The organism is Lacinutrix mariniflava, assembly GCF_001418015.1.
Classification (GTDB): Bacteria; Bacteroidota; Bacteroidia; order Flavobacteriales; family Flavobacteriaceae; genus Lacinutrix; species Lacinutrix mariniflava.
The window spans coordinates 980,415-1,095,757 of record NZ_LIQG01000026.1 but is presented as its reverse complement, the minus strand read 5'-3'; the positions used below and the strand labels follow the sequence as shown (position 1 = coordinate 1,095,757).

Below are 115,343 nucleotides of genomic sequence, written 5' to 3'. Positions count from 1 at the left end.
AGGTCGTGGAATGAAAGGACCGGAAAACTGGGGAATGATAGAAGAATTAGCAGAAGTTCTTGGAGCTGCAACTGCTTGTTCTAAGCCAGTAAGTGATTTAGGATGGAGACCACATAGCGAACACGTTGGACAAACAGGAAAACCTGTAGCGTCTAATTTATACATTGCTATTGGTATTTCTGGAGCAATCCAACATTTAGCAGGAATTAATGCAAGTAAAGTAAAAGTTGTTATTAATACAGACCCAGAAGCACCTTTCTTTAAGGCTGCAGATTATGGTGTTGTAGGCGATGCTTTTGAAGTTGTACCTGCACTTATCGAAAAATTAAAAGCTTTTAAAGCGGCAAACGCTTAATTTTTTATAAATTGTGCTCGTGAAAAAGCGGTTTAAATTCTATTTTACAATTTAAACCGCTTTTTTTTGATTAAAATATTTATGAGTTTAGTTAGACTAAAAATAAAAGGAATATCGTACAGCCAGACACAAAATGGCGCATACGCATTAATATTAAACGAGGTAGATGGCGAACGCAAACTACCAATAGTAATTGGTGCTTTTGAGGCTCAATCTATTGCAATTGCTCTTGAAAAAGAAATTCGACCGCCACGTCCACTAACGCACGATTTATTTAAAAATTTTGCAGACAGATTTGATATTGTTGTAAAGCAAGTGATCATTCACAAGTTAGTAGACGGTGTTTTCTATTCTAGCCTTATTTGCGAACGCGATAAGATTGAAGAAATAATTGATGCAAGAACAAGCGATGCTATAGCTTTAGCTTTACGTTTTAAAGCACCAATTTTTACTTACAAAAACATCTTAGATAAAGCAGGAATCTATTTAAAAGTAGACCCTAACAAAGATGAAAACGACGAAGATGACGATAGTATCTTAGTTGAAGATATTATAAATGAAGAATTGGAGTTCGTCGATTCAGACGATTATGATTCTCACTCATTAGAAGAGTTAAACAACTTACTTGGCGAAGCTGTAGAAAATGAAGACTACGAAACAGCAGCAAAAATTCGCGACGAGATTTCTAAAAGATAACCTTATGATTAAAAATTTACTATTAGCTGTTGCAGCTGTTTTTTTGGGGATAACTACCATTTTTGGACAAGATCTTGAAAAAAAATGGATATCTCAATCTCCTACTAGCAATTTTACAAGCCTAGAACTTAATGAAGGTGAGTTTGCTTTTACAGGAGATTCTATTCAGGATGTAAAAGGAGATTACATTTACCAAAACAACTTACTCGTATTTTATCATAACGATGTTTCAAATTCTATTAGGCATTACAAAATAGCCGAACTTACAGATTCTACGTTAGTTATTAAGAATAAAAACATAGTTTATAATTATAAAGCTCTACCTACCACTTTAGTTGAAGAAACTATCGTTTTAGAAACTACAAAACCAGATAATGGTACAATAATTCCTAGTCAAGGTTTTTCTTTAGGAAGTCTATGGCGTGGTATTTTGGGTATGATTACCTTATTATTTGTTGCCTTCTTATTTAGTAGCAACCGTAAAGGCATCAACTGGAAAACCGTTGGTTTAGGTTTGATACTTCAGCTCGTAATAGCTGTAGGTGTTTTAAAAGTAAGCTTTGTAAAAACAATATTCGAATTTATCGGTAAAGGTTTTATAGAATTATTAAGCTATACACAAGCCGGAAGTGAGTTCTTATTTGGCGGTATGCTAGATGTTACTTCTTTTGGATTTATTTTTGCTTTTCAAGTACTACCAACAATTATATTCTTTTCTGCTTTAACCTCTGTCTTGTTTTATTTAGGCATTATTCAGAAAGTAGTAAAGTTAATGGGTTTATTACTTACTAAAATATTAGGAATCTCTGGAGCTGAAAGTTTAAGTGTGGCAGGAAATATTTTTTTAGGTCAAACAGAAGCACCGCTTTTAATCAAGGCTTATTTAGAAAAAATGAATAAGTCTGAAATACTCTTAGTCATGATTGGTGGTATGGCAACCGTTGCAGGTGCTGTATTAGCAGCATACATTGGGTTTTTAGGAGGTGAAGATGAAGTATTACAACTTTTTTACGCTAAGCATTTACTAGCAGCATCTGTAATGGCGGCACCTGGTGCGATTGTAATCTCGAAAATATTATTTCCTCAAACTGAAGAAGTAAATACAGATGTAGAAGTATCTCAAGAGAAAATTGGTTCTAATATACTTGAAGCTATTGCAAACGGTACAACAGAAGGCTTAAGACTAGCTGTAAATGTTGGTGCAATGCTATTGGTTTTTGTTGCTTTTATAGCAATGATAAATGGCGTATTAGGAGGAATTGCTGGATTTAATGGTTTTGAGATTGACGCTTTAAACCTAAAATGGCAATTTACCTCATTAAATGATGTAATAGCCGCAAACACACCTTACAAAGCCTTATCATTAGAATTCATTCTAGGTTATATTTTTGCACCATTAATGTGGTTAATAGGTGTTGCCAAAGAAGATATGGCACTAATGGGACAACTTTTAGGTATTAAATTAGCTGCAAGTGAATTTATAGGATACATACAATTAGCAGAGCTTAAAAATGTAACTAATGCAACACATTTAACTTACGAAAAATCTGTTATCATGGCCACTTATATGCTATGTGGATTTGCAAACTTTGCTTCTATCGGAATACAAATAGGTGGTATTGGTTCTTTAGCACCAGGACAACGAAAGCAATTGTCTCAATTTGGAATGAAAGCTTTAATTGGAGGAACAATTGCATCCTTAATTTCGGCTACTATTGCAGGAATGATAATAGGCTAATAAATCTTTATAAAGTCAGAAACTTCTCAATACTGGAGAAACAATATATAATTAACAAAAGACTCTTAATATTCAATTAAGAGTCTTTTGTTTTTCTACACATTTTTAATCATTAAAATGAAGTCTTAAAGTGGCATCTAAGTAAATTTGTTTTAGTTATTTTTGTATACATTACGACACCATTATTAACGATTAAGAGATTCCTGCCTTCGTAGGAATGCGCGCACTATGAAACAATACCACGAGCTAGTAAAACACGTTTTAGAAAACGGAAACGAAAAAGGAGATAGAACAGGAACAGGAACAAAAAGTGTTTTTGGCTATCAATTACGTTTCGATTTAAGTGAAGGTTTCCCAATGGTTACCACTAAAAAATTACACTTAAAATCTATTATTTACGAGCTATTATGGTTTTTAAAAGGTGATACAAATATTGATTACCTTACTGAAAACGGTGTTAAAATATGGAATTCTTGGGCAGATAAGAATGGTGATTTAGGTCCTGTTTATGGACACCAATGGCGTAATTGGAATAGTGATGAAGTAGATCAAATAACAGAAGTTATAGAGACTTTAAAAAACAATCCTAATAGTCGTAGAATGTTGGTTTCTGCTTGGAATCCTTCAGTGTTACCTGACACATCAAAATCTTTCGATGAAAATGTGGCTAATGGAAAAGCTGCTTTACCGCCTTGCCATGCGTTCTTTCAGTTTTATGTAGCAAACGGTAAACTGTCTTGCCAATTATATCAACGTAGTGCGGACATCTTTTTAGGTGTTCCATTTAACATAGCATCATATGCTTTATTTACTATGATGATGGCTCAAGTTTGTGGCTATGAAGCAGGTGAGTTTATTCACACCTTTGGAGACGCTCATATTTATAACAACCATAAAGAACAATTAGAATTACAATTATCTCGTGATTGCAGACCATTACCAAAAATGAAACTGAATCCTGAGATTACAGATATTTTCGATTTTAAATTTGAAGATTTCACTCTGGAAGATTATAATCCGCATCCACATATTAAAGGTCAGGTTGCCGTATAAAAGACACTTACTAAAAATTGATTAATTATCTATTTCAAAATAAAATCAAGAGATAAATTTACCTGAGGCTATGGTGAAGAATAATGAACCAATATTTTCACCCATAACAAAATAGGCAATAAGATCGAATTTATAAAACAATGAGAATTGATTCTTAACTATATAAAACAAAAAAAAGCTTTCTCACGAAAGCTTTTTTATTTTAGATTGTTGTAAAACTATAAGTTAATTACACCGTTCTCATCTGCAGCATACTCATTCCAAGCAAAAGCATCAGCTTGCTCGTCATTTTTCCACTGTCCATCTACCAAGTATCTAAACTCGTAAGATTTATCTTTTTCTAAGTTTATAGTCCCTTTAAAGGTTCCGTTTTTTAATTTCTTTAGTGCGGTAGCTTTTGGATTCCACTCGTTAAAATTCCCAACAACTTTAACTTCATTCGCTTCTGCAGCTGGTACTGTAAATGTTACTTTACAAACTGGTTTAGATTTTAAGAATTGTTTTGTAATAGCCATATTATTAATGTTTTATAATTCAAAATTATACAACAATACATTAGTAACAAACTCTGCACCTAACATTTGACAAAGAATTGTTACATTATTAAAATACTTTGTAATATTTTAGAATAACATATTTAAAAGAGGTCTTTTTTATTGATACAGCACCTCCGTTATTTAAGTTAAAATACTGATTACCAAACGCAAACGATTGCGTTAAAATAAAAAAAACAAAAACTCACTTTAATACTTTAACTTTACCTTTTAATCAGAAATTATGTTCGGAAAAAAGAAACAAAAACCACAAATAGATCAAGAGCAGTTTGCTTTAATTGAAAATGCTCAACGTCGAGTTAAACAGAAAAAAGGATTATACATACACTTCGTCATTTTCTTAATTGGAGCCGTATTTCTAATTCTAGCAAATACAGTTTTAGGTATTGGGAAAGACGAAAAAATTCTTGGCCTCGATTGGTTTGTAATTGCTATTTCTGCTTGGTTATTTTTCTTTTTCTACCATGCCTTTAACGTATTTATTACTAATAAATTTATGGGCAAAGAATGGGAAAAGGCGCAAATAGAAAAATTAGTAGCCAAACAGCAAGATAAAATTGAAATACTAAAAACTACTTTAGCCAGACCTAACGACAGCCTTAAAATAACAACAGTTAAACCTCACAAAAATCTAACAATGATTGTTGCTGCAGGTGAAAACAATGAAATAGGAAAAGACAACGACCTTATCTGGCACTTACGCGATGATCTTAAACGGTTTAAGGCACTCACTTCTGGTCATCATATTATTATGGGACGTAAAACATTCGAAAGTTTCCCAAAGCCATTGCCTAATAGAACGCACGTTGTAATTTCAAGACAAAAGGACTACCGTGTTCCTGAAGGCGTTTTAGTTGTAAACTCTATAGAAGATGCCATAGACGCGGCGAGTAGCGATAATCAACCTTTTATTATTGGTGGTGGAGAAATTTACAAGCAAGCCATGCCTTTTGCTTCTAAAATAGAATTAACTAGGGTTCACTCCACGTTTTCTGCAGATACTTTTTTTCCTGAGATCAATATGAATGAATGGAAAGAAACTGACAGTAAAGTGCACGATAACGACGAACAACATAACCATGCGTTTTCGTTTATGACCTATGAAAGAAAATAAATCTAAATTATTTTTTAGAAGCATATTATTTACGCTTCTCGTTCTTTGCAAACTTAGTTATGCGCAATTAAAAGTATCGCCTATTTCTAATGCTAATCAATTAATGAATAGTTTACTTGGAGATACAGAAAATTTAGAAGTAAGCAATATGACTATTAAAGGTGGTAAAAAAACATTTGGTCTTTTTAAAGCAAACTTAATTTATAACACTTTTTTTAAAGAAGGCGTTATTATGAGTACTGGAATTGCTGAACATGCTGAAGGGCCAAACGATGACACTAAAAAAAGCTCTAAAATAAACTTTGAAAGCGATAAAGACATTAACGTTATTGCAGATAACAAAGGTTGTTACGATACTAGTTTATTCGAATTTGACCTTATTTCTGCAACCGATGAAATTGAATTTAAATATTGTTTTGCTTCGGAAGAATATCCAGAATACATCTTTAAAAATGTTAACGATGTTTTTATCTTTTTAGTCACAAATACAGATACAAATACTTCAAAAAACATAGCATTATTAAATGGAGATCCAAATACTCCTATTACCGTAGATCATATAAACCCAGAGGTTAATTCAGAATATTATATAGCCAATTTTAACTACAATATTTCAACAATAGAGACACTTCTTAATAATGAAAAACATTTCGAGCTAGCTAAAAGCATCCAATATGATGGTTTTACAACTGTTTTAACCGCCAAAACAAAAGTAATTCCTGATGTCAAATACCACTTTAAACTAGGCATTAGCGATGTTGGAGATCAATTATACGATTCTGCAATCTTCTTGGAGGCAAATTCATTAAAAAGTACTGGAACTAAACCAAAACTATTAGATACCATAAATAATCTGGAAACGGAAATCACCTTAGATTTTGAAATTAAATTTGACACTGGATCAAGTAAAATAATAGGAGCACATTCTTTTTCATTATTGGATGCTATTTCAAAAGCCTTATTAAATAAAACAGAAGTAAACATTAATATTATTGGTCATACAGATGTTGTAGGCACAAATCTCGATAACAAAAAGCTTTCATTAAGTAGAGCAAATGCTGTTAGAGATTATTTTATAATTAAAGGTATTAGCAATTCCCGAATTAACACAAACGGCATGGGAGAAGAACAGATGAAAAGCAGTATTTCTAAAGATAATCGTCGTGTAGAAATCGTGTTTTCAAAATAAATCTTTTCTTTTTTATTTAAGAAACACTCCTTACTAAACAAATAGCTACTATTACCAATATTAAATAAGTCGTTTTACATAAATTTTGCACTTTTTTCACATTTGTTGTACAAGACAAACATTGGACTGCACATATATTTGACAGATACTAATCTTTAAATATAATAATTATGAAAAATCAAAACATCATATTAAGTCTATCAATTATAATCACTTGTAGTTTTACTAGCTGCAATAATTCTAACGAAAACATTACCACTTCAAAAGACTTTGTACAACTTGATGTAGGCGACAAAAACATAACAACTGGCAAAAATGAGTCTGAGTATTACTACGGAATAGGTTCAAGGTTTGCACCTATTAGCAAAACAGATTTAGATAGTGCAACAACAATTTTTCCTTTTAATAATGATGACGAGAACACCCGCATTGAAAAAGTTAATGCTACTGAAATAATAATTATAGAAAAAGATAGGCGAACAGACAAGAGAGAATTTGTTAATTCGGTTAACCTAACAGGTGCTCAAAAATCATTTTTTAAATCGCTTGACTACTCTAAACACTTTTCTATGAAAACACTTTTTGTAGAAAAAAATATTGACGGTAGTATTTCTGAAGAAAAAAAATACAATCCGCATTATACCATTGTTCCAGAAACGCAAGCTTTTTATACTGAAGGAGAAGACGCTTTAATTAATTATCTTATTAAAAATACTAAAACAGAAACGGCTAATTTAAGTAATAAGAAAATACGTGCGAATAAAGTTTATTTTACAATTACAAAAGAAGGATTTGTAGAAAATGTAACCATGCATTTTTCAACCAATTACCCAGAATTAGATACTAAACTAAAAGAACTTATTGTGAATATGCCAGGAAAATGGCAACCTGCTAAAAATGCAAAAGGCGAAACAATGGAACAAGAACTAACGTTTACTTTTGGGCCTAAAGGCGGCTGTTAAAAGCTCAATATATTAAAAAGTAATATCCTATAAGATTTTTATAAACCTTATAGGATATTACTTTTTACATAAAACGTCTTAACCGTAGTCGAGAAGTCTAATTATAATTAATTTTTTACATCTAAAGCATCACGTAAAGCATTACCAATTAGCATAAATGCCATAACCAAAAACATAATACATAAGCCAGGAATAATGGCTAAATACGGTTTACCAAGAATAATATAATTATAATGATCCTTTATCATTGCGCCCCAACTTGCCATTGGTGGTTGAGCTCCAATACCTAAAAAACTTAAGCCACTTTCTATTAATATTGCAGCAGCGAAATTTGCTGCGCAAATTACAATTACTGGAGCCATTATGTTTGGTAAAATATGCTTAGAAATTATGCAAAAATTATTAAAACCTAAAGCACGAGCTGCGGTTACATATTGCATTTCTTTTGCACTAATAATCTGGCCTCTAACCACTCTTGCTACTTCTACCCACATTGTTAAACCTACAGCAATAAATACTTGCCAAAAACCTTTTCCTAACGCTAAGGTAATTGCGATAACTAATAAGAGTGTTGGTATGGACCAAGTCACGTTTATTATCCACATAATAAAAGCATCTACTTTACCTCCAAAATAACCTGCTACACTTCCCATAAATATTCCAATAAACAGGGAAATAAACACAGCTACAAACCCAATAAAAAATGAAATTCGAGCACCTACTAAGACACGACTAAGTAAATCTCGACCATATTTATCGGTTCCTAAATAGAATGTTTTTGTTGTTATTAATGTTTCCGGCTGAATGGTATTATCTTCAATAGTAAAAGATTTCTCAATACCTTTTAATCCATCGGAAGCATATTCAGTATAATGTATTGTACTACCAGAAATAGTGTGTTGAGATATTGGAATTTCTGTTACAGTATTAATATTTCCGAAGAATAATTTATCAAAGAAACCCTGTTCGTTTTCAATTTGAGAAGGCAAAACCAATAGAGCGATACTAAAACCGGGAGCTTTGGAATGTATCGAAACATGCATTTGGTTGGCGTGCCTAGAATTATCTGGAGCAAAAACATATGCAAACACAGAAATCACACCTACAAATACGATAAAATAGAAACTAAAAACGCCCCAAAAATTCTTTTTGAATTTTTGGAGCGCTAATTTACTTAATGAGTTTGCTTTCGTACTCAATGTCTTTTATTTTTTTATAGTGGCTACTTTTTTTATTTCGTAGGTCATTTTTAAATCATTAATAACATTTAATGCTTCCTCTAAATAAACATCTTTACTTAGGCTTTTGTGCCATCTATCGCGTTTTTCTTTTAAAACCGTATCTTTTTCAAAAAGAGAAGTTTCATAAGGTAAAGACTCGAATGTTAAGTTTGTTTTATATTCCGAAATCGCATCGTATTCTTTTGCTTTCTCTTCATCAGCTTTCAGCTCCGCTTTATACTTTTTATAATTTAAAGAATATATATTCTCATCCATTTGTGTTTTAATCCATTTCGCATTTTCTTCAATAAGTTTTAGTTGCGTATTGTTTTCCATACGTGCTTTACTATTACTTATAGTTGTATCGTAATCGAAATAACTATTCCACGAATCGTACTTTACAGCTTCAATTTTATCCCAAGGTAATGGATTACGTTGATCACGCTCTCCAATATCTACAAAGCTATAACGGTCTGGTACTACAATATCACTCTTTACGCCTTCTAACTGCGTTGAACCTCCATTAATTCTATAAAATTTCTGACGTGTAATTTTAATAGCTCCTAGGTCTCCATGAGAACTTTGACGTACCATACGGTTTAAATCTAATATATTTTGAACCGTTCCTTTACCATAAGTCTGCTTACTTCCAATAATAATAGCACGTTTGTAATCTTGCATTGCTGCAGCTAAAATCTCTGATGCTGATGCTGACAACTCATTAACCATGATCACTAAAGGTCCATCCCAAATAATAGCATCGTCTGTATCTTTTAAAACCTCTTTGGGTTCGTTTGTAGATCGTACTTGTACAATTGGTCCATCTTTAATAAATAAACCTGCGATATCCACAACTGTTTTTAGAGATCCTCCTCCATTATTTCTAAGGTCTAAAACCAAACCTTCCATTCCTTCTGCTTTTAATCTTTCAATTTCTTGCTTAATATCTGAAGCGGCATTACGCTCATTATAATCGGTAAAATCAATATAAAACTTAGGAAGATTTATAACTCCATATTTTTTGTCATTTTTAATAACTGTAGAGGATTTAGCATACGTTTCTTCCAACTCTACAATATCTCTTGTAATTATAATATCTTCTATTGAGCCATCAACCTTTTTAAGAGTTAAATACACATTAGTTCCTTTTGGTCCTTTTATTAATTTTATAGCATCGTCAATACGCATACCTACAATACTAACTGCTTTTTCTTCTTCTTCTTGACGCACTTTTAAAATAATATCTCCAACTTCTAAATCTTGACCTCTCCAAGCTGGTCCTCCAGAAATAACTTCAACAATTTTAGTATAATCCATCCTTTTAGAAAGTCTTGCTCCAATACCTTCTAATTTACCCGACATTTGTTGGTCAAAACGTTCTTTATCTCTTGGTGCAAAATAAGAGGTATGCGGGTCGAATTCTTCAACAATAGCATTTATATACATTGCAAACCAATCTTTGCGTTGTAAATCATCAACATAATCTATATAATATACATCTAGATTTTTTAAGGTTTCCTCGCGCGCTTCAATCTCTATTGCTTTAAGAGATTTCTTCTCTTTTATTTTACCATCTTCTGTTGCAACAGTATCTCTTTCTTGTGTTCTAATTAATTCATCGTAATTAGAAATCGTACTAAACTTTAATAATTGTCTCCAGCGATCCTTGAGTTTTTTCTTACTCTTTACATAGTCATGATTTTCGTAATCTGTATCAAAATCTTCATCTATATTAAAATCGAAAGGCTTCTCTAAAACCTCTTTATAGTAAGTTTTAGCTTCCTGCATTCGCTGTACTAAGCGTTCGTTAGTTACATTAAAAAATGTAATATCGTATGCTTTCAGTTCATCATCAATTTCGGTTTCAAACTTTTGAAATTCTTCGATATCACTCTTTAAAAAGAAACGCTTTAAAGGATCTATTTGTGTTAAATATGTTGTGTAAACATCTTTAGAGAATTCATCGTTAAAATCTTTTGGTTCAAAATGTAGCTGCTCTAAAGCCAATGTAATAATCTGTACCAAAAGTTTATCTTTATCCGGATCGTTATCCACTTTGGTAGTAAAACTACAAGATCCAAAGGCTAATAAAAGCACTAACATTAGTATATTATATTTCCTTTTCATACGTTGTTATTTATTGTTTATTACAGTAATATGTAAATCGTTATTAATCATTTCTTTTAAATGAAAATCTTTAAAACATACTTATTACATATATTATTTTATCTATTTTACTATCCTTGTTGATGGAAAAATTTCCACTAAAATAGAAGAAAAAACCGTGCCAAGTATCTGTAGACACCCTAATTTTTTGTTAAACCACTAAAATTAGCTGAATACTATAGAAATTATGTATTTTAGCTTGTTATTAAAGGCTTTAAATGAAAAACAAACCACTAATTTTAATTACAAACGACGACGGTATAACGGCTCCAGGCATTCGCACTTTGGTAAGCATTATGAAAACCTTGGGAGACGTTGTAGTTGTAGCTCCAGATAGTCCACAAAGTGGAATGGGACATGCTATAACATTAGATTCTACTTTACACATTGAAAAAATTCACGTAGAAAATGGAGACTACGATGCCTATAGTTGCTCGGGTACTCCAGCAGATTGTGTGAAAATTGCTGTAAACGAAATTCTTGACAGACGACCAGACCTGGTTGTTTCTGGCATAAACCATGGCAGCAACTCCTCAATAAATGTTATTTATTCTGGAACAATGAGTGCAGCAATAGAAGCTGGAATTGAAGGTATTCCTGCTATTGGGTTTTCACTTTTAGACTACAAATGGAATGCTAATTTTGAACATTCAAAATCTTATATTAAAACGATCACTTCAAATGTTTTAAATAAAGGTTTAGCTGAAGGTATTGTACTTAACGTAAACATACCCAAGTTAGACAAAAACGAATTAAAAGGTATAAAAATTTGCAGACAAGCGAAAGCGAACTGGAAAGAAGAGTTTGATAAACGAAAAACGCCTCAAGGCAAAGATTACTATTGGCTAACGGGAACATTTGTAAATTACGATAAAGGTGAAGATACCGATGAATGGGCCCTAGAGAACGGTTATATTTCTGTTGTTCCTGTGCAATTCGACTTGACCGCTCATCATGCCATACAACAACTTAACACTTGGAATTTTAATGAATAAAAAAGCTATTATTATTGGATTTCTTATTGGTATAATTACAACCTTTATTGGAATTTCTATTTACACCATAATTATTGGATTAAAATTAGATTTATCTTTTCAGGAAATTGGGAATAGAATATTATCTACAAATGTTTTAGGAAAGCGCGCTAGTATAGGCGTTTTACTAAATTTACCTGTTTTCTATTATTTTTTAAATAAGAAAAAAGAAGATTACTCAAAAGGTGTTTTAATTGCTATTGTTTTAGTAGCTTTAATTTTTATTATAAATAAGTTGTAAGACATTAAACATCCTAACTAAAACTTTAAATAATAAATTGTTTATTTGGATGTAATCTGCGACTTTAAAAAAACAATAATATCAACCACATGAAATACTATATTATTTCTGGAGAAGCTTCTGGCGATCTTCATGGTTCAAACCTCATGAAGGCCTTGCGCCGTGAAGATGCAAATGCCGATTTTAGGTTTTGGGGAGGAGACTTAATGGAAGCTCAAGGTGGAACGTTAGTAAAACACTATCGCGAGCTTGCTTTTATGGGCTTTTCGGAAGTAATAATGAACCTAAGAACCATTGCAAAAAACCTGTCTTTTTGCAAACAAGATATCGAAACATTTAATCCAGATGTTATTATCTACATAGACTACCCTGGATTTAATTTGCGTATTGCTAAATGGGCAAAACCTAAAGGCTTTAAAAACCATTATTATATCTCGCCTCAAATATGGGCTTGGAAAGAAGGGAGAATTAAAGACATAAAAAGGGATGTAGACCAAATGTATGTTATACTGCCTTTCGAGAAGCAGTTTTACGAAGACAAACACAAATTCCCTGTACATTTTGTTGGCCATCCATTAATTGATGCCATTGGAGACAGACACCAAGTAGACGAGTCTAAATTTAGAACACAAAATGGCTTAAGCGACAAACCAATTATTGCGTTATTACCAGGAAGTAGAAAACAAGAGATAAAAAAAATCCTCTCTGTTATGCTTAGTTTGGTAGACGATTATAAAGAGCACCAATTTGTTATAGCAGGTGCTCCAGGTCAGGATTATGAATTTTACCAACAGTTTATTAAAAAATCTAACGTTCATTTTTTAAACAATAAAACATACGATTTACTTAGTGTTTCTACAGCTGCCTTAGTTACTTCTGGAACGGCAACATTAGAAACTGCATTATTTAAAGTTCCTCAAGTGGTTTGCTATAAAGGTAGTTGGCTGTCTTACCAAATTGGTAAACGCGTGGTAAACTTAGAATATATTTCTCTCGTAAATTTAATTTTGAATAAAGAATCGGTAACAGAACTTATTCAAGACCATTTTAATACTAAAAGATTAAAAAAAGAGTTAGATATTTTACTTGATGAATACGAACGCACAAAATTCTTTACAGATTATTACGATTTAGAAAGAGATTTAGGAGGAAAAGGCGCTAGCCAAAACACCGCTAAACTTATTTACAATTCTATTAAAACTAGCGCTAATTAGAGTCTCGTTTTGGGTAGAAATCTAAAATGGTTACTATAAAATAAATAGTGCTTTTGTAGTTTTAGAGTTTTATATGAATACTAAAACTGACCACCTTTTGAAATTACTAGAAAACTAAATAAGCAAGCATGCTAAAAAAGCATGCTAGTATCGTAGGCTTAAAATTATTAAAAGAATAAGTAATGTCGCAAAATTTCAACTGTCAAAAATATTATAACAATTCAAAATAGAGTTTAACTAAAACTTAAAATAAAATTTTTACATTTACAATATGCGAAAAATTGCCTTGATCCTACTTACTATAATTACATTATTTAGTTGCGGAAGTACTAAAAACAAACGCGTAATTACAAAAAAATCGAAAACTACAAAAACGATTAAGAGAACATCAAAAAAAGTTAATACCTCCACTGTTGCTGTTCCTAAAATAGCGCAATCTATTATTAAGAATGCAGAAAGTTATGAAGGAACACGTTATAAATATGGTGGTGTAACTAAAAAAGGAATGGATTGTTCTGGTTTAATTTATACTGCATTTAAAGAAGAGAACGTTGCTATCCCTAGAGTTTCGAGCGCAATGGCAAAATCAGGAGATTGGATAGATTTAAAAGAAGTACGTAAAGGTGATTTGTTATTTTTTGCTACGAAAAAAAATAATCGTAGCGTAAATCATGTTGGTTTAGTTACAGCAATAGATGGTAGTGATGTGGAATTTATACACTCTACTACGAGTAAAGGTGTTATTACTTCAAAATTAAAAGAAAGATATTGGTATCTTGCTTTTGTACAAGCAAGACGTGTGCTTTAAGCCTGTTTCCTACACTAATAGCCTCCCCTAAAACCAAGCAAGATAGAAAAACAATTCTTTTAGATTGATTATCAGTTATTTGTAAGTTTTTATTTACTATCTTCAAAGAGTGAAACTTCTTAACTTCACTATAATTAAATTAACGGCTTGCCTAGTTCTTGGAATTCTAATCGCTTTTTTTACAGCAATTCCATTACCTATTATTTTGTGCGCAACAGTTTTACTCTTACTAGTATTAACACTTTTCTATTTTAGTTCTAAAAACAGTAAAACAAAAACTGTTTGGTTTGGAGTTACTAGCTTTTTAACAATGGTTTCTATTGGAATTCTAGTCACTGACTTCCACAACGAGAAACTAGATAAAAACAACTACACAAATATTGATTCGGCCGATAAACTAATCACTTTTAGAATTAGAACCACTTTAAAATCTGGAAATTATAACGCTAAATATATTGTTGATGTTTTGAAGGTTAATGATGCTTCCGTTTCTGGTAAAGCATTACTTAACGTTTCAAGAGATAGCCTAAATAAAGTTTTAAAAGTTGATAATATTTATATTACTTCCGAAGGATTTCAACCCATTGTTTCCACCATAAATCCATATCAATTTAATTATAGAAGTTATCTAGAGAAACAATATGTCTATAAGCAACTTTACGTTAGACCCGAGAGGCTTTTCCGCGTAAGCGAAAACAAACATACCATTTATGGCTATGCCGATTTAGTTAGAGAAACTATAAATACTAAATTAAAAATCTATGATTTTGAACCTGATGTTTTAGCCATTATTAATGCACTCATTTTAGGACAACGACAAGATCTTAGTAAGGACATTTACGATAGCTATACAGATGCTGGAGCTGTACATATTCTTGCTGTTTCTGGCCTACATGTGGCATTGATACTATTACTCCTTAATTTTGCCTTAAAACCTCTAAGACGGTTTAAATATGGCAAAGAGGCGACTATTATAATTTTAGTGGTATTGATGTGGTGTTTTGCTATAATCGCTGGCTTATCTGCCTCCGTAACTCGCGCCGTTACCATGTTTAGTATTATTGCTATTGGAATGCATTTAAGACGACCAACTAACATCTACAACACGCTTGCTATATCGATATTTGTTTTACTCCTTTTTAAACCTTTATTTTTGTTTGATGTTGGTTTTCAGTTAAGCTATTTGGCTGTTGTTGCTATTGTTGCAATACAGCCCAGATTAGTAAAATTGTGGCAACCCAAAAATTTTGTTTTATCTAAAGTTTGGGACTATTTTACTGTTGGTATTGCTGCTCAGTTTGGAGTCGTTCCCATTAGTTTATACTACTTCCATCAATTTCCAGGTTTATTTTTTGTTGCAAATATTATTATAATTCCGTTTTTAGGTTTTATTCTGGGTATTGGTATTTTGGTTATTATTCTTGCCTTGTGTAATGCTTTACCAAAATTTCTTGTTGATGCTTTTGGTTTTATTATTTCTGGTATGAATGATTTAATGAAATGGTTATCGCTTCAAGACAGTTTCTTATTTAAAGACATTTCTTTTAATGGCTGGCAAGTTATTACAGCTTACCTATTTGCAATCGCATTTGTACAATTGGCAATCCAAAAGAACTATAAATGGATGAAATTTACATTAGTTTCTGTTTTACTCTTTCAAAGTGTTAATTTCTTTACTAAATACGACAATAGCACAGAGACTCTTACTCTATTTCATAAAAGCAGGCATACTGTTATCGGGCAAAAGACACAGCATAAACTCAATATTTACTCGGACTTAGATAGTCTTTCTCAGTTTAGTAATTTAACAGATTATACTATAGGCAATACAATTACAGAACTTGATGCATTTAAAACACCATCCTTTATTAAGATTAAGAACACTACTATTCTTATAATAGATAGTCTAGGTATTTACAAAGTAAAGCGATTAAGACCTGATTACATTTTACTTATACAATCTCCAAGAATAAATATGGATAGATTAATAGACTCCTTGAAGCCCGAAAAAATTATTGCTGATGGTAGTAATTATAAATCTTACGTTGCGCGGTGGAAAGCAACCTGTTTAAAACAAAAAATCCCTTTTCACTATACTGGTGAAAAGGGAGCTTTTGTAATAGATTAACTTTAGATTACCTCTATTTAAATTCTGGCTTAAAGTTTTTAAAATACTCATTAAATTTTGCTTGAGTATCCATACCTGTATGTTCATTTTTCTTAAACATTTTCAAATACAACTCTAACTGTTGTGGTTTTTTATAACCAATAATGGGCGCTATAAACTCTGCTTTTTCATCTAAAAATAAAATAGTTGGATAAGAGCGAATACTAAAAAAACGTGCTAATTCATGTCCTGAATTTCTACGTTTTGCTTTTGCAGGATCATAACCTGGATTAGCAAATGTTTTGTCTTTAAACTTTACCACATCATTACCTTCGGCATCGAACTTTACAGCATAAAAATTATCACTTACGTATTTAGCAACGTCTTTATTAGCAAATGTATTCCTATCTAACATCTTACAAGGGCCACACCAAGAGGTGTACATATCCATCATTATTTTTTTTGGATTTTCCTTTTGAAGCTCTACAGCCTCTTCAAGTGTTATCCAATTAATTTCTTGTGCCGATATAGTAGCAGTTGCAAAAACCGTAAACAATGCTATAATAATGTATTTTTTCATTTTACTAATTTATATTTTTTATATAGTCGCAAATAGTATTCCAAAGTTACGAAAAAAACAAAACGCCTCTATTGAGACGTTTTGTTAAAATTTTATTACTTATTATTTTACACCGTGCATAAGTTTTTTTACAACTGGTGTTAGAGACATTAATATTAAACCTGCTACAATAGGCACAATAGTAAATATTAAAAAGAATGTACTCATATCATATTCTGCAGTAATCTTATCGATCATTCCTCCCATTGATCCAGCAGCTTTATTACCTAAACCTATAGCTATATACCAAAGACCAAACATAACACCAATTTTTGTTGCTGGCACTAATTTACTCACATAAGATAAACCTACAGGAGATAAAGATAGTTCACCTAATGTATGTAAAAGATAGGCTAAAATCAACCACATAATACTAACAGAAGCTGTTTTTGCTCCTTGAGGTATAGATGCAGAACCGTAAGCTAAAATCCCAAATCCTAAACCTAATAATATTAATCCAATTCCAAACTTTACAGTTGCAGATGGATTGTATTTACTTTCCCATATTTTCGACACTAAAGGTGCAAAAGCGATAATATAAAATGAATTTAAAATACCAAACCAAGAAGCAGGTATTTCAGTCGATTCTTCAGAAAATTGGTTTTTCAACATCCAAATAACAATAACCCAAATAATAGCGAAACTAGTTCCTAATGCTAAATTAGAAAACTTGTATTTACTAAATGTTATTTTAAATAATTGAAACAGTACATAGGTTATAATAATTAATGGCACAACTGTTAGTAATGTATTTGCTATTCTAAAGATAGTAGCAGAATCTCCTTCTAGAACTCTATCCGTATAATCTGAAGCAAAAATGGTCATGGAACCACCTGCTTGCTCAAATGCTGCCCAGAAAAATATAGTAAAGAAGGCCAAAATAGCTACAACCATATATCTGTCTCTTTGCACTTTAGCAGGAACAACTTCTGTTTTAAATTCTTGTTCATCGGCATCTGCGATAGCATCTACGTAGTCTACTGTTTCAGATGGAGACAAACCTATTTTTCCAAAAATCTTTTGAGCCAACCAAAATTGAATCATTCCTAAGAACATAAATATTCCAGCTAATCCAAAACCAAAATGCCATCCAACACTTTCTCCAATATATCCACATAAAAGAATACCCAAAAATGCACCAGCATTTACTCCCATATAAAAGATTGTAAATGCACCATCTTTTTTATTTTGAGCATTTACATAAACACCATTAATAATTGAAGTAATATTTGGCTTGAATAAGCCATTACCAGCTACTAAAAGTCCAATTCCTAAGTATAAACTCCATGGTGTATCGAAAGCCATTGCAGCATGACCTAAAGTCATTATTAATGCTCCAATTGCAACTGCTCTTCTATAACCTAAAAATTTATCGGCTAATAACCCTCCTAATATTGGAGAAAAATAAACCAACATTGTATATGTACCATATAAGCCTAAGGCATCTTCCCTAGACCAAGCCCAACCACCGTCGATAATAGCAGAAGTTAAAAATAGAACTAAAATTGCACGCATTCCATAATATGAAAAACGCTCCCACATTTCTGTAAAAAATAGAACAAATAGTCCTGATGGATGTCCCATTAATAATTTTCGATTCATTTCTGAACCTTCAAACCTAAAGTTAGTTGTACTCATAAATATCTCTTTAATTTAGTTTTTTAGAATTCTATTATTGTATTCCATGCATTTTCCTTTTAAGCATAGGATTTAATACTAACATAATTACTGCTGCAACAATTGGAATGATAGTAAACATTAAAAAGAAAGTAGATAAGCCATATTCTTCTGAAATTGAATCGATATAACTTCCTGTAAAACCACCTAGTAAGTTTGCAAAAAAGTTTGCTGTAAACCAAATACCAAACATTAAGCTTACAAATTTAACAGGTGCTAGTTTACTTACATAAGATAAACCTACAGGTGATACACAAAGTTCTCCTAAGGTATGAAAGAAGTATGCTATTACTAAAAATATTAAACTAACTGAAGCTGTTTTAGCACCATCCGGTATACCTGCTGCTCCGTAAGCTAAAACTCCAAATCCTAAACCTACTAAAAATAAACCAATAGCAAATTTAACTGGTCCTGAAGGATTTAATTTACTTTCCCAAAGTTTAGAAAACATTGGTGCAAATAATATAATAAATAATGAGTTTAATACAGAAAACCAAGATGCTGGCACTTCAGTTGCATCCGATTGAAACTCTCGAGTTAACATCCAAATTACAATTCCCCAAATAATTACAAAACTTGAACCTAGTAATAAATTAGCCAAAGCATATTTACTAAACGTTTGCCTGAATAACATTATTAAAACCCAAGTTATTACTAACATAGGAACTACTGTTATTATAGTATTAACTATTTTAAATGTCATGGCTGCACCTCCAACTAAAGCTCTATCTGTATAATCTGCAGCAAAGACCGTCATTGAACCACCTGCTTGCTCAAATGCCCACCAGAAAAACACAACAAATAGAGAAAATACTCCAATTACGACCATTCTATCCCTAACTACTTTAGAGCTTTCAGCCTCCTCTATTACCTCTTCTATATTATCCTCTAATTTTTCAACACTATGTTCAATAACATCTTCAAAATCTTCAGTTTGTTTTGGTGATAATCCTATTTTTCCAAAAATGTTTTGAGTAAAATAAAATTGTAGCATTCCTAAAAACATAAAAATTCCAGCAAGTCCAAAACCATAATGCCAACCAATGTTCTCACCTATATAACCACATAAAAGAATTCCTAAAAAGGCTCCTGCATTAATTCCCATATAAAAAATAGTGTAACCACCATCTTTCTCTTTTCCTTGTGATTTATATAATTGACCGACCATTGCTGAAATGTTTGGTTTAAAAAAACCATTTCCAATAATCAAAAAACTTAGTCCTACATAGAAAAATATAGAAGTAATGCCTTCCAATGCCATTGATGCATGTCCTAAAGTCATAATTAGAGCTCCAAGCACAATTGCATTTCTATAGCCCATAAATTTATCGGCAATAAAACCTCCAATAATTGGGGTTAAGTAAACTAATCCTGTATACCAACCATAAAGAACCAACGCATCAGATCTACTCCAATCCCATCCACCATCAATTAGTGTTGATACTAAAAACAGCACCAGTAAAGCTCGCATTCCATAGTAAGAAAAACGCTCCCACATCTCTGTAAAGAACAGCACAAACAATCCTGACGGATGTCCTAAAACTGTTTTTTGATTCTCTGCAGAACCTCCAAATTTAAATTCCATATATAATTATATTAGTTAGTAAATATTATCCTTTTATATTAAACTCTTTTATTCCTCCTCTTTAGTAGGCTTTATCTTATCCCCTAAAGTACGATCTATAAAATTAGTCATTTTTGTATATAAATGCTTTCTTGTATTACCTCCGTAAATACCATGATTTTTGTCTGGATAAATCATCCATTCAAATTGTTTATCGGCTTGAATTAAGGCTTCAACCATACGCATTGTATTCTGCACATGCACATTATCGTCTCCTGTTCCATGAATTAATAAAAAGTCACCTTTTAATTTATCCACATGGTTTATAGGTGAATTATCATCGTAACCACTTGCATTTTCTTGAGGTGTTGTCATGTAACGTTCTGTATAAATAGAATCGTAAAATCTCCAACTTGTTACTGGCGCAACAGCAATAGCCATTTTAAAAACATCATTACCTTTAAATAAAGCATTACTAGACATAAAGCCACCGTAACTCCATCCCCAAATACCAATTCTTGAAGCATCTACATAATTGCGTTGTCCTAATAATTTGGCTGCTTCAATTTGGTCTTCAACTTCAAATTTACCTAATTCTTTTTGTGTTACTTTTTTAAAGTCAGCACCTTTAAATCCTGTTCCTCTTCCATCTACACAAGCAACAATGTATCCTTTTTGAGCTAACATTTGATACCAATAATCGTTAGCGCTATTCCATTTATTTGCCACTTGCTGAGAACCTGGACCAGAATATTGAAACATAAAAAGAGGATACTCTTTAGTTGCATCAAAATTTGCAGGCTTAATCGTCCACATGTTTAAATCATTACCATTTACATTAATAGTAGTAAACTCTTTTTGAGAAGTTGTGAATTCTGAAACCTTCTTAGCTAAAACATCGTTATCCTTTATATTTTTTACCACATCACCATTTACAGCACTATTTAATGTGTATTTTGGAGGTGTTGCTGCACTAGAAAAAGTATTAATAAAATAAGTAAAATCGGCACTAAAATCGGCATTATTAGTTCCTGTAGTTTTTGATAATCGTTTTTTATCTGTTCCCCTAAGATTAATTGAATACACATCTCTATTTATAGAACCATTCTCTACCGATTGGTAATAAATATTATTTGTTTTAGCATCGAAACCATAATAATTAGTGACTTCCCAATTTCCTTTGGTCACTTGATTTACTAGCTTCCCTTTTTTATCGTAGTGATATATATGATTGTAACCATCCTTTTCACTAGTCCAAATAAAACTATTGTCTTTTAAAAACGTTAAATTATCTGTTACATCAACATAAGCTTTATCTTTTTCAGCAACAGCTAAATCTGCTTTATTTTTATTAGCATCAATTAACCACAGATCTAATTCGTCTTGATGACGATTCATATACTGAGCACTTAACACATCAGCATTATTAGACCATTTAATTCTTGGAATATAAATATCGCTATATGCTTTATCCACTTTTACTTCAGTAGTCTTTTCCTTCTTTAAATCGTGAATATGTAACGAAACTATTGCATTAGCCTCACCTGCTTTTGGATATTTAAAAACAGTTTGTGTTTGGTATAAATCTTTACCATAAACATCCATTGAAAATTCTGGAACATTTGTTTCATCAAAACGAATAAAAGCAATTTTATCGCTATTTGCATTCCACTCGAATGCACGTACAAAACCAAATTCCTCTTCGTAAACCCAATCAGTAATACCGTTAATAATTTTATTTTTTACACCATCTGAAGTAAACTGAGTCGTTTTTCCTGAAGATAAATCTTTTACGTATAAATTATTGTTTAATCCAAAAGCCACCTTTTTCCCATCTGGAGAAAACGTTGGTTCTTGAATTTTATCATTAGAAATTGAAGTTAAAGTATTAGTTTTAGTATTAAACACATAATAGTTCGCTAAAGTAGATCGTCTAAAAATAGACTCTTGATTAGTAGCCAAAAGCACTTGAGATTCATCCTCGCTAAAGGTGTAGTCTGTAAAATACTTTATATCTTCTAAGCTAGAAGAACTCACTAAAGTCTTAACTTTTTGTAACGTTTTATAATCGTAAATATCTATTGTAGTCGATCCATTTTCTCTATCAAAGTTTAAAACAGAGTATTCTTGACCATTCTTCATTGAATGTAAAGCGTCTAATCTTTCGGTTCTAAAAGTACCATTAGACCATATGTCTTCAAGGCCTATAGATTTGTTTTGCGCTGTAGATAAAGTAGTTACTAATAAGCAGAAAAATGCTAAATATTTAGATAAAATCATTAAGAATAATTTATTAATAAAATAATGTCAAGTTTACTAAAAAATAAGCAAAAAACCCTAATTATTAACAGTTAATTCATGTTTCAAAATGGCAAAAAATTTCAGAATTTAATTTCATCAATCTAACTCTGCAACAAAATAACCAACGTTTAGTATCTTCGCAACTATAAATAACACTAAATGAGCGCAACAATTTCTGGTTTCTCAAAACTATCTAAATCTGAAAAAATAGATTGGATAGTTACTAATTACCTATCAAACTCTGAGGCAGCAAAGCAAACTATCACACAATATTTTAATGCCGATAACAAACTACAACAGCTACACGATGAGTTTATAGAAAACACTATTTCAAATTACTATTTACCGCTTGGTGTTGCTCCTAATTTTGAGATTAACGGCAAAACATATGCTATACCAATGGCAATTGAAGAAAGCTCTGTTGTTGCTGCGGCAAGTAATGCTGCTAAATTCTGGATGAAACGTGGAGGCTTTAAAGCCGAAGTATTATCTACTACAAAAATTGGACAAGTACATTTTATGTTCGACGGTGATTTTGAAGAATTAAAGCTATACTTCAATTCTATTAAACCAAAATTAATTGCAGATACAAAAGCCATTACTGCTAACATGGAAAAACGTGGTGGTGGAATTATAGATATACAATTAAGAAATAAAACTGAAGATTTAGACAACTATTATCAGCTTCACGCAACCTTTGAAACATTGGATGCTATGGGAGCAAATTTTATAAATTCATGTTTAGAACAGTTTGCAAAAACGTTTAAAGCTGAAGCTGAAAAAAACCTGAGTGCTCCTATAGAAATTGTAATGAGTATTCTTTCTAATTACGTTCCAGATTGTCTTGTTCGTGTAGAAGTATCTTGTAACGTTGATGATTTAGAAGACAAAGGCATTAGTGGTAAAGCTTTCGCCGAAAAATTTGTTCGTGCCGTTAATATTGCAGAAGTCGAACCGCATAGAGCAGTAACCCACAATAAAGGCATTATGAACGGTATTGATGCTGTTGTATTAGCTACAGGAAACGATTTTAGAGCAGTTGAAGCCGGAGTGCATGCTTTTGCTGTAAAAAACGGCAAATACACTAGTTTAACACATGCCAAGATTGAAGATGATGTTTTTACTTTTTGGATGGAAATACCTTTAGCATTAGGAACGGTTGGCGGATTAACAGGATTACATCCTTTAGTTAAAGTCGCTTTAGAAATATTAGGAAAGCCATCTGCGAAGGAATTAATGCAAATTGTGGCTGTTGCTGGATTGGCTCAAAATTTTGCTGCTCTGCGCTCGCTTACAACAACTGGTATTCAAGAAGGACATATGAAAATGCATTTAATGAATATTTTAAACCAGTTTAATGCTACTAACGAAGAAAAGGAGCGTATTGTAAATCATTTTAAAACCAATACAGTTACGCATAGTGCTGTCGTTTTAGAAATTGAAAAATTAAGAAAATAATGCAAACCTTCTATAGTCATGGCAAATTATTACTAACAGCAGAGTATGTAGTACTCGATGGTGCAAAAGCTTTAGCTTTACCAACTAAATTTGGACAAACACTAACTATAGAAAGTATAAAAGATCAAAAACTTGTATGGGAAAGCATTGATTTTGAAGGTAATGTTTGGTTTAAAGATGAGTTTACAACTTATAATGGAAAGATTGCTTCGTCGCAAATTTCTCGCAATGAAGTAAGCCAAAGACTTATAGGAATATTGAAAGCAGCCAAAACTATTAATCCTGATTTTTTAAAAGGTAAAAATGGTTTTAAAGTAACTTCTAAATTAGAATTCCCTAATGATTGGGGATTAGGATCTTCTTCTACACTATTAAACAATATTGCGCAATGGGCAAAAATTGATGCTTTCGCGCTATCTAACGCTACTTTTGGCGGCAGCGGATACGATATTGCTTGCGCTCAAAACAACTCAGCAATTGTATATCAAATTGAATGTTCTAAACCTCTGGTTAAACGCGTCTCTTTTAATAAAGCATTTCAAGACCAATTGTTTTTTGTTCATTTAAACCGAAAGCAAAATAGCCGTGACTCTATAAAAACCTACAGAGATAATAAATCTAACAGTGATCAAATTATCTCTAAAATTAATACTATAACTTCTAAACTTATTGCCTCTACTTCTATTGAAGATTTTAATGCTTTAATTGATGAGCATGAAAGTTTAATAGGTAAAATAACAAATCAGACACCAATAAAAACACGTTTGTTTGGAGACTTTAAAAATAAAATTAAGAGTCTTGGCGGTTGGAATGGCGATTTTGTTTTAGTTACAGGTGAAAAGGAATACATTGAAAACTATTTCAAACCCAAAGGTTATAACACAATCGTTAAATTTAAAGACATGATTTTAATTTAAAATCTAAGAAGTCTCTACAATTATTAGCATAATCAATTAAAAATAAGAACAAAAAAAAAGCCTCGCAATGCGAGGCTTTTAAATTTTATAACTAAATTTTATTTCTATTGAACTGTTTTAGCTCTATAATCTTCAATTTCTGATGCTTCTTTTAAAGCATTATATAATCTAGTATTAATTGCAGTTGACTTCTCTGTAGCCACTTGGTTAGCTGAAGATTGATAGTTCTCTAATTTAACTGCTGGAGTCTTTTTAGTAACCTCTATCATATAAACACCTTTAGATCCTATAATTAATTTAGAAGACTTACCTTCTTCAAGACCAAAAGCAGTTCCAACTACAGCTGGCTCAAGTCCTGCTCCTGCAATTGTTGGGTTCTTCATATTAATGGCTACTGCTGTTCTTACTGGTTGCTTTTCTGCTGTTGCAACATCTGCAACTGAATTAGCACTAATTCTATCCTTTATTAATTTAGCTTTCTTTTCTTTTCTAATTTCTGGTAAAGCTGTTACCGATGCATCTTCAGTATTCATTAATCCAGCTTCATTTTTACCTGTAATTTGAGCTACTATATAACCGTTTGTTGTTTCAAAACGTTTTGTATCTCCAACTTCAGCATTATCTTCAAATGTCCAACGTACTAAAGTCCTTAATGGTCCAACTCCAGGAATATTTTCATCTAACTCCTTGATAGTACTTACAGGGTTAACTTGTAAGTTACTTGCTTTTGCAGCTTCTTGGAAATCTTGATTACCTAAAGACACTTCAAAATTAGTAGCTGTTCTAAATACTGCATTTTCTGTATCTACAGAAGGCTCAATAATTCTTTCTATAGTAGCTACCTTGTATGCTGTATCTTCATTTTTCTTATCGTCTATTCTAATAATATGGTATCCAAACTTAGTTTCAACAACATCTATACTTCTTGCTTTATTAAAAAACAAGAACTCTGCGAAATCAGGATCGAATCCTGCTGGATTATAATTTGTTAAACGGAACCAGCCTATACTTCCATCTTTACCTTTAGAACCATCTGTATTAATTTCGTTTGCTACTTCTGCATATTTTGTTTTATTATTTTTAACTAATGCAAAAATACTATCTGCCGACACTTTTGCTTGTTCTTTAGTTTTAGTTGTTTCTGCAGTTGCGGCTTGAGAACCTACAAAAGGAATAAGAATATGGCTAGACTGAATAGAATCTGCTAACACTTTTCTATCTAAAAGCTTAGTGATTTTAAAAGTTGATCCATCTCTATAAGGACCATAAACCGAACCAGTGCTTAATTTTGCGATACTGTCTTTTACACCAACTGGAAAAGCAGATGCATAAATAAATTTATCTTCAAATTTAACAGCTCCATCAGTTTCGGCATTTACCAATGTAATAGCTTCAGCTTCATTCATTGCTAAAAACCCAGGAGTGTTTTCTGTTTGCTTTGTTGTTTCGTTATAAACATCTCCACCTTTTATAAATGAAATCAATTCATTTTCAATAGTAGTTTCATCTTCTAAAGAAGGTGCGTTCTCAAATTTTACATATTGTATATTTCTTGATGCTTCTGCATTATACTTATTCTTGTTTTTATTGATATAAGCATTAATTTCAGATTTAGAAACTGATATTGTACTATCTGCAATAGATGTATAAGGAACAGATACGTATTTAATATCTACTAAATCACTTTGCAATTTGTGCTCTAACTCTCCTTCTGCTAAAGTAGCATTAGATGCCGCTTTAATCATGTTTATATAATTTTGTTGTAAAGCACCAGAAGCAATACTTTCTTCTCCTTGTATCCATCTGTTGTAGAAATCTCTATTTGGAGAATTCTTTAAATCTAAGATGTATTGGTTTAATAAAGACTCATCAAAAATACCATCAGCATTTAAAAATTGAGGACTATTAGCATACGTTGATTTTAATAAATCACGCATTTGCTCTCTACCAACAGTTAAACCTAACTCGTTGAATTGAGATTCCATTACAGATTTTCTTACTTCTGCATCAAAAACTTGATTCATGATTTGAGATTGCGTAGCATTTGGATTGTTACGTGCCTCTACTTGCGACATAAATGCCTGACGAGAAATATCTTTTCCGTTAATAGTTGCAACTACATCCGGAGATTTATTAAATAATGCATCTTTATTATCAAAAAGGCTCGATAGTATAAACGCGAATAGCGCTAATGCGATTACTAAAATTAGTACAACTGTTTTCTGTCTTATCTTATTTAAAATTGCCATCTGTTGAAATAGATTGTATTCTGTTATTGTTAAAATATAGTGGGCGAAAATACCATTTTCTATTTAATAATAAAAGCAGAAATTGGCAATAATTTTAGAATTTTAAAAAGGAAGGTCCTTTTTATCAAAAATATGTGATAAATGCTCGCTTTGAAAGGCTAATCGTCAACTTTAACTTTTAATGATACCAAGTCAATTTTTGTATTTGACACTTCCAAAATTCTAAACTGAAAATTATCTGTAGTCACAATATCGTTTTGTTGTGGTATTTTCTCTGTGTGATCGACAATTAAACCTCCAAGTGTTTCGTAATTCTCTCCTTCAGGAAGGTTTAATTTATGAGTTTCATTTAAATAATCAACTTCCAATCGAGCAGAAAAAATATAATTAAAATCGTCTATTTTCTCTTCTTTTAATACAACAGTATCATGCTCATCTTCAATCTCTCCCAAAAGTTCTTCTACAATATCTTCTACAGTCATTATTCCAGAAGTTCCACCATATTCATCTAAAACCACAGCAATACTCTTACGTTTCTTTATAAGCGCATTAAGTATATCGTTGGCCAGCATAGTTTCTGGAACAAACTCCACAGGCATAATCATTGCTTTAATAGTTTTTGGGTTTTTAAACAACTCGAAAGCATGTGCATAACCCACTACATCGTCTATAGTTTCTTTATAGATTAATATTTTAGACATACCCGTTTCAATAAACAAAGTACTTAAATTAGCCACAGTATCGTTAATCTCTAAGGCTACCATTTCTGTTCGCGGAATCATAACTTCTCGAGCTTTAACCTCGGCAAATTCTAGGGCGTTTTGAAAAATTTGAATTTCGGAATCTACATCATCATGGGCATCTACAGATTCCATTTGCTCACTAATATAATTACCTAGTTCTAATTTGGTGAATGCCAATTGCACTTGATCTCCTTCAGTTTTAAAGAATTTTTTAAGGACGAAATCTGAAATCCAAAGTACAAAATCTGAGATAAAAGTGAATAGCAAATAGAATACATATGCAGGAAAAGCTAAAACTTTAATAAGTGTATTACTATAAATCTGAAAAAACACCTTTGGAAGAAATTCTGCTGTAAATAAGATAACTAACGTTGAAATTATAGTTTGAGAAAACAAACTTAAATCTGTAAGCATGTATTTTAAAAAAGGATAACTACCAACTAAAGAAGCAAACCATTTTACTAATAGGTCGCCCATAAAGAAACCATAAATAACCAGCGCTATATTGTTTCCAATAAGCATTGTTGCTATAAATTTAGATGGTTTTGCTGTAAGCCTTGAAAGAATTTTTGCTAAAAAATCGTCTTGCTTTTTTTCTATTTCAATATGAATTTTATTGGCAGAAACATAAGCAATCTCCATTCCAGAGAAAAATGCCGATAATAATAACGACACGATAATAATTACGATAATTACAGTTGTGGTCATTTACTGTTTATTATTTCTGTCTTCATATTTTTTATGAAAACGTCTTCTAAAGAAAAACATAAATAGAGCTAGCGCGAATAAGAATAAAGACAAATAAGCTTGATTTCTATCTTCATTCCAAGTCATTATGCAATCGTATAAAAAAAATACACCTGCAATAATATAGATGTACTGTGAGAACTTTAAGTATTTCATTGTTTATATAAATGCTTTTAATAAGCAACACGCGCATTAACACAGTTGTTTATAAATATAGTTAATTTATTATAGTAAAGATATGTAAAATTTTAAAGTGTGCTGTAATTAATACAGTCTTGTATTATTCACTAACAGCAAAAAGACCACTTATTTCTATAACTTCGGCTTTTGTAAAATCACGATCAGAATCGAAACCTTTCCCTTTGGTGAGGTAGTCTTTAGACTTATATCTTACTGGCAAATTAGTAAATAGCCATTCTTTTTTTTGATCAAAAAATAATTGCTCTGCATACAAACTGTCTCCTTCATGTGTAGAAACTACAACATTACCTTGCAGGTCTATAACATCGGTTTCGCTATAAATTATTGCGTAATCTGATACTATAGTTGTACGTTGTTTTAAATCATTAAAAATATGTAATGTTACGCCCTCAGGAAATTCTGAATAACCAAATTTTCTGTTTTCATAATCTAATAACTTTGGGCTAATTAAATTAGCGGCTACACGACCAGAGTCTGTACGAATAACATTAATATTTACACCAACTCCTTGTGGTTCGTTTTCACTAATACCAATTTTATTTACCTCTTGAAAGTTATTTGTACATGAAAAAAACAAAGTCATAGCTAATGCTATGACTCCGTTTTTTAAAATATGTATTTTATCTATTTTCATTAAATAGTAGGCACTGTAATACTTCTTCCAATCCAACATCCAATTTTAATTGTCTGTCCAGACTTACCAGATGAAAATATCTCGGTTTTAGTAGGTGCTAATGCTTTATACTTTGCAGCAGTAGAACTACTTGCTTTTCCAGCTTCGCTTGCAGCTAACCAGTAGATTGCTCTTTTTTCGAAGTTATCATTCCCACAACTTTTCACACTTGCTTGATACATAGCCGCAACTTGTAAATAAGGCTTTGTATCTGCTGGGTTTAATTGAGCTGCTTTATAAAAATAAGTTCTTGCTTGACCGTAACTTCCTTTACCTTTAAACTCTAAAGCTAAATTATAGTTAAGCTTAGCTAATTTTAATGGATCTGTTTCTAATCTAAATATTTCGTCTAAATACTTTTGCTCTCCTGTTATTCCATATAGGTAACGTGCAACATCTGCATTTGGAGCTAAAGAATACTTTTGCTTTACAATTTTAACAAACATTGGGTCTGTTTTACAACCTTTAGCATAAAGCTTATTCATTGCTCTTTGCAACCATTGTCCATCATTTTTATTTGCTTCGTAATCTTTCTGGTATATCGGAATTAAAACTTCGCAATTTGCTCTGTCTCCTAATAGCTGCTCTAAACTTCCAGAAATTTTTTCAAAAGCGTCTACTCTTTGCGTGTATATTCTTTTATGTGTTTCTTGTTTACTAGATAAGCTTTCTCCTTTTGCTATTAGTTCGTTTAGCTTTACCGAATTCGCTTCAACTTCCGTATCAATTTTATCTACTACGTCATCATACTTATTAAAAAGCTCCTGAGGTGTTTTTTGACCTTTATCATATAAACTTACCATCATTTTAAAGTAAACATATAGATCTTTTGCGTTATTGAAGTTTTTTAAGTCTGATTTGTAAATAGCATCATACTCAGTATAAATTTGCTCATCGCTTAAACCTAATAACTCTCTATTATCATATTTAAGTTCAGTCTTTTTAGCTCCATATTTTCCTAATGGAGACTTACTTGCGTAATTTTCTATTCTAGAATCCCATAATGTAGTTAACTCATTTATGTATTCTACTTTTTTAGCATCTGTAGTTGAAGCATCATATAAACCTTCAAACATATCCTCTCCATACTTATAAATTGCAGATTGGTTAAACTTTGGACAGTCTTTTATAGCGATACGGTAGTAAGGTAAAGCTTCTGCAAATTTATCTGCTTTAACAGCTTCAACAAATAAAGATAAGTTTACTGTACAATCCTCGTTACTGGTTTGAGCAAAATTTGAATTGAGCCCTAAAAACAGGATGGCAATTATTAATGTAATATTCGTTTTCATAGTCTTCGTGTTTTTATTATTAGTTAAATTTTCTTTTTTGGAACCATCTATCGTTTAACGACAAACTTAAATTAAACTTTAGAAAATTCTCTTGAATTAAGTCTGCGTCTGTTGTACCGCGTTTTCCTATTTCAATACCTAAATTGGCATTCGAGAATGGGTTTTTTGTTGTTCCAACTGGTAGACCTACTCCAAAAGATATGCCAAACTCTTTAATCGTTTCGCTTTGCACCTGCAAACCTGTGTTTTCAAAGCGCAAACCTGCTCTATAAACAACACGTTGCCAGTAGCTTGAAAACGAATTATACTTTGGAATATAAAATCCACCTAAAGATAAAGTAGAAGCATCTACAAAAGTAGTTTCTGTATTTGCATATAGTGCATTAGAAAATTCACTAGTATTTTGTGTTGTATATTCAATTCCTGTAAACCACTTTCTAGGTGCTCCTATTCCTGCTCCAATAGATAATCTAGAAGGTAATTTTAAACTTGTCTCATCTAAACCGCTAGCAGCTAAATCTGCCTCGATAGTTTTTATTGCAAATTCTTCTCCAGTAATACCGTTTATTGTTATATTAGAAAAAGAGCGTTCGTTAGTAGAACTAATATCACTTGATGGTGAGAATGTAAAAGCAGATTGTAATTCTAACTTATCTGTAATCATTTTTTGATAATGCAACCCGAAGTTAACATTAAGTCCGCTTAAATCTGACCTGTTAATTTCGCGAGACTGTGTTTGTAATAATTCACCTTCGTCATTATAACTAAACTGAATAGTATTATTTTGAATGTTTCCGAAGTTATAATTAGCATCAACACCAACACTTAAAGCATCTGTTAATTGATAACCAAAAGATAAAAAAGCTTTATTTAAACCACCTTCTCCTCTAAAACGAGTATCTACATCTCCCACACCATTAGTTGTCTCTAGTCTATAGCCCACTGCCGTATACGGTAATAAACCAAAACCAAAACCAAGTTTCCCAACTGGTATTGACAATGCTAAATAATCGAAAGTAGAAGACCTAACTTTATCTTCACTATCATTTGTTTTCAACGTAGTAGACGTGTGACTTCCTCCAACAGTAAACTTTACAGGACGACTTTCATTATTAAAAGTCTCAATATTATTTCCTCCATAAGTTGCAGGATTTCTAAAGTTTACATGAATACTATCTTTATAGACGCTCAATCCACCCATACTAACATTCTCCACTGAACCTTTAAATTTTAAAGTTCCAATACCATAGAAAGAATATGGTGAAGCTGTTGTTTCCTGAGCGTAACTTTGAATTGCAAACAATGCAATAAAAACTAATACAAGTTTTTTTATCATTAGTGTTGATTATATTGTAAAATAAAATTCAATCCTTCTAAAAGGAAATTTGAATTCGCAAATATGCTACTTTTTAATTGTTTAGACAACATTTTGGCATCTCCTCCTGTTAAAATTACTGTTAAATCTTGATATTCTTCTTTATACTGACATATACATCCATCAATTTCGTTAAAAACACCATTTACTACGCCAGAGTGCATTGAAGTTGCTGTTGCATCTCCAATAAAAGATTTAGGAACCTCTGTATTTAATAACGGTAAATTAGCCGTTTGATTATGCATTGCTTTATAACGCATTCGAATTCCTGGTGAAATTGCACCACCCAAATACTCGTTTTTAGCGTTGATAAAATCGAAAGTAATACACGTTCCGGCATCTATTATTAACACATTATTATGCGGATATTGTTCTACGGAAGCACAAACCAAAGCAATACGATCTATACCAAGAGTGTTAGGAGTGCTGTATAAATTACTAAATGGCAACTTAGATTTGTGAGATAATAGATGAAGTTTAAACTCAATATTAAGAAACTCTAAGGTTTCTTTATCTAATTTCCCAACGGATGAAACGATAGCGGACTTAACACTTTTATTTTTTTTTGAAGCTTTATTATTTCGACTATACAATTTCTAGTCTCTATACTCGCTCTATCAATTAACCTGTTATTTTTAAAAATAGCGAGCTTGGTATAGGTATTACCAACGTCAATAATTAAATTCATATAATAATTTGAAAACAAATCTACAAAAATGAAATTATATTTTCCTCTGTAATCAATTGATATTATGACATCTGAATTACTTATTTTAGTATTTCAAAAAAAATATTAAAATTTTACAATAATTCCTTTGCAGATACGAAAATTGAAACTATATTTGCACTCGCAATTTATTGCTACTGGTGCCTTAGCTCAGTTGGTAGAGCAAAGGACTGAAAATCCTTGTGTCCCTGGTTCGATTCCTGGAGGCACCACCAGAAAAAACCCGATTCATTTGAATCGGGTTTTTTGGTTTTAAATAAATACCTACAGATATTTAGACTATTGTTTTTTACTTTTAACTAAGATATCCTCAATAAATTTACAATTGTTTTAGATTTAGGGATCGCTATTTTCCAACCAAATTAAGTGAACTATTGTCTATATCAAGGATATCGTCGTTAATTATCTATATGTAAAATCTTATAATCTATCCCACTAGCTTTACTTTTCTTTTTAAATTAACATCCTCTGCTTGATAATCAAACTCTTCTAAATACGGCCTATATCTAACTATAATTTCATCTAGACTAGCCGTTGTAAGTGGCTTATTAACAAAGCCTACACAATTGCTACTACTCTTTGCTTTTTTAATATCCTGAGAGTTAGTAGATGATGATAGCATATATATTTTAATATTCTTCTTACCTACATTCTTGAGTTTACTAAACTCTTTCAAGAATTCGAACCCATTCATTTCAGGCATGTTTATGTCTAAAAAAATAACATCGGGAATAAACATTGCTTGACGACTTTCATCTTCTAATTTTTTTAAAAAATCGAGAGCAGCATTTGCACTGGAAAAAGGTTTAATTTTACAGTTCGAGTTCACCTTTTCTATAATCTTCTGACTTACAAACAAGTCTATCTTACTGTCGTCAATTATCATTATGTTTACATTCATCTTTCAAATTTTAATTAGACATTATTCGGTAAAACAATTTTAAAAATAGAACCACTATTAATATAACTTTCAACTGTTATCTCTCCATGTAAATTATCTACTATATTTCTAACGATATAAAGCCCTAAGCCATGACCTGGCACATCGTACTTATTAGCTCTGTAGTACAAGTCAAATATTTTATTAATCTTCTTTTTACAAATTCCAACGCCATTATCTTCTATAGTCAACACCACCTTTTCTTGAGAAGTTTTTACCGCTATATTTACATACGGCCTACAATTTACATCTGGCTTTACAGAGTATTTTATAGCATTAATAATTAAATTTTGAAGAATATAGTTTATCATTTCTTGATTTGAACGAAAACCAAAAGTGTCTACTACATTAACATTCAATTTTATATTATCCAGTTTATTTTCATCACGCAGCGAAATCAATATATTATCTATAGCACTCGAAAAATCAATTTTTTTAAACTCACTTTTATTAATTGAAATATTTGACGCTTGAGAAAGATTTTCCGACAGTTCTTTTCCGTTTTTTATAACAGTATCCAACATACCTGTTAAAGACGCTACTTTATCACTGTTTATCTCTTCTTTAAGCAGATTAACAAGCCCTTCCGCAGAAGAAAAAGGAGCTTTAAGATCATGAGCTGAGCGATACAAAAACAACTCAAGATCTTTTGTTTTTTGTTCAAGCCTATTCTGCAAGGCTTTACGTTCTGTTATATCAAACATCATGGCACAATAGTAATTATGATTATCTACGCTACCACTACTTAATGCGAATTCCACAGGAAACACTTCTCCGTTTTTGCGCAAACAACACATTTCTATAATATCTACATTCTCTTCCTTTTTAATTTTACTAACAGCCCTCAACAACTCGCTAATATTTCCTTTTTTATATTTTTTAGACATTAAAACGGTTAGAGACCTACCTATTGTTTCTTTTTCGGTATAACCAAAAGCTTCCTCAGCTCCTTTATTCCATGCCGTAATATTCCCTTTTTCATCTGCTACAACAATAATTCCAACATTAATAGATCTATAAATTGACCTAAATTTAGCCTCACTATCTCTAAGAACATCACTAACACCTTTAAATTTGGTTATCTCGTAAAGCGCTATTGTAGCCGAGACAGGTTCTCCCATCTTTCTAGGGTTAGGAGAAACTACTACCGAATAGTACATTTTTCTTCCCACGGCATCAAAATCATGCAACTCAAATTGATGCGTTAATTTATCTACATAAACCTTATCTATATTCTCTTTAAAAGATTCGAAGGTTGTAGGAATAAAATAATCGTATATATAAGTACCAATTAATTCACCTATTCCTTTATTACAAAAACTCTTATTCGCATTTAAAATTTTACCATGCTTAGAAATAGTAAACACCTGCAAAGGCATTCTCTCTAAAAATTTTTCATTAACTAATGCTGTTTTTAAAAGCTGATTGTTGTTTTTATAATACTTAGTAACATCTTTATAAATAGATAGATATTTAAGCGTATTCTCTCCTTCGTTTCTTATTGGAATAATTGTAGTATCCAACCAAAATTCTATACCAGTACTAGAAAAGTCAGATAAAATACCATTCCACTTATTTCCCATTCTAATTGTTCTCCATAAATTTTTATACACTTTACCAGTATAAAGAGGAGATTTTAGTAATTCGTGAGTTTCACCAACCAACCTACTAGCATCGCATTCTAAAATTTTACAAAAATTATCATTTGCATATTCTATTCTACCCAAATAATCTGTTATCGAAACGATAGCACTATCAAGAACGTGATCGCGCATAGTCTCGTTAAAGCTAACTAATGAATTATACTTAATTGCTTCCATAAAATTTGTTTTTAGTTTCCATACAATACTCTTTTGCCGATTCTAAATCACCAAACACACAAAAAGGAGTAAGCGGCTCGTAAATTCTTTTATAAGATGCTACCACTAGCTTTATCCCGATAGAATTGAGAACAAACGCTTCAGAAATTCTTAGCTTAGACAATATTGGTGATGTGGCCAATAAATTTGATGACTCACGAGTAAAAGTCCCTTTAGAATCTCTCGAATCAATTAAAAAAGGCATAGGCTTACCATTACATAACTTATCTATTACTTTTATAAATAAATCTACAGTGCTGGACTCAAATTTAAAATTCGCATTTTCATTTCTAAACTGACAGAAAAGAATACCATTATCTGTCCAGAATTTTGAATACCCTATATTTATCGCATCTTCCATGTTAGCTGTCATAACTTACAGAATTAAAAAGCGCATAATTATTACTACTATATTCTATTGCTAAGTCCGATTCCATAAAAATTAAATTAGGCACATTAGCATCACTAAACATCACATAAAAAGAAAGAATAATTTTTTGTTTTTGATTTTCTACTAAAAATACTTTTGACAAGACAACACTTTCAAGTTTAGAACTGCATGACAACAGCTTGAATAGTTTCACCAAAACCAAACTTTTAACCTCTGTTAAATCAAATATCATAGGCAAATAAGTTCCGTTAGATAGTATTGAAATAGCTTCGTAAAAAATATCTTCAAAACCATCGTGAAAATAATTTTTATCAAAATCATTATAAAACTTACAATAAATAATATTTTGGTCTACCCAAAATTTAATATTGTCTATTCGTATTTCGTTTTTCATTATCATCACTTTTAAAAATTAATACCAATAGAGATGCCAAAATGTGTTTTTAAAGGGAAATATATTTTAAACCCTGTATTTAAGAGGCTTCACAATAATTACATTAAATTACAGCAAAAGCATACAGTGCGATATACCGCGAAAAAAAATTATGTCAAGCATTTAGATTAACGGTATTCCGTTTATTTTACAGAACTCTTAAAAACCTTAGTTTAATACCACATTTTAACTTTAATTAAAATTGATATCTATTAATGAAGCCAACCACTTATAGAGATTAAAATGATTTAAGACAATTGAATTAATTAGAATGCATTGCAACACCTAAACAAAACAAGACGATGCATTGGCTAATACTATTAACTAAAAACAACTCCTAAATATCACTAAACAAAAACCACAACTAGCTAATTATTAATAAGTTATTTTATATTAAGATTTAAAGAGAAAACAGTTATTGAAGAAAGAGGTAAAACTCCTACTAGTTTTTGTCCCCAAATTTCAACATAGTCATTTGGCTCTAACTCCACGGTTCCAGAAATTGAATTACTAGTGATATCCGCTAAGAGATTAACCCTCATTAATGTATTTGTTTCAGTTAATGTAGTCGTTCCATTTTTTCGTATAAAAAACGCATAATAGTCACCTAAATTAACATTCCCTCTAACAGATAATGAAGCACTTACTTGAAACGTTCTCGTTTTCTTACCTAAATATGTTATTCTATTATCTTGTGGTGATGATACCCTAAGTAAATTTACAGCAGTAGTAGAATTTGATCCTAAATTTCCAGAAAGATTAAATGGACTTCCTGACAAAGCAGATTGTACAAAACCCGTTGTAATGGTTCCGTCATAATAAATATGGCCCGTTGCAACCTCGTCTGACTCTACTGGTATTCCAGGACAATCTACCGTCCAAGCATTACTAAAATTATATCCAGCAAACGAACCACTAGTATATTTTTTAATATACTGAGTACTACTCCCACTAAAACTGGCTCCAGTTAATACGCCTTTACTAACTACAGGATTACTACTAACATCTACACCAATAGCAGACCCGTTTACTTCAGAAAACCCTCCTTGCTTTTCAAGAATACTAAAAGCACCTGTAAAAGTTTCATAGGTTCCTAAATTATTAGAAAACCATCCCATATTACTCAGTAGTAAATCTGTAACATTGTTATACGTTATTCCTGTTGTATTTCCTGAAAACTGAACAACACTTAAAAAAACCAATCCAAACCCATCAATCATACCAACCGAAAGAGAATTTGCGACAACAGAGTCTCTAAATACTAAGTTTTGCGCAGCATTTCCTGCCATATTAAAAATAGTTCCTCCAGGAGCAGTAAGCGTCACTCCCTTTATACTACCTCCCGAAGCCCCAACAAACATTGTTCCTCCAGATTTTACTAAAACATCTTCATTAGTGTCTAGTCCTATTATATAAGCATTATTTAAATCAATAGGTTGTGCTAAAAGGATTGTACCATTAATTTCATATAATGTATTTGTGTCTAACAAATACTTACTCCCACCTCCTGCAGTAAGCTCATCGCTTAAATCGGCTTCGGATTTTATTAATTTATGATTGTCTCGTTTTTCTACAGGCATTCTCACCCAACTACTTGAATCATAAAAATAAAAGCCCTTTTCTGTTATATCATATACCAACAAACCATCTGCTGGACTTAATATTGCAATTCTTTGAACGGTAGTCATTCTAGGTGCCAACATTCCTTTATCGGTTGAACTAATATCTAGAATTGAAGAAGGCTCTGGAGTTGCCGTACCAATCCCTACTTGAGAAAAGGCACAGAAATTAAAACTAATAACAACTGCTAATAACAGCGTTTTTAAATGTGATTTTAAGTTTTTCATAATTGTTAGGTTAAGATTGTTTGCGATTTTGGACTATTATTAATGACTTCAACATTACAGCTTGATATTTCATGTTTAGCATTAATTTTCTAAAAAAGATATTTCAATACAAATGCCAAACTTCTTTTTAAAGCAAAAAAAATCATAACAAACTAATAATTAGCTTGTTATGATTTAATTTTAAATTATCACACGATTTCAAAACATCGATATACCGCGTATTTTAAAGACGAAATACACAAATTAACGGTATTCCGTTAATTTATTACGTTTTTGAAATACCGAGTTTAGTCATTCTATCTCTTAATGTGCTAGGTTTTAAATCTAACACTACAGCTGCTCCTTTACTTCCACTAACCTTCCAATTACATTGCTCTAAAACTTGAATTATATGATTTCGCTGAACAGCGTCTAGCGATAAGTCTTTTTTATTAATAGGCGTTGCTTTTTGCGCAGAAGATTCAAACCCAGGAATGACCAACATGTCCTTATTAGACAAAATAGAAGCACGCTCTACTAAGTTCTCCAACTCTCTAATATTTCCAGGCCAATTATAACCTTTTAATTTATTCATTGTATCGTCACTAATATACTTAAGCGTTTTCCCATAAGCTTTATTAAATTTGTTTACAAAATGCTCGACCAACAATGGGATATCGTCTTTTCTTTCTCTTAGCGGAGGTACAACTATTGGAAACACGTTAAGTCTAAAATACAAATCTTCGCGAAATTGTTTTTTCTCAATCTCCTCCTTTAAGTTCCTGTTTGTTGCTGCAATTACTCTAACATCTAACTTTTTTAACTGCGTACCACCTACCACTTCTATTTCACCTTCTTGTAAAAACCTTAATATTTTAGGCTGCATATCTAAAGGCAACTCACCTATTTCGTCTAAAAACAAAGTACCGCCATCTGCCAATTCAAATTTTCCAATTTTATCATTAACAGCACCAGTAAAAGATCCTTTTTTATGACCAAACAATTCACTCTCAATTAATTCTCGAGGTATTGCAGAGCAATTAACCTTTATTAGTGGTTTCTTATTACGCAAACTAGTATTATGCACTGCTCTTGCTAACAATTCTTTTCCTGTTCCAGATTCACCTAATAATAAAACAGTTGCCGTTGTTGGCGCCACTTTTTCTACTTCTGTTAGCACATTACTAAATTCCACACTACCATACACCATCTCTTCATAATTAAAAACTAAATCTAACTCGTTTCTTAGATATACATTTTCTTGCTCTAATTGTTTTCGTAAGGTATTTAACTCACTATTAGCTAGCGTAAGTTGATTGTTTGCAACAATAGACGCTTTTTCTGCTAATTTTCTTTCTGAACTCTGAATCATTAAGGACACCAAATTAGCAATCGAAGTTGCAAACTCCTCTTCATCTGTAGTCCAAACATGTATAGCACCAACTTCTTCAAAACATAAAATTCCATACACCTCATCTATACCTTGAATTGGAATACTTAATTTAGATTTTATATTTAATGGCTTAAGATAATCTTCTACAAAACCTTTAGAAAGCTCATGATTGACAGCATCTGAGGCTGCTACTATTTTATTATTACTTAAAGCATCAAAAAACTGGTCATTATTTATTTTAGAATACACCTGCCCACTTTGATAATCATCACTGTTTTTCGTGTATAGTTTTTCACAAAACATTTCTGTATTATCTTTGTTAAACTTTAAAATACTTCCTCTTTCAACATTTAAAGTTTTTGCCGAAAGTGCCGTAATTTCGTTTAAGGCTTCTTTATAATCTGTCCCAACTAAACCTGCCAATTCGATAATAACATTTTTTCTCTCTAATGATTTTTTCGCATTATTCTGCAAAACAGTTTTAGCCCGCTCTTCTTCAGAAACATCTTTCATTGTACCAAATAAAGCTATAATCTCTCCTTTATCATCCTTAATACTTCCTGTTAAAAACGAAGCAAGAAATGTTTCTCCATTTTTTCTAATAAACTCAAACTGGAATGACGGCGCCTCTCCTTTGGCTATTTTTGCATCGATTTTTGACATTGCCTCGTAATCTTCCTCTTTTGCAAATGGATACGGTATATTAAGACCGATAAGTTCTTCTTCTGAATACCCTAAAATCGCACATAACGAATCGTTTACTTTTACAATTCTACCAGACGTATCGAGAATAATCAAGCCTTCTTGCATAGACATAACAAGCTTATCATTAAATTCTTTTGCTAGATTTAAGTCTATTTCTGCTTTTTTACGCTCTGTAATATCTTGCACTGTAGCAAAGTTTGCCGTTTTTACACCATTCTCATCATAAGTACTTGAAATTAAAACATGTACCGGGAAACGAATCCCGTTTTTACGCATATAAGTGTTTTCGTAACTCTTTTCATTCTTCCCTTCTATTAACAGTTTATATCGCCTACTGTTTGCTTCTTTTAATTCGGGTGGCAAAAATGGATATGGACGCTTAACTCCTATTAATTCTTCCTCTGTAAAACCTGTCATTTTACAAAACGACGGATTGACACTAATTATTTCTGATTCTAAATTTATAGCAATTAATCCTTCGCTCATTGACTGCAAAAGGCCTGAAGAAAATTCGTTAGCAACTTTTAAATCTAACGCTATACTTTTACGTTCGGTAATATCCTGAATAGTACCGAAGAAACTTACAGCAATTCCATCTACATAAACCACTTCACCCAAACCATGAATCCATTTTAACTGCTTATCTATTTTGGAGATAATTCTATATTCTAAATCAAATTTTTGATTAAGCTCAAGACTTGCGAATACATTTTTTTTAATGAGAGCTCTATCATCAGGATGCACTATTGTTTTCCAAAGATCAAAATCTACATCGGTATCACTATCTACACCAATAATTTGATTAAAAGTAACCGAGGTTTCCCCTAACAACTCTTTTACACTCAAATTAAAACTCCCTATTTTTGCGATTTCTTGAGCAATTAACAGCGATTTCTCACTTTGTTGTAGCTTGATTTCGGATTGCTTTCTCTTGGTAACATCCTGCATGGTACCAATTAGTTTTACTGCATTTCCTTCGGCATCATAAATCAACTCTCCTACACCATGAACCCAAATTTCTTCTTTGGTATTAAACTTTAAAACTCTATATGCCTTATTGAATCTAAACTTACTCTTTACTCCATTTGCCAAGTAACCTAGCATCTCCTCTCTTTCATCTGGATGAATAAGATCTCCCCAACTTTCGACAGATTTCTCATACGATTCATCTATACCAAAAATACCATACAGCACCATAGAACCCTCCCAAGTCATCGTATTCAAGTCGACTGTATAAGACCCTATACTAGCAACGGCTTGAGATTGCCTCAAATTATATTCACTTTCTTGAAGTTTTACTTCTGCATTTTTACGCTCTGTAATATCCTGTGTGGTTCCAATTATTTTAACAGGATTTGCATGATCATCGAAAAGCAACTCTCCATTAGCATGTACCCAAACCTCTGCTTTAGTATCTGCTTTTAATATTTTGTATTCTATGTTAATTTTTTTTCTATTTAAAACACAATACTCATAATGGTTTTCAGTCTTTTCTTTTTGACTGGGACAAATAAGGTCACTCCAACTTTTGCTTGTTTTTACGTAAGTTTCATTTATGCCATAAATTTTATCTAACACAGTGGAGCTCTCCCAATTACCAGTTTTTAAATCTACGACATAAGACCCAATACCTGCAACCACTTGAGATTGTCTTAAACTATACTCACTTTCTAAAAGTTTTATTTCTGATCGTTTTCTATCTGTAATATCTTGTATTGTTCCAATCATTTTTATAGAATTCCCTTTGGCATCAAAAAGCAACTCTCCTATACCATGTACCCAAATCTCCTCATTAGACTTTAGCTTTAAAACTCTATATTCCTTGTTGAATTTTTTATTGTTTACTACACAATATTCAAAATAACCTAATACTCCTTCTCTGTCATCCGGATGCATGCGCTCTTCCCAACTGTCCATCGTCTTTAAATAAGATTGATCATTTTGATCAATACCAAAAATATTAAATAACACAACAGAGCCTTCCCAAGTCATGGTACTTATGTCTATAACATAAGACCCGATATTACCAACTACTTGAGACTGCCTTAAATTATATTCGCTTTCTAAAAGTTTAATTTCTGAATGCTTACGATTAGTAATATCTTGCATAGTACCAATCATTCTTACAGGAGTACCTTGACTATTAAAAATCAATTCTCCAATACCGTGCACCCATATCTCTTCTTTAGTATCGAGTTTTATAAGTCTATATTCTTTATTAAACCTCGTATTACTTTCAATACAATATTCAAAATGATTTTGTATTGCTTCTCTTTCGTCTATATGAACACGATCATTCCAGTTTTTAACTGTTTTCTCGTACGACTGGTTTACTCCCAAAATAGTATGTAGAACCAAAGACCCTTCCCAAGTCATTGCTAATAAATCTATGTTATAAGACCCTATGTTACCAACTATTTGAGATTGCCTTAAATAGTATTCATTTTCTTTAAGTTTTTCTTCTGCTTTTTTTCGCTCTGTAATATCTCTAGCAATAGCAACTATCCTCCCATCCTTTCGTAATTTTGAAGATATCTCTACATCTATAATAGATTTATCTTTACACTTAAATAGCCTGGAAGAAATTACAGCTTCTCCATTACGTATTTTTTTAAGATTATTTGGGTCTTGAACAATATCACCAATATTAAAATCTTGAATTTTTAATTTTAAAAATTCTTTTTCGGTATACCCTAGATTTTGATAGGCTGCTTTATTAAAATCGTATATAGTTCCATCTAAAGAATAGGACACTATAGAATCACTTGCTTGATCTATTAAGGACTTATAGGATTCATCTTTCTTTTTAATTTCAGCAAGTATTCTATACCTTTCTATTGCAATATTCGCCAAACTTACAGCAAAATTAAGTTCTTGAACTTCATCTAAAGTAGGCGTACTTATAGACTTACTGTAAATTGCAAAAGTTCCTAGAATAGCATTACTCTTCGATAAAATTGGTATAGACCAGCACGACTTTAAATCATGACTTAGAGCTATATCTCTATGTTTAACCCACAACTTATCTATACTTATGTCTTTAACTATTACAGGTTTTTTAGTAAAAGCTGCAGTAGGACATGAACCTGAATTATTTTCGATAACTAATTCTGCTACGGACAAATTGTATGATTTGGGCAATGATGGTGCAGATGCCAAAAGGAGAAACTTACATTCTTCATCCACCAAACTAATAGCACCAAAATAACTTGGGTGCACAGACTCATAGTTTAATAATAATTGCTCAAAAACCTTATTTAAAGGTGTATTTAGAGCAATTAAATCTAATATCTCGTTTTTATTAATTAATAATTGCTCTGCTCTTTTACGCTCTACAATCTCTCTTCCTAAATCTAAACTTTTCTGTTCTAACTTATTAACAAGTCTTTCGCTATAAAGCTTCAAAACTTCATCTTCAGAGATTCTTACTTTTTTATTATATTTTGGCTTCGTTCTTACCGTTTTTAAAATATCGTTTACAGTAGAAAGCAACTCGTCATGCTCGATTGGTTTTCTTAAAAACTGAGCTGCCCCTAATTTTAACGCAAAATCTTCGTCTAACTTTTCTGTGTAATTTGAGGTATAAAAAACAAATGGTATTTTTTTAAATAAATTTTCTTTTTTACATGCTTGACAAAACAAATACCCATCCATTACAGGCATTAAAATATCTGAAATAATAAGATCTACATTACTGTTCTCGTACAACCTATTTAACCCTTCTTTTCCGTCTCCAGCCTCAACAATATTAAAACCCGCTTCTTCAAGTATTACTCGAAGTAAGTATAAGTTCTCGTAAGTATCGTCTACTATTAAAATAGTTTTTTTTGTCATTTTTATTTCTTCTTAATGATATTTTCCATTTCGCTTACAAACGTTTCTGGATTTATTGGTTTTTCTAGATAACCGTTTGCACCAGCCTCTATCGCCTTCTCTCTATCCCCACTCATTGCATAAGATGTTACCGCTATTATTGTAGTACCTTTAGGAAGACCATTGTGCCTTAATTTATTGCATATTTCATAACCGTTCATATCTGGAAGATGTATATCTATTAAAATAATTTCAGGATTATTTTCATGCGCCAACCTAAACCCATCTAACCCATTAAATGCTTCAATTACATTATAATTGCTCTTAGTAAGCAGGTAAGATAGCATATACATATTCTGCTCGTTATCTTCGATTATTAAAATTGTTGGCTTCATAAATTTATATGTGTTTAGCAAACAGAAAATCAACCTCTAACTACACTAAAATACTATAAACATTTTAACATTATGCTTTTTCTAAACTATTTCTTCTCAATAGGCTCTAATGGCAATTTAAAGGTAAAATTACTTCCTTTTTTTAATTTACTTGTTACACTAATTGTCCCTTCTAATTTTTCTATCAAACTTTTACAAATTGCTAATCCCAAACCTGTACCTTCATGACTTCTATTTAAACCATCGTCTACTTGAATAAAAGGCTGGAACAATCTATTAAGGTCTTTTTTACCAATCCCTATACCTTGATCTATTATTTGCGTTACCAGCACATTATCGATAACATCTACTTTTACAACAATAGTTCCTTGACTAGAAAATTTAATAGCATTCGAGAATAGGTTTAGCAATACTTGTTCAACCCTTCGCTCATCACTATTTAAAGTAACGTCTATTGCAGCTATTTCCGAACTAATAACAAGTCCTTTTTTAGAGGCTTGTGGCAATAAGAAGTCAATAGTATTTTTTAATGTTGTTAAATAATTAAAAGGAGAAATAGACACATTTAATTTCCCTGCCTCAATTTTAGAAATATCTAAAACATCATTAATTAGCCCTAGCAAGTTTTGCCCACTATTTTTAACCATAGTTAACTGCTTCTTCTGCTCTGTATTTAATGGCCCTGCAAACTCTTTTAATAGAATACCCGTAAACCCAATAATAGAGTTCATAGGCGTTCTTAATTCGTGAGACATGTTTGCTAAAAAGGCGGATTTCATTAAATCTGCAGACTGCGCTTTCACCTTTTCTTTTTCTAGTTCAAAAGTTCTTAATTCTACTAATTCTTCAAGATTGTTTCTATATCTTTTTAGTTCACTCTCATTATTTTTCTTTTCAGTTATATCGATTACAGTAATTAAAACATGACCTTTATTATTTAACTGAAGTGACTGCAAAGAGATTAACAGAAAAAGCTCTATTCCGGATTGCATTAGGTATTTTAATTCAATATTTGATACGTAACCTTTTTCACTAAACTCACTCCAAAGCTTGTTTTCATTTTCTAAGTTATTTTGACTGCTAAAATTGAATAACCCAATTTCCTCTGCAGTATTACCCAACATCTCCTCTCTTTTAAATCCAACAATGTTTGCCAATGCTTCGTTTACCTCAACGATTACTTTTTCTTTATTAAGTATGGCTTTTCCAGTAACATTGGAATTAAAAGCTTTAGAGAATTTTTCTTCATTTTCTTTTAACTCCTCTTCTACTTTTTTCTTATCTGTATTATCAATTACAGCAAACAGTGCATGTGCCTCTCCTGCAACATCAAGCGCTTCCACCGAAACTAAAAGATCCATTTTCTTTCCACTTATTAAAGTCCTACTCACCGATTCGTTCCTTAGGAAGCCATCCTTGAATACTTTTTCTGACAATCTCACTTTCTGACTATAATAAGCCTCGTCTAAAACATCTACTTTAGCTTCATCTAATGTTTTACCTATCAAATGCTCTCGGGTAGATTCTAGCATTTTCGCCATCGCATCATTAACCTCTATTCTTACTTGATCTTTATTTACAATCGAAAAACCTATTATGTCTGACTGAAATACTTTGGAGAATTTCTCTTCACTTTCTTTTATATTTTTTTCCGATTCAACACGTTCCGTAACATCTTGTATTAAAGACAAAACAGTTTCTATTTCTCCATTTGGAGCTTGCAGAACAGAATTATACCATTGGCAATAAATAACTTTTCCTTCTTTGGTGTTGTTACGATTAATGATCTTGTTATTTTTTACTTTACCGCTTCTCAACTCATTAGAAATAACATCAGTAGCAGGAATATCCTCTTCGTAAACTAAATTTAAATCTACTAATTGTTTTCCTATAGCTTCAGATTCTTTCCAACCGAATATAATTTCAGCTTGCGCAGACCATTTGGTAACACAAAAATCCTTATTCCATTCAACAATAGCTAGTGGTGAATTATTTAAATGTGTTGTAAGGCGTTGATGTGCCATCCTTATTTCTTCCTCTACTTTTTTACTTTCTGTAAGATCTCTTATTACTCCAATTAAAAACTTATTACCACTACTATCTATAAATCGTGTTTTTTTTGCAGAGAGAGTTTGAACGACGTTAGTTGTTTTATTTAAACTCACAGATTCCTCCGTAACATTTTCAATACCTGTTAAAAATAATTCTCTCTCATTATTTAATACTCGCTCTCTTGCTTCGGGATCAATATTTTCCATTAATGTTTTCCCAATAATAGCAGACCTAGGAAGACCAAAAATAGAACAAAGCGCATCATTTACAAGGATTAATTCGCTTTGCTCATTCTTTACAAAAACAGGATCACCTATAGTATTTATAATATTATTTAAATACTTTTCGTTTTGAATAACTTGCTCCTCATGCTCTCTACGTTCCGTAATATCGATAAGTGTCCCTATGTAGCCATACAAGTTATTATTAGCATCTAACAAGCCAGTAGCTTTAGCCGAAAGCCATGTTGTTTTTCCTTTTTTATCAAGGAACCTTAAATCTGTAATGTAGTCGGTTTTTGTAGAAATCGCTTTTTCCCATATCTTAAGAACTCTATCTCTATCCTCCGGATGTATAGCGTTAGACCAACCAAAACCCATTGCCTCTTCAAAAGATATCCCTGAGTATTTTATCCATTCTTTATTTACATAACTACAAACACCATTCTTGTCTGTCTGAAAAATTGCAACAGGTGCGTTAGAAGATAATCGTCTAAATAATTGCTCACTGTTTATTAACTTTTCTTCAGCTTCTTTACGGTCTGTAACATCCACAACTGTACCTATATAACCATATAATTCACTATCAGAATCATATAGACTAGTTGTCTTAGCAGAAACCCATTTTATTTCACCGTTCTTCTTTAACAACCTAAATACAGAAACTAATTCACTTCCACTAGAAACCGCATGCTCCCACTCCTCCATAACTCTACTTCTGTCTCCTGGATGAACAGCATTAGACCAACCAAAACCTAAGGACTCATTAAAAGTTAGTCCCGAATACTTTATCCACTCTTCATTAACATAATTACAAGTACCATCTTTATTTGATTCATAGATACCAACAGGAGCATTAGATGACAGTCGCCTAAATAATTGTTCGCTTTTTATTAAATTCTCTTGAGCCTCTATACGCTCTGTAATATCTAACAGCATTCCCACAAAGCCATATAACTCCTGATTAGAATTATACAACCCAACAGTTTTAGCAGAAACCCATGTTATTGTTTTATTTTTATGAAGAATCCTACAATCTAACTTAAACTCAATTCCTGAAGCGATAGATGCGTCCCACTCCCTAAGAACTCTCTCTTTATCTTCTGGATGGATTGTATTAGACCAACCAAAACCTGAGGCCTCCTCGAAAGTAAATCCAGAGTATTGCATCCATTCATTATTAACGTAATTACAGGCTCCATCTTTATCTGTTTGAAAAATAGCAACAGGAGCATTAGAAGATAATCTTTTAAATAACTCCTCACTCTTTATTAGTTTTTCTTCAGCCTCTTTTCTATCTGTAATATCAATAGCCATACCGATATAGCCATATAATTTATTTTGTGCATCGTACGTTTCTACAGTCTTTACAGTCACCCACAATATTGTGTTATCCTTTTTACGCAGAAACCTAAACTCTGTCTCAAGCTCACTATCATCTGATAAAACGTATTTATTCCACTCTTTAAGTATTCTTTCTTCATCATCTGGATGAACAGCTGTAGCCCAACCATAACCCATTGCCTCCTCAAAAGATATTCCTGCATAATTAGACCATCTTTGATTTACATAATTACACGAACCCTCTGTATCCGTTTGATATATTCCAACTGGAGCCTTAGATGTTAATCCTTTAAATAATTTCTCACTTTTTACTAATCTCTCTTCTGCTTCTTTACGTTTTGTAATATTTGAAGCAACAATACCCAAGGCAATAGGCTTATTTGTTGTTTTATCTTTTATCAAGAAACCAGCCATTTCTATAGGTATTAAATCACTTGTTTTTAAGTTTCTAAATTCGACCTCTCCACTCCATTTATTCTTTTTAAAAATATTAGGCATGTGCTCATTAACAATCTTCTCTTGGTATTCCTCAGGAAAAACATCAGCTATAAAACCTGGCAAATCTTCGTTAACATTTAAACCAATTAGCTTTCTACCATTAGCATTTAAATAAATAGGCTTACCCTCTAATGTTGCCAGTCCAACAAAATCACCACTTGTTTCTATTAAAGAAAGCAACATTTGATTCTTATCATCTGTTTTTTTCTTTTCGGTAATGTCTGTAAAATAAATAGTCAAGCCTTCTGGTAAAGCGTACACCCTGTTCTCAAACCACATATCTAAAGGCTCGTAATAATCTTCAAAATAAATGGTTTCTCTAGTTTCGACTGCTTCATAATATTTATGATAAAAAGGAAGGCCTACACCTTCTGGAAACTCCGTCCAAATATTCTTCCCTATTAAACTTTCTGGCGATCTTCCTAAAATTTCTGCTGCTTTTTTATTTACATAAGTGTAACACCAGTTCGTATCTAAAGAAATAAAACCATCCGAAATACTATTTAAAGAGGTTTCTAATTGAGAGGCTAATTCCTCCTTTAATTGCTTTTTCTCTGCCTTTACCTTTAAGTATTTTTTTTCATATCTAAATATTGAAAAAACATCTCGTTCTTGACTCGCTATAAAAGAGCTATCACTCTTCTTATTATCTATATATTTAACGTAGACGTATAAAATGGAAGAAAACACCAGAGCTGAAAAAACTTTACTTATAAAATCACCAACTAGCAAATTACCAAAATCTGCAGAGCCATAGTAAAGTGTTATATTAAAAATAATTGTATCAGAAATAAAAACCAGTAGTAATGAAATAAAGAGTGTAAAAAAGAAGTATCGCTTACTAATTTTTGAAATTAAAAATTGATAAATTACAACCAACCATAGAAAATCTAGCAGCAACAAGATAGTACCAGTAATAAAATATTTATCGTTTATTAAAAAAGCAAACGAAGACTCTACAGCATCTAAATTTTGCGCATTCGCAATACCAAACAATGCAGACAAAAGAAGGTTTGAGATAATAACACCTAAAATAAGAGCCCTGGCACTAGAGGCTCCTTCTTTAATATAGATTAATAAAACAGCAAATAAAAGAGAGCTAAATATAACAACAGATACTGGATAAATTGTAATTTCTTGAAAGAGAGTAAAGCTTATCCTTGTCCCCGAAAGCGCCTGCAAATACCGTTCTGCTCCCAAAAAGAGATAAAGAGGTGCTAGCCCTAATAAATTTCGAAGTTTAAACAATAAAAGAATACTAGAAGATATGAGTAAGAACTCCACGACTACTATAGTATATGCATTCATACAATGGTGTTGGTTAAGCTGGGACGCTTAAAAATACACCTTTTACTTTTAAACTAAAAAAAATAAAGGATATAAAAAATCAAAACAAGGCAAACCAATGTTGATTATCAGTTAACTATATAGGGTTCTCATAAAAAAAAGAAGAAAAACAATATAATGAGCACCTAAATTAAAAGAGACCAATAACCATCTCCATGGTTTCAAAATCTAATAATTCAAGTCGCGTATTTTTATTACACTATATTTTCTCTAAATATTTTTGTCTAATAATATCACTTACAGGCTTGTCCTCGATTTTACTTTCAAGCCAAGAAATAATATCTAAATACAAAAAGGCACGACGCTCATATGGATGGCCTTCGTATGTTTTTAAAGTATCTCGTAAAGTTCTAAAAGCATTTTTTAAATCTTGCGGATAAATATCTTGCAAGCCTTTAATAAATTTTATCATCTCCTTTTGGACTTCGTGGAGGTCATTCATTTTAATTAAAAACTTGTATGTACTTCTTAGTAAAGTATCTAAATGATAGTCTAATCCTGCTTCGTAGTGCGCTACCAAATTTAATACTCTAGAAAAACACAACAAATCTTCTCGCATCGAAAGCGATTTATTAGAAATAATTTTATCTAAATACCGTATACATTCTTTATTATTACCGACTCCAAAATGCAAGCTGGCAAACTTATAATAAAATATCATTTTATGATGCTCGTCTACTCTATTATCGAACTCAACTAAATCTGCTTCTATTTTAGGTATTAATGACAAACCATCTTGAAAACTCCCATCTATAAAATGTTTATTAATATCATGAAAATTAAGATATAAAAAAGTTAAAGACTGCACATTTTCATCTTTTGGAAAACTAGAATCCTTGATCCTAGATTGTAAATTTGAAAATGCCTCTATAAATTTTGGCTTGTTATTAACAAAGAAAATAGATTCTAACAAGTAGTTATTACCTTTTAGAAAAAACACAGGATTTAAATTCACCATATCCGGATACTGATAAAACAAATCGACCCATTTGGATGCGTATTTATAGCAGTGTAAAAAATCTTGCATTAAAAAACTGTACCACAAATGAGCTTGATAAAACCACAGTTTCTCCCTAAAACCAACCTTAGAAATCTTAAATTTCGGCAATCTATCATTAAAGTATTTGGTTACTTCATTGCTTTCTCTCTCGTTTTTTACATAACCTGTTTTTAATATTATACCATATAACTGAAGCGATAGATTAGATAATTTACTAGTAATTACATTTAACTCGCTTAACTCTTTTGCCTGTATAGTTAACTCATCGGCTCTTGTACTTATACTCCTAGTTATATATTGCGCTTCAATAATTTTTTCTAATTCTACAATTTCGAAGGCAAGATTCTTTTCTTCATTTGTAATAGCAACATCTTTTGCTTTATCTAAAATTTTCAAACTTTGCTTATAGAGTCCTTTATGGTATAATATTGAAGCAAAATCTAACTGTTCTCTTATTTGCAATCTAATATTTTGATGCGATGGATTTAGCTTTAAACTAATAAGAATCTGCTTATATAAATGGGCTTTTACATTAGCTAATTGCTGTTTTTTTATTTGAGTGGACTTTAATATCGAAACCTCATCGTAATGTTTAAGCTTATCTAAAACTGTAAATAAGTTTAAAAATTTAGAATCCGAATTCACACCCAATCGACCAACATACAATTTAAATTGTCGTTTTTCGGACTTGTTTAACGATTTAACTAAGGCGAATAAATTATCTTTTTGGTCTTTAGTCATCAACTAATAAATTATTTAAGTAATTGATTACTAGTATTTTATGTTCTATTTTAAAGATTGAACATCGTAACACTTTAAATAGTGATTGCTAGTAACGAATAACCAAAGTATAAATTAGTATTTCAATAGAAAAATAAAACTCTCTTAAATGTCAAATAATAACATACAAATTTTCGATACAACGCTTCGTGATGGAGAACAAGTTCCAGGTTGTAAATTAAATACAGAACAAAAAGTAGTCATCGCAGCGCAATTAGATTTATTAGGAGTGGATGTTATTGAAGCTGGTTTTCCCGTCTCAAGTCCAGGTGATTTTAAATCTGTTGAAGCTATTTCAAAAATAGTAAAAAATGCAACGGTTTGTGGACTAACACGAGCTGTTGAAAATGATATAAAAGTAGCTTCGGAAGCATTAAAACATGCTAAAAAGCCAAGAATACATACAGGTATTGGGACTTCAGACTCTCATATTATTCATAAGTTCAAATCGAATAGAGAAACCATTATCGAGCGTGCTTTTGAAGCCGTTAAATACGCCAAGTCTTTTGTTGAAGATGTAGAATTTTATGCTGAAGATGCAGGACGTACAGAAAACGAATACCTTGCTAGAGTTTGCGAAGCAGCAATAAGAGCCGGAGCAACAGTATTAAATATTCCAGATACAACTGGCTACTGTTTACCTAGCGAATATGGTGCAAAAATCAAGTATCTAAAAGAAAATGTAAAAGGTATTGAAAAAGCAATTCTATCTTGCCATTGCCATAACGATTTAGGTTTAGCTACTGCAAATTCTATTGAAGGTGTAATAAATGGAGCTAGACAAATAGAGTGTACTATAAATGGTATTGGAGAGCGTGCTGGAAACACAGCTTTAGAAGAAGTAGTTATGGTTTTAAAACAACATCCCTACCTTAACTTAGATACAAATATTAAAACTGAAATGCTTTACGGAATGAGCCAATTGGTTTCAGACAGTATGGGCATTTACACACAACCCAACAAAGCTATTGTTGGCGCCAATGCTTTTGCTCACAGTTCAGGAATTCACCAAGATGGCGTCATTAAAAATCGAGAAACTTACGAAATTATAAACCCTAAAGATGTTGGCGTAACAGAATCTGCTATTGTTTTAACAGCAAGAAGTGGTCGTGCTGCTTTAGCTTATAGAGCTAAAAATGTGGGTTACGAATTAACCAAACTACAACTAGACGATGTTTATGCAAAATTTTTAAACTTTGCAGATAAAAAGAAGCAGGTAGAAGATGAAGATATTCATCAAATTATAGAAACTAGCAACATGTACAGAGAAATTATCTCTGCATAATAAATTCCTGCTTAGGCAGAAATAACAAAATATGAGTAAAAAAACATTATTTGATAAAGTTTGGGATGCGCACGTGGTCGATAGTATAGAAAACGGTCCACAGATACTTTATATAGACAAACACTTAATACACGAAGTAACAAGTCCGCAAGCTTTTAATGAATTAGAAGATCGCGGAATTGCTGTTTTTAGACCAAATCAAATTGTAGCCACTGCAGATCACAACACACCAACAGAAAATCAGCATTTACCAATTAAAGATTTACAGTCTAGAAATCAATTAGAGCAACTATCTACAAACTGTAAAAAAAATAATATTACACTATACGAACTAGGTCATAAATACAATGGCATTGTACATGTCATGGCTCCAGAGCTAGGGTTTACACAACCAGGGATGACAATGGTTTGTGGCGACAGCCACACCTCGACACACGGTGCTTTTGGCACTATTGCATTTGGTATTGGAACTAGCCAAGTAGCACAGGTTTTTGCAAGCCAATGTTTATTGCTTACAAAACCAAAAAGCTTACGAGTAACTGTTAATGGCAAACTTAAAAATGGCGTATTACCTAAAGATGTTATTCTTTATATTATCTCGAAACTAGGCACCAATTCTGGTACTGGATATTTTTGCGAATATGCAGGAGATGTTTTTGAGAACATGACCATGGAAGGCCGAATGACTGTTTGTAATATGAGTATTGAAATGGGAGCTCGTGGTGGCATGATTGCTCCAGACCAAACCACTTTCGATTATGTTAAAGGACGTGAATACGCACCAAAAGGAGATGATTTCGATAAAAAAGCAGCTTACTGGAAAACATTACCAACAGACGAAGGTGCTATTTTCGATAAAGAATACGCTTTTGATGCAGAAGATATAGAACCCATGATTACCTATGGAACAAATCCAGGTATGGGAATTAAAATATCGGAAAACATCCCAAATAACAAAGACGCTTCATTTGTAAAGTCTTTAGAATACATGAATTTTGAAGCTGGAGAAAGCTTAATCAACAAACAAATAAACTACGTATTTATTGGTAGTTGTACCAATTCTAGAATTGAAGATTTTAGAGTTGCAGCTAAGTATATAAAAGGAAAACAGAAAGCAGACAATGTAACTGCATGGCTGGTTCCTGGTAGTAAACAAGTTGAAACACAAATTATAACTGAAGGCTTAAAAGATATTTTTGATGCAGCTGGATTTGAATTAAGACAACCTGGTTGCTCTGCATGTTTAGCAATGAACGACGATAAAATTCCGCAAGGCGAATACTGTGTATCGACCTCGAATAGAAATTTTGAAGGCAGACAAGGCCAAGGTTCTAGAACCATTTTAGCAAGCCCATTAGTAGCGGCTGCAACAGCAATTGCTGGAAAAATAATAGATGTCACAGAAAATATTGAAACACTAGAATTCGCATAACATGGAAAAATTTACAACATTAACCTCAAGAGCAATACCGTTAGATATTGCGAATGTAGATACAGACCAAATTATTCCTGCGCGTTTTTTAAAAGCGACAGATAAAAAAGGTTTTGGAGATAACGTTTTTAGAGATTGGCGTTATAATAAAGATGGATCTGAAAACTCTAAATTCTCATTAAATAACACAGATTACTCCGGGAGCATATTAGTTGCTGGAGATAATTTTGGCTGTGGATCTAGTCGTGAACACGCTGCCTGGGCTTTAGTTGGGTATGGCTTTAAAGTAATTGTATCTAGTTTTTTTGCTGATATTTTTAAAGGTAACGCCCTAAACAACGGCCTACTACCTGTTCAAGTTTCGAAGGCATATTTAAAGCATTTAATATCTGAGGTTAATGCAGATCCAAACGTAAAGATAAAAGTAAATTTACACGAACAACAAATTAGCATTAGTAGCAGCAAACGTTTTGAGAATTTTAACATTGATCCATACAAAAAAACATGTATGATTAATGGTTACGACGATATCGATTACCTACTTAGCAAAAAGAAAACAATTGAAGCATTTGAAAATGCAGTTGACTAGTTAGCACACTAAGGGTTACCTATTAATTCTTATTTAACAAATAGGAATCGTGCTATTTCCAAGCTGAAGACACTTTTAAATGCCTTAAATAAAGGGCAAGAAAAGCACAACCACTAGGAGACGCGAAAAAATATAATAATAAATTTCCTTTTACATGGGAACGAAAAAATAAATTTGAGATGAAATTAAATATTGCTGTTTTACCAGGTGATGGCATTGGTCCAGAGGTGACCAAACAAGCTATTAAAGTTTTAAAAGCGATTGCTTTAGAATTTGACCATACGTTTTTATTCAAGGAAGCATCGGTTGGCGCAGTGGCCATAGACGAACAAAACAATCCCTTACCAGACTCTACTTTGGAGCTATGTAAAACGAGTGATGCTATCTTGTTTGGAGCTATTGGTCATCCAAAATACGATAACGATCCAAGTGCGAAAATAAGACCAGAACAAGGCTTACTTAAACTTAGAAAAGAATTGGGTCTATATGCAAATGTTAGACCTGTAAAAGCATACGACACTTTACTTGATAAATCACCTCTAAAAAGAGAGATTATTGAGGGTACAGATATTAGTATTTACAGAGAATTAACAGGTGGCATCTATTTTGGCGAAAAGAAACTAAGCGAAGATGGAGATACTGCTTCAGATTTATGCGAGTATTCCCGCTATGAAATTGAACGTATTGCACATTTAGCATTCAAAGCTGCTCAAAGCAGAAGTAAAAAAATAACATTGGTGGACAAGGCTAATGTTTTAGAAACTTCTCGTTTATGGAGAAAAGTTGTTACCGAATTAGCGACACAATATCCAGATGTAACTTTAGATTTCTTGTTTGTTGATAATGCAGCTATGCAAATGATTTTAAATCCAAAACAGTTTGACGTTATTTTAACCGAAAATTTATTTGGAGACGTAATTAGCGACGAAGCTAGCGTTATTGGTGGTTCTATTGGATTATTAGCTTCAGCCTCGGTTGGAGATAAATATGCAATGTTCGAACCTATTCATGGATCGTACCCGCAAGCAACTGGAAAAGGTATTGCCAATCCTGTAGCTTCTATTTTAAGTGCTGCGATGCTATTAGAACATTTTGATTTACACGAAGAAGCAGATTTAATAAAAGAAGCCGTAGATAAATCTCTAAAATTAAACGTTACAACACCAGATTTAAATACTATTTACGATAACGTTTCAACTTCAAAGGTTGGGGATTTTATTGCCGATTTTATCAGCAATCCAAACGACTCAAACCTTAATTTTACAAACATCCACTTAGGACAATCCACTATCATTTAATGCCTGTACAACCTAAACTTACGCGATTTAATCAAAATGTATTATCGAAGTATCAAATATACAACAGTATATTTATGACGCTTCCTTTCGATGCGATAACAAAAACTGGTGCGCTTTTACCTCTTTTTCACGAAACTTGCGAGAAAGGTTTTGCCAAGCAAGACAATCCAACAGCTATTGTTGAAACGTTTTTTAAAAAATACCAATCTAGCCGCTCTCACGAGAGTCAGACTAATTTATTATTTAAATTTATTCAATACATAGAACGTCAAGTTGTATTATTTGATGCTATTGAAGATGCTGCTTTTCCATTAGTTAATAACATGGATGGTATTGGAACCTTGCGTAGTTTAAAAGAAAGTGTAACTGCCGAAAATAAGCTAGAAACACTTAAAACTTATTTAGAAGAGTTTAAAGTGCGTATTGTTTTAACAGCGCATCCAACACAATTTTACCCAGGCTCTGTTTTAGGTATTATTACAGATTTAACCGAAGCTATTCGTGAAAACGATTTGCTTAGAATAAATGATTTATTAGCACAATTAGGTAAAACACCATTTTTTAAACATGAAAAACCAACGCCTTATGATGAGGCTGTGAGTTTAATATGGTATTTGGAAAATGTATTTTATAAATCTTTTGGATCTATTTACGATTACATCCAACAAAATATTTTTGATGGAGAACACATAGATAACGACATTATAAACATTGGCTTTTGGCCAGGAGGAGATAGAGATGGAAATCCATTTGTAACTCCAGAAATAACTCTAAAAGTTGCCAATAGATTACGCGAAACTGTTATTAAAAACTACTATCGCGATGTAAGAGGTTTAAAAAGAAAATTATCTTTTCAAGGTGTTGAAGATCGTGTATCAACTTTAGAGCAAAAGCTTTATAAAATGATCACTAATCAGGAATCAAACTTAACTTTAGTTTCTTTTACTTCAGAATTAAAAGAAATAAAAGAAATTATTATAGAAAAGCATCAGTCACTTTATGTAAATGAAGTGAATAGCTTATTGAATAAAGTTCATTTATTTGGCTTTCATTTTGCCAATCTTGATATTCGTCAAGATAGCAGAAAACATGAACAATTTTTTAACGATATGGTAAACACTTTGATTGAAAGTGGTAGCACTATATTCCCGAAAAACTATCAAGATTTATCTGAAAAGGAACAAGTTGAAATTTTATCTAAAGTCGAAGGCAGTGTTGATTTATCTTTAATTAAAGACGAAGAAACCTTAAAGGCTTTAAACACAATGAAGGCTATAAAAACCATTCAAACTACAAATGGTGAAGTTGCCGCTAACCGTTATATTATAAGTAACAACCAAACCACTTTACATGTTATGCAGTTGTTTGCAATGTTAAAGCTAGTCGCTTTTCAAGATAAATTAACTGTTGATGTTGGACCTTTATTCGAAACGATTACCGATTTAGAAAATGCGCCTCAAGTTATGGAAGAGCTATACACTAACCCTGAATACGCTGCACATTTAAAATCTAGAGGAAATAAGCAAACTATTATGCTTGGTTTTAGTGACGGAACAAAAGACGGTGGTTATTTAATGGCCAACTGGGCAATCTACAAAGCAAAAGAAAACTTAACTACAATTTCAAGACAATACGGTATTACTGTTATTTTCTTTGATGGTCGTGGCGGACCTCCAGCTCGTGGCGGAGGAAAAACACATAACTTCTACGCCTCTCTTGGACCAACCATTGAAGACAAAGAAGTACAATTAACAATACAAGGGCAAACGATTTCTTCTAATTTTGGAACCTTAGATTCGTCTCAGTACAACTTAGAGCAGCTAATTAGTTCTGGTATCTATAATAGTTTAAGCGATAAAGATTTAAGCATGCTTCCTGAAAACAGAGACGTGATGACAGATTTATCTGAACGTAGCTATAAAGCGTATTCTGCTTTTAAGGCACATCCTAAATTCATTTCGTACTTAGAACATATGAGTACTTTAAAATATTATGCCAAAACAAATATTGGAAGTCGCCCATCTAAACGCGGTAAAGCAGAAGGCTTAGTATTTGAAGATTTAAGAGCAATACCTTTTGTTGGTTCTTGGAGCCAATTAAAGCAAAACGTACCAGGATTTTTTGGTGTTGGAACCGCACTTAAACATTATGAAGACACTAATACGTTCGAGAAAGTTCAGCATTTATTTAAAACGTCTGATTTCTTCAAAACATTGATTGAAAATAGCATGATGTCTTTATCTAAATCATTTTTTGATTTAACAAAATACATGAGTGATGATGAAGAATATGGTGGTTTCTGGAATGTTATTTATGAAGAATATAAAACTTCAAAACGTTTACTTCTAAAACTTACAGGCTACACAGAGCTTATGCAAGAAGAACCTGCAGGAAGTGCATCTATTGCTGTTAGAGAATCTATTGTTTTACCATTATTAACAATACAACAATATGCTTTAAAGAAAATTCAAGAACTAGAAAAAGCTGAAGTTAGAGATGATGCACAAATTGCTATCTACGAAAAACTAGTAACACGCTCATTATTTGGCAATATTAATGCTAGTCGTAATTCGGCTTAATCACCAACTATTAATTTAAAATAAAAACCCTCAAAATATTAATATTTCGAGGGTTTTTATGCTCACAATAGCCGTTATTGATTATAAATACAACAGAAATACATTTCAAACATGGTAAACTACTCCTTAAAATTGAGCTTACCATTATATGCTAAAGCAAACGAACTGCCCAAATCTTATAAAACTATCCCTAACAAAGAGGCGCAATAGCCTTAAAAAAAACGAAATGCACTTCTTTACTATTTAAATTTAAGAATGTTTTAAATAAAAAAAAAAGCCTCGAAGCTGTACACTTCGAGACTTTACCAATAAAACTAACTATTTTTTAATGTTCATTCAATCTAAAGTCTGGATAAGCATCCATACCATGTTCATGAGCATCAAGACCTTCTAATTCTTCTTTTTCAGAAACACGTATTCCAACTACTTTCTTCATTGTAAAAATAATTAAGAATGAAGATACAATACAAATTGCTGCATAAGCTAACACTCCGTATAACTGCGGTAAGAATGACAAACTATTTGCAGCTTCAGACACAGTAGCAACAACATCTCCATTCGCATTTAAAAATGCTCCAGCATCATCAGTTACAGCACTAAAACCAAAAATTCCTACTGCCAACGTTCCCCAAATACCACAAACCAAGTGTACAGCAATTGCTCCCACTGGATCATCTAATTTTAATTTATCTATAAAGGCAACTGCAAATACAATTAACACACCTGCTATTGCTCCTATTACAATCGCGCTTGTTGGAGACATAACATCTGCTCCTGCAGTAATACCAACTAATCCACCAAGAATACCGTTTAAAAACATAGTTAAATCTAAGTTTTTATACATAACAGTAGAGGCGATTGCAGACACAACACCACCAGCTGCTGCTGCTAAACATGTTGTAACCAATACTAAAGATGTTAATTCTGGATCTGCAGACAATACAGATCCTCCATTAAATCCAAACCATCCTAACCATAATATTAAAACTCCAGCAGTAGCTAAAGGAATATTATGTCCTGGAATAGCTTGAGGTTTTCCATCTTTATATTTTCCAATTCTTGCACCTAATAAACAAACTGCAACTAAAGCTGCCCATCCACCAACTGAATGCACTAATGTAGATCCGGCAAAGTCATAAAAACCTAATCCATCTAAAAATCCGCCTCCCCATTTCCATGAGCCCGCAATTGGATAAATTAACCCAACATAGATTACAGTAAACAACATAAATGGTCCAATTTTCATACGTTCTGCAACAGCTCCAGAAACTATAGTTGCTGCTGTTGCTGCAAACATACCTTGAAATAAGAAATCCGTCCAATACGTATAACCTCCATTATAAGTTAAATCTAAACCTCCTGCTGCTGTAAGTGGAGCATCTAATCCAAATCCTGCAAATCCTAAGACTCCCATATCACCAGCTTCAAAACCTGGATACATAAGGTTAAACCCTACTAAACAGTATAATAATAAACCAACTGTGATAATAAATATATTTTTAAATAAAATATTAATTGTATTCTTTTGCCTAGTTAATCCTATTTCTAAAAGTGCAAAACCTAAGTGCATAAAGAAAACTAGCGCTGTACAGATCATCATCCATACATTATTTGTCATTAATTCCATGTTTTTTATTTTAAAGTGTTTCCTCCTTTTTCTCCTGTTCTTATTCTGTAAACATCATCTATTTGAGAGACGAAAATCTTACCATCTCCAACATCTCCAGTTGAGCCTGATTCTAAAATGGCTTTTATAGTAACCGCTTCAAAATCATCGTTAACTACTATAGACAAATAGCGTCTTTGAATATCGCTTGTACTATAAGATACACCTCTATAAACATGACCTTCTTTTTCATTACCTAATCCAGTAACATCCCAATAAGAGAAAAAATTAACACCTACTTCGTGAAGTGCTTCTTTTACTGCAGAAAATTTAGATTTTCTGATAATTGCTTCAACTTTTTTCATAATTAGTTTTAGTTAAAATTTATATATAGCAGCAACTAGAAAAGATGCTAAACTTTCTGTTGGCAAACCATCGTTATCGTAAAATGGAGTATTATCAGACCAAGAATCGAAACGAACTTCTGGCTTAATTGTTAAATCATCTACAGTATAACTACCTGTAAGCGTTACATCGAAAACACTTGGCAAATCATCACCTTCACCGTGCATAGCAAAATACTCACCTCTTAATCCAAGAGAAAAATCATCACTTAAAGTATACTGAGGATATAGTGCAGCACCATAAAAACCAGCACCATCATTATCTTGATACGCAGCATTAATTCCTAAAAACATGTCATCAGAAACATCAAAACCACCAGTAAAATCTATTTCAAGACCTAAAACAACTCCAGAATCATAATACACATTCAAGTATTGATCTGAATAACCTAATTGCGCTCCAAAGGCATAATCTCCTGTTGTATTATTATTTGTATCCGTAGCGTTCATTGCAGATACCATAAGTGAAAAATCTTCAGACAATGCAAAATCTGCTTTTAGTCCAACATGAGAAAATGGTCCACTTGCAAACAAATAAGAAGTACTGTAATTAAAATTTCCTACAGGAGAAATAACTTCATACCCTAAGAAAGTATTAAAACGTCCAAAAGTTAATGTCGTTTTTTCAGACACATTCCAATATGCATAAAGTTGATTTACATAAAGCACATCTGAACCCACAGCTTGATCTCCTCTTGGTCCAAAAACCAAATCAGCAACAGCTCCTACTTTTCCAGATTCATAAGAACCTATGAAATTTGCCATTCCTAATGCAAATCCTGTTTGATTAGCGAATGAAGCAGGCGATTGAGCAATAGTATCTGTGGCAGTTAAATTCGTTCTATAATAAGCATCTACACTTCCTTCGTAAGAAAATTTCTTTTTAGGTGCTTCCTCTGCATCTTGAGCAAAACCGATTGATGCTACTAACAACACAAATATTAGCGTAATTTTTTTCATAATAAACTTGTTTTTTAATGATTATAGAAATCAAATCTATGTAAAATGTAATTACACCCTATCAAAATGATGGGTTTAAAAACAATTTTTATGAATTTATGCGTTTACACCCTTGAATTTTTAGGGTTGAATTATTTTTTTATCTTTTTTTGACAATTCAGCAATTACACTTTTAAGAATTATCAAAAATTTTACAAATTATATGCGTTATTTTCAACACAACGTATTCACCGCAAACGTTTTCGCAACATTTAACATTCTATTAATAAATTATTAACATTAGCTTATATTCATTATATGACTATAAAATTGTAGAATTTTCATTAAGTCCATCGTTAATTATCGATATCGGAAAAGTGTTTCCTTCTTTTTTTTAATCAAAAAATAGCATCTATATTACAGATGTAATAAGGTGTAAAAACCTTTAAATTTTCTGAATTATGTTGAAGAAACAAGGACTTTATTTACCAGAATTTGAACACGATAATTGTGGCGCTGGATTTATATGTAGTTTAACAGGAAAACGCTCGAATGATATTATTCATAAAGCGTTAGAAATCCTAGTAAAACTAGAACATCGCGGCGCAGTAAGTTCCGATGGTGTTACTGGTGATGGTGCAGGTATTTTAATCGATATTCCACACAAATTTTTTAAGATTTTTTGTGAATTCGACTTACCCGAATCTGGAGAATATGCTGTTAGTAATGTGTTTCTTCCTAAAAAGGAAAATCAACGTCAATATTGTATAGATATTTTCGAAAAAGAAATCGAAAATCAAGGCCTTAAACTTATTGGCTGGAGAGATGTACCTGTTAATAGTAAAGTATTAGGTAAAGTAGCTAAAGTTACAGAGCCTTTTGTTAAGCAAATTTTCATAGGAAAAGCTAACGATAAGCAAACAGACAGGGAGTTCAATATAAAATTATTCGCTGCCAGAAAAATTTCAGAACATACTATATATGGTTCTAAATTATCTGAATCTAAGTTCTTTTACCTTCCAAGTCTTTCAACTAAAATCATAATATTTAAGGGCTTATTAATGCCTGAACATATAAACGAGTACTATTTAGATCTATTTAATTCTGCTTTAGATACTAGATTAGCATTGGTACACCAACGTTTTTCTACTAACACATTCCCTACTTGGGATTTAGCACAGCCTTTTAGATACATCTGTCATAATGGAGAAATAAACACAGTAAGAGGTAATGCTTCTAGAATGCTTTCTCGTGAAGAAATCATGGAAAGCCCATTATTTGGTGATGATATTAAAAAAATAATACCAACTATTTTAAAAGGAAAGTCAGATTCTGCAACTTTAGATATGGTTGTTGAATTATTATTAATGACAGGTCGCTCACTTCCTGAAGCTATGATGATGCTTGTTCCAGAAGCTTGGGAAAAAAACCCGAACATGTCTGACGCTAAAAAAGCATTTTACGAATTCAATTCATGCTTAATGGAACCATGGGATGGACCAGCTTCTATACCTTTTACAGATGGTAATTTTATTGGAGCCGTTTTAGATAGAAATGGTTTACGTCCTTCGCGTTATACGGTAACGAAAAAAGGAAATGTAATTATGTCTTCGGAAACCGGAGTTGTAGATATTAAACCTGAAAACATTGAATACCATGGTCGTTTAGAGCCAGGGAAAATGTTTTTGGTAGACATGAACGAAGGCCGAATTGTTAACGACGAAGAAATAAAAGAAGAAATAGCTTCTAAACATCCTTACCGCAAATGGTTAGATGAAAACTTAATTCATCTAAAAGACCTAGAAGCAAAAAAAGGACATATTGATTACGATGAAATTGAATTAAAAAAACGTGAAGTTGTTTTTGGTTATACAGAAGAAGATTTAAATACAATTATTCGCCCAATGGCACAATTAGGTAAAGAACCTATTGGATCTATGGGAACAGATACACCAATTGCTATTTTATCTGAGCGTCCGCAATTAATTTACAACTACTTTAAACAAATATTCGCACAAGTTACCAATCCACCATTAGATGGTATTCGTGAAGAATTAGTTACAGATATTAGTTTAACTTTAGGAAGTGATGTTAATATATTCGACATTAATGCAGACCATTGCAAGAAACTAAAAATACAAAATCCAGTTATTTCAAAACACGATTTAGATAAGATTAGAGATTACGATACCAATCCTGATTTTAAGGTTGAATCTATTTCAATGTTATATGAAGTAAATCGCGGATTAAACCAATTAGAAGTTGCACTTGAAGGTTTAGTTACTAAAGCATCAAAAGCTATTGATGGTGGTGCAAATATTATTATCCTATCAGATAGATATGTAGATAAAAATCATGCGCCAATTCCAGCATTACTAGCATGTTCTTACTTAAACCATGCATTACACAAATTAGAAAAACGTTCAAGAATTAGTTTAATTATTGAATCTGCAGAACCTAGAGAAGTACACCACTTTGCCTTATTATTTGGTTATGGTGCAAGTGCTGTAAATCCTTATATAGTAAATGAAATTGTACAAAAACAAATAGACAATTTAGACCTTACGGATTTAGAATACTTAGCAGCTATTAAAAACTACAATAAAGCAGTAGGAAAAGGTATTTTAAAAGTGATGAACAAAATCGGAATTTCAACATTAAATTCTTATCGTGGTTCGCAATTATTCGAGTGTATTGGAATTAACACCACAACAGTAGAAAAGTATTTTCCAAATACTCCAACACGTATACAAGGTATTGGTTTAAGAGAAATTGAAAAAGAAATTGCAAAGCGCCATAAAAAAGCATTTCAAGCAAACGAAGCCAATATCGACCTAGAAATTGGTGGAGAATACAGATGGAGACGTGGACAAGAAAAGCACATGTTTAATCCATTAACGGTTGCAAAACTTCAAGAATCTGTACGCACAAACAAAGCGTCTACATTCAAAGAATATTCAGATTTAGTTAATGATCAATCTGAACAATTAATGACTATTAGAGGTTTATTTGAATTCGATCAATTCGATCCTATCCCTTTAGAAGAAGTAGAACCTTGGACAGAAATTGTAAAACGTTTTAAAACAGGAGCCATGTCTTATGGGTCTATTAGTAAAGAAGCCCACGAAAATTTAGCTGTTGCCATGAATAGAATTGGAGGTAAATCTAATTCTGGTGAAGGTGGAGAAGATCAAGAACGTTTTTACAAAAGCTCGCAAGGTGATTGGAAAAACTCTGCCATTAAGCAAGTCGCTTCAGGTCGTTTTGGTGTAACATCAAACTACTTAACAAGCGCAAGCGAAATTCAAATAAAAATTGCACAAGGTGCAAAACCTGGTGAAGGCGGACAATTACCTGGACCAAAGGTTAATAAAGAAATTGCAAAAACAAGAAACTCTACACCTTATGTAGGCTTAATTTCGCCACCACCACATCACGATATTTACTCTATTGAAGATTTATCTCAATTAATTTACGATGTAAAATCGGCAAATAGAACTGCTAGAGTTAATGTTAAATTAGTCTCAGAAATTGGTGTAGGTACAGTTGCTGCAGGAGTTGCTAAAGCGAAAGCAGATGTTATTTTAGTCGCTGGTTTTGATGGAGGAACAGGTGCCACACCTTTAACATCACAAAAACATTGCGGTTTACCTTGGGAATTAGGAATTGCTGAAGCACAACAAACTTTAGTAATGAATGATCTAAGAAACAGAATTGTTTTAGAGTGTGATGGACAATTAAAAACTGGTAGAGATGTCGCAATCGCCTGTTTATTAGGAGCAGAAGAATTTGGTTTCGCAACTGCACCACTAGTAGCTTCTGGATGTATTATGATGCGTGTGTGTCATTTAAATACATGTCCAGTAGGTATCGCAACTCAAAATCCTGATTTACGTAAAAAGTTTAAAGGAAAACCAGAACACGTTGTTAACTACATGTATTTTGTAGCACAAGAACTACGTGAGATTATGGCTAAACTTGGGTTTAGAACCATTAATGAAATGGTTGGACAATCTCAAAAATTAAACAGAAATAAAGCAATAGAGCATTACAAATCTTCAGGTATAGATTTATCTCCAATTTTACACAAAGTAGAAGTAGCAGACGATGTTAAATTATACAACACATACTGTCAAGATCATAACCTAAATGTACATTTAGATTTCAAGATTATAAAACAAGCACATCAAGCTTTATTTAGAAGACAGAAAACACACTTAGAAATGCCTATCACCAATATCGATAGAGCCGTTGGAGCCGTTGTAAGTAACGAGATTTCTAAAATTTATGGAGCAGAAGGCTTACCAGACGATACTATTAATATTGATTTTACCGGTTCTGCTGGACAAAGTTTTGGAGCATTTGCTACAAAAGGATTATCCTTCACAGTACATGGAAATACAAACGATTATTTAGGAAAAGGTTTATCTGGAGCTAAATTAATTATTAAAGTACCAGCAAAATGTACAATAGTGCCAGAAGATAATATCATTACTGGAAACGTAACTTTATATGGTGCAACATCTGGTGAAGTTTATATTAATGGAAAAGCAGGAGAACGCTTTTGTGTTAGAAACTCTGGAGCAATAGCAGTTGTAGAAGGTATTGGAGATCATGGTTGTGAGTATATGACTGGCGGAATAGCTGTTGTTCTTGGAGCAGTAGGACGAAATTTTGGAGCAGGAATGAGTGGAGGAATCGCCTATGTACTAGATGAAGATGGTACGTTTACACAAAACTGTAATGCAGAAGATTTAAATATCGATCCAATAAATAACATAGATGACGAATTACAGTTACAACAACTTATAGACAATCATTTTCAAGCTACTGGAAGTCCATTAGCAAGACGTATTTTAGATAACTGGAAATCATATCTTCCAATGTTTAAAAAAGTATTACCAGAAGAATACAGAAAAGCCTTAGTAAGGTTAGAACAAGAACAATTAGAAACAGCTTAGATTATGGGAAAGACAACAGGATTTTTAGAGTATAAGCGCCAAGACGAAAGTTACACTGCGCCAGAAAAGCGTATTGAAAATTATAAAGAATTTACAATTCCTTTAAAAGAAGAGAAATTGAAAGATCAAGGCGCACGTTGCATGGATTGCGGTATTCCGTTTTGCCATAGTGGTTGCCCACTTGGAAATTTTATTCCAGATTTTAACGACAAAGTTTTTAAAGGAAAATGGAAAGAAGCTGCCGAGATTTTACATAGAACAAATAATTTCCCAGAATTCACAGGTCGTTTATGCCCAGCACCTTGCGAAGAAGCCTGCGTACTAGGTATTAACGAAGATCCGGTAACAATAGAAAATATTGAAAAAAACATCGTTGAAACTGCTTTTAACGAAGGTTGGATTACAGCAAATCCTCCACAAATAAGAACAGATAAAACAGTAGCAGTTATTGGCTCTGGACCTTCTGGCCTAGCAGCTGCACAACAATTAAATCGTGCAGGACATAACGTAACTGTTTTTGAACGCGACGAAAAAGTAGGCGGCTTACTACGTTACGGTATTCCAGATTTTAAAATGGAAAAAAACGTGATTGATAGACGTGTTGCTGTTTTAGAAGAAGAAGGCATTACATTTACAACCAATGCACATGTTGGCGTAAATGTTGACGCAAACAAACTTAAAGACGATTTTGATGCTGTAGTTCTATGTGGTGGAGCAACTGTAAGAAGAAGCATTCCAATACCAGGATCAGACTTAAAAGGTGTTACACAAGCCATGGACTTTTTAAAACTAAACAATCAATATGTTGATGGTTTAGTAGAATTTAAAGATGTGATTTCTGCAGAAAAGAAAAACGTCATCGTAATTGGTGGTGGAGACACAGGAAGTGATTGTATTGGAACTTCTAATCGTCACGGCGCAACATCTGTAACTAACTTTGAGATTTTAAGTAAACCATCAGAAGGTCGTCCAGCACATCAACCTTGGCCGTATTGGCCAATGAAGCTAAAAACAACATCATCTCACCAAGAAGGTGTAGAACGTTTTTTCAGCGTATCGACTAAAGAATTTTTAGGAGACAAAAACGGAAATTTAATAGGCTTAAAAACCGTTGAAGTAGAATGGATTTTTAAACCTGGAGAAAGACCTCAATTAAACGAGGTACCAAATACTGAAAAAACTTGGGAATGCGATTTAGCATTACTCGCACTTGGTTTTACAGGCGCTGAAAAAACTTTAGCTGATCAGTTTGGTTTAAACATGGATTTTAGAACCAATATTGAAGCTTCAACTAAAGATTACAAAACTAATGTTCCCGGTGTATTTGTTGCTGGAGATATGCGTCGCGGACAATCTTTAATTGTTTGGGCAATTTCTGAAGGAAGACAAGCAGCACATCATATAGACAAGTGTTTAATGGGAGAATCTCACTTGCCTTTAAAGGATGATAGTGATTTACCTAGAGCTTAATTATTTTTACACCCAAATTATACGAATATTAATTTTATAATATTCACTTAGGACTATCTACAATTATTTTATTAGTCTATAGTACTGAAAAAGCACCTTGAGAAAGGTGCTTTTTTTATTATAAAGTGCTTCAGTAGTTTTAAGTTCTATCCTTAATCCCATCAATCTTACCAAAAGAAGCAATCATACCTTGAATTAAAGATGAGCTTAAACCTTGGTGTTCCATTTCATTTAAACCTTCAATAGTACAACCTCTTGGCGTTGTTACTTTATCTATTTCTTCTTCTGGATGATTACCTGTAGCAATCAACAAACCTGCTGCACCTTCTGCAGTATGCATTGCTAACAACTGCGCTTCTTTAGCATCAAAACCAAGTTGTATTGCCGCTTGTGTTGTTGCTCTAATTAAACGCATCCAAAAGGCTACTCCACTTGCACAAACCACTGTCGCTGCTTGCATTTGTTTTTCAGGTATTACTAAAGTAGTTCCTAAAAGATCAAATATTTTTCTAGCAGTATTTAATTTTAATTGTGCTTTTTCGTTGCTACAAATACAAGTCATAGATTTACCAACTGCAATTGCAGTATTTGGCATAGCTCTAATTACAGAGTATTCATTACCAATAATAGCTTCAATTTTTTCAATTGAAAAACCCGTAATAGTAGATATCAAAGTATGTTTTTGCGTAATAAATTGTTGATTTTTACGCAATACAGCACCTAAATGATTAGGTTGAACAGCGAATATAATAATGTCTGAATTTGAAATTGCCTCTCCATTATCACTAGTAATAATGACTTTTTTATCAGATTTTAAACCTTCTAATTCGTTAATATGACGCTTTGTTAAGTATAACGATGTTGTAATATCACTTGCTAATAATCCTTTTGCGATAGATAACCCAAGGTTACCAACTCCTATAATTGCTATTTTCATTATTTAAATTTTATAAATTAATATACTATTACTCAAAACCTAAGACAAGTTCTATTTAGGATACTTATCACTAATATTCTTTAAACACAAATTACCAATACTACCAACATGCGTATGTTGTTTTGATGTATCTGGTTTATATGTTCCATTTTCTACTTCGCCTCCAATTTTTTGATACGCTTCTCTAAAAGGCATACCATCGACTACTAATGTATTTATATTATCTACAGTAAATAAGTATTGGTATTTAGCATCGTTTAAATCTACGTGCTTTACAATAACTTGTTGTATTGCATAATTAAAGATGTCTAATAAATCTTTCACATCTTCTATTGCTGCAATTATGTTTTCTTTTAATAACTGAAAATCTCTGTGGTAACCACTTGGCAAATTATTAGTTATTAAAACCATTTCGGTATGTAAGGCTTGTATTTTATTTGCTTTTCCTCTAATAAGCTCAAATACATCTGGATTTTTTTTATGAGGCATAATACTGCTTCCTGTAGTTAATTCGTCTGGGAATGCTATAAAGCCAAAATTCTGACTATTATACACACAAATATCCATTGCAAAACGCGCTAATGTATTACAAACACTTCCTAAAGCTAAAGCAATAGTACGTTCGCTTTTTCCTCTGCTCATTTGCGCAGCAACAACATTATATTTTAAAGTTGAAAAACCCAGTTCTTTGGTTGTTAATTCTCTATCGATAGGAAAAGAACTTCCATAACCAGCTGCAGAACCTAACGGATTTTGATCTACTGTTTTTATAGCTGCATTTAACAAGTAAACATCATCAATTAAAACCTCAGCATAGGCAGAAAACCATAAACCAAACGAAGATGGCATTGCCACTTGTAAATGTGTATAACCAGGAAGTAAAGCGTTTTTATGTGTTTCGGCTAAGCCTAAAAGTGTATCGAAAAACGTCTTCGTTTTATCGTTAATTTCTTTTAAGTTCTCTTTGTAATATAATTGAAGCGCAACTAAAACTTGATCGTTTCTTGAACGTGCTGTGTGAATTTTTTTTCCAACATCACCTAATGTTTTTGTTAGTTCATATTCCATTTTAGAATGTACATCTTCAAAAGAAGCTTCAATAACAAACGTTCCGTTTTCTATGGTTTTAGCAATTGCATTTAATCCTGTTTTTAATTGCAATAATTCTTCCGAAGAAATTATACCTATAGATTCTAACATGATAGCATGCGCTAAAGATGCTTGCACATCGTACTTTGCAATATGTAAATCAATTTCTCTATCGTTACCAACAGTAAATTGTTCTATTTTTTTATCGATACTTATTCCTTTGTCCCAGAGTTTCATAGTTTTCTTTTTTAATTTGATCTTTGTCACTTCGAGTGAAATTCTTTTTTAGAATTTTGTATCGAGAAGTTTTTAAAAGTTCTCGATACTATTCTCCTTCGTCGAATCACTCGAACTGACGTAAATTTTAAAGCACTTTTTCCAGTAATTCTATATAAATCTTAATCCCTTCTTCTATTTCATTAAGGTAAATAAACTCATCTGCAGAATGTGATCTTGTACTATCTCCTGGTCCTAATTTTAAAGACGGACAACTTAGTACTGCTTGATCTGAAAGCGTTGGAGAACCATAAGTACTTCTTCCAATCTCTACTCCTGCAATTACCAATGGATGATCGATTGGAATTGACGATGAATTTAATTTTATACTTCTTGGAGTAATACTATCACAAGGTGCTTCCTTTTGTAAAATATCTACAATATCTTGATTTGAGTATTTGTCGTTTACACGAACATCTACAACCATTTTAACATCAGCAGGCACTGCATTATGCTGCTTTCCTGCATTAATTTGTGTAACAGTTAATTTTACTTCACCTAAAGCTTCAGATTTTTTATCGAATGTGTAGTTTTTAAACCATTCTAAAACTGGAATGCTCTTATAAATAGCATTATCGTTATTAGGATGTGCAGCATGACTTGGTGTTCCTTTTACTACTGCATCAAAAACAACCAAACCTTTTTCGGCTACTGCCAAATTCATTAATGTTGGTTCTCCAACAATAGCAACATCTACTTTTGGAATAACACTTAACATACTATTTAAACCGTTATCTCCACTGCTTTCTTCTTCCGCTGAAGCGACAATAACAATATTATAATTTAAGCCTTTTTTGTTATAGAAATACGCAAAAGTCGCTAACAAACTCACTAAGCATCCTCCTGCATCATTACTTCCTAAACCATATAATTTTCCATCTTCAACAATGGCTTTAAATGGATCTTTAGTATAACCATTATTAGGTTTTACAGTATCGTGATGCGAGTTTAATAATAATGTTTGTTTGCTCTCGTCAAAATGGTTGTTTGTTGCCCAAACATTATGTCGTGTACGATTAAAAGGAACATCTTGTTCTACAAACCATTGTTCGATATGTGCTGCTGTTGGACCTTCTTCTGAAGAAAAAGACTGCGTTTCTATAAGCTGCTTTAATAAAGCAATTGCCCTTGTTGTTAATTTTTCTATCATTTTGTAATGGTTGTGTGTTTACTATTTGTATTAAAAAGCATGCTTGATTTCCCAATACAAACTCTACTAACGTGATGATTTATGGCATGAAAACAGTTGTCTAATTTTGGAAGCATACCTTCAAAAATTATTTTCTCTTCTTTTAGTGTTTTATAGCTTTCTGTATTGATATTTTCGATTACAGAATCGTCATTATCGACATTTTCTAAAACACCATTTTTTTCGAAACAATAATATAATTCTGTTTTATAAGTAGAAGCAAAACCGATTGCTAATTCTGAAGCGATAGTATCTGCATTTGTATTTAACAACTGACCTTTTTCGTCGTGAGTTATAGCACAAAAAACAGGTGCCACATTATTATTTAAAAGTATTTCTAAGACTTCTGTATTTACTTGTTTTACATCTCCAGCAAAACCATAATCGATAGGTTTTGAAGGTCTTAAATTTGAAACTATTGTATTTCCATCTGCTCCTGAAAAACCAATAGCATTACACCTATTCGCTTGTAATTGCGCAACAATATTTTTATTAATTTTTCCAGCGTATACCATAGTAATAATATCTAACGTCTCTTGATCTGTTACACGTCTTCCATCTACCATATTAACTTCAACTTGCATTTGCTGTGCTAGTTTTGTCGCTAATTTTCCACCTCCATGAACTAATATTTTAGGAGAATCTATAGTTGCAAAGGCTTTTAAGAATTGTTGTAAAGCACTAACATTATCTATAATGTTTCCTCCTATTTTTATGATTTTTAGTGTTTTCATAATTATAGGTTCTCTAAAATTTGCTTTAGCACAATCTGTGCTGCAAATGTTCTGTTGTTTGCTTGTTGTATTACTACCGAATTATCACCATCTAAAACAGCATCTTCAACTACAACATTACGTCTTACTGGTAAACAATGCATAAATTTTGCGTTATCTAACTTCTCGCTAGTCATCATCCAGTCTTTATCTTGACTTAAAATTTTTCCGTAATCATTATAACTACTCCAATTTTTAACATACACAAAATCAGCATCTTTTAAAGCGGCTTCTTGGTTGTGATTTATTGGTGTATTTTTCGTGATTTCTGTACTTAACTCATAACCTTCAGGATGTGTAACAGTTAAATCTACATCCATATTTTGCATCATTTCTACAAACGAATTAGCGACTGCATGAGGCAAAGCTTTTGGATGTGGCGCCCAAGACAACACGACTTTTGGTTTCGCTTTATTAGATAATTCTGAAATAGTAATAGCATCTGTTAATGCTTGTAATGGATGCGCAGTTGCGCTTTCCATATTAACCAATGGTGCAGTTGCGTACTTTACAAAGCTATTCATTATAAATTCTGCTTGATCTTTTTCTTTGTCTACTAAACCAGGAAACGCTCTTACTGCAATAACATCTGCATATTGCGATATTACCTGTGCAGCTTCTTTGATATGCTCAGAAGTATCAACATTCATAATTGTTCCATCTTCAAACTCTAAGTTCCAAGCATCATTAACATTTAAAATCATGACATCCATGCCTAAGTTTTTCGCTGCTTTTTCTGTACTTAATCGTGTACGCAAACTAGAATTAAAAAACAGCATGACTAAGGTTTTGTTCTTTCCTAACTCTGAAAACTCATAAGGATCATTTTTTAACAAAATAGCGTCCTTTATAGTTTCTTTAAGATTTGATATATCTTTTATGTTGGTGTATTTTTTCATGATAAATAAATAGGTCTCGACTACGCTGGACCAGACAAACATTTGTCTCCTCGAGCGCAGTCGAGAGGTTTTTATAATTTTATCTCTTGTTTTAAAGCTTCAAAAAACAAATCGACATGTTCTTTTTTAATAGTTAAAGGCGGAAGAATTCTTAACAACTTAGGATTCTTAGCACTTCCTGTAAATATTTTATGTGTAAAAATTAACGCTTTACGAAGGTCTGCAATTGGGAAATCGAATTCCAAGCCTAACATTAAACCACGTCCTTTTATATTTTTTATTGCTGAAATTTCATTTGCTTTAGCAATAAAATATTCAGAAATGGCTTTTGCATTTTGCATTAAATCCTGCTCTTCTATAACTTCTAAAACAGTTGAAGATGCTACACATGCTAAATGGTTTCCTCCAAAGGTTGTACCTAATAAACCAAAAGAAGCTTTAATCTCTGGATGAATTAAAATACCTCCAATTGGAAATCCATTTCCCATGCCTTTTGCAATAGGAATAATATCTGGAGTGACATTATGTTTTTGAAAAGCGAAAAAATCTCCAGTTCTACCAAAACCAGATTGTACTTCATCTGCAATAAAACAAGTATTATATTTTTTACACAACGTTTCAATGCCTTTATAAAATGCTGTTGTACTTTCATCTAATCCTCCAACGCCTTGAATACACTCAATAATTACAGCACAAACATCGTTTTTAGCTAATGCTTTTTCTAAAGATTCTAAGTCACCTAATTCTAAGATTTCTACTTCTTGTTGCGCATTAATTGGTGCAATTATTTTAGGATTATCTGTAGCTGCTACTGCTGCAGATGTACGACCATGGAATCCATTTTTAAAAGCTACAACTTTTTTCTTTCCATTATGAAAAGACGCTAGTTTTAATGCGTTTTCATTGGCTTCTGCTCCAGAGTTACATAAAAATAATTGATACTCTTTACAGCCTGATAATTCACCAAGTTTAGTGGCTAATTCTACTTGTAAAGGATTCTGAATAGAATTACTATAAAACCCTAATTTAGCCACTTGATCGCTAATATTTTTTACATATTTAGGATGCGAATGACCAATAGAAATTACAGCATGACCACCATATAAATCTAAAAACTTGGTGTTATTTTCATCATAAACATAAACATCTTCTGCTCTTACAGGTGTGATATCGAATAATGGATATACGTTAAATAAACTCATATTTGGTCTTCTTTAATACTGTTAATTTTATTGAAAGATGTAATCATACCTTGAATTAAAGACGAACTCAAACCTTTATGTTCCATTTCGTTTAAACCTTCAATAGTACATCCTTTTGGTGTTGTTACACGATCTATTTCTTCTTCTGGGTGGTTTCCGTTTTCTATTAATAAGCTCGCAGCGCCTTCACTAGTATACATTGCTAATTCTTGTGCTTCTTTAGCATCAAAACCTAACTGAATAGCAGCTTGTGTTGTTGCTCTAATTAAACGCATCCAAAAAGCAACACCACTTGCACAAACCACTGTTGCAGCTTGCATTTGGTTTTCTGGAATATTTATAGAATGTCCTAAGCGATTAAAAATAGCTTCAGCAATTTTAACACGTTTTTTACCTCGTTCGTTACTACATAAACACGTCATCGATTTACCAACGGCAATTGCTGTATTAGGCATCGCACGAATAATAAATTTATCTATTCCAACTATAGCTTCAATTTTAGGAATTAAAAAACCAGTTACTGTAGAAATTATCACATGCTTTTCTGTTAATTCCGCTTTTATATCATTTAAAATAGTTTCAAAATGCTCTGGCTGAACTGCAAAAATAAGAATGTCTGATTGCTTTACAGCTTCAATATTATCTGTTGTTAAATACACGTTCTTATAACCCTCAAAATCTTGAATCTCTTCTAAATTTCTTTTGGTTAAGTATAAGGTTGTAATCGCATTGTTATTTATTAAACCTTTTGCAATAGACTTCCCTAAGTTTCCTGTTCCTATTATTGCTATTTTCATCGTAGTGACCGCGAAAGCGGTTATCTTTTTTATTATTTATTTTTTTTGGCGTTACCACAAGGGTCGCGATTTCCGTTATATCTTTTTATTTGACAACTTCTCGACTGCGCTCGAAGAGACAAATAAAAAGGATGCCACTGCAATCACTAACGCAGCACAGCTTAACTTCTAAAAATAACTAGCTTTTAATTTTAAGCCTTCAGACTCTTCAAAACCATACATTAAATTCATGTTTTGAACTGCTGCTCCAGAAGCACCTTTTAATAGATTATCTATTGTACTTGTAATTAGTAATTTGTCTCCATGTTTTTCAAGACTAATAATACATTTGTTAGTATTTACTACTTGTTTTAAAAATATGCTTTCATCAGAAACACTAGTAAATACAGCATCTTTATAATATCCTTTATAAAGGGCATTTGCTTCCTCAAGTGAGCCTTCAAATTTTGTATACGCAGTAGCAAAAATTCCTCTAGAAAAATCACCTCTATTTGGCATAAAATTAATTTCGGAATTAAAGTTAGTCTGTAACTGGTTTACAGTTTGGTTAATCTCTCCTAAATGTTGATGATTAAATGCTTTGTAATGCGAGAAGTTATTATCTCTCCAAGTAAAATGTGTTGTTGCAGACAATGATGTTCCTGCTCCAGTTGCACCAGTAACTGCATTTATATGCACATCATTAGTTAATAAACCATTTGCTGCTAAAGGCAAGATTGCTAATTGTAATGCTGTTGCAAAACAACCAGGATTTGCAATGTATTTAGCTGTTTTAATAGCTTCTTTATCTAATTCAGGTAATCCATAAACAAATTCTTTTCCTTCGAAATTTTTATCTGCAAGTAATCTAAAATCATTACTTAAATCAATAATTTTAGTATCCTTAGAAAACGTATTCTTTTCTAAAAAAGCTTTAGAATTTCCATGACCTAAGCATAAAAATAACACATCTACTTCTTTATTTATCTCACTTGAGAATAACAACTCTGTAGAACCTACTAAATCTTGATGTACTTTATACACTTTATTTCCAGCATTAGAAGTACTGTACACAAAATTAAGATTCACTTTATTATGATTAAGCAATAACCTAATTAGCTCTCCTGCAGTATAACCTGCTCCTCCAATGATTCCTATTTCTAAATTTTTCATATCTATTTCCCACGCAAGTGGGAATCTTATTAATTAAACCTAACTTTAAGTTTTAAACCTATAAGGTTTTTGAAACCTTGCAGGATAAAGTGATTTTTTAGGCCTGCTAGGTCTATTTTAATTATTTACTTGTCTGTATATTTTATTTTGATTTCCTATAATTTTAATAAAACCTTTAGCATCATCTGCTGTCCAAGCTTTATTTTCTTCACCATAAGTACTAAATACGCTAGACATTAAATCGTGATCAGACACAATACCATCTAGAGAAAAGTGATACGGTTTTAAAGTAACCACAACATTACCCGAAACCATTTTTTGAGAACTTTGTAAGAAAGCTTCTGTATCTCTCATTACAGGATCTAAATACTGACCTTCGTGTAAATGCATACCGTAAAAACTAGACAAATACTCTTTGTGCTGTAATTGCCATTTTGTAAGCGTATGCTTTTCTAATAAATGATGTGCTTTTACTGTAATTAAAGCAGCAGCAGCTTCAAAACCAACTCTTCCTTTTGTACCTACAATAGTATCTCCAACATGTATATCTCTACCAATGGCATATGCTGAAGCTATATTATTTAAGTTTTCAATATTTACTTCTGGTGTGTTTTCTTCTCCATTAAAAGCAACAAACTCTCCGTTTTTAAAAGTTAATGTTACTTTTTCTTCTCCTTCTTTTTCTAATTGAGAAGGATAGGCTTCGCTAGGTAAAGGTTTTTCAGATTTTAAAGTTTCTACACCACCAACACTAGTTCCCCAAAGTCCTTTGTTTACAGAGTATTTAGATTTTTCCCAAGGCATATCTACACCTTCAGATTTTAAATATTCTATTTCTTGTTCTCTTGTTAACTTTCCATCTCTAATTGGCGTGATAATTTTAATCCCTGGAGCCAACGTTTGAAAAATCATATCAAAACGCACTTGATCATTTCCTGCACCTGTACTGCCATGTGCTATATATTCTGCATCAATACTTTTGGCGTATTCAATAATTTCTATAGCTTGAATAATACGCTCTGCACTTACAGACAATGGATACGTACTATTTTTTAATACGTTCCCAAATATTAAATACTTTACTACTTTATTATAAAAAGTAGCGATAGCATCTATATTTTTATAAGTAGAAACACCCATTTTATAGGCATTACTTTCTATATGTTTAATTTCTTCTGTTGTAAAACCTCCTGTATTTACACTTACTGCGTGTACATCGTATTCTTTTGATAAACTTACTGCGCAATAAGAAGTATCTAAACCTCCACTATATGCTATAACTAGTTTTTTATTCATTTTTCTCCTTTATTTTTTTTCAATTGTAAAATGTGTTCGCATTAGAATGCTCGGTTCATTTTTCTCCTTTATTTTTTTTCAATTGTAAAATGTGTTCGCATTAGAATGCTCGGTTCATTTTTCTCCTTTATTTTTTTTCAATTGTAAAATGTGTTCGCATTAGAATGCTCGGTTCATTTTTCTCCTTTATTTTTTTTCAATTGCAAAATGTGTTCGCATTAGAATGCTCGCATCATTTTTTATTTTCTTTTTTAAGAAATAATGTTTGTTTGATGTTTTTTAATCTTGTCCACACTTTTTTATCATGCTCTTTCGTTTCAGACTTAGCTTCTACCTTTTTTAAAGGATCATATAACATTCCTGTACATAAACACATTGCTTGTTCTGTTCGCGTTAAAACATCGAAATTCTTACAGGTTTGACAACCATTCCAAAAAGTTTGATCTTTAGTTAATTCTGAAAACGTAACCGGTTTATAACCTAAATCACTATTCATTTTCATAACCGCTAAACCTGTAGTAATACTAAACACTTTAGCATTTGGAAACTTGGTTCTAGAATGCTCGAATATTCTTTTTTTGATTTTTTTTGCTAAACCTAAATTTCTAAAATCTGGATGTACAATTAAACCCGAATTAGCTACAAACTTTCCGTGACTCCATTGTTCTATATAACAAAATCCAGCAAACTTATCGTCATCTAAAGCAATAACAGCATTGCCATTCTCCATTTTGGTAATGACATATTCTGGCTTACGTTTAGCAATTCCAGTTCCTCTAACTTGAGCAGCATCAGCAATAGTTTCGCAAATAATGTCTGCGTAAATACTATGCGATTTATTAGCAATAACAATTTCCATTGTAATTGGTTTTTAATTTAAAAATGTAATGAATTTGTTTTGTTTGAAAGCAGAACCGGACTCACCTTAGTTCTATAGATATAAGTACACCCTAAGGGCGACGTGTAAAAAATCGGCGTACACTTGGTCGGTTATTGATTTCAATAACTGTGTTTAAAAAGGGAGATATTTGTTTTGGATTGTTCAATGTAAAAAAAATAAAAATAGATTAACTAATTAACTTAAAGTGTTAGCATTAGCGACGTCGTCTGCGCGTTGGCAAACTCATGGGTCTTTCTATTTTATTTTTCTGAATTAACATAGTACTAAACTACATATTAAAATTAAACTAATAACATATAATTCTCATTTTTAAACGAGAATTATGAATTTGCAAATAATCAACTTTATAATTGTAAATATCTCATCTATAAGGTGTTTAAATTATAAAATATAATCAGTACTCACAAAATTAGAAGCTCTAGACTCTAATAATTCCTTTAAAATGGCATTATTATAATCATTGTCTTTAGAGGCTACAAAAGTTCTAATTGAAAAAGAACGTAAGGCATCATGCACACTTAATGTTGCAACAGCAGAATCTTTACGACCTGTAAAAGGATATACATCTGGTCCACGTTGGCAAGAACTATTTAAGTTTACACGACACACTAAGTTTACCAAAGTATCTATTAATGGCGCTAGAGTTTTAACATCTTGCCCAAATAAACTTACTTGTTGTCCGTAATTTGAAGCAGCCATATCATCTAAAGGCTCTTCAATATCATTAAAAGGGACAATTGGGATAACGGGCCCAAATTGCTCTTCTTGAAATACTCGCATATCTTTAGAAACAGGATATAATACTGCCGGAAAAATATAGTTCTCAGTCGTCTCTCCTCCTTTTGCATTAATAACACGTGCTCCTTTTGCAGTAGCATCGTCAATTAATTCTTGAATATAAGCTGGTTTATCTGGCTCTGGCAATGGCGTTAATTTAGCACCATCTTCCCATGGATTCCCAAATTTAAGCGCATCTACTTTTGCAGAAAAACGCTTATTAAATTCTTCTATAATATCTTGATGAACATATAGCACTTTTAGCGCTGTACAACGTTGTCCATTAAAAGAAGTAGAACCTGCAATACACTCGTCTATTGCTAAATCTAAATCTGCGTCTTTTAATACTATTGCTGGATTTTTAGCTTCTAAACCTAAAACAGAACGCAATCTATTACTTTTAGGATGCTGACTTTGTAATGCATTTGCAGACTTACTATTACCAATTAAAGCTAAAACATCTACTTTACCAGATTGCATAATTGGAGCCGCAACTGTTCGTCCTCTTCCGTAGATAATGTTCACAACTCCTTTTGGAAAACTACTTCTAAAAGCTTCTAACAAAGGTGAGATTAACAAAACACCATGTTTTGCTGGTTTAAAAACGGCTGTATTACCCATAATTAAAGCAGGAATAAGCAGTGCAAAAGTTTCATTTAAAGGATAATTGTAAGGTCCTAAACAGAGAACAACACCTAAAGGTCCACGACGAATATGTGCATTTACGCCTGCATTCTTTTCAAATTTAGCACTGTCGCGATCCATTTGTTTATAATCTTCGATAGTATCATAAATATACTCAACTGTTCTATCAAATTCTTTTTGAGAATCTGGCAAATTTTTACCAATTTCCCACATCAAGAGTTTTACTATTTCCTCTCGCTTGGTCTTCATTTGCTCTACAAACTTTTCCATACAAGTAATACGATCTACCACTTTCATAGTTGGCCATACACCTTGTCCTTTATTATATGCTACGCAAGCAGCATCAAGTGCTTCTAAAGCTTCTTTTTCTCCTAAAGTTGGAATACTACCAAGAAGTGTAGGCTTATAATCTGTTGTTGAAGAAATTGTAGAATACACTTTAGAAGTTTCTCCTTCCCAAGATTTCAATTCTCCTCCAACTAAATACGTTTGTTGGTTTAATATGTTTTTGATTTGATACTGTTCAGGAATATTCATAATATATTTTTTTTAAACTAAGAATTGAAATAAATCGGGTTTATCGTTTAAGTAATCTCCATAAAAATTATGAAGCTTCATTTTCGTGATTAAAGGCTCTAAATCATCAGGTGATTTTAATTCTAAACCAACGACGGCAACATCATTTTCACGATTTGCCTTTTTTGTGTATTCAAAATGGGTAATATCATCTGTAGGTCCTAAAATATCGACCACAAATTCTCTTAAAGCTCCTGTTCTTTGTGGAAATTTAACAATGAAGTAATGTTTTAAATTTGCATATAACAAGGCACGCTCTTTAATTTCCGCAGTACGTGTAATATCATTATTACTACCACTAATAACGCAAACCACATTTTTACCTTTAATTTCTTCTGAAAATTGCTCTAAAGCAGAAATACTTAATGCTCCTGCTGGTTCTACAACAATAGCTTCTCTATTATATAACTCTAAAATAGTCTGGCAAATCTTACCTTCGTCTACAGTAACTACGCGATGTAACGTTTCTTTACAAATTGCAAAATTTAAATCTCCAACACGTTTAACTGCTGCGCCATCAACAAAACTATCTATGGTTTCTAACGCTGTATTTTTATTATTACGTATAGAAGTTAGCATAGCAGCTGCTCCTTTTGGTTCTACACTAATTATTTTTGTTTGAGGTGATAAAATTTTAAAAACTGAAGACAATCCTGAAGCAAGACCTCCTCCTCCAACTGGCACAAAAACATAGTGAATAGGTAATTCTATGGCCTGATCTATAATTTCTAAACCAACAGTTGCCTGACCTTCTATTACCTTCTCATCGTTAAATGGATGAATGAACGTTTTATTTAATGCTTCGCACTGTTTCATTGCCTCATGGTAAGCATCATCGAATGTATCACCAACTAAAACAACTTCTACATAGTCCTCGCCAAACATTTTTACCTGTTCTATTTTCTGACTAGGCGTTGGTGAAGGCATAAAAATCGTGCCTTTAATTTTTAATAATTTACATGAAATAGCAACACCTTGTGCATGATTACCTGCACTCGCACAAACAATCTCATTTTCTATTTGAGACTCCGTTAATGTAGAAATTTTATTATAAGATCCACGAATTTTATAAGAACGAACTTCTTGTAAATCTTCTCTTTTAAAGAAAATATTAGCGCCAAATGTTTTAGAATAACGTGCGTTTTTAACTAAAGGCGTTACAGTTGCAATACCTTTTAATCTTTCTGCAGCAGCTTCGATAGCTTCTATTGTTGGTCTATATATTGTCGTGGTTTCTTTCATATTAGCTTCCCATAAAATGAGAATATTTTTCTTATTAAAAACACTTGCAAGGTTTTTAAAACTAAAACAGATTCAGTTTTAAACCTTGCAGGATAGTTTATATTTTTCTTAAAACAAAACCTTAATTTAAGCGTCTGTTTTTACTGTCTTCATCGCTGTCATTGCAGCTCTTAAACGTTGACCAACAGCTTCGATTGGATGATTTCTAATCGCATCGTTAACAGCAATTAATTCAATATTATCTACTGCATTTGATGCAGAAAACGATTTACCAATAATATCTGTTTTTACAGTTTTCATGAAATCTGTTAATAATGGCTTACAAGCATGATCGAATAAATAACAACCATATTCTGCTGTATCCGAAATAACTCTATTCATTTCAAACAATTTCTTTCTTGCAATTGTATTTGCTATTAATGGTAATTCATGTAAAGATTCATAGTAAGCTGAATCTTCAACGATACCTGCACTAATCATAGATTCAAAAGCTAATTCTACACCTGACTTTACAAAAGCAACTAATAACACACCATGATCGAAATAGTCTTGTTCAGAAATAGCCTCTGTAGTTAACTCTGTTTTTTCAAATGCAGTTTCTCCTGTTGCAGCTCTCCATTTTAATAAGTTAACATCATCATTTGCCCAATCTTCCATCATTGTTTTAGAAAAATGACCAGAGATAATATCATCCATATGCTTTTCGAAAAGTGGACGCATGATATCTTTTAATTCTTCAGATAATTGGTATGCTTTTATTTTTGCTGGATTCGATAAACGATCCATCATATTTGTAATACCACCATGCTTTAAAGCTTCAGTAGTTGTTTCCCAACCATATTGAATTAATTTTGCAGCATAACCCGGCTCAATACCTTCTTCAACCATTTTATCGTAAGATAAAATTGCTCCTGTTTGTAACAAACCACATAAAATAGTTTGCTCTCCCATTAAATCACTTTTTACCTCAGCAATAAAAGAAGATTCTAAAACACCTGCTTTGTCACCTCCAGTTGCTACGGCATAGGCTTTAGCTTGCGCCCAACCTTTTCCTTCTGGATCATTTTCTGGATGCACAGCAATTAATGTTGGCACACCAAATCCACGTTTGTATTCTTCACGAACTTCACTACCTGGACACTTAGGCGCTACCATAATTACCGTTAAATCTTCACGAACTTGCGTTCCTTCTTCAACAATATTAAAACCATGAGAATAACTTAAGGTCGCTCCTTTTTTCATTAATGGCACAATAGCATTAACTACAGCTGTATGTTGCTTATCTGGCGTTAAATTTAAAACCAAATCTGCAGAAGGTATTAACGCATCGTAAGTACCAACTGTAAAGTTATTTGACGTTGCATTATTAAAAGAATCTCTTTTTTGGTCGATTGCTGCTTGACGTAACGCATAAGAAATGTCTAAACCAGAATCTCTCATGTTTAATCCTTGATTTAAACCTTGAGCACCACAACCTACGATTACGATTTTCTTTCCTTTTAATGCGCTCACACCATCTTCAAACTCTGAAGCATCCATGAAACGACATTTTCCTAATTGTTCTAATTGTAATCTTAATGGTAATGTGTTGAAATAATTTGACATTGTGTTATTTTTATTGATTGAATGCTGATAGCATTTTTGATATTTCCATTGGCTCTTTAGTTACTGCAATTCGTCCGGATCTGGTAAATTGCATAATCCCAAAAACAATTAATTCTTTATGTAATAAATCTATTTCTTCTTTTCTTCCAGATTTTTCAATAACAAAAAACTCTTTGTTAACTGTCACAATTCTAGAATTACTCTCCTTAATTATATTTTGAATTTGACGTTCATCAAACAACAAATCCGATTTCATTTTAAAAATGCATGACTCCTGATAAATTGTCTCATCTTCAGTGTGATAAAATGCTTTAATAACTTCTATTTGCTTTTCAATTTGACCAATTATTTTTTTCATTTGATCCTCAGGAAGCTCAACTACCATTATCCATTTGGTAACATTTTCAATTTCTGAAATAGATGAATTTATACTTTCAATATTGATATGCCTTCTTTGAAATATAGCTGAAATTCTATTTAATAATCCTATATTATTTTCGGTATAAATAGAAACTGTAAATAATTTATTTTCGCTCATAACTATTCTAATCTTATATCTGAAACACTCGCTCCTGTTGGTATCATTGGGAACACCTTACCTTCTTTTTCTACACAAACCTCTAAAAAATAAGGACCATCTGTGTTTATCATTTTTTCTACCGCGTCCTTTAACTCTTCACGTTTTGTTACTTTTTGAGCATCTATAAAATAACCTTTTGCAATAGCTACAAAGTCTGGATTTGTCATTTCGGTAGATGCGTAACGTCTGTCGAAAAACATCTCTTGCCATTGACGCACCATACCTAAAAACTCATTATTTAAAACCACGATTTTAACTGGTACTTTTTGCTGAAAAATAGTACCTAATTCTTGAATAGTCATTTGATAACCACCATCTCCTGAAATTGAAATAACCTCACGCTCTGGAGCTGCCATTTTTGCTCCAATCGCAGCAGGCAAACCAAAGCCCATTGTCCCTAATCCACCAGATGTAATATTACTTCGGGTTTTATTAAATTTAGCATATCGACACGCTATCATTTGGTGCTGACCAACATCTGTTACAATTGCTGCATCACCTTTTGTTTGAATATTAATTTCGTTTAAAACCTCAGCCATTGTCAATCCTTCTTTTGTAGGATGCAAATCATTTTTAATCACTTTTTCATATTCAATAGCATATAAATCTTTAAATTTCTGATGCCATTCCGTATGCGTATTCTCATCTAAAAGCGGTAATAGTGCAGTTAAACTTTCTTTAGAATCTCCTATAACAGCCACATCTGTTTTTACATTTTTATCTATTTCTGCTGGATCAATATCAAAATGAATCACTTTTGCCTGCTTTGCATAAGTTGCTAGATTTCCTGTAACACGATCGTCAAATCGCATACCAATAGCAATTAAAACATCGCATTCATTAGTTAATACATTTGGAGCATAATTACCATGCATGCCAACCATACCAATATTTAAAGGGTGAGCTGTTGGTATTGCTGAAGCACCTAAAATGGTCCAAGCAGAAGGAATTCCTGCTTTTTCTACCACTGCCTTAAATTCAGCTTCTGCTTCACCTAAAATAACACCTTGTCCCCAAACTATCATTGGTTTCTTAGCAGCATTAATTAGTTTTGCTGCAGCTTCAACTGAACTATGATTTAGTTTTGGAATAGGAATATAACTCCTTACGCCTTTACATTTTTCATATTTAAAATCGAATTCTTCAAACTGAGCATCTTTAGTAATATCAATTAAAACAGGTCCTGGACGCCCACTTCTAGCTATATAAAATGCTTTAGCCATCATTTCTGGAATCTGAGAAGCTTTAGTAACCTGACAATTCCATTTTGTTACTGGAGTTGAAATGCCAACAATATCAGTTTCCTGAAAGGCATCACTACCTAATAAATGAGAAGCCACTTGACCTGTAATACACACCATTGGCGTAGAATCTATTTGTGCATCTGCAATTCCTGTAATTAAGTTAGTTGCTCCTGGTCCAGAGGTTGCAATTGCAACACCAACTTTTCCAGAAATTCTTGCGTAACCTTGTGCAGAATGTGTAGCACCTTGTTCATGACGTGTTAAAACGTGATGAATTTTATCTTGATACTTATAAAGCTCGTCGTAAACTGGCATTATTGCACCTCCTGGATATCCATAAAGAATATCGACACCTTCCGCTAATAAGCATCTAATTACGGCTTCACTACCAGAAATACGTTCTGTTTTCTGAGTGTTTTTAGGTTCTTTTTTTATTGTTTTTGTATCCATATTAATCTTGTTAGGATTATTATATTTCTTTAATTGAGATCCTTCTATACTTAGACTGTGCTCAGCACAGGATTACTCAGGCTTACATTTACTTTAATTTCTCTGTAAAGAGATATTTATTCGTCGGTAATACATCCTTTAGACGCAGACGCTACCATTTTTGCGTATTTATATAAAATTCCTTTATTATGTTTTAATGGCGGTGCAACCCATTTTGCTTTTCTTTCTGCTAATTCTTCTTCAGAAATTAAAACGTTTATCGAGTTGTCTTCTGCACTAATTCTAATTATATCACCAGTTTCTAATACTCCTATAGCTCCTCCAGATTGTGCTTCTGGCGTAATGTGCCCTACAACAAATCCGTGAGTTCCTCCCGAAAAGCGACCATCGGTAATTAAAGCTACAGATTTACCTAAACCGGCTCCCATAATTAAAGAGGTTGGCTTTAACATTTCTGGCATTCCTGGACCTCCTTTCGGACCTACATATCTAATAACAACAACATCACCACGCTCTACTTCTCCGTTAGAGATACCTGTATTTGCTGCTTGCTCTCCGTCATAAACCACTGCTTTTCCTTCAAAAAGCAATCCTTCATTTCCAGAAATTTTTGCTACAGCACCTTCCTCTGCAAGGTTTCCGTATATAATTTGAATATTTCCTGACGATTTTAATGCCTTATCTTTTGGATAAATAACATCTTGATCTTCAAACTCCATAGCTTCAACATCTGCCAAATTCTCTGCTAATGTTTTTCCCGTAACAGTTAAACAATCACCATGTAAATAGCCATTATCTAATAAATATTTCATGATTGCTGGAGTACCTCCAACACTATGAACATCTTCCATCAAGTATTTTCCCGAAGGTTTTAAATCTGCTATTAAAGGTGTTCTATCACTAACTTTTTGAAAATCTTCTAAAGTAAACTCGATATCTGCTGCATGTGCAATAGCTAAAAAGTGCAATACTGCATTGGTAGAACCACCTAATGCATTTACAATAGCAATTGCGTTTTCTAAAGATTTTTTAGAAATAATATCTAAAGGTTTTAAATCTAATTCTAATAAGTTTTTAATTGCTATTGCAGTTCTTTCTGATTCTGAAAGTTTATTAGGATTTTCTGCAGGAATAGAAGAATTATAAGGCAAAGCAAAACCCATACATTCAATAGCAGAAGCCATAGTATTTGCGGTATACATACCACCACAAGCTCCAGCTCCTGGAATGGCTCTTTTTATAATTTCTCTATATTCTTCTTCCTCAATTTCACCAGCTACTTTTTGTCCTAAAGCTTCAAATGCTGATACTATGTTTAGTTTTCTACCTTTATAATTCCCAGAAGCAATGGTACCACCATACATCATAATTGATGGACGATTTAAACGCAACATAGCAATTACTGCTCCTGGCATATTTTTATCACAACCAACTACAGATATTAATCCATCGTAACTTTGTGCATTCATTACAGTTTCAATAGAATCTGCTATAATATCTCTTGATGCTAATGAATAATTCATACCTGAAGTACCCATAGAAATACCGTCTGAAACACCAATAGTATTAAATCCCAAACCAACTAAGCCTGCAATTTTACATTCTATTTTCACCTCTCCTGCTAATCCATTTAAATGCATATTACAAGGATTACCATCGTAACCCGTACTTGCAATACCAATTTGCGCTTTCTGCATGTCTTCATCTGTAAGACCTACTGCATATAGCATTGCTTGTGATGCTGGTTGAGATTCGTCTTGCGTTAATCTACTACTATGTTTATTTAATTGACTCATAATTTTATTTGCTAAATCTAAAGTACTTGTTTGTTTTTCTATCACTTTAACGGTAATTGAAATCAAGCTAAACTCAAAATCACACACAACTATCTAAATTACTGAAAATTAGATGTTTAGATACAAAAATGTATGATGTTCAATCCTGCTATTTTTTTGACAATTAACTAATATTCTTCCAGTTTTATATTGAAAGAAAACATCTCTTTTGAAAAAGAATAAAAACTCACTCTTTTTGGTCGCTAATATCTAACTTTTACCGTCTAGCACGAAGATATATTTATTTGATCGATTACTACTAAACAGGCACACATCCTCAAAAAACAACCGAAGCGTTATCTTTGGTACAATTAAATTCTTAAAAAACGTTTTCAATTTTCATTTAAGACATCAGAATTCAATCCCACACAAAAGAGCCTCGATATTTAACAAAACTTTACATTTAATATATTTATAGAGCACGTATCTATAATTATTATACTATAAATTTGTAAATTAATTAAAACTAAAAATTGAAAGCCTCAACAACTGATAACAAAGCAACTAAGACCAATAAAAAGTATCGTATTCTAAAAATTATTGGAAAAACGCTTTTGACCATTTTTGTGTTATTATTTTTGATTATCCTTTTTATCCGAAGTCCTTTTGGTCAAGATTTTATAGTTAATAAAGCAACTGCTTACGTCTCTGATAAAACGAATACTATAGTTGAAATCGAAAAGCTGTTTATAACTTTCGATGGCGACATTAAACTTGATGGACTATATCTTGAAGACAAATCTGGAGATACATTGGTCTATTCTAAATCTCTAGAAGCAAATGTGCCTTTATGGTCTATGATTCAAGGCAAAAGTCTTGGTGTAGATGCTTTAGACTGGGACGGTTTACGCGCTAATATTATTAGAAAAGACTCTATTAGTGGCTTTAACTTTCAGTTTTTAATTGATGCTTTTGTTTCCGAACAAAATACTACTGTAGACACCACATCTACTCAACCTTTAAATATTGTTTTAGGCGATCTTAACTTTAAAGATTTTGACATTATTTATAATGATGCAATTACAGGAATAGATAGTAGATTTGATATAGGTGCTCTTCAATTAGACATGAAACAAGTTGACATAGAAGCTATGAATTTTAATGCTTCTGAAATTGAATTATCTAACGCTAGAATTAAATTTTCCCAAACATATGTGCCTGTCGATCCTAACGCGGAATCTACAGCGCTACCAAAGTTATCTGCTGAAAAATTAAAATTAACAAACGTCTTTGCTAATTACAAATCGCAAGCCGATAGAATTGCGGCAAACATAGAAATCGCTAATTTATATACGGAAATTCCAGTAGCGAATCTAATAGATAATACTATTGAAATAAACACCTTAGACTTAAAAAACTCAGTCATTACAATATACACCGAAACGGAAGACAATGCCATAACTAACAAAACTAAGGAAATTGCAGACGACATTAAGCAAGACATTAAGGTCTTTGAATGGCCAGATCTACGTGTATCTCTAGACGAAATTAATCTAGAAAACAACAACATAAGTTATTTTCTTGGCAATGCAAAAGCGAATAAAAATAAGTTTAATCCTAACGCTTTGGTTTTTAACAACCTTAACTTAAAAGGACATTCAATATTCTTAGAAGATAAAAAAGGCGGATTGAATATTGACACCTTCAACTTCAATGAGGTTTCTGGTTTCAACCTAAAAAACTTAGCTCTCAATTTCAGTATTACTGATAAAAAACTAAATATTGATAATTTAAATTTCAAGCTTAATAATAATGCTTTAAGCGGAAACATAAATCTGGATTACAATTCACTCGTATCACTAATAGAAAAACCAGAGCACTCAAAAATAAATTTAAATCTGCCAAATTTCAATGTAGACTTAAAGGAGGTTTTTAAATTTCAGCCAGAGCTAAAAACTAACGAATATCTAAAAATTCTCAGCAAAAGACCTATCAAAGGAACTATTGCTGCAAATGGATATTTAGCCAATATTAATTTACAAAATGCTTTTATTAATTGGGGAAATAGTACAAGAATTTCGGCAAACGGAAACATTTTAAACGCTACTAATCCCGATAAATTGCAGTTAAATATTCCTGATTTCTCTGCTAAAACTATTAAATCAGATCTAACTCAGTTTCTAAATGAAAAAGAATTAGGTGTATCGCTGCCACAGAATATTCAAATTACAGGAAACATAAAAGGCAAATTAGACAATATTACAACTCAATCTAAAATTACAACATCGCAAGGTATCGCAACTGTGGATGGGACGTTTAAAAATACAGATACAATTACTTTTGACGCCAAAGTTAAAATTGAAGATTACAACTTAAGCGAGTTACTTCAAAATGAAACCTTAGGAAACCTAACCTTAACTATAGACACCAACGGAAAAGGAAAAACCATAAACACTTTAGATGCTAATATTGAAGCTATAATTTCAAGCTTTGATTATAACAAATATGCAATTAAAGATCTTAAATTAAACGGAAACATTAAGGACGGAAAAGGAAAAATACTATCCAAGTACAAAGATGAAAATCTTAATTTAGATTTAGATGCGTTAGTAGTTTTGGATTCTATTGCGCCAGAAGCAAAAATTAATTTAGACATAATTGGTGCAAACCTACAAGGCTTAGGAATTATAACAAGAGACATTAGAACTGGACTAAAATTAAAAGCTAATTTTAAAGGTAATACCGAAAAATATAAATTTGATGCTAACATCGAAGATGGTGTCGTTATTTACGATAACAAAACCTATTTATTAGGTAGTATTGATGCTTCTGGTTTTGTAAGAAAAGATACAACTTCGATAAAGTTTCAAAACAAATTGGTGGATCTAGATTTACAATCTAATACACAGCCGCAAACTTTTGCAAGTGCCTTACAAAAGCATATAAATAGTTATTTTTATCGAAATACTGAAACCATTGATACCATTGTAAAACATGTAAATCTGCAACTAAAAGGCCACATTGCTCAATCTCCGTTATTAAATGATGTACTCTTGGTTAATGTAAAAGATCTAGACACCATTTCTATAGATGTCGATTTTAAGCAAGCAGAACGTAAGTTAACAGCAGATATTACTGCACCACACATTAATTATAGTGGTTATGAATTAGATAGCTTAGCCTTTAAAATGAACACTAACAAAACCGATTTAAATTTCGATTTTGGTTTTAAAGCCTTTAAAGCAGGCCCAATAGACATACAACGCACAAGGATTTCTGGAGACCAGAAAAACAACGAAATGTTGTTGACAATGACAGCATACAACGCGGCCGAAAAATTAATAAATGTAGTCTCCCGAATTACTGGAGATAGAGATGAACTAAAGTTTCATGTACTACCAGAAGACCTAACTTTTAATCAAGAACCTTGGATGATTCCTACTACTAACGAAGTCATCTATACGCAAGATCATTTAGAATTTAAAGACTTCGTGATTAGTAACAATAATCAATCTGTAGCGCTTACAGATAATTTACGAAATATCACTAAAGAACACGTTGCGTTAGATTTTAAAAGCTTTAATCTAGGTGATTTTTTAAGTTATTTTAACACTGAAAAAACCTTAGCATCCGGAATAATAAACGGCGACTTTATTTTAGAAGATCCATTTAAAGACACTGGTATTTTAGCAGATGTTGAAGTGAGCCAATTAGAAGTCTTAAAAGCTAATTTAGGAAAACTAGCAATTACAGGAAGATCTCTTGGCGGTAACAGTTACGCTTTTAACTCCACGCTTAAAGGAGGTGATATAGATTTCGATTTAATTGGTGATTATGATGCTAATAAAAATGGTGCTAATCTAGATTTTCGCTTAGATATTAACGAATTTAAAATGATGGCTCTTGAAAAATTCTCTCAAGGTTATTTAAAAGACTCCAATGGTAATTTCTCTGGAAAATTCACGTTAAACGGAACTTCTGCAGAACCTAAATACGAAGGGAATCTAAACTTTAATAATGCAGCTTTTAATGTCGCGATGTTTAATGCTGCTTTCACCTTAGAAAACGAAGCGCTTTCTGTTAACAATGAAGGTTTCAAATTATCTAATTTCACCATAAAAGACAAAGACAACAATAGTTTAGTTATTTCGGGAGATATTGGCACAGAAAAATTTATCAATCCTACTTTTAATTTAGATTTAAAAGCAAAAGATTTTCAGTTTATAAATGCCTCAAAAGACGATAACGATTTCCTTTACGGTACCGCAAGTTTTGATGCGGACGGTAAACTAACCGGAGATTTACAAATTCCAAAACTAAATGCAAATGTAACGGTTGGCTCGAATACAGATGTTACTTACGTTATGCCTTCAGCAACTGTAAATGTCGAAAAACGTGATGGCGTTGTAGTGTTCGTTAACCGTGAAAATCCCGATGCCATTTTAACCCAAACCGAAGAGCAAACTGCAACCATAAAAGGTTTCGATATTAAGACCTTTTTAAAAGTTGGTAAGAAAGCAACTGTTACCATAATTATAGACGAAGATACTGGCGATTATTTTAAGGTTTCTGGTCGTGGTGATTTCGATTTTACCATGAAACCAAATGGACGAATGAATCTTGTGGGCACCTATAATGTTGATGCTGGATTGTATGAAATGAACCTCTACAATATAGTAAACCGAAAATTTGAGTTAGCACGTGGTAGTAAAGTTAGTTGGTCTGGCGATCCATTTGATGCAACATTAGATGTTCGCGCTATTTACGATATAAAAGCATCTGCCTCCTCTTTAATGGCCTCACAACTTTCTGGCGCAGATGAGTCTACAAAAAGCAAATACAGACAAGTCCTCCCTTTTTATGTCTACCTAAATATTGATGGCGAATTACTGTCTCCCAAAATTTCATTTAAATTAGACATGCCAGAAAATGACCAAGGTGCCATTGGCGGACAAGTTTATAGTCGTGTACAACAAGTAAACCAACAAGAAGGTGAATTAAATAGGCAAGTATTCTCGTTACTAGTTTTAAACCGCTTTTATCCAGAATCTGGTAGCGATGGTAGTTCTGGTGGTTTTGCAACGGTTGCTAGAGATAATTTAAACGATGCCGTATCAGATCAATTAAACGTGTTTTCTAACAAACTATTGGGTAATTCTGGATTCGAACTTGACTTTGGACTAGACAGTTACACAGACTACCAAGGTACTGCACCGCAAGACAGAACACAATTAAATGTAGCAGCACAAAAACGCCTATTCGACGATCGTTTAGTGGTTAGAGTTGGTAGCGAAGTAGACATACAAGGTAGTAGTTCTACAGGTGAATCTTCGCCACTAATTGGCAATGTGAGTTTAGAATATTTATTGACAAAAAACGGGAGGTACAAGCTTAAAGGTTTCCGAAGGAATGAATTTGAAAACGTAATAGACGGACAAACCATTGTTAGTGGAATCGGCCTTATCTTTACTCAAGAATTCAATAAATTTAATGAACTTTGGGACGCCATATTGTACAATGAAACTAAAGATGAAAAGTTAGAAAAAGAACGTTTAAAAAAGGAACAAAAACTTAAAGACGAGGAAGAGATTGATCCTAAACAAGAAGAAATAAAAGAAAACTAGTGATTAAAATTTCAGTATATAAAACGGTTTTAAATTTGAAGGACTTCAAAAGTATTTCAGTACTTTTGGTTGTTCTTTTTTTAATACAATCTTGTGCCGTAAAAAAATTCATTCCAGAAGGCGAGTTTCTATTTACAGGTGCAGAAGTAAAAATTAAAGCAGATAGTTTGGTTAAAAATCCGCAGGATTTAAAACCTGTTTTAGAAGCCACATTAACTCCACAACCTAATTCCAAGTTTTTAGGCATGCGTCCTGGCTTGCATTATTATTACAAAGTACAAAAAGAAAAACCTGGCTTTATTAATAAATGGCTTTATAAACAGTTTGGAGAAAAGCCTGTATACCAAAGCGATGTTAAGCCTTACGAGGTAGAAGATGTTTTGGTTAACAAACTAGAAAACAATGGTTTCTTTTACAGTCGAGCAACTTCAGAATTTACTGAAGACGAAGACAACAAAGAAGCCACTATTACCTATACAGTAACTGTGCCTACATCTTACAAGATTGAAAACTATAAAGTAGATTCAATACCATCTCCTTTATACGAAGAGCTTAAAAATAGTGTTGACAATTCAAATTTTAAAACAGGTATTCGCTTCGATTTGGAAAGTATGAAATTAGAGCGTCAACGCTTAGATGTTATTTTAAAGAAAAAAGGATATTATAATTTTAATCCAGAATTTTTAATTTTTGAAGCCGATAGCAACCAGTATGACAATAAGCGTATTGATTTGTTTTTGAAACTAAAAAAAGATGTTCCAGATAAAGCAATTATTCCTTATCGCTTAGGAAAAGTAAACATCTATCCAAATTACGAATTACCAAAAGACTCTAAAATATATGATAGTGAGCGTTTTAATGAAAAATCCTATATTCAGGATCCAAAATTCTTTCGCACAGATCGTTTAGACCCATTTATTACTTTAGCAGAAGGACAATTATATAATCCAGAGACATCTAAAAACACAGCGAGACGTCTGTCTACCATTGGTGCCTATAAATTTGTAAACATTCAATATAAAGAAACCGATTCTGTAGCAACAGATGGTTTTGGCATTCTAGATGCAAATATCTACTTATCGCCATTAAATAAACGTGCTATTCGCGCAGAATTACAAGCAGTTACCAAATCTAACAACTTTGCTGGTCCAGCACTAGTTTTAACCTATAGTAACCGTAATTTATTTGAAGGCGGAGAAACACTAAACATTAGTACAAACGTTGGATACGAAACCCAAATTGCTAGTGGCAACCAATCAGGATTGAGTAGTTTAGAATTGGGACTAAAAGGAGAAGTCATCTTTCCGCGTGTATTATTCCCTATTAAAATTAGCAGTAATTATTTTAAATATTCTATTCCAAAAACAAAAACATCATTAGGCTTCGATTACTTAAACCGAAGTCAATTATACACCTTACTATCTGCAAATGCATCTTTTGGTTATGTTTGGGATGCCAATCGCTATGTAACACATACTCTTAATCCTATTTCTGTTAACTACACCAGACTTTCCAATACTACCGAGGAATTTGAGCAAATACTAACCGATAATCCGTTTTTAAAACGCAGTTTCGACCAGCAGTTTATTTCTGGTCTCACCTATTCTTTTACGTATAACGAATTAATAGATACTAATAAAAAACATCAATTTTATGCTAACGCAACATTCGATATCGCAGGAAATTCAATTGGATTATTAGGACAGGAAGGAGAACCAGGACAGCCTAAACAATTTTTAGGTTTAGAATATGCTCAATATGCCAAAGCAGATATAGATTTACGCTATCATTATAATTTTGGTAAAGACCAAAAAATAGCAACTCGCCTATTTGCTGGATATGGATTGGCTTATGGAAATTCAGATGTCATTCCGTTTACAAAACAATACTATTCTGGTGGACCATACAGTGTTCGTGCTTTTAAAATTCGTTCACTTGGACCAGGTACTTATAATGAATTAGGCAGTGATGACGGTACCTTTTTTGATCAAACAGGAAACATAAAGCTAGAAGCCAATATAGAATATCGCTTTCCTATTTTCGGGTATTTTAAAGGTGCTGTTTTTGCAGATGCTGGAAATATTTGGAATTCTGAAGAGAATCCTACTTTAGAAGGTGGAAAATTCTCAAGTAATTTTTTAAGTGAATTAGGAATGGGAGCTGGTCTTGGTTTGCGTGTCGATGTTCAAGGTTTTGTTATTCGTTTCGACTTGGCAGCACCTTTTCATGATCCTGATTTACCTGAAGGTGAGCGTTTCGATTTTAAAGTAGACGAACCTATTTTAAACTTTGCTATTGGTTACCCTTTCTAATTTCAGAAATAGTTTAAATAAATCTCTTTGATTTTCTTTGACCTTCTTATTTTTGAATTTAATACCTTTATTAAAATACAATTAAAAAAAACAAACAATTATTATATATGATAAACAAAGATGAATTCATGAAAGAAGCTGTAAACGCAGCTTTAAAAGGAATGAATAACAACGAAGGAGGACCGTTTGGTTGCGTTGTAGTAAAAGATGGAAAAATTGTAGGACGCGGAAATAACAAAGTAACCTCTACTAACGACCCAACTGCACATGCAGAAGTTACAGCTATTAGAGATGCTTGTAAAAACTTAGATTCATTTCAACTAGATGGTTGTGAAATTTACACTTCTTGCGAACCTTGCCCTATGTGTTTAGGCGCTATTTATTGGGCTAGACCAGATAAAGTCTATTACGGAAGTAACCAAGTCGATGCTGCAAATATTGGTTTTGATGATGAATTTATTTACAAAGAAATTCCATTACCTTATTCTGAAAGAAGCATTCCTTTTGAGCAACTAGCGCGTGAGATTGCCTTAGAGCCATTCCAAGAATGGACTAAAAAAATGGATAAAACGGAGTATTAAATTATAGATTACGTCTGTTCGAGTGTTTTAAGTGAGCTATATATGTATCGAGAACCTTTGTACTTAAAAGCTTCTCGATACAAAATTCTAAAAAAAAGAATTTCACTCGAAGTGACGATAAATTAAGTTTTTGGCTCACAGATTAACAGAACTATTGAGAACGATTTTAAACACATGATAACCTTCATCTTAAATAACAAAACCATTAAAACTCCAGAACATTCTGGAATAACCTTATTGGATTTTGTTCGTTACCAACAACGCCTTACAGGAACCAAAATTGGCTGTCGTGAAGGTGATTGTGGTGCTTGCACAGTTTTAGTTGGCACTTTAACCAATAATACTATGGAATACCAAAGTATTACTTCATGCATTTCTCCTTTAGGAAATGCGCACGGCAAGCACATTGTAACAGTTGAAGGCACAAATTTAAAAAACAAATTAACCGCAGCCCAACAAGCCATGAAAGCAAATTACGCAACACAATGCGGATTTTGCACTCCAGGTTTTGTGGTTGCTTTAACAGGTTTTGCGTTGTCAAATTCTGAAAACAACTACAGTAATGCAATAGATGCCATTAGCGGAAACATTTGCAGATGCACAGGTTACAAAGCCATTGAAAAAGCAGCACACCAAGTGGTTAAAAAATTAGAGAATCAAGAAAAAAATACTTTCAAATGGTTAATTGAAAATGAATTTATTCCTGATTATTTTGAAGGTATTCCAGAACGATTAAAAGATTTAGAAACTAAAGATTTAAATCAGCCTAAAGGGAAATATGTTTCTGGCGGAACGGATTTATACGTACAGCAAGCAGATAATTTAGCCGACAGAACGGTCCATCTTATTGCAGAAAAAGACTATCTGAAAGGTATTTCTATTGAAAATGGAAAGTGCACAATTGGCACAAACATTACGGTTTCAGATTTATGGAATCATAAAAAACTAAATAGTCTTTTACCAAACTTAAGAACACATTTAAAACTGGTGTCTTCAGAGCAAATTAGAAACATGGCCTCTTTAGGTGGTAACCTTGTTAATGCATCACCAATTGGCGACATGACCATTTTCTTTTTAGCTCTTAATAGTGAAATTACGATAATAAATTCCGAAGAAAAAGAACGCACCATTCTACTTAAAGACTTTTATCAAGGTTATAAAACTTTTGATTTAAATGAAAGTGAACTTTTAAAAGCAATCAGCTTCAAATTACCAGCAAAACATTCTTTTTTCAATTTTGAAAAAGTTTGCAAGCGAACACATCTCGATATTGCGAGCGTGAATTCTGCTATACATCTTTCAGTAGAAAACGAGACTATTACAGAAGCTAATGTATCTATTGGAGGCGTTGCGGCAATCCCTAAATATCTACATGATACTTCAGCTTTCTTAAAAGGAAAACAATTGAATACAGAAACGATATTGGAAGCTAACGCCATGCTTCAAAAAGAAATTGCTCCAATTAGTGATGTTCGTGGTACTAGCGATTACAAACGCTTACTAGCAAGACAATTATTTTTCGCACATTTCACGACATTGTTTCCAAATAATTTCACCTTAAACGATTTTGTTCAGCATGCATAAAAACAAATCAAATAAAGTTTTAAACTCCAAATTGGACGCTGTTTCTATCGCTTTAAAACGAAGCATTAAAAACTTAGATTCTTACACACATGTGCGTGGCGAGTCTTTATATGTAGATGATATAAATATTAGACAAGGTACTTTTCATGGTGTTGTTTTTGATTCACCAAAAGCCCACGGAAAAATAAAAAGTATCGATTATTCTAAAGCAGAAGCTTTGGAAGGTGTGGAACGTATTTTTACTTATAAAGATATTCCTGGTAAAAACGAAATTGGTGGTATTATTCCAGACGAACCTTTATTTGCTGAACATGAAGTCCATTTCTGGGGCATGCCAATTGCATTAATTGTTGCCGAATCGGAATTTATTGCAAGAAAAGCAAGAAGCTTAATAGAAATCAATATTGAAGATTTACCAGTAATCACCACCGCAAAAGAAGCCAAAGCAAAAGGTAGTTTTATTAATGCACCAAGATCTTTTAGTCTAGGTAACACCGAAAAAGCATTCCAAGATTGCGAGTATGTTTTTGAAGGCGAAACCTTTTCTAACGGACAAGAACATTTATATATTGAAGCGCAAGGCGCCTATGCCGAACCTTTAGAAAACGGTAATATAAAAGTAACATCATCCACACAAGGCCCAACTTCTGTACAGAAAACAATTGCTCAAGTTTTGGGTGTTGCAATGCACAAAATTGAAGTAGATGTTATGCGACTTGGCGGAGGTTTTGGAGGGAAAGAAGACCAAGCAACACCATGGGCGGTAATGGCAGCTTTAGCGACTTACCATTTAAATCAATCGGTAAAATTAATATTGAATCGTCATGACGATTTACGCATGACAGGAAAACGTCATCCTTATGAAAGCACGTATAAAATTGGCTTATCTAAAGACCTAAAAATTCTAGCGTATCAAACCGAGTTTTTACAAAATTCTGGAGCTGCAGCAGATTTATCTCCTGCAATTGCAGAGCGCACACTGTTTCATGCTACCAATAGCTATTTTGTACCAAACGTAACAACCAAAGTATTAAGTTGTAAAACCAATTTACCACCAAATACAGCCTTTAGAGGTTTTGGTGGACCACAAGGCATGTTTGTTATAGAATCGGCTATTGCAAAAGCAGCTTCTAAAATTGGTGTGAGCGCAAGACAAATTCAGGAAATCAATTTACTAGAGGAAAACGACACGTTTTCTTACGGACAAATAGCAAAAAAAGTAGAAGCCAAAAACACCTGGAATTCTGCTAAAACCATATTTAATAGTGATGCTTTAGAGCAAGACGTTACAGACTTTAATAAAAACAACAAAGCATTTAAAAAAGGTTTGTCTTTTATGCCAATTACCTTTGGTATTTCGTTTACCAATACACCTATGAATCATGCACGTGCTTTGGTGCATATCTATTTAGACGGAAGCATCGGAATTAGTACGGCTGCTGTAGAAATGGGACAAGGTGTAAACACGAAAATGATGCAAATTGCTGCCGATGTGTTTTCTGTTTCCATTGAAAAAATTAAAATAGAAACCACCAATACAACCAGAGTTGCAAACACCTCACCATCTGCTGCCAGTTCGACCGCAGATTTAAACGGAAAAGCAACCTTAATGGCTTGTCATTCGCTTTTAGAACGCTTAAAAATAGTAGCTTCGGAAGATTTACAAGTATCCAAAGACAGTATTACTTTAAAAGAAGAAGCTGTTTTTGTAAACGGAAACAAATCCGAATTATCGTGGACAAACCTCATCAGTTCTGCCATGTTAAAACGTGTGGCTTTAACCGAAAACGCGCATTACGCAACACCAGAAATTCACTTTGATAAAACAAAAGAAAAAGGACATCCTTTTGCCTACCACGTTTATGGCACAGCAATTACAACTGTAACCATAGATTGTACTCGTGGCACTTACGAATTTGACTCTGTAAAAATTGTACACGATTATGGGAAAAGTATGAGTGAAGGTATTGACTTAGGACAAGTGGAAGGTGCGTTAATACAAGGTATTGGATGGATGACGATGGAAGAAATTGCGTATAATAAAGAAGGCAAATTATTATCTAACGCTTTGTCTACTTACAAGATTCCTGATATATTTTCCGTTCCTAAAACGGTAGAAGTAATTCCTGTAGAAACCGAAGGCAATGACATGGCTATTTTAAAATCTAAAGCTGTTGGCGAACCGCCTTTAATGTATGGCATTGGTGCTTATTTTGCACTTCAGAACGCTATTAAAGCGTTTAATCCTAACCATGCCCTAGAGTTTCATGCACCAATGACGCCAGAAAAAGTGTTGATGGGCTTGTATAAAAACTAAACATATAATTGTAAATATCCTGCGAGGTCATTTTTTGACCTTGTAGGGATAAAAAAATAAATACCTACAAGGTTTTTGAAACCTTGCAGGATAATAAAATAAGCTATCGCACTACATTACAAAATACAAAACATCCTTAAAGGAGCACTTATTTATAGTGCTGGAGATACAACAGCAGCTTTAATAGTTGACGAATTTTCATGGCATCGCTTACTGGGCATGGCATTTATTGGCGCCACTTTTTATGCGTTCGAGATCCCTAACTATTTTGATTGGATTGTAAAAAAGACACAGTTTTTAAAAGGAGCACGAGCTGTATTAACAAAAACAGGTTTAGCAATAGCCTATTTTAATCCGTTATGGGTAGCACGACATTTATTGTTTATTAAACTATTTTCAGGACAATTTGAGGCTATTGGCTTTAATCTTATAGAGATTGCTTTCTGGTCGTTCTTGGTAAACATCCCTATTTCGTTTTTAGCAAACTATGTTATTCAAAATCGATTTAAGCTTAAATGGCGATTTCTCGGAAGCGCTGTATACTCAGCTATTATGGCAATTTATTATGCTTTAGGTGAAACTATTTTCAGCTAAAGCATAATACAATTACAAATGTTACTCTGTGATGTGGCATGCCAAATTACTTTAATAATCCTAAATCTTCTTTTTTCAGAATCACATATTGAGAGATGTCATACTTTATCAAAACAGCTTCCAATAAATAATCACGAACTACCAAAATGATATGTTCGCTTTTATTGAATTCATATTCCGGAATTATTTTTTCAGCAGCACGATGTAAACCTTCATTTTTTAATTCTAATTTTCCGAGTTCATCTATAATTACGTAAAGGTTTTGAGTTTCTGAAGCAATTAAAAGTAAATAATCATTTGCTTTTTTAAAAGCAGATTGTAAAAATTTAAAGTTTCCTATTTTAAGGATTGCTTCAATTTCAGTTTCAACTTCAAACTCAAATTCTTCTTTCGTTTTAACTTTCAGAAAATAGCGTTTTCCCGCTTCATTATCTGGACATAATAAACCATCGACATCGTTTCGAGCATTGGACCAATTTAACAAAGCTGTTGTTTTCCCTGTACGAATGTTTCCTGTAAGAATATAAATCATTCCGAAGGCGTTTTAAAATGAATACAATTAGAAATGCTATTCGCAATAAAGTATTGAAATCTTACATAACCTTTTAAAGGCCTAGTTTCATTCCATGTAAATAAAATTATCTGTCGGAAATAAGGAAATAAATCCATGGCATTTGTAATGTCCTCCTGGTATTTAGATTCTTTTTTATGCAAGTATTTTCGTATTACTTTTAATAAAAACGGGCCTATAATTAAATACCAAAGCATTAAAATTAAGAAGCTTCGTAATACAATATAAATAGCCTTTTGCCATCCAAAAAGAGGTCCACCAAATATCGAAAATGCTAAAACAATAACCGCAACCGTTATTAGCCAAACCCAAATAATTTTTGTTTTAAAAGAAACTTTTTTATTTTTAATATCGGCTTCGCTCTTTTCAAGGTTGAGATAAAAATCAGTTTCAGTTTTATTTGAAATAATTTTAATGGTGTTTTTTATAAAAATCCCTGCTAAAATCCCACAGATTCCATAAACCAAAAGGTAGGTTGTTACTATAAAGGATGTTGTAGATGTCTCGGATAAAAAATTTAATTTCTTTTGAACCCATGCTCCATAAATATCAATAGCCTCCCAAAGATTGGTGCCATAAACAATTGTTAAAATTAATAATTTTTGAAGTGCCGATTCTAGAAATGTCACCATTCCTAAAACCATTATTGTTAGACCTTTCCATGAGAAATTAGAAAATAAAAGCGCACCTAAAACAGCTTGAAAACTCACCGCTACATAGGCTCCAAATGGCGAATATGGACTCACTGCCATTTTTATAATCAAGACAATTACCAAAGCTTTTAAAAGTGTTTGCCATTTGTTTTCGGCATAAAACGCAATTAAACTAATAAGTAATATGGATAGTCCTCCAACAATTAAACCTGTAAAAGGTGAGTTAAACACATGCAAAAAACCTCCTAAACCAGACTCATTTAAAGCCCAAAGTGCAGTTAGTTTATCTATAATGGATTTATTGCTTTTCATAAGACAAAGATTCTTCGCTATACTCTTTAGCGACAGCTGCTATTTTTATTCTTTATTTACAGACAAGTAGTGTACTTGTAGCAATTGCGCAACTACGCTAATGGCTATTTCTTTTGGTGTATCTCCTCCAATGTCTAATCCTATTGGGCAAACGACATTAGTCATCCCTTCAGGAATATTCATCTCTTTAATAAGCATGTTATTAAACCTTACTTTTTTTGTTTTACTTCCTATTAATCCTAGAAATTTGGTTTCATTTTGCAAAGCCATTGTTATAATATCAAAATCGATAGCATGATTGTGTGTCAACACTAAAACATAACTATTGCTTCCCCAATTAACAACCTCTTTAAATGTTTCAAAATCCGTTTCTGTTGTTTGATGCGTAGTAATACTTTCGTCTAATTCTAAATTAGAAAACCAGCCTTCACGAGAGTCAATAACATTCACTTTAAAAGGCGTATCTACTAATAATTTAGAAATTTCAACACCAATATGTCCTGCTCCAAATAAAAATAATTCTGGTAATTGATTCATAGGTTCTATTATAAATTCTACTTTTCCGCCACAACATTGTTCGAACTCTGGCCCTAAAGTGTAACTAGATTCTATAATTTTATTTTCTTGCAATGCGATAATAGCTTCATCTATAGCTTTAAATTCTAGTTTTCCTCCTCCTATTGTTCCATGAATAACCTTGTCTTTAGTTACTAGCATTCTGGAACCAATAACGCAAGGTGTTGACCCTAAACATTTGGTTACAGTTATAAACGCAACAGGTATTTGTTGTTTTTTAAATTCAGCTAAAAGTGTAATCCAGTTTTGCATAAAGATTATTTAACCTCTAATTTTTTAATAAGTTTACCTACTGTCAATCCTTGAAATACTATAGAAAAAACAACAACGACATACGTAATCACTAAAAACAAATCACGTTCCATAGCTTGCGTTAAACCTAAGGCCAATGCAATAGAAATTCCACCACGTAATCCTCCCCAAGTCATTATTAAATTTGTCTTGGGAACAAAGTTTAATTTCTTCTCAAAGAACTTTATAGGCACTAACAATGATAGGTATCTGCACACTAATACTAAAGGTATCGCAATTAAGCCAGCCATTAAATACTCCATCTTAAATGTAAGCACTAACATTTCCATTCCTATTAATACAAATAGAATGGTATTTAAAAGAATATCGATTAACTCCCAAAACTTATCTACATAAGTCTCTGTAGTTTCCGACATTGCATTTTCTCTAACAGTATCATTACCTACCACTAATCCGGCGGTAACCATAGCTAAAGGCGCCGATATGTGTAGTTTTTGTGCTAAAACCGTTCCTGCCATAACTGCTGCAAGTGTTATAATTACTTCAATATCATAATCGTCTATAGACTTCATTAATTTATAGGTAATCCATCCTAATACTAAACCTAAAGCTATACCACCAATAACCTCTAAACCAAACAACTCTACAACCTCTAAAGCACTTACGTTTTCAATTCCTAAGCTTGCTATTTTATAGATGGTTAAAAATATTACAACGCCAACGCCATCATTAAATAAGGACTCTCCTACAATCTTTGTTTCTAATCTTTTTGGTGCACCGGCTTTTTTTAGAATACCTAAAACAGCTATAGGATCTGTTGGTGATATTAAGGATCCAAATAGTAAACAGTAAATAAAATCTACATGCAAGCCTACAATTGGTAAAGCATAAAACATAATCAAGCCAACCAAAAATGTTGATATTAAAACACCAAATGTAGCAAATACCAAAACTGGCCATCGTTGTACTTTAAGCTGCTCGAAATTAGTATGCAATGCACCTGCAAAAAGCAAAAAACTAAGCATAATATCAAGTAAAACAGTCTTAAAATCTATTTGAGTAATAATAAACCGCTCGGCATTAAGCAATGTATCATCAAAATAACTAAGTACAAATACAGCAAATGTAAATACAATTGTAATTAACATTAGGCCAATAGTATTAGGCATTTTTAAAAAACGAACATTTAAATACCCAAATACAGCTGCCATCAACACTAACACAGAGGTAATTACAAAATAATCCATAGAAAAATATATTTCCTGCTAAATTAAAGATTTATATCTCTTAATTACTATTAATTTATTTTTATGAAAAAGCTAATATCGATTTATATTGGCACTCTAAATTGAAGTCTTTAGTAAAGGTTTAAATTAAGAATTAGTAACACAATACTTTGAACCTAAACATTTAAAAACTTAAAATAAAGCGATAGTTGTTTGATTTTGATTAAAAAAAAGGCTTTTCTAAAACCAATCTCGCCTTCTCAATTCTAAAAAATCAACTTAAATCTTTGATTTTTTAATTTAAAATAGGTGTAATTAACGAAACAAAAACAAAGATTCTTATTTCTTCTTTCGGACTAAAACCGACACCATTACTACTAATGGTTTAATATTCCATACAATAGAATTAGTTTTCACAATTAGAGAATCAATTTTTATTATGACTAAATACGTATATATTGAATATATTTCGTTATTTTGTGATTTAAATACAAAAAAGAATTTTATGGAAACGTTACTTATAGAAGCTCAAGAATTTGAAGATATGAAAATGAGCAATATGTCAACTAGTGATCGTGTTAAAGCCTCAAGAAAAGGCAAGTCAATTATATTAGGTTTAAACGAATTTTATAAAGAAAGTAAAGATGAAAAGATTATGGACGTTATGAAACGAGTTACTGAAAAGAAACAAAAGATCGAAAAACGTCTTAAAGGAAGACCTTCTTCTTAATAAAAAGATTACTAAATTTACAAATGGATTTAACTTTATACCAAAAGTTAAATCCATTTTTTTTGTTAGGTATACTATTTATATCCGACAACAAGCTATAGATTTATATCTTAGCACAAACTAAAATTATAATGAGCAAAACGTATTACGATCCAGCAGATTTAAGAAAATTTGGAAAAATAAGTGAATGGAATCAAGAGCTAGGTGATAAATTTTTCGACTATTACGGTAAAGTCTTCGAAGAAGGTGCTTTAACAGCAAGAGAAAAATCGCTCATAGCACTCGCTGTAGCGCACACAGAACAATGTCCTTACTGTATAGATGCTTATACTAAAGACGGATTACAACGCGGTATTACCAAAGAAGAAATGATGGAAGCGCTACATGTTGGTGCTGCTATAAAAAGCGGAGCAACTTTAGTTCATGGTGTTCAGATGATGAATAAAGTGAATAAATTAGAAATGTAAGTAGAAATCATTTTTTACTTTTTTAGCAATACATCTAACGACCTAAAACTATAACCTCAAATTTTACGTAAACAGTATAGTAAAACTTAACAATGGGTAAATTAAAAACACAGTCATTACAGAAAAGAGATAGCGATTTAGCAAAAAGCAATAAGCAATTAGATATTTTATCTAATGGTATTTTTGCGAATGGTGAATTACCAACATTCAAGAATAAGATTTCGGAAACAAATCAGTTTCCTTTAAAAGCGAAAAAGCTTGAAATTTTACAAATTAATGTTGGCTATATGTGCAATCAAGTTTGCGAACATTGCCACGTTGATGCAGGTCCAGACAGAAAGGAAATAATGACGCGTGAGACCATGCAACAAATTCTGGATGTTATAAAAACTACTGGAGCGCACACGTTAGATTTAACAGGTGGTGCACCAGAAATGAACCCACATTTTAGATGGTTTGTTGAGGAAGCCTCTAAAGTTGGTGTTAAGGATTTTATTGTACGTTCTAATTTAACCATTATTCGTGCTAATAAAAAGTATTACGATTTACCAGACTTCTTTAAAAAACACAACATACACGTTGTCTCTTCTATGCCACACTGGACAAGAGGAAAAACAGATAAACAAAGAGGTGAAGGTGTTTTTGACATGTCTATAAAAGCGTTACAAGAATTAAACGAACGTGGTTATGGTATGCCTGGTAGTGATTTAAAGTTAGATTTAGTTTACAATCCTAATGGTGCATATTTGCCTGGTGACCAAGCGACAATGGAGAAAGATTTCAAAAAAGCATTGATGGAAGATTTCGGAATTAATTTTCACAGTTTATTTGCCATCACAAATTTACCAATCGCTCGTTTTCTAGATTATTTAATTGCTTCAGAAAATTACGAAGATTATATGTATGCTTTAGTTGAAGCTTATAATCCGGCTGCTGTAGAAAACGTAATGTGTACAAATACATTGTCTGTAAGTTGGGATGGTTATTTATTTGATTGTGATTTTAACCAAATGTTAGAATTACCAGTGAATAGTAAATCTAGACACATTAGCGAGTATCAAGAAGAATTATTGGAAGGTAGAAACATCGTGATTTCTCAACATTGTTATGGTTGTACTGCTGGAGCAGGAAGTAGCTGTCAAGGTGTTGTAGCTTAAAATTAATCAAAATATTATCGCTTACGCGGAAAAAAAAACACATAAAATCTCTATTATTATGGAGATCGTTTATGACAAATAAAACAGCCATATTAATATTTTCAAATTCTGCAAAAGCGGAAGGTTTAAACAAACCTTTCCCGCATGCTGCTGTATTATTTCAAGAATTAAACACACAAATAGAAGCTAAAGTAAAGCAAACAAAATTGCCTTATTTTATTGTTTCTGAAACCCAACAAATAGGAAACACCTTTGGAGAGCGTTTTACAAATGCTATTCAATCTGTTTTTAATAAAGGTTTCGACAATGTAATTACTGTTGGTAATGACACACCACATTTAAAAGTGAGTCATATTAATAGTGCTTACAAAAAACTTAAGACTAATACTCTGGTTTTAGGCCCATCTCAAGATGGCGGTTTTTATCTTATGGGAATAAGTAAAGAACAATTTAATGTTAATCATTTTATTAATTTACCTTGGCAAACCTCTAAATTAAGACAACGCATAACCAATCTATTATCTTTAAAAAGTATTAAAGTTTCTTTATTAGAAACACTTACTGATATTGATACTTTTTCTGATGCTAAAAAAATCACAGACAGTTTTAGAAGTATTTCTACTTTAATTAAAAGTATTTTATTATTAATTATTACTTCCGCGAAAGCGAAAACAACACATATATTTCAGTTCCTAAAACTGAATTTAACAGCTTTAAATTACAACAAAGGCTCTCCATTTATATTTTCGGCATAGACATATAAAGAAACGATACACTTCGTTTCAACTTTAATAATCTATTGAAAATATATTTTAATGAGACACATTTACTTGTGTGCATTGCTACTTATATCAAGTTTTAGCTTTGCACAAATTATAATTTCTGGTACAGTAACCAGTAAAAATGATGGTACCACTTTACCGTTTGTAAACATTACAACAGAAAACAATCAAGGCACAACAACCAACGAAGATGGTTTTTATACTATTGAAGTTAGCAATCAACTAAGCCAATTACAGTTTTCTTATTTAGGTTTTAAAACACAAACAATCACTGTTAGCAGTAACACACAAATTGATATTAAATTAACCGAAGATGCTTCTGCCTTAGACGAAGTTGTAATTACAGCTTTAGGTCTTGAGCGCGATACCAAAGAATTAGGTTACGCTGTACAATCGTTAAAATCTGAGGACATAACAGAAGTAAAATCCGTTAACTTTCTAGATAACTTATCTGGAAAACTAGCAGGTGTTACTATTTCTCAAGGTGCAACCGGAGTTGGCTCGTCTTCTAAAATAACCATTCGTGGTGAAGCTTCATTTTCTAACAACAACCCATTATTTGTAGTTGATGGTATTCCTATTAATAACAACACCGTTTTTAATTTTACAAACGAAGCTGCTGCTGGTTTTCAAGAAATAGATTTTGGAAATGGTGCTATGGAAGTTAATTCGGACGATATTGATGAAGTGTCTGTATTAAAAGGTCCAAGTGCAGCTGCATTGTATGGCTCTAGAGCATCAAATGGTGTTATTGTAATTAAGACCAAAGACGGAAAAAAAACCAAAGGTTTAGGCATAAGTATTAACACCTCTTTATTTGTAGATTCTGCTTTTAGATTGCCTGATTTTCAAAACACTTATGGTCAAGGAAATTCTGGACAGTTTGAATATATCGATGGCCTAGGTGGTGGAGTAAACGACAACATTTCCTATTCTTGGGGACCACAATTAGATGCTGGTGTTTTTGTATCTCAGTTTGATAGTCCTGTTGTTTTAGACAATGGTACAATTGTTCGTGGTGGTGACACGGCTTTATATTCTGGTAATGCTATTACACCCACAGAATTAAAATCTAACCCAGACAATCTTAAAGATTTTTACAAAACAGGAATTACAACCATTAATAATATTGCCATTTCTAATGGTTTTGATAAAGGTGACTACAGATTATCTTTTACAGATTTAAGAAGCGAATCTATTATTCCTGGTGTTAATTTAGATAGGCAAACAGTAGCTACAAAACTTAATTTTGAGCCTACAGAAAACACCACTTTTTCTTCTTCTATTTCTTATACAAATTCTAGTAGTGATAATAGACCGTCTAATGGTTATGGTAGCGAAAATGTAAATTATTCTTTAGTTGCTTGGGGACCACGAAGTCTTAACATTAATAATTTACAAGACTACTGGCAACCTGGTTTAGAAGGCGTGCAACAGTATTCTTTTAACTATACTTTTTTCGATAATCCTTATTTTATTTTATACGAAAATAGGAACTCTTTTAATCGTGATCGTGTGTTTGGAAACCTTGCCTTAAAACATGAATTCTCAGATAATTTTAGTTTACAAGTAAGAACAGGAATGGATTATTCTTACGAAAACAGACAACTTATACGCGCCTATTCTAGTAATCGTTTTCAAAGTGGTGCTTATGCAGAGCATGATGTTTCTTATAGAGAGGTTAACACCGATTTCCTTTTTAATTACAACAATAACTTTGGCGATTTTAAATTAGATTTTTCGTTTGGTGGTAACAGATTAGACCAAAAAGCTTCTACAAAACAATCGCAAACCGTAAGTTTGGCGCAACCTGGCATTTATAATCTTAATAATGCAGCATCTCCTATTGAAGTGTTTCAGTTTGAATCTCAAAAACGCATTAATTCCTTCTACGGAATCGCTAAATTAGGCTATAAAGATTATTTGTATTTAGATATTACTGGTCGCAACGATTGGTCGAGTGCATTGGCGACTCCTTTTTCGGTAGACAATACGTCTTTCTTTTATCCTTCGGTTTCAACAAGTTTTATTCTATCTAATGTTGCAGAGTTACCAGAAAGTATTTCATTTGCAAAATTAAGAGCGAGTGTTGCACAAGTTGGTAACGATACAGATGCTTACCAAACGTCTGGTGCTTTTGTATCTCAAACTCCTTTTAATAGCGAACCAACATTTAGCAATCAAAATTTTATACCGAATGCAGATTTGAAGCCTGAGAGTACAACCTCTTATGAGTTTGGAGCAGATTTACGCTTTTTAAAAGACCGTTTACGTTTCGATTTCACATACTATAACGCAACCACAAAAGATCAAATTATTTCATTGCCAATCCCTATTTCTTCGGGTTACGAACAACAAGTTGTAAATGGCGGAAAAGTACAATCTAAAGGAATAGAAATTATTGCAGGAATAACACCAATTAGAACTAATGATTTCTCTTGGAATACCACTTTTAATTTTGCGACAAACACAGCTACTATTAAAGAATTACCGCAAGCAGATGGTAGATTAACATTAGCATATAGCAGAATTTACGATAGCCAAAATCAAACGGTTTGGTTTCAAGTGGAAGAAGGCGGTAAAATTGGTGATTTTTATGGAACTGGTTATTTAAAAAATGACAATGGACAGTTTATTATTGACAGTAACGGAAATTATATAGCAGATAATAATTTACAAAAACTTGGAAACTACAATCCAGATTTTACTTTAGGATGGAATAACGATTTTAATTATAAAAATTGGAAAGCAAGCTTTTTATTCGATTGGAGACAAGGTGGAGAAATTGTTTCTAGAACAAGCGCTTTAGGAAACGTTGGTGGACAATTAGCAGAAACAGAATACAGACCAGATGGTGGAATTGTTGCCGAAGGTGTTACTGAAACAGGAGAACCAAATACAGTAGCCATCTCTGCCGAAAGTTATTACAGACAGTTTTATGATAGAAACCATGAAGAAAACAATGTATACGATGCTTCGTATTTAAAATTACGTCAATTTTCAATTGGCTATGCTTTTGAATTAAAAGATGGTTTTTTAGGTTTAAAAGAAGGCGGTACAATTGATCTAGCATTAATAGGAAAAAACCTTTTCGTAATTACCGAGAATCCGCATTTTGATCCCGAGCAACTAGCTGTCCAAGGCACTGGCTTTGTAAGTGGTGTAGAAGATATTAGTTATGCTTCATCACGTAGTTTTGGTTTTAAAGCAAGTTTAAATTTCTAAAAAGATACAAATGAAAAACATATTATACTTATTTAGTTTTTTTGCGCTTGTTTTAACAACAAGCTGCACAAAAGATTTTGAAGACATTAATACAAATCCTAATGCACCAAATACAGTACAACCTAGTCTATTACTAAGACAAGTGATATATGATTTTGGAGAGCAAATGAGTTATGAAGGCTTTGTTGCTGGCGATTTATTATCGCAACATAGAACCGCTTTAGATTTTAACCTATTCGATCGTCACGCCTTAAAATCACCACAATTAGGTGGTAATCCGTGGCCTGTATTTTATACTAATTTACGCGACAATGAAATTATTTTAAATCAGTCTAGAAGCATCAATACGTTTGCAGTCTACGAAGGTCCTGCTCTAATTTTAAAAGCCTATATGGCCGCTGGCTTAACAGATTTATTTGGAGATGTCCCTTATTCTGAAGCTTTTAATGGTATTGAAGGCACTGTAACACCAACTTACGATAGTCAAGAATCTATTTATATGAACGACAATGGTATTTTGGATAATTTAGACAAAGGTATTATTGCCATAGAAAACTACTCGCAAAGTATTGCTTTAGAAGGTGATATTTTATTTAATGGTGATTTAGAATCTTGGGTTAAATTTGCAAATGCTTTAAAAATTAAAGCGTTGCTAAGAATATCGGACAAAGTAGATGTTTCTTCACAACTACAAGCTATTGCAACAGAAGGAAATTATATTTCTTCAAATAGTGAGAATGCTATTTTTAATTTCACCAATACAGACCCTAATAGTTTTCGCTTAGCGCAATTACGTATTGGAGATTTTAATAATTTTGTTTTATCCGAAACCATGGAAAACATTTTAATAGATTTAGATGACTCAAGAATAAACACCTTTTTTAAACCTTTTGCAAACGCTGCAGCATCTGAGTTTAATGGTTTAATTAATGGTATAGACGCCTCTTCTACTTCTATTGCTTTATCAGATTATTCTTTAGCAGGTAGTGCTTTTAGAGAAGACACTTCTGTTTTAGATGCTAACTTCATCACTTCTTGGGAAGTCCATTTTGCTTTAGCAGAAGCTGCCCAAAAAGGATTAATAACAGGAAATGCACAAGACCTATACGAAATCGGAGTAACACAAGCCTTTGAGTATTGGCAAACAGAAATGCCTATAAATTATTTAAATGGAAATGCAGCTTTTAATGCTATAGGCACAACACCTTTAGAGCAAATTATTACTCAAAAATGGATTGCAAATATTATTAATGGTTATGAAGGTTGGGTAGAATACAGACGTACCGGTTTCCCGGAATTTAATGCTATTTCTGCTAGTTTAAATAATAATTTAATTCCTGTTCGTATGCCTTATCCGGCAGAAGAAGAAGCTTTAAATGCCGAAAACTATCAAGAAGCTGCAAGTGCTACAAATAGCAACAGTATAAATTTCCCAGTTTGGTGGGACGAAAACTAAAAAATGAGTACCGAAACATGGCAATGGATTTTAGTAGTAGGCTCAAGTTTAATCTTGTTTCTATTGTCTCCGTTTGCAAAAACTACAGATGAATTTTTTAAGGCAGTCCATAAAAAGAAAGCTCCAAATACTTTAGTGCTTACAGGAAGCCTTATTATCTCTTGGATTTTTGCAAAAAGCATAACCAATGCCGCAAATTTAGGTTTAGATTTTGGTATTGTTGGTGGCGTAGCTTATGCTGGTTATTATTTATCCTTTGCAGTAGCCGGTTTACTTATTTATAAAATGAGAACTGTAGGTGGATTTGAAAGTATTCATCAGTTCTTAACTACAAAATTTGGAAAAGGAGCTATGGCCTTATTTTCCATTCTTATTGCTATTCGTTTATTTAATGAAGTTTGGAGTAACACCATGGTTATTGGTAGTTATTTTGGAGAATCCGGTAGTAATAATTATTATTTAGCCATTATCTTATTTACGGTATTAACTTTAGCTTATGCTATTAAAGGCGGTTTAAGCAGCTCTATTTTTACAGATATTATACAAATGGCACTATTTGCTGTTTTACTAATTGTCATTCTATGGAATATTTTTTCAATCGAAGATTTTAGCACTTCAGACATAGTTAGCTCTGGTTCTTGGACTTTCGAATTAGGGTTGAACCTATTTTTCGCAGCCATTATTCAGTCTTTTAGCTATCCGTTTCACGATCCCGTTTTAACAGACCGAGCATTTATAAGTTCACCAAAAGTAACACGTAAAAGTTTTTTATGGGCCAGTTTACTCGGTGCTGTTTGTATTATCCTTTTTAGTATCATTGGCGTGTATGCGCAAACTCAAGGTTTTAAAGGCCAAGCAGCTGTAGAAGTTGGTAAAGCATTTGGAGTCGTTATATTATTAGTTATTAATTTTATAATGATAACCTCTGCTGCATCAACTTTAGACTCTACATTTTCATCATTTTCAAAATTATTAGCGATAGACTTAGGCATGGTAAAAGACCTCACTTTTGGAAGAGCATCTATGGCTGCAATTGCAATTTTAGGAACATTACCGGTTTTTTTAGATGCCGAAATTCTCTCGGCAACAACAATTTCTGGAACCATGGTTATTGGTTTAACACCAGTTTTTCTGTTTTGGAATATAAAAGTTCCAAAAATTAGTTTTTACCTAAGTACATTTTGTGGCTTAATTTTTGGTTTTCTATTAGTTTTTAAAGCCTTTCCTGACGCATTAATTTTTACAGAAGGAAAATATGCCGATTTACTTTGGGTAAATGTTTGGGGCATTATAAGTTGTATTATAGTGTATTTTATACCAAAGTGGATAATTAAATAGATATGAACAAAAGGATAACAGATTTAGGCGTACTAAAAGGTAAAACACTCCTCTTTGGTGGTGTTTATAGTAATCTACAAGCACTTGAAGCTTTAAAGGCCATTGCCGAAAAAGAAAACATTCCTGCAGAAAACTGTATTTGTACGGGAGATATTGTTGGTTATTGCGCGCAGCCTGAAGAGACTGTACAATTATTAAAAATATGGAAAGCAAAAGGTATTTTAGGTAATGTAGAAATACAATTAGGCGAAAATGCCGAAGATTGTGGTTGCGATTTTACCGAAGGCTCGCGTTGCGATGGTTTTTCAAAATTATGGTATCCGTTTGCGCAGAGTAAACTATCTAAAAATTCAATAGAATATTTAGCAACCTTACCAGACCATCTTACGTTTACTTATGCTGGAAAAAAAGCAATTGTTGTACATGGTGATTATTTTAATGTTTCAGAATTTATTTTTAAGTCTACCGATTGGGAAATAAAAGGCAAAAACTTTGAAGAAACGCAAAGCGATGTCATTATTGCTGGACATTGCGGATTGCCATTTAACCAAGAAAAAGACGATAAATTATGGTTAAATCCTGGTGTTATTGGCATGCCTGCAAACGATGGTTCTCCACAAGTTTGGTATGCTATTTTAGACGATAGTAACGGAGAAATGAAATACTCGCACTATAATCTCGACTATAACTATAAGCTTACTAATAAACTCATGCAAAATGGTTTATTACCCGAAGAATATGCCAGAACAATAATTACTGGTATTTGGGATAATACCGAAATATTACCTGCTATAGAAAGTGGACTGCAAGGTTTTGGTATTACACTATAAATCATTATTTTTAATTATTATGAAATACATACTGATACTCTTTTTTACTTTTTTTTCCGCGGAAGCGATAGCTCAAAAAAGTATTAGCGACCTTCTTAAACAATACAATGACAAAGGCGTGCCTTATATTACAGTTGAAGAACTTGCAATGCCAAAAACTGAAGCCATCCTTTTTGACTCCAGAGAGCCTAAAGAATATAAAGTTAGCCATATAGAAAATGCTATTTGTGTGGGTTATGACAACTTCGATATTGCTTCAGTTGAAAAACAATACCCTAATAAAGATGATAAAATAGTAGTGTATTGCTCGTTAGGCATTAGAAGTGAAACCGTTGGTGAAAAACTAAAAAAAGCAGGTTACACAAATGTTTATAATTTATATGGAGGGATTTTCGAATGGAAAAACAAAGATTTCATTGTTTTAGATTCCGAAGAAAAAGAAACAGAAAAAGTGCATACCTTTAATAAAGCATGGAGTAAGTGGTTAGAAAAAGGTGAGAAAATTTATGAAGAAGCGCCTAAAGCAGAGAAGAAAAAGAAACGGTCTAAAAAATAATTAAACGAGAATGCATAAAAACCTCATCATTACATTTACTAGAAATCCAGAATTAGGTAAGGTGAAATCGCGCTTAGCAAAAAGAATTGGAGAAGCTTCTGCTTTAGAAGTTTATAAATTTTTATTAGAACACACCAAAAATGTGCTTTCTAAATTAGATTGTGATAGAGCTGTTTATTATTCGGTTAAAATTCGAGAGAATGATATTTGGGATTCAGAAGTATTCTCTAAACACAAACAATTT

The 115,343-nt window shown here is 32.5% G+C and carries 83 protein-coding genes and 1 tRNA gene (2 of these 84 cut by a window edge); 38 read left to right on the top strand and 46 right to left on the bottom strand.

Translation table 11 applies throughout. From position 1 onward, the window contains the following. From ASC44_RS11795 to ASC44_RS11780, 4 genes are all read left to right on the top strand, one after another. A protein-coding gene (locus ASC44_RS11795) for an electron transfer flavoprotein subunit alpha/FixB family protein (protein WP_055447789.1) crosses the window boundary here: on the top strand, nt 1-355 show its 3' portion. Its footprint begins 608 nt before the window's first position; 355 of the gene's 963 nt are visible here — the last part of the coding sequence; the start codon falls outside the window, past its left edge; the stop codon is at nt 353-355. An 81-nt stretch (nt 356-436) separates the two neighbouring features. Beyond that, complete coding sequence (locus ASC44_RS11790; protein ID WP_055447788.1) at nt 437-1,051, top strand: bifunctional nuclease family protein; 615 nt, start codon at nt 437-439, stop codon at nt 1,049-1,051. 4 nt (nt 1,052-1,055) lie between these two features. Further along, nucleotides 1,056-2,789: a NupC/NupG family nucleoside CNT transporter gene (locus ASC44_RS11785; protein ID WP_055447787.1), complete on the top strand. Its 1,734-nt coding sequence runs from the start codon at nt 1,056-1,058 to the stop codon at nt 2,787-2,789. 228 nt (nt 2,790-3,017) lie between these two features. Then, entirely contained in the window at nt 3,018-3,842 is an 825-nt protein-coding gene (locus tag ASC44_RS11780) for a thymidylate synthase (protein ID WP_055447786.1), read from the top strand. A gap of 218 nt (nt 3,843-4,060) precedes the next feature. Here ASC44_RS11780 and ASC44_RS11775 read toward each other — a convergent pair whose 3' ends face one another. Next, nucleotides 4,061-4,357 carry an isoamylase early set domain-containing protein gene (locus ASC44_RS11775; RefSeq protein WP_055447785.1) on the bottom strand — a complete coding sequence of 99 codons (297 nt, stop codon included), beginning with the start codon at nt 4,355-4,357 and terminating at the stop codon, nt 4,061-4,063. Between the two features lie 262 nt (nt 4,358-4,619). Between ASC44_RS11775 and ASC44_RS11770 the strand changes: the two genes are divergently transcribed. The 3 genes from ASC44_RS11770 (at nt 4,620) to ASC44_RS11760 (ending at nt 7,661) form a co-directional block, all read left to right on the top strand. After that, nucleotides 4,620-5,510: a dihydrofolate reductase gene (locus ASC44_RS11770; protein ID WP_055447784.1), complete on the top strand. Its 891-nt coding sequence runs from the start codon at nt 4,620-4,622 to the stop codon at nt 5,508-5,510. Then, nucleotides 5,497-6,699 carry an OmpA family protein gene (locus tag ASC44_RS11765; protein ID WP_055447783.1) on the top strand — a complete coding sequence of 401 codons (1,203 nt, stop codon included), beginning with the start codon at nt 5,497-5,499 and terminating at the stop codon, nt 6,697-6,699. Before ASC44_RS11770 ends, ASC44_RS11765 begins: the two co-directional genes overlap by 14 nt. 170 nt (nt 6,700-6,869) lie before the next feature. Continuing rightward, on the top strand, nt 6,870-7,661 hold the full coding sequence (locus ASC44_RS11760) for a hypothetical protein (RefSeq protein ID WP_055447782.1): 792 nt from the start codon (nt 6,870-6,872) through the stop codon (nt 7,659-7,661). Nucleotides 7,662-7,768: 107 nt separating this feature from the next. Here the strand turns inward: ASC44_RS11760 and ASC44_RS11755 are convergent, their stop codons facing one another. Continuing rightward, nucleotides 7,769-8,860 carry an ABC transporter permease gene (locus tag ASC44_RS11755; protein ID WP_055447781.1) on the bottom strand — a complete coding sequence of 364 codons (1,092 nt, stop codon included), beginning with the start codon at nt 8,858-8,860 and terminating at the stop codon, nt 7,769-7,771. 6 nt (nt 8,861-8,866) lie between these two features. Then, nucleotides 8,867-11,008 (bottom strand): carboxy terminal-processing peptidase, encoded by a 2,142-nt coding sequence (locus ASC44_RS11750; RefSeq protein WP_055447780.1) that lies wholly within the window; start codon nt 11,006-11,008, stop codon nt 8,867-8,869. A gap of 257 nt (nt 11,009-11,265) precedes the next feature. Between ASC44_RS11750 and surE the strand changes: the two genes are divergently transcribed. The 5 genes from surE (at nt 11,266) to ASC44_RS11725 (ending at nt 16,472) form a co-directional block, all read left to right on the top strand. Continuing rightward, entirely contained in the window at nt 11,266-12,042 is a 777-nt protein-coding gene (gene surE / locus ASC44_RS11745) for a 5'/3'-nucleotidase SurE (protein WP_055447779.1), read from the top strand. Then, nucleotides 12,035-12,322, top strand: a complete 288-nt coding sequence (locus tag ASC44_RS11740) for a hypothetical protein (protein WP_055447778.1) — start codon at nt 12,035-12,037, stop codon at nt 12,320-12,322. Before surE ends, ASC44_RS11740 begins: the two co-directional genes overlap by 8 nt. Before the next feature lie 89 nt (nt 12,323-12,411). Continuing rightward, the gene (gene lpxB, locus ASC44_RS11735) at nt 12,412-13,536 is read left to right on the top strand and encodes a lipid-A-disaccharide synthase (protein ID WP_055447777.1); all 1,125 of its coding nucleotides are present in this window, start codon (nt 12,412-12,414) and stop codon (nt 13,534-13,536) included. Nucleotides 13,537-13,807: 271 nt separating this feature from the next. Further along, nucleotides 13,808-14,344 (top strand): C40 family peptidase, encoded by a 537-nt coding sequence (locus ASC44_RS11730; RefSeq protein ID WP_055447776.1) that lies wholly within the window; start codon nt 13,808-13,810, stop codon nt 14,342-14,344. Between the two features lie 109 nt (nt 14,345-14,453). Then, nucleotides 14,454-16,472 carry a ComEC/Rec2 family competence protein gene (locus ASC44_RS11725; RefSeq protein WP_055447775.1) on the top strand — a complete coding sequence of 673 codons (2,019 nt, stop codon included), beginning with the start codon at nt 14,454-14,456 and terminating at the stop codon, nt 16,470-16,472. Nucleotides 16,473-16,485: 13 nt separating this feature from the next. Here ASC44_RS11725 and ASC44_RS11720 read toward each other — a convergent pair whose 3' ends face one another. The 4 genes from ASC44_RS11720 to ASC44_RS11705 form a co-directional block, all read right to left on the bottom strand. Next, nucleotides 16,486-17,031, bottom strand: a complete 546-nt coding sequence (locus ASC44_RS11720) for a thioredoxin family protein (RefSeq protein ID WP_055447774.1) — start codon at nt 17,029-17,031, stop codon at nt 16,486-16,488. Between the two features lie 102 nt (nt 17,032-17,133). Then, nucleotides 17,134-18,708 (bottom strand): peptide MFS transporter, encoded by a 1,575-nt coding sequence (locus ASC44_RS11715; RefSeq protein ID WP_055447773.1) that lies wholly within the window; start codon nt 18,706-18,708, stop codon nt 17,134-17,136. 34 nt (nt 18,709-18,742) lie between these two features. Continuing rightward, nucleotides 18,743-20,332 carry a peptide MFS transporter gene (locus tag ASC44_RS11710; RefSeq protein WP_055447772.1) on the bottom strand — a complete coding sequence of 530 codons (1,590 nt, stop codon included), beginning with the start codon at nt 20,330-20,332 and terminating at the stop codon, nt 18,743-18,745. A gap of 48 nt (nt 20,333-20,380) precedes the next feature. After that, nucleotides 20,381-22,591 carry a S9 family peptidase gene (locus ASC44_RS11705; protein ID WP_055447771.1) on the bottom strand — a complete coding sequence of 737 codons (2,211 nt, stop codon included), beginning with the start codon at nt 22,589-22,591 and terminating at the stop codon, nt 20,381-20,383. Nucleotides 22,592-22,771: 180 nt separating this feature from the next. Here ASC44_RS11705 and ASC44_RS11700 point away from each other — a divergent pair, with 180 nt between their 5' ends. Beyond that, nucleotides 22,772-24,070, top strand: coding sequence for a hydroxymethylglutaryl-CoA reductase, degradative (locus ASC44_RS11700; RefSeq protein WP_055447770.1), 1,299 nt, complete (start codon nt 22,772-22,774; stop codon nt 24,068-24,070). Next, on the top strand, nt 24,070-24,987 hold the full coding sequence (locus ASC44_RS11695) for a GYDIA family GHMP kinase (protein WP_055447769.1): 918 nt from the start codon (nt 24,070-24,072) through the stop codon (nt 24,985-24,987). Before ASC44_RS11700 ends, ASC44_RS11695 begins: the two co-directional genes overlap by 1 nt. 104 nt (nt 24,988-25,091) lie before the next feature. On the opposite strand, the gene ASC44_RS11690 is transcribed toward ASC44_RS11695, so the two are convergent. From ASC44_RS11690 to ASC44_RS11660, 7 genes are all read right to left on the bottom strand, one after another. Continuing rightward, the gene (locus tag ASC44_RS11690) at nt 25,092-27,236 is read right to left on the bottom strand and encodes a peptidylprolyl isomerase (protein WP_055447768.1); all 2,145 of its coding nucleotides are present in this window, start codon (nt 27,234-27,236) and stop codon (nt 25,092-25,094) included. 158 nt (nt 27,237-27,394) lie between these two features. Continuing rightward, nucleotides 27,395-28,687: a hemolysin family protein gene (locus tag ASC44_RS11685; protein WP_055447767.1), complete on the bottom strand. Its 1,293-nt coding sequence runs from the start codon at nt 28,685-28,687 to the stop codon at nt 27,395-27,397. Further along, nucleotides 28,688-28,882, bottom strand: a complete 195-nt coding sequence (locus ASC44_RS11680; RefSeq protein ID WP_055447766.1) for a hypothetical protein — start codon at nt 28,880-28,882, stop codon at nt 28,688-28,690. A 124-nt stretch (nt 28,883-29,006) separates the two neighbouring features. Next, complete coding sequence (lptC, locus tag ASC44_RS11675) at nt 29,007-29,561, bottom strand: LPS export ABC transporter periplasmic protein LptC (RefSeq protein ID WP_055447959.1); 555 nt, start codon at nt 29,559-29,561, stop codon at nt 29,007-29,009. Continuing rightward, nucleotides 29,561-30,892, bottom strand: a complete 1,332-nt coding sequence (locus ASC44_RS11670) for a hypothetical protein (protein ID WP_055447765.1) — start codon at nt 30,890-30,892, stop codon at nt 29,561-29,563. The genes lptC and ASC44_RS11670 overlap by 1 nt, the downstream gene beginning before the upstream one ends. A 19-nt stretch (nt 30,893-30,911) precedes the next feature. Continuing rightward, on the bottom strand, nt 30,912-32,228 hold the full coding sequence (gene bamG, locus ASC44_RS11665) for a BamG family beta-barrel-assembly machinery protein (RefSeq protein WP_055447764.1): 1,317 nt from the start codon (nt 32,226-32,228) through the stop codon (nt 30,912-30,914). After that, nucleotides 32,228-32,860, bottom strand: coding sequence for a type III pantothenate kinase (locus ASC44_RS11660; protein ID WP_338035191.1), 633 nt, complete (start codon nt 32,858-32,860; stop codon nt 32,228-32,230). The genes bamG and ASC44_RS11660 overlap by 1 nt, the downstream gene beginning before the upstream one ends. Before the next feature lie 273 nt (nt 32,861-33,133). Between ASC44_RS11660 and ASC44_RS11655 the strand changes: the two genes are divergently transcribed. Next, nucleotides 33,134-33,209 (top strand) — tRNA-Phe (locus ASC44_RS11655). 212 nt (nt 33,210-33,421) lie between these two features. Here the strand turns inward: ASC44_RS11655 and ASC44_RS11650 are convergent. The 9 genes from ASC44_RS11650 to ASC44_RS11610 all read right to left on the bottom strand — a co-directional run bounded on the left by ASC44_RS11650 (nt 33,422) and on the right by ASC44_RS11610 (nt 51,949). Further along, nucleotides 33,422-33,880, bottom strand: a complete 459-nt coding sequence (locus ASC44_RS11650) for a response regulator (RefSeq protein WP_083476299.1) — start codon at nt 33,878-33,880, stop codon at nt 33,422-33,424. 29 nt (nt 33,881-33,909) lie between these two features. Beyond that, nucleotides 33,910-35,754, bottom strand: a complete 1,845-nt coding sequence (locus ASC44_RS11645; RefSeq protein WP_055447763.1) for a PAS domain-containing protein — start codon at nt 35,752-35,754, stop codon at nt 33,910-33,912. Next, nucleotides 35,741-36,166, bottom strand: a complete 426-nt coding sequence (locus tag ASC44_RS11640) for a DUF7793 family protein (RefSeq protein WP_055447762.1) — start codon at nt 36,164-36,166, stop codon at nt 35,741-35,743. The genes ASC44_RS11645 and ASC44_RS11640 overlap by 14 nt, the downstream gene beginning before the upstream one ends. Next, nucleotides 36,156-36,578, bottom strand: a complete 423-nt coding sequence (locus ASC44_RS11635) for a hypothetical protein (RefSeq protein WP_055447761.1) — start codon at nt 36,576-36,578, stop codon at nt 36,156-36,158. The genes ASC44_RS11640 and ASC44_RS11635 overlap by 11 nt, the downstream gene beginning before the upstream one ends. 422 nt (nt 36,579-37,000) lie before the next feature. Continuing rightward, complete coding sequence (locus ASC44_RS11630; RefSeq protein WP_241491429.1) at nt 37,001-38,464, bottom strand: hypothetical protein; 1,464 nt, start codon at nt 38,462-38,464, stop codon at nt 37,001-37,003. Nucleotides 38,465-38,729: 265 nt separating this feature from the next. After that, nucleotides 38,730-44,375: a PAS domain S-box protein gene (locus ASC44_RS18335; RefSeq protein WP_055447760.1), complete on the bottom strand. Its 5,646-nt coding sequence runs from the start codon at nt 44,373-44,375 to the stop codon at nt 38,730-38,732. 2 nt (nt 44,376-44,377) lie between these two features. Further along, nucleotides 44,378-44,749 carry a response regulator gene (locus ASC44_RS11620; protein WP_055447759.1) on the bottom strand — a complete coding sequence of 124 codons (372 nt, stop codon included), beginning with the start codon at nt 44,747-44,749 and terminating at the stop codon, nt 44,378-44,380. A gap of 86 nt (nt 44,750-44,835) precedes the next feature. Then, nucleotides 44,836-50,169, bottom strand: coding sequence for a PAS domain S-box protein (locus ASC44_RS11615; RefSeq protein WP_083476284.1), 5,334 nt, complete (start codon nt 50,167-50,169; stop codon nt 44,836-44,838). A gap of 238 nt (nt 50,170-50,407) precedes the next feature. Continuing rightward, nucleotides 50,408-51,949, bottom strand: a complete 1,542-nt coding sequence (locus tag ASC44_RS11610) for a hypothetical protein (RefSeq protein ID WP_055447757.1) — start codon at nt 51,947-51,949, stop codon at nt 50,408-50,410. Nucleotides 51,950-52,097: 148 nt separating this feature from the next. Between ASC44_RS11610 and ASC44_RS11605 the strand changes: the two genes are divergently transcribed. From ASC44_RS11605 to ASC44_RS11585, 5 genes are all read left to right on the top strand, one after another. Further along, on the top strand, nt 52,098-53,273 hold the full coding sequence (locus ASC44_RS11605; protein WP_083476283.1) for a 2-isopropylmalate synthase: 1,176 nt from the start codon (nt 52,098-52,100) through the stop codon (nt 53,271-53,273). 31 nt (nt 53,274-53,304) lie between these two features. After that, a complete protein-coding gene (gene leuC, locus ASC44_RS11600; RefSeq protein WP_055447756.1) occupies nt 53,305-54,705 on the top strand; it encodes a 3-isopropylmalate dehydratase large subunit in 1,401 nt (466 codons plus the stop codon). 1 nt (nt 54,706) lies between these two features. Next, a complete protein-coding gene (gene leuD, locus ASC44_RS11595) occupies nt 54,707-55,294 on the top strand; it encodes a 3-isopropylmalate dehydratase small subunit (RefSeq protein ID WP_055447755.1) in 588 nt (195 codons plus the stop codon). 179 nt (nt 55,295-55,473) lie between these two features. Beyond that, entirely contained in the window at nt 55,474-56,592 is a 1,119-nt protein-coding gene (gene leuB, locus ASC44_RS11590; protein WP_055447754.1) for a 3-isopropylmalate dehydrogenase, read from the top strand. Beyond that, a complete protein-coding gene (locus ASC44_RS11585; RefSeq protein WP_055447753.1) occupies nt 56,592-59,171 on the top strand; it encodes a phosphoenolpyruvate carboxylase in 2,580 nt (859 codons plus the stop codon). Before leuB ends, ASC44_RS11585 begins: the two co-directional genes overlap by 1 nt. A gap of 325 nt (nt 59,172-59,496) precedes the next feature. Here ASC44_RS11585 and ASC44_RS11580 read toward each other — a convergent pair whose 3' ends face one another. From ASC44_RS11580 to ASC44_RS11570, 3 genes are read right to left on the bottom strand one after another with little or no spacing between them, the layout of a single operon-like run. Continuing rightward, nucleotides 59,497-60,798 (bottom strand): ammonium transporter, encoded by a 1,302-nt coding sequence (locus tag ASC44_RS11580; RefSeq protein WP_055447752.1) that lies wholly within the window; start codon nt 60,796-60,798, stop codon nt 59,497-59,499. 5 nt (nt 60,799-60,803) lie between these two features. After that, nucleotides 60,804-61,142 (bottom strand): P-II family nitrogen regulator, encoded by a 339-nt coding sequence (locus ASC44_RS11575; protein WP_055447751.1) that lies wholly within the window; start codon nt 61,140-61,142, stop codon nt 60,804-60,806. A 12-nt stretch (nt 61,143-61,154) separates the two neighbouring features. Continuing rightward, a complete protein-coding gene (locus ASC44_RS11570; protein ID WP_055447750.1) occupies nt 61,155-62,141 on the bottom strand; it encodes an outer membrane beta-barrel protein in 987 nt (328 codons plus the stop codon). A gap of 440 nt (nt 62,142-62,581) precedes the next feature. On the opposite strand from ASC44_RS11570, the gene gltB reads away from it, so the two are divergent. Together gltB and ASC44_RS11560 are read left to right on the top strand one after the other, a co-directional pair. Continuing rightward, nucleotides 62,582-67,081, top strand: a complete 4,500-nt coding sequence (gltB, locus tag ASC44_RS11565; RefSeq protein ID WP_055447749.1) for a glutamate synthase large subunit — start codon at nt 62,582-62,584, stop codon at nt 67,079-67,081. A gap of 3 nt (nt 67,082-67,084) precedes the next feature. Further along, nucleotides 67,085-68,551: a glutamate synthase subunit beta gene (locus ASC44_RS11560; RefSeq protein ID WP_055447748.1), complete on the top strand. Its 1,467-nt coding sequence runs from the start codon at nt 67,085-67,087 to the stop codon at nt 68,549-68,551. A gap of 139 nt (nt 68,552-68,690) precedes the next feature. Here the strand turns inward: ASC44_RS11560 and proC (ASC44_RS11555) are convergent, their stop codons facing one another. The 16 genes from proC (ASC44_RS11555) to ilvD all read right to left on the bottom strand — a co-directional run bounded on the left by proC (ASC44_RS11555) (nt 68,691) and on the right by ilvD (nt 87,977). Further along, nucleotides 68,691-69,488, bottom strand: coding sequence for a pyrroline-5-carboxylate reductase (proC, locus tag ASC44_RS11555; protein WP_055447747.1), 798 nt, complete (start codon nt 69,486-69,488; stop codon nt 68,691-68,693). 51 nt (nt 69,489-69,539) lie between these two features. After that, nucleotides 69,540-70,814: an argininosuccinate lyase gene (argH, locus tag ASC44_RS11550; RefSeq protein WP_055447746.1), complete on the bottom strand. Its 1,275-nt coding sequence runs from the start codon at nt 70,812-70,814 to the stop codon at nt 69,540-69,542. Between the two features lie 127 nt (nt 70,815-70,941). Further along, entirely contained in the window at nt 70,942-72,003 is a 1,062-nt protein-coding gene (locus ASC44_RS11545) for a M20 family metallo-hydrolase (protein WP_055447745.1), read from the bottom strand. After that, nucleotides 72,000-72,776 carry an acetylglutamate kinase gene (argB, locus tag ASC44_RS11540; RefSeq protein ID WP_193787269.1) on the bottom strand — a complete coding sequence of 259 codons (777 nt, stop codon included), beginning with the start codon at nt 72,774-72,776 and terminating at the stop codon, nt 72,000-72,002. The genes ASC44_RS11545 and argB overlap by 4 nt, the downstream gene beginning before the upstream one ends. A gap of 2 nt (nt 72,777-72,778) precedes the next feature. Further along, nucleotides 72,779-73,714: a Rossmann-fold NAD(P)-binding domain-containing protein gene (locus ASC44_RS11535; RefSeq protein ID WP_055447743.1), complete on the bottom strand. Its 936-nt coding sequence runs from the start codon at nt 73,712-73,714 to the stop codon at nt 72,779-72,781. Between the two features lie 71 nt (nt 73,715-73,785). Further along, nucleotides 73,786-74,916: an aspartate aminotransferase family protein gene (locus ASC44_RS11530; RefSeq protein ID WP_055447742.1), complete on the bottom strand. Its 1,131-nt coding sequence runs from the start codon at nt 74,914-74,916 to the stop codon at nt 73,786-73,788. After that, on the bottom strand, nt 74,913-75,713 hold the full coding sequence (gene proC / locus ASC44_RS11525; RefSeq protein ID WP_055447741.1) for a pyrroline-5-carboxylate reductase: 801 nt from the start codon (nt 75,711-75,713) through the stop codon (nt 74,913-74,915). The genes ASC44_RS11530 and proC (ASC44_RS11525) overlap by 4 nt, the downstream gene beginning before the upstream one ends. A 168-nt stretch (nt 75,714-75,881) precedes the next feature. Next, complete coding sequence (argC, locus tag ASC44_RS11520) at nt 75,882-76,865, bottom strand: N-acetyl-gamma-glutamyl-phosphate reductase (protein WP_055447740.1); 984 nt, start codon at nt 76,863-76,865, stop codon at nt 75,882-75,884. Nucleotides 76,866-76,982: 117 nt separating this feature from the next. After that, nucleotides 76,983-78,161, bottom strand: coding sequence for an argininosuccinate synthase (locus tag ASC44_RS11515; RefSeq protein WP_055447739.1), 1,179 nt, complete (start codon nt 78,159-78,161; stop codon nt 76,983-76,985). 232 nt (nt 78,162-78,393) lie between these two features. Then, on the bottom strand, nt 78,394-79,020 hold the full coding sequence (locus ASC44_RS11510; protein WP_055447738.1) for a GNAT family N-acetyltransferase: 627 nt from the start codon (nt 79,018-79,020) through the stop codon (nt 78,394-78,396). 423 nt (nt 79,021-79,443) lie between these two features. After that, a complete protein-coding gene (locus ASC44_RS11505; protein ID WP_055447737.1) occupies nt 79,444-81,021 on the bottom strand; it encodes an NADP-dependent glyceraldehyde-3-phosphate dehydrogenase in 1,578 nt (525 codons plus the stop codon). A 12-nt stretch (nt 81,022-81,033) separates the two neighbouring features. After that, on the bottom strand, nt 81,034-82,302 hold the full coding sequence (ilvA, locus tag ASC44_RS11500; protein ID WP_055447736.1) for a threonine ammonia-lyase IlvA: 1,269 nt from the start codon (nt 82,300-82,302) through the stop codon (nt 81,034-81,036). Nucleotides 82,303-82,428: 126 nt separating this feature from the next. After that, the gene (gene ilvC, locus ASC44_RS11495) at nt 82,429-83,907 is read right to left on the bottom strand and encodes a ketol-acid reductoisomerase (RefSeq protein ID WP_055447735.1); all 1,479 of its coding nucleotides are present in this window, start codon (nt 83,905-83,907) and stop codon (nt 82,429-82,431) included. Between the two features lie 10 nt (nt 83,908-83,917). Beyond that, entirely contained in the window at nt 83,918-84,445 is a 528-nt protein-coding gene (ilvN, locus tag ASC44_RS11490) for an acetolactate synthase small subunit (RefSeq protein ID WP_055447734.1), read from the bottom strand. 2 nt (nt 84,446-84,447) lie between these two features. Continuing rightward, nucleotides 84,448-86,181: a biosynthetic-type acetolactate synthase large subunit gene (gene ilvB, locus ASC44_RS11485; RefSeq protein ID WP_055447733.1), complete on the bottom strand. Its 1,734-nt coding sequence runs from the start codon at nt 86,179-86,181 to the stop codon at nt 84,448-84,450. Between the two features lie 116 nt (nt 86,182-86,297). Then, a complete protein-coding gene (gene ilvD, locus ASC44_RS11480; RefSeq protein ID WP_055447957.1) occupies nt 86,298-87,977 on the bottom strand; it encodes a dihydroxy-acid dehydratase in 1,680 nt (559 codons plus the stop codon). A gap of 512 nt (nt 87,978-88,489) precedes the next feature. On the opposite strand from ilvD, the gene ASC44_RS11475 reads away from it, so the two are divergent. From ASC44_RS11475 to ASC44_RS11450, 6 genes are all read left to right on the top strand, one after another. After that, a complete protein-coding gene (locus ASC44_RS11475; RefSeq protein ID WP_055447732.1) occupies nt 88,490-93,580 on the top strand; it encodes a translocation/assembly module TamB domain-containing protein in 5,091 nt (1,696 codons plus the stop codon). Continuing rightward, nucleotides 93,580-95,892, top strand: coding sequence for a translocation and assembly module lipoprotein TamL (gene tamL, locus ASC44_RS11470; RefSeq protein ID WP_083476282.1), 2,313 nt, complete (start codon nt 93,580-93,582; stop codon nt 95,890-95,892). Before ASC44_RS11475 ends, tamL begins: the two co-directional genes overlap by 1 nt. 107 nt (nt 95,893-95,999) lie before the next feature. Next, nucleotides 96,000-96,473: a nucleoside deaminase gene (locus tag ASC44_RS11465; RefSeq protein WP_055447730.1), complete on the top strand. Its 474-nt coding sequence runs from the start codon at nt 96,000-96,002 to the stop codon at nt 96,471-96,473. A 174-nt stretch (nt 96,474-96,647) separates the two neighbouring features. Beyond that, the gene (locus tag ASC44_RS11460) at nt 96,648-98,057 is read left to right on the top strand and encodes an FAD binding domain-containing protein (protein WP_055447729.1); all 1,410 of its coding nucleotides are present in this window, start codon (nt 96,648-96,650) and stop codon (nt 98,055-98,057) included. Next, on the top strand, nt 98,050-100,374 hold the full coding sequence (locus ASC44_RS11455; RefSeq protein WP_083476281.1) for a xanthine dehydrogenase molybdopterin binding subunit: 2,325 nt from the start codon (nt 98,050-98,052) through the stop codon (nt 100,372-100,374). Before ASC44_RS11460 ends, ASC44_RS11455 begins: the two co-directional genes overlap by 8 nt. 219 nt (nt 100,375-100,593) lie before the next feature. After that, nucleotides 100,594-100,968, top strand: a complete 375-nt coding sequence (locus ASC44_RS11450) for a hypothetical protein (RefSeq protein WP_206542781.1) — start codon at nt 100,594-100,596, stop codon at nt 100,966-100,968. 46 nt (nt 100,969-101,014) lie between these two features. Here the strand turns inward: ASC44_RS11450 and ASC44_RS11445 are convergent, their stop codons facing one another. The 4 genes from ASC44_RS11445 to ASC44_RS11430 are packed head-to-tail and all read right to left on the bottom strand — an operon-like array spanning nt 101,015 to nt 104,579. Then, nucleotides 101,015-101,500 (bottom strand): nucleoside-triphosphatase, encoded by a 486-nt coding sequence (locus ASC44_RS11445; protein ID WP_055447727.1) that lies wholly within the window; start codon nt 101,498-101,500, stop codon nt 101,015-101,017. Beyond that, nucleotides 101,497-102,504, bottom strand: coding sequence for a hypothetical protein (locus tag ASC44_RS11440; protein WP_055447726.1), 1,008 nt, complete (start codon nt 102,502-102,504; stop codon nt 101,497-101,499). Before ASC44_RS11440 ends, ASC44_RS11445 begins: the two co-directional genes overlap by 4 nt. Nucleotides 102,505-102,549: 45 nt before the next feature. Further along, nucleotides 102,550-103,332 carry a xanthine dehydrogenase accessory protein XdhC gene (xdhC, locus tag ASC44_RS11435; protein ID WP_055447725.1) on the bottom strand — a complete coding sequence of 261 codons (783 nt, stop codon included), beginning with the start codon at nt 103,330-103,332 and terminating at the stop codon, nt 102,550-102,552. Nucleotides 103,333-103,337: 5 nt separating this feature from the next. Beyond that, nucleotides 103,338-104,579, bottom strand: a complete 1,242-nt coding sequence (locus ASC44_RS11430; protein ID WP_055447724.1) for a cation:proton antiporter — start codon at nt 104,577-104,579, stop codon at nt 103,338-103,340. A 418-nt stretch (nt 104,580-104,997) separates the two neighbouring features. On the opposite strand from ASC44_RS11430, the gene ASC44_RS11425 reads away from it, so the two are divergent. From ASC44_RS11425 to ASC44_RS11380, 10 genes are all read left to right on the top strand, one after another. Further along, a complete protein-coding gene (locus ASC44_RS11425) occupies nt 104,998-105,288 on the top strand; it encodes a hypothetical protein (RefSeq protein ID WP_420835941.1) in 291 nt (96 codons plus the stop codon). Nucleotides 105,289-105,419: 131 nt separating this feature from the next. Next, nucleotides 105,420-105,755: an arsenosugar biosynthesis-associated peroxidase-like protein gene (locus tag ASC44_RS11420; RefSeq protein WP_034062410.1), complete on the top strand. Its 336-nt coding sequence runs from the start codon at nt 105,420-105,422 to the stop codon at nt 105,753-105,755. A 92-nt stretch (nt 105,756-105,847) separates the two neighbouring features. Continuing rightward, nucleotides 105,848-106,912: an arsenosugar biosynthesis radical SAM (seleno)protein ArsS gene (gene arsS, locus ASC44_RS11415; protein WP_055447723.1), complete on the top strand. Its 1,065-nt coding sequence runs from the start codon at nt 105,848-105,850 to the stop codon at nt 106,910-106,912. 71 nt (nt 106,913-106,983) lie between these two features. Continuing rightward, nucleotides 106,984-107,667 carry a TIGR04282 family arsenosugar biosynthesis glycosyltransferase gene (locus tag ASC44_RS11410; protein ID WP_055447722.1) on the top strand — a complete coding sequence of 228 codons (684 nt, stop codon included), beginning with the start codon at nt 106,984-106,986 and terminating at the stop codon, nt 107,665-107,667. A 60-nt stretch (nt 107,668-107,727) separates the two neighbouring features. Beyond that, nucleotides 107,728-110,919, top strand: a complete 3,192-nt coding sequence (locus tag ASC44_RS11405) for a SusC/RagA family TonB-linked outer membrane protein (protein ID WP_055447721.1) — start codon at nt 107,728-107,730, stop codon at nt 110,917-110,919. Between the two features lie 10 nt (nt 110,920-110,929). After that, complete coding sequence (locus ASC44_RS11400) at nt 110,930-112,375, top strand: SusD/RagB family nutrient-binding outer membrane lipoprotein (RefSeq protein WP_055447720.1); 1,446 nt, start codon at nt 110,930-110,932, stop codon at nt 112,373-112,375. A 3-nt stretch (nt 112,376-112,378) separates the two neighbouring features. Then, a complete protein-coding gene (locus tag ASC44_RS11395; protein WP_055447719.1) occupies nt 112,379-113,713 on the top strand; it encodes a sodium:solute symporter family transporter in 1,335 nt (444 codons plus the stop codon). A gap of 2 nt (nt 113,714-113,715) precedes the next feature. Further along, nucleotides 113,716-114,543 carry a metallophosphoesterase family protein gene (locus ASC44_RS11390; protein WP_055447718.1) on the top strand — a complete coding sequence of 276 codons (828 nt, stop codon included), beginning with the start codon at nt 113,716-113,718 and terminating at the stop codon, nt 114,541-114,543. A gap of 19 nt (nt 114,544-114,562) precedes the next feature. Continuing rightward, nucleotides 114,563-115,099 carry a rhodanese-like domain-containing protein gene (locus ASC44_RS11385; protein WP_055447717.1) on the top strand — a complete coding sequence of 179 codons (537 nt, stop codon included), beginning with the start codon at nt 114,563-114,565 and terminating at the stop codon, nt 115,097-115,099. 10 nt (nt 115,100-115,109) lie between these two features. Then, nucleotides 115,110-115,343, top strand: partial view of a TIGR04282 family arsenosugar biosynthesis glycosyltransferase gene (locus tag ASC44_RS11380; RefSeq protein ID WP_055447716.1) — the start only. The gene runs 366 nt beyond the window's last position; 234 of the gene's 600 nt are visible here — the first part of the coding sequence; it begins with the start codon at nt 115,110-115,112; the stop codon falls past the right edge of the window.

Bases quoted from the DNA above. Each gene is read 5' to 3' on its own strand.
- ASC44_RS11790 (WP_055447788.1), top strand. From the start codon at position 437: ATGAGTTTAGTTAGACTAAAAATAAAAGGAATATCGTACAGCCAGACA.
- ASC44_RS11785 (WP_055447787.1), top strand. From the start codon at position 1,056: ATGATTAAAAATTTACTATTAGCTGTTGCAGCTGTTTTTTTGGGGATA.
- ASC44_RS11780 (WP_055447786.1), top strand. From the start codon at position 3,018: ATGAAACAATACCACGAGCTAGTAAAACACGTTTTAGAAAACGGAAAC.
- ASC44_RS11775 (WP_055447785.1), bottom strand. From the start codon at position 4,357: ATGGCTATTACAAAACAATTCTTAAAATCTAAACCAGTTTGTAAAGTA.
- ASC44_RS11770 (WP_055447784.1), top strand. From the start codon at position 4,620: ATGTTCGGAAAAAAGAAACAAAAACCACAAATAGATCAAGAGCAGTTT.
- ASC44_RS11765 (WP_055447783.1), top strand. From the start codon at position 5,497: ATGAAAGAAAATAAATCTAAATTATTTTTTAGAAGCATATTATTTACG.
- ASC44_RS11760 (WP_055447782.1), top strand. From the start codon at position 6,870: ATGAAAAATCAAAACATCATATTAAGTCTATCAATTATAATCACTTGT.
- ASC44_RS11750 (WP_055447780.1), bottom strand. From the start codon at position 11,008: ATGAAAAGGAAATATAATATACTAATGTTAGTGCTTTTATTAGCCTTT.
- surE (WP_055447779.1), top strand. From the start codon at position 11,266: ATGAAAAACAAACCACTAATTTTAATTACAAACGACGACGGTATAACG.
- ASC44_RS11740 (WP_055447778.1), top strand. From the start codon at position 12,035: ATGAATAAAAAAGCTATTATTATTGGATTTCTTATTGGTATAATTACA.
- lpxB (WP_055447777.1), top strand. From the start codon at position 12,412: ATGAAATACTATATTATTTCTGGAGAAGCTTCTGGCGATCTTCATGGT.
- ASC44_RS11730 (WP_055447776.1), top strand. From the start codon at position 13,808: ATGCGAAAAATTGCCTTGATCCTACTTACTATAATTACATTATTTAGT.
- ASC44_RS11720 (WP_055447774.1), bottom strand. From the start codon at position 17,031: ATGAAAAAATACATTATTATAGCATTGTTTACGGTTTTTGCAACTGCT.
- ASC44_RS11715 (WP_055447773.1), bottom strand. From the start codon at position 18,708: ATGAGTACAACTAACTTTAGGTTTGAAGGTTCAGAAATGAATCGAAAA.
- ASC44_RS11710 (WP_055447772.1), bottom strand. From the start codon at position 20,332: ATGGAATTTAAATTTGGAGGTTCTGCAGAGAATCAAAAAACAGTTTTA.
- ASC44_RS11705 (WP_055447771.1), bottom strand. From the start codon at position 22,591: ATGATTTTATCTAAATATTTAGCATTTTTCTGCTTATTAGTAACTACT.
- ASC44_RS11700 (WP_055447770.1), top strand. From the start codon at position 22,772: ATGAGCGCAACAATTTCTGGTTTCTCAAAACTATCTAAATCTGAAAAA.
- ASC44_RS11695 (WP_055447769.1), top strand. From the start codon at position 24,070: ATGCAAACCTTCTATAGTCATGGCAAATTATTACTAACAGCAGAGTAT.
- ASC44_RS11690 (WP_055447768.1), bottom strand. From the start codon at position 27,236: ATGGCAATTTTAAATAAGATAAGACAGAAAACAGTTGTACTAATTTTA.
- ASC44_RS11685 (WP_055447767.1), bottom strand. From the start codon at position 28,687: ATGACCACAACTGTAATTATCGTAATTATTATCGTGTCGTTATTATTA.
- ASC44_RS11680 (WP_055447766.1), bottom strand. From the start codon at position 28,882: ATGAAATACTTAAAGTTCTCACAGTACATCTATATTATTGCAGGTGTA.
- lptC (WP_055447959.1), bottom strand. From the start codon at position 29,561: ATGAAAATAGATAAAATACATATTTTAAAAAACGGAGTCATAGCATTA.
- ASC44_RS11670 (WP_055447765.1), bottom strand. From the start codon at position 30,892: ATGAAAACGAATATTACATTAATAATTGCCATCCTGTTTTTAGGGCTC.
- bamG (WP_055447764.1), bottom strand. From the start codon at position 32,228: ATGATAAAAAAACTTGTATTAGTTTTTATTGCATTGTTTGCAATTCAA.
- ASC44_RS11650 (WP_083476299.1), bottom strand. From the start codon at position 33,880: ATGATAATTGACGACAGTAAGATAGACTTGTTTGTAAGTCAGAAGATT.
- ASC44_RS11645 (WP_055447763.1), bottom strand. From the start codon at position 35,754: ATGGAAGCAATTAAGTATAATTCATTAGTTAGCTTTAACGAGACTATG.
- ASC44_RS11640 (WP_055447762.1), bottom strand. From the start codon at position 36,166: ATGACAGCTAACATGGAAGATGCGATAAATATAGGGTATTCAAAATTC.
- ASC44_RS11635 (WP_055447761.1), bottom strand. From the start codon at position 36,578: ATGAAAAACGAAATACGAATAGACAATATTAAATTTTGGGTAGACCAA.
- ASC44_RS11630 (WP_241491429.1), bottom strand. From the start codon at position 38,464: ATGAAAAACTTAAAATCACATTTAAAAACGCTGTTATTAGCAGTTGTT.
- ASC44_RS18335 (WP_055447760.1), bottom strand. From the start codon at position 44,375: ATGACAAAAAAAACTATTTTAATAGTAGACGATACTTACGAGAACTTA.
- ASC44_RS11620 (WP_055447759.1), bottom strand. From the start codon at position 44,749: ATGAAGCCAACAATTTTAATAATCGAAGATAACGAGCAGAATATGTAT.
- ASC44_RS11615 (WP_083476284.1), bottom strand. From the start codon at position 50,169: ATGAATGCATATACTATAGTAGTCGTGGAGTTCTTACTCATATCTTCT.
- ASC44_RS11610 (WP_055447757.1), bottom strand. From the start codon at position 51,949: ATGACTAAAGACCAAAAAGATAATTTATTCGCCTTAGTTAAATCGTTA.
- ASC44_RS11605 (WP_083476283.1), top strand. From the start codon at position 52,098: ATGTCAAATAATAACATACAAATTTTCGATACAACGCTTCGTGATGGA.
- leuC (WP_055447756.1), top strand. From the start codon at position 53,305: ATGAGTAAAAAAACATTATTTGATAAAGTTTGGGATGCGCACGTGGTC.
- leuD (WP_055447755.1), top strand. From the start codon at position 54,707: ATGGAAAAATTTACAACATTAACCTCAAGAGCAATACCGTTAGATATT.
- leuB (WP_055447754.1), top strand. From the start codon at position 55,474: ATGAAATTAAATATTGCTGTTTTACCAGGTGATGGCATTGGTCCAGAG.
- ASC44_RS11585 (WP_055447753.1), top strand. From the start codon at position 56,592: ATGCCTGTACAACCTAAACTTACGCGATTTAATCAAAATGTATTATCG.
- ASC44_RS11580 (WP_055447752.1), bottom strand. From the start codon at position 60,798: ATGGAATTAATGACAAATAATGTATGGATGATGATCTGTACAGCGCTA.
- ASC44_RS11575 (WP_055447751.1), bottom strand. From the start codon at position 61,142: ATGAAAAAAGTTGAAGCAATTATCAGAAAATCTAAATTTTCTGCAGTA.
- ASC44_RS11570 (WP_055447750.1), bottom strand. From the start codon at position 62,141: ATGAAAAAAATTACGCTAATATTTGTGTTGTTAGTAGCATCAATCGGT.
- gltB (WP_055447749.1), top strand. From the start codon at position 62,582: ATGTTGAAGAAACAAGGACTTTATTTACCAGAATTTGAACACGATAAT.
- ASC44_RS11560 (WP_055447748.1), top strand. From the start codon at position 67,085: ATGGGAAAGACAACAGGATTTTTAGAGTATAAGCGCCAAGACGAAAGT.
- proC (WP_055447747.1), bottom strand. From the start codon at position 69,488: ATGAAAATAGCAATTATAGGAGTTGGTAACCTTGGGTTATCTATCGCA.
- argH (WP_055447746.1), bottom strand. From the start codon at position 70,814: ATGAAACTCTGGGACAAAGGAATAAGTATCGATAAAAAAATAGAACAA.
- ASC44_RS11545 (WP_055447745.1), bottom strand. From the start codon at position 72,003: ATGATAGAAAAATTAACAACAAGGGCAATTGCTTTATTAAAGCAGCTT.
- argB (WP_193787269.1), bottom strand. From the start codon at position 72,776: ATGAAAACACTAAAAATCATAAAAATAGGAGGAAACATTATAGATAAT.
- ASC44_RS11535 (WP_055447743.1), bottom strand. From the start codon at position 73,714: ATGAAAAAATACACCAACATAAAAGATATATCAAATCTTAAAGAAACT.
- ASC44_RS11530 (WP_055447742.1), bottom strand. From the start codon at position 74,916: ATGAGTTTATTTAACGTATATCCATTATTCGATATCACACCTGTAAGA.
- proC (WP_055447741.1), bottom strand. From the start codon at position 75,713: ATGAAAATAGCAATAATAGGAACAGGAAACTTAGGGAAGTCTATTGCA.
- argC (WP_055447740.1), bottom strand. From the start codon at position 76,865: ATGAAAAATTTAGAAATAGGAATCATTGGAGGAGCAGGTTATACTGCA.
- ASC44_RS11515 (WP_055447739.1), bottom strand. From the start codon at position 78,161: ATGAATAAAAAACTAGTTATAGCATATAGTGGAGGTTTAGATACTTCT.
- ASC44_RS11510 (WP_055447738.1), bottom strand. From the start codon at position 79,020: ATGGAAATTGTTATTGCTAATAAATCGCATAGTATTTACGCAGACATT.
- ASC44_RS11505 (WP_055447737.1), bottom strand. From the start codon at position 81,021: ATGAATATTCCTGAACAGTATCAAATCAAAAACATATTAAACCAACAA.
- ilvA (WP_055447736.1), bottom strand. From the start codon at position 82,302: ATGAAAGAAACCACGACAATATATAGACCAACAATAGAAGCTATCGAA.
- ilvC (WP_055447735.1), bottom strand. From the start codon at position 83,907: ATGTCAAATTATTTCAACACATTACCATTAAGATTACAATTAGAACAA.
- ilvN (WP_055447734.1), bottom strand. From the start codon at position 84,445: ATGAGCGAAAATAAATTATTTACAGTTTCTATTTATACCGAAAATAAT.
- ilvB (WP_055447733.1), bottom strand. From the start codon at position 86,181: ATGGATACAAAAACAATAAAAAAAGAACCTAAAAACACTCAGAAAACA.
- ilvD (WP_055447957.1), bottom strand. From the start codon at position 87,977: ATGAGTCAATTAAATAAACATAGTAGTAGATTAACGCAAGACGAATCT.
- ASC44_RS11465 (WP_055447730.1), top strand. From the start codon at position 96,000: ATGATAAACAAAGATGAATTCATGAAAGAAGCTGTAAACGCAGCTTTA.
- ASC44_RS11460 (WP_055447729.1), top strand. From the start codon at position 96,648: ATGATAACCTTCATCTTAAATAACAAAACCATTAAAACTCCAGAACAT.
- ASC44_RS11455 (WP_083476281.1), top strand. From the start codon at position 98,050: ATGCATAAAAACAAATCAAATAAAGTTTTAAACTCCAAATTGGACGCT.
- ASC44_RS11450 (WP_206542781.1), top strand. From the start codon at position 100,594: ATGGCATTTATTGGCGCCACTTTTTATGCGTTCGAGATCCCTAACTAT.
- ASC44_RS11445 (WP_055447727.1), bottom strand. From the start codon at position 101,500: ATGATTTATATTCTTACAGGAAACATTCGTACAGGGAAAACAACAGCT.
- ASC44_RS11440 (WP_055447726.1), bottom strand. From the start codon at position 102,504: ATGAAAAGCAATAAATCCATTATAGATAAACTAACTGCACTTTGGGCT.
- xdhC (WP_055447725.1), bottom strand. From the start codon at position 103,332: ATGCAAAACTGGATTACACTTTTAGCTGAATTTAAAAAACAACAAATA.
- ASC44_RS11430 (WP_055447724.1), bottom strand. From the start codon at position 104,579: ATGGATTATTTTGTAATTACCTCTGTGTTAGTGTTGATGGCAGCTGTA.
- ASC44_RS11425 (WP_420835941.1), top strand. From the start codon at position 104,998: ATGACTAAATACGTATATATTGAATATATTTCGTTATTTTGTGATTTA.
- ASC44_RS11420 (WP_034062410.1), top strand. From the start codon at position 105,420: ATGAGCAAAACGTATTACGATCCAGCAGATTTAAGAAAATTTGGAAAA.
- arsS (WP_055447723.1), top strand. From the start codon at position 105,848: ATGGGTAAATTAAAAACACAGTCATTACAGAAAAGAGATAGCGATTTA.
- ASC44_RS11410 (WP_055447722.1), top strand. From the start codon at position 106,984: ATGACAAATAAAACAGCCATATTAATATTTTCAAATTCTGCAAAAGCG.
- ASC44_RS11405 (WP_055447721.1), top strand. From the start codon at position 107,728: ATGAGACACATTTACTTGTGTGCATTGCTACTTATATCAAGTTTTAGC.
- ASC44_RS11400 (WP_055447720.1), top strand. From the start codon at position 110,930: ATGAAAAACATATTATACTTATTTAGTTTTTTTGCGCTTGTTTTAACA.
- ASC44_RS11395 (WP_055447719.1), top strand. From the start codon at position 112,379: ATGAGTACCGAAACATGGCAATGGATTTTAGTAGTAGGCTCAAGTTTA.
- ASC44_RS11390 (WP_055447718.1), top strand. From the start codon at position 113,716: ATGAACAAAAGGATAACAGATTTAGGCGTACTAAAAGGTAAAACACTC.
- ASC44_RS11385 (WP_055447717.1), top strand. From the start codon at position 114,563: ATGAAATACATACTGATACTCTTTTTTACTTTTTTTTCCGCGGAAGCG.